At 28.7% G+C, this 115,343-nt stretch carries 111 protein-coding genes, 7 pseudogenes and 1 riboswitch (1 of these 119 running past the window's edge); of the genes and pseudogenes, 28 read left to right on the forward strand and 90 right to left on the reverse strand.

Annotated features, from left to right (window positions below; translation table 11 throughout):
• Window positions 1-303 (forward strand): annotated as a pseudogene (locus tag M4I33_RS05920) (hypothetical protein); the annotation flags it as partial.
• Window positions 304-659: 356 nt separating this feature from the next.
• Here the strand turns inward: M4I33_RS05920 and M4I33_RS05925 are convergent.
• The gene (locus M4I33_RS05925; protein WP_257915950.1) at window positions 660-956 is read right to left on the reverse strand and encodes a DUF6483 family protein; all 297 of its coding nucleotides are present in this window, start codon (window positions 954-956) and stop codon (window positions 660-662) included.
• A gap of 169 nt (window positions 957-1,125) precedes the next feature.
• On the opposite strand from M4I33_RS05925, the gene M4I33_RS05930 reads away from it, so the two are divergent.
• A complete protein-coding gene (locus M4I33_RS05930; protein WP_257915951.1) occupies window positions 1,126-1,605 on the forward strand; it encodes a GNAT family N-acetyltransferase in 480 nt (159 codons plus the stop codon).
• 43 nt (window positions 1,606-1,648) lie between these two features.
• Here M4I33_RS05930 and M4I33_RS05935 read toward each other — a convergent pair whose 3' ends face one another.
• Entirely contained in the window at window positions 1,649-2,641 is a 993-nt protein-coding gene (locus tag M4I33_RS05935) for a DUF4396 domain-containing protein (RefSeq protein WP_257915952.1), read from the reverse strand.
• A 167-nt stretch (window positions 2,642-2,808) separates the two neighbouring features.
• Window positions 2,809-3,171 carry a MerR family transcriptional regulator gene (locus tag M4I33_RS05940; RefSeq protein WP_257915953.1) on the reverse strand — a complete coding sequence of 121 codons (363 nt, stop codon included), beginning with the start codon at window positions 3,169-3,171 and terminating at the stop codon, window positions 2,809-2,811.
• Between the two features lie 200 nt (window positions 3,172-3,371).
• On the opposite strand from M4I33_RS05940, the gene M4I33_RS05945 reads away from it, so the two are divergent.
• Window positions 3,372-4,052, forward strand: a complete 681-nt coding sequence (locus M4I33_RS05945; RefSeq protein ID WP_257915954.1) for a type 1 glutamine amidotransferase domain-containing protein — start codon at window positions 3,372-3,374, stop codon at window positions 4,050-4,052.
• Window positions 4,053-4,096: 44 nt separating this feature from the next.
• Here M4I33_RS05945 and lepB read toward each other — a convergent pair whose 3' ends face one another.
• The 4 genes from lepB to M4I33_RS05965 are packed head-to-tail and all read right to left on the reverse strand — an operon-like array spanning window position 4,097 to window position 7,517.
• Window positions 4,097-4,537, reverse strand: a complete 441-nt coding sequence (lepB, locus tag M4I33_RS05950) for a signal peptidase I (RefSeq protein ID WP_257915955.1) — start codon at window positions 4,535-4,537, stop codon at window positions 4,097-4,099.
• Window positions 4,510-5,148: a putative bacteriocin export ABC transporter gene (locus M4I33_RS05955; RefSeq protein ID WP_257915956.1), complete on the reverse strand. Its 639-nt coding sequence runs from the start codon at window positions 5,146-5,148 to the stop codon at window positions 4,510-4,512. Before M4I33_RS05955 ends, lepB begins: the two co-directional genes overlap by 28 nt.
• On the reverse strand, window positions 5,149-7,170 hold the full coding sequence (locus M4I33_RS05960; RefSeq protein WP_257915957.1) for a DUF1430 domain-containing protein: 2,022 nt from the start codon (window positions 7,168-7,170) through the stop codon (window positions 5,149-5,151). It abuts the gene before it with no gap.
• A 56-nt stretch (window positions 7,171-7,226) separates the two neighbouring features.
• Complete coding sequence (locus M4I33_RS05965) at window positions 7,227-7,517, reverse strand: lactococcin 972 family bacteriocin (RefSeq protein WP_194191610.1); 291 nt, start codon at window positions 7,515-7,517, stop codon at window positions 7,227-7,229.
• Between the two features lie 355 nt (window positions 7,518-7,872).
• Here M4I33_RS05965 and M4I33_RS05970 point away from each other — a divergent pair, with 355 nt between their 5' ends.
• Both M4I33_RS05970 and M4I33_RS05975 read left to right on the forward strand, forming a co-directional pair.
• On the forward strand, window positions 7,873-8,439 hold the full coding sequence (locus M4I33_RS05970; RefSeq protein ID WP_257915958.1) for an accessory gene regulator B family protein: 567 nt from the start codon (window positions 7,873-7,875) through the stop codon (window positions 8,437-8,439).
• Window position 8,440: 1 nt separating this feature from the next.
• Window positions 8,441-8,584: a hypothetical protein gene (locus tag M4I33_RS05975; protein ID WP_257915959.1), complete on the forward strand. Its 144-nt coding sequence runs from the start codon at window positions 8,441-8,443 to the stop codon at window positions 8,582-8,584.
• Here the strand turns inward: M4I33_RS05975 and M4I33_RS05980 are convergent.
• The 4 genes from M4I33_RS05980 to M4I33_RS05995 all read right to left on the reverse strand — a co-directional run bounded on the left by M4I33_RS05980 (window position 8,561) and on the right by M4I33_RS05995 (window position 12,173).
• Entirely contained in the window at window positions 8,561-9,802 is a 1,242-nt protein-coding gene (locus M4I33_RS05980) for a sensor histidine kinase (protein WP_257915960.1), read from the reverse strand. The genes M4I33_RS05975 and M4I33_RS05980 overlap by 24 nt on opposite strands.
• Window positions 9,799-10,515, reverse strand: coding sequence for a LytTR family DNA-binding domain-containing protein (locus M4I33_RS05985; RefSeq protein ID WP_257915961.1), 717 nt, complete (start codon window positions 10,513-10,515; stop codon window positions 9,799-9,801). Before M4I33_RS05985 ends, M4I33_RS05980 begins: the two co-directional genes overlap by 4 nt.
• A gap of 643 nt (window positions 10,516-11,158) precedes the next feature.
• Entirely contained in the window at window positions 11,159-11,473 is a 315-nt protein-coding gene (locus M4I33_RS05990; RefSeq protein ID WP_257915962.1) for a hypothetical protein, read from the reverse strand.
• Between the two features lie 55 nt (window positions 11,474-11,528).
• Window positions 11,529-12,173, reverse strand: a complete 645-nt coding sequence (locus M4I33_RS05995; RefSeq protein WP_257915963.1) for a hypothetical protein — start codon at window positions 12,171-12,173, stop codon at window positions 11,529-11,531.
• Between the two features lie 483 nt (window positions 12,174-12,656).
• On the opposite strand from M4I33_RS05995, the gene M4I33_RS06000 reads away from it, so the two are divergent.
• On the forward strand, window positions 12,657-13,919 hold the full coding sequence (locus M4I33_RS06000; protein ID WP_257915964.1) for a cation:dicarboxylate symporter family transporter: 1,263 nt from the start codon (window positions 12,657-12,659) through the stop codon (window positions 13,917-13,919).
• Window positions 13,920-14,223: 304 nt separating this feature from the next.
• On the opposite strand, the gene M4I33_RS06005 is transcribed toward M4I33_RS06000, so the two are convergent.
• The 5 genes from M4I33_RS06005 to M4I33_RS06025 form a co-directional block, all read right to left on the reverse strand.
• Window positions 14,224-14,838: a sugar O-acetyltransferase gene (locus M4I33_RS06005; RefSeq protein ID WP_257915966.1), complete on the reverse strand. Its 615-nt coding sequence runs from the start codon at window positions 14,836-14,838 to the stop codon at window positions 14,224-14,226.
• 63 nt (window positions 14,839-14,901) lie between these two features.
• Complete coding sequence (locus M4I33_RS06010) at window positions 14,902-15,450, reverse strand: helix-turn-helix domain-containing protein (RefSeq protein ID WP_257915967.1); 549 nt, start codon at window positions 15,448-15,450, stop codon at window positions 14,902-14,904.
• A 179-nt stretch (window positions 15,451-15,629) separates the two neighbouring features.
• A complete protein-coding gene (locus tag M4I33_RS06015; RefSeq protein WP_257915968.1) occupies window positions 15,630-16,025 on the reverse strand; it encodes a VOC family protein in 396 nt (131 codons plus the stop codon).
• Window positions 16,026-16,066: 41 nt separating this feature from the next.
• Window positions 16,067-18,001: a KUP/HAK/KT family potassium transporter gene (locus M4I33_RS06020; RefSeq protein WP_257915969.1), complete on the reverse strand. Its 1,935-nt coding sequence runs from the start codon at window positions 17,999-18,001 to the stop codon at window positions 16,067-16,069.
• A gap of 144 nt (window positions 18,002-18,145) precedes the next feature.
• The gene (locus tag M4I33_RS06025; protein WP_257915970.1) at window positions 18,146-18,940 is read right to left on the reverse strand and encodes a helix-turn-helix domain-containing protein; all 795 of its coding nucleotides are present in this window, start codon (window positions 18,938-18,940) and stop codon (window positions 18,146-18,148) included.
• Window positions 18,941-19,059: 119 nt separating this feature from the next.
• Here M4I33_RS06025 and M4I33_RS06030 point away from each other — a divergent pair, with 119 nt between their 5' ends.
• On the forward strand, window positions 19,060-19,692 hold the full coding sequence (locus M4I33_RS06030) for a GNAT family N-acetyltransferase (RefSeq protein WP_257915971.1): 633 nt from the start codon (window positions 19,060-19,062) through the stop codon (window positions 19,690-19,692).
• A gap of 42 nt (window positions 19,693-19,734) precedes the next feature.
• On the opposite strand, the gene katG is transcribed toward M4I33_RS06030, so the two are convergent.
• The 3 genes from katG to M4I33_RS06045 all read right to left on the reverse strand — a co-directional run bounded on the left by katG (window position 19,735) and on the right by M4I33_RS06045 (window position 23,311).
• On the reverse strand, window positions 19,735-21,921 hold the full coding sequence (katG, locus tag M4I33_RS06035) for a catalase/peroxidase HPI (RefSeq protein ID WP_257915972.1): 2,187 nt from the start codon (window positions 21,919-21,921) through the stop codon (window positions 19,735-19,737).
• A 91-nt stretch (window positions 21,922-22,012) separates the two neighbouring features.
• A complete protein-coding gene (locus M4I33_RS06040) occupies window positions 22,013-22,348 on the reverse strand; it encodes a hypothetical protein (protein ID WP_257915973.1) in 336 nt (111 codons plus the stop codon).
• Window positions 22,349-22,786: 438 nt separating this feature from the next.
• On the reverse strand, window positions 22,787-23,311 hold the full coding sequence (locus tag M4I33_RS06045) for a cysteine hydrolase family protein (protein ID WP_257915974.1): 525 nt from the start codon (window positions 23,309-23,311) through the stop codon (window positions 22,787-22,789).
• Between the two features lie 137 nt (window positions 23,312-23,448).
• On the opposite strand from M4I33_RS06045, the gene M4I33_RS06050 reads away from it, so the two are divergent.
• Window positions 23,449-23,652 (forward strand): hypothetical protein, encoded by a 204-nt coding sequence (locus tag M4I33_RS06050; RefSeq protein ID WP_257915975.1) that lies wholly within the window; start codon window positions 23,449-23,451, stop codon window positions 23,650-23,652.
• A gap of 75 nt (window positions 23,653-23,727) precedes the next feature.
• Here M4I33_RS06050 and M4I33_RS06055 read toward each other — a convergent pair whose 3' ends face one another.
• The 13 genes and pseudogenes from M4I33_RS06055 to M4I33_RS06115 form a co-directional block, all read right to left on the reverse strand.
• A complete protein-coding gene (locus M4I33_RS06055; RefSeq protein WP_257915976.1) occupies window positions 23,728-24,453 on the reverse strand; it encodes an MBL fold metallo-hydrolase in 726 nt (241 codons plus the stop codon).
• A 132-nt stretch (window positions 24,454-24,585) separates the two neighbouring features.
• Window positions 24,586-24,750: a hypothetical protein gene (locus tag M4I33_RS06060; RefSeq protein ID WP_257915977.1), complete on the reverse strand. Its 165-nt coding sequence runs from the start codon at window positions 24,748-24,750 to the stop codon at window positions 24,586-24,588.
• A gap of 40 nt (window positions 24,751-24,790) precedes the next feature.
• Window positions 24,791-25,810: a GNAT family N-acetyltransferase gene (locus M4I33_RS16870; RefSeq protein ID WP_308367305.1), complete on the reverse strand. Its 1,020-nt coding sequence runs from the start codon at window positions 25,808-25,810 to the stop codon at window positions 24,791-24,793.
• A 31-nt stretch (window positions 25,811-25,841) separates the two neighbouring features.
• Window positions 25,842-26,804 carry an alpha/beta fold hydrolase gene (locus M4I33_RS06075; RefSeq protein ID WP_257915978.1) on the reverse strand — a complete coding sequence of 321 codons (963 nt, stop codon included), beginning with the start codon at window positions 26,802-26,804 and terminating at the stop codon, window positions 25,842-25,844.
• A 114-nt stretch (window positions 26,805-26,918) separates the two neighbouring features.
• Window positions 26,919-27,716, reverse strand: coding sequence for an ABC transporter permease (locus M4I33_RS06080; protein WP_257915979.1), 798 nt, complete (start codon window positions 27,714-27,716; stop codon window positions 26,919-26,921).
• Entirely contained in the window at window positions 27,709-28,599 is an 891-nt protein-coding gene (locus M4I33_RS06085) for an ABC transporter ATP-binding protein (RefSeq protein ID WP_257915980.1), read from the reverse strand. The genes M4I33_RS06080 and M4I33_RS06085 overlap by 8 nt, the downstream gene beginning before the upstream one ends.
• Window positions 28,596-29,216 (reverse strand): TetR/AcrR family transcriptional regulator, encoded by a 621-nt coding sequence (locus M4I33_RS06090; RefSeq protein WP_194191584.1) that lies wholly within the window; start codon window positions 29,214-29,216, stop codon window positions 28,596-28,598. The genes M4I33_RS06085 and M4I33_RS06090 overlap by 4 nt, the downstream gene beginning before the upstream one ends.
• Before the next feature lie 123 nt (window positions 29,217-29,339).
• The gene (locus M4I33_RS06095; RefSeq protein WP_257915981.1) at window positions 29,340-30,317 is read right to left on the reverse strand and encodes a hypothetical protein; all 978 of its coding nucleotides are present in this window, start codon (window positions 30,315-30,317) and stop codon (window positions 29,340-29,342) included.
• A gap of 75 nt (window positions 30,318-30,392) precedes the next feature.
• Entirely contained in the window at window positions 30,393-31,166 is a 774-nt protein-coding gene (locus M4I33_RS06100; RefSeq protein WP_257915982.1) for a hypothetical protein, read from the reverse strand.
• Between the two features lie 106 nt (window positions 31,167-31,272).
• A pseudogene (locus tag M4I33_RS06105) lies at window positions 31,273-31,380 on the reverse strand (LuxR C-terminal-related transcriptional regulator); the annotation flags it as partial.
• An 80-nt stretch (window positions 31,381-31,460) separates the two neighbouring features.
• Entirely contained in the window at window positions 31,461-32,780 is a 1,320-nt protein-coding gene (locus M4I33_RS16875) for a cation-translocating P-type ATPase (protein ID WP_308367310.1), read from the reverse strand.
• Complete coding sequence (locus M4I33_RS16880; protein ID WP_308367312.1) at window positions 32,777-34,099, reverse strand: HAD-IC family P-type ATPase; 1,323 nt, start codon at window positions 34,097-34,099, stop codon at window positions 32,777-32,779. Before M4I33_RS16880 ends, M4I33_RS16875 begins: the two co-directional genes overlap by 4 nt.
• 298 nt (window positions 34,100-34,397) lie before the next feature.
• Window positions 34,398-34,943, reverse strand: coding sequence for a nucleotidyltransferase (locus M4I33_RS06115; RefSeq protein WP_257915983.1), 546 nt, complete (start codon window positions 34,941-34,943; stop codon window positions 34,398-34,400).
• 270 nt (window positions 34,944-35,213) lie between these two features.
• Here M4I33_RS06115 and M4I33_RS06120 point away from each other — a divergent pair, with 270 nt between their 5' ends.
• Window positions 35,214-35,375, forward strand: coding sequence for a hypothetical protein (locus tag M4I33_RS06120; RefSeq protein WP_257915984.1), 162 nt, complete (start codon window positions 35,214-35,216; stop codon window positions 35,373-35,375).
• A gap of 230 nt (window positions 35,376-35,605) precedes the next feature.
• Here the strand turns inward: M4I33_RS06120 and M4I33_RS06125 are convergent, their stop codons facing one another.
• From M4I33_RS06125 to M4I33_RS06150, 6 genes are all read right to left on the reverse strand, one after another.
• Window positions 35,606-36,253 (reverse strand): hypothetical protein, encoded by a 648-nt coding sequence (locus tag M4I33_RS06125; RefSeq protein WP_257915985.1) that lies wholly within the window; start codon window positions 36,251-36,253, stop codon window positions 35,606-35,608.
• A 204-nt stretch (window positions 36,254-36,457) separates the two neighbouring features.
• On the reverse strand, window positions 36,458-37,060 hold the full coding sequence (locus M4I33_RS06130; RefSeq protein ID WP_194191579.1) for a DUF1349 domain-containing protein: 603 nt from the start codon (window positions 37,058-37,060) through the stop codon (window positions 36,458-36,460).
• A 474-nt stretch (window positions 37,061-37,534) separates the two neighbouring features.
• A complete protein-coding gene (locus tag M4I33_RS06135) occupies window positions 37,535-38,389 on the reverse strand; it encodes an AAA family ATPase (protein WP_257915986.1) in 855 nt (284 codons plus the stop codon).
• A gap of 38 nt (window positions 38,390-38,427) precedes the next feature.
• Complete coding sequence (locus M4I33_RS06140; protein WP_257915987.1) at window positions 38,428-38,907, reverse strand: NUDIX hydrolase; 480 nt, start codon at window positions 38,905-38,907, stop codon at window positions 38,428-38,430.
• A 40-nt stretch (window positions 38,908-38,947) separates the two neighbouring features.
• Window positions 38,948-39,172: a DUF6718 family protein gene (locus M4I33_RS06145; protein ID WP_257915988.1), complete on the reverse strand. Its 225-nt coding sequence runs from the start codon at window positions 39,170-39,172 to the stop codon at window positions 38,948-38,950.
• A 38-nt stretch (window positions 39,173-39,210) separates the two neighbouring features.
• Window positions 39,211-39,744, reverse strand: coding sequence for a DUF1697 domain-containing protein (locus tag M4I33_RS06150; RefSeq protein WP_257915989.1), 534 nt, complete (start codon window positions 39,742-39,744; stop codon window positions 39,211-39,213).
• Between the two features lie 185 nt (window positions 39,745-39,929).
• On the opposite strand from M4I33_RS06150, the gene M4I33_RS06155 reads away from it, so the two are divergent.
• A complete protein-coding gene (locus M4I33_RS06155) occupies window positions 39,930-41,162 on the forward strand; it encodes a U32 family peptidase (RefSeq protein ID WP_374707697.1) in 1,233 nt (410 codons plus the stop codon).
• 192 nt (window positions 41,163-41,354) lie between these two features.
• Here the strand turns inward: M4I33_RS06155 and M4I33_RS06160 are convergent, their stop codons facing one another.
• Both M4I33_RS06160 and M4I33_RS06165 read right to left on the reverse strand, forming a co-directional pair.
• Window positions 41,355-44,108, reverse strand: coding sequence for a hypothetical protein (locus M4I33_RS06160; protein WP_257915991.1), 2,754 nt, complete (start codon window positions 44,106-44,108; stop codon window positions 41,355-41,357).
• A gap of 10 nt (window positions 44,109-44,118) precedes the next feature.
• Window positions 44,119-46,626 carry a KAP family NTPase gene (locus M4I33_RS06165; RefSeq protein WP_257915992.1) on the reverse strand — a complete coding sequence of 836 codons (2,508 nt, stop codon included), beginning with the start codon at window positions 46,624-46,626 and terminating at the stop codon, window positions 44,119-44,121.
• Between the two features lie 422 nt (window positions 46,627-47,048).
• Between M4I33_RS06165 and M4I33_RS06170 the strand changes: the two genes are divergently transcribed.
• Complete coding sequence (locus tag M4I33_RS06170; protein ID WP_257915993.1) at window positions 47,049-47,216, forward strand: hypothetical protein; 168 nt, start codon at window positions 47,049-47,051, stop codon at window positions 47,214-47,216.
• A 151-nt stretch (window positions 47,217-47,367) separates the two neighbouring features.
• Here the strand turns inward: M4I33_RS06170 and M4I33_RS06175 are convergent, their stop codons facing one another.
• The 6 genes from M4I33_RS06175 to M4I33_RS06200 all read right to left on the reverse strand — a co-directional run bounded on the left by M4I33_RS06175 (window position 47,368) and on the right by M4I33_RS06200 (window position 53,512).
• Window positions 47,368-48,204: a DUF2971 domain-containing protein gene (locus tag M4I33_RS06175; protein ID WP_257915994.1), complete on the reverse strand. Its 837-nt coding sequence runs from the start codon at window positions 48,202-48,204 to the stop codon at window positions 47,368-47,370.
• 219 nt (window positions 48,205-48,423) lie between these two features.
• Entirely contained in the window at window positions 48,424-50,382 is a 1,959-nt protein-coding gene (locus M4I33_RS06180; RefSeq protein WP_257915995.1) for an FtsX-like permease family protein, read from the reverse strand.
• On the reverse strand, window positions 50,375-51,142 hold the full coding sequence (locus M4I33_RS06185) for an ABC transporter ATP-binding protein (RefSeq protein WP_257915996.1): 768 nt from the start codon (window positions 51,140-51,142) through the stop codon (window positions 50,375-50,377). The genes M4I33_RS06180 and M4I33_RS06185 overlap by 8 nt, the downstream gene beginning before the upstream one ends.
• A gap of 265 nt (window positions 51,143-51,407) precedes the next feature.
• Window positions 51,408-51,647: a hypothetical protein gene (locus tag M4I33_RS06190; RefSeq protein WP_257915997.1), complete on the reverse strand. Its 240-nt coding sequence runs from the start codon at window positions 51,645-51,647 to the stop codon at window positions 51,408-51,410.
• A gap of 194 nt (window positions 51,648-51,841) precedes the next feature.
• The gene (locus M4I33_RS06195; protein ID WP_257915998.1) at window positions 51,842-52,840 is read right to left on the reverse strand and encodes a sensor histidine kinase; all 999 of its coding nucleotides are present in this window, start codon (window positions 52,838-52,840) and stop codon (window positions 51,842-51,844) included.
• Window positions 52,841-53,512: a response regulator transcription factor gene (locus M4I33_RS06200; RefSeq protein WP_257915999.1), complete on the reverse strand. Its 672-nt coding sequence runs from the start codon at window positions 53,510-53,512 to the stop codon at window positions 52,841-52,843.
• Window positions 53,513-53,639: 127 nt separating this feature from the next.
• On the opposite strand from M4I33_RS06200, the gene M4I33_RS06205 reads away from it, so the two are divergent.
• The 4 genes from M4I33_RS06205 (at window position 53,640) to dhaM (ending at window position 58,011) form a co-directional block, all read left to right on the forward strand.
• On the forward strand, window positions 53,640-55,700 hold the full coding sequence (locus M4I33_RS06205; RefSeq protein WP_257916000.1) for a sigma 54-interacting transcriptional regulator: 2,061 nt from the start codon (window positions 53,640-53,642) through the stop codon (window positions 55,698-55,700).
• 247 nt (window positions 55,701-55,947) lie between these two features.
• Window positions 55,948-56,946, forward strand: coding sequence for a dihydroxyacetone kinase subunit DhaK (gene dhaK / locus M4I33_RS06210; protein ID WP_257916001.1), 999 nt, complete (start codon window positions 55,948-55,950; stop codon window positions 56,944-56,946).
• Between the two features lie 15 nt (window positions 56,947-56,961).
• Window positions 56,962-57,585 carry a dihydroxyacetone kinase subunit DhaL gene (gene dhaL, locus M4I33_RS06215; RefSeq protein WP_257916002.1) on the forward strand — a complete coding sequence of 208 codons (624 nt, stop codon included), beginning with the start codon at window positions 56,962-56,964 and terminating at the stop codon, window positions 57,583-57,585.
• A 30-nt stretch (window positions 57,586-57,615) separates the two neighbouring features.
• Window positions 57,616-58,011 carry a dihydroxyacetone kinase phosphoryl donor subunit DhaM gene (gene dhaM / locus M4I33_RS06220; protein WP_194191560.1) on the forward strand — a complete coding sequence of 132 codons (396 nt, stop codon included), beginning with the start codon at window positions 57,616-57,618 and terminating at the stop codon, window positions 58,009-58,011.
• A 31-nt stretch (window positions 58,012-58,042) separates the two neighbouring features.
• Here dhaM and M4I33_RS06225 read toward each other — a convergent pair whose 3' ends face one another.
• From M4I33_RS06225 to M4I33_RS06240, 4 genes are read right to left on the reverse strand one after another with little or no spacing between them, the layout of a single operon-like run.
• Complete coding sequence (locus tag M4I33_RS06225; protein WP_257916004.1) at window positions 58,043-58,597, reverse strand: zeta toxin family protein; 555 nt, start codon at window positions 58,595-58,597, stop codon at window positions 58,043-58,045.
• A gap of 2 nt (window positions 58,598-58,599) precedes the next feature.
• Window positions 58,600-58,764, reverse strand: coding sequence for a hypothetical protein (locus M4I33_RS06230; RefSeq protein WP_257916005.1), 165 nt, complete (start codon window positions 58,762-58,764; stop codon window positions 58,600-58,602).
• 47 nt (window positions 58,765-58,811) lie between these two features.
• Window positions 58,812-59,435 (reverse strand): type A chloramphenicol O-acetyltransferase, encoded by a 624-nt coding sequence (gene catA, locus M4I33_RS06235; protein ID WP_257916006.1) that lies wholly within the window; start codon window positions 59,433-59,435, stop codon window positions 58,812-58,814.
• A gap of 19 nt (window positions 59,436-59,454) precedes the next feature.
• Window positions 59,455-59,742 carry a hypothetical protein gene (locus M4I33_RS06240; RefSeq protein WP_257916007.1) on the reverse strand — a complete coding sequence of 96 codons (288 nt, stop codon included), beginning with the start codon at window positions 59,740-59,742 and terminating at the stop codon, window positions 59,455-59,457.
• 69 nt (window positions 59,743-59,811) lie between these two features.
• On the opposite strand from M4I33_RS06240, the gene M4I33_RS06245 reads away from it, so the two are divergent.
• On the forward strand, window positions 59,812-60,156 hold the full coding sequence (locus M4I33_RS06245; protein ID WP_257916008.1) for a hypothetical protein: 345 nt from the start codon (window positions 59,812-59,814) through the stop codon (window positions 60,154-60,156).
• Between the two features lie 134 nt (window positions 60,157-60,290).
• Window positions 60,291-60,512: pseudogene (locus M4I33_RS06250) on the forward strand (IS256 family transposase); the annotation flags it as partial.
• Between the two features lie 65 nt (window positions 60,513-60,577).
• On the opposite strand, the gene catA (M4I33_RS06255) reads toward M4I33_RS06250, so the two are convergent.
• The 5 genes and pseudogenes from catA (M4I33_RS06255) to M4I33_RS06275 form a co-directional block, all read right to left on the reverse strand.
• Complete coding sequence (gene catA, locus M4I33_RS06255) at window positions 60,578-61,201, reverse strand: type A chloramphenicol O-acetyltransferase (protein WP_257916009.1); 624 nt, start codon at window positions 61,199-61,201, stop codon at window positions 60,578-60,580.
• 153 nt (window positions 61,202-61,354) lie between these two features.
• A pseudogene (locus M4I33_RS06260) lies at window positions 61,355-61,471 on the reverse strand (helix-turn-helix transcriptional regulator); the annotation flags it as partial.
• A 109-nt stretch (window positions 61,472-61,580) separates the two neighbouring features.
• On the reverse strand, window positions 61,581-62,147 hold the full coding sequence (locus M4I33_RS06265) for a hypothetical protein (protein WP_257916010.1): 567 nt from the start codon (window positions 62,145-62,147) through the stop codon (window positions 61,581-61,583).
• A 75-nt stretch (window positions 62,148-62,222) separates the two neighbouring features.
• Complete coding sequence (locus M4I33_RS06270; protein WP_257916011.1) at window positions 62,223-62,777, reverse strand: hypothetical protein; 555 nt, start codon at window positions 62,775-62,777, stop codon at window positions 62,223-62,225.
• A gap of 101 nt (window positions 62,778-62,878) precedes the next feature.
• Window positions 62,879-63,439 (reverse strand): sugar O-acetyltransferase, encoded by a 561-nt coding sequence (locus M4I33_RS06275; protein ID WP_257916012.1) that lies wholly within the window; start codon window positions 63,437-63,439, stop codon window positions 62,879-62,881.
• Window positions 63,440-63,590: 151 nt separating this feature from the next.
• Here M4I33_RS06275 and M4I33_RS06280 point away from each other — a divergent pair, with 151 nt between their 5' ends.
• Entirely contained in the window at window positions 63,591-64,469 is an 879-nt protein-coding gene (locus M4I33_RS06280; RefSeq protein ID WP_257916013.1) for a LysR family transcriptional regulator, read from the forward strand.
• 49 nt (window positions 64,470-64,518) lie between these two features.
• On the opposite strand, the gene M4I33_RS06285 is transcribed toward M4I33_RS06280, so the two are convergent.
• The 6 genes and pseudogenes from M4I33_RS06285 to M4I33_RS06310 form a co-directional block, all read right to left on the reverse strand.
• Window positions 64,519-65,205: a 5'-methylthioadenosine/adenosylhomocysteine nucleosidase gene (locus M4I33_RS06285; RefSeq protein ID WP_257916014.1), complete on the reverse strand. Its 687-nt coding sequence runs from the start codon at window positions 65,203-65,205 to the stop codon at window positions 64,519-64,521.
• Window positions 65,206-65,224: 19 nt separating this feature from the next.
• On the reverse strand, window positions 65,225-65,635 hold the full coding sequence (locus M4I33_RS06290; RefSeq protein ID WP_257916015.1) for a peptide deformylase: 411 nt from the start codon (window positions 65,633-65,635) through the stop codon (window positions 65,225-65,227).
• A gap of 67 nt (window positions 65,636-65,702) precedes the next feature.
• Window positions 65,703-65,951, reverse strand: a complete 249-nt coding sequence (locus M4I33_RS06295) for a hypothetical protein (protein ID WP_257916016.1) — start codon at window positions 65,949-65,951, stop codon at window positions 65,703-65,705.
• Window positions 65,952-66,111: 160 nt separating this feature from the next.
• Entirely contained in the window at window positions 66,112-67,581 is a 1,470-nt protein-coding gene (locus M4I33_RS06300) for an immunoglobulin-like domain-containing protein (protein WP_257916017.1), read from the reverse strand.
• A 108-nt stretch (window positions 67,582-67,689) separates the two neighbouring features.
• Window positions 67,690-67,881 (reverse strand): annotated as a pseudogene (locus tag M4I33_RS06305) (immunoglobulin-like domain-containing protein); the annotation flags it as partial.
• Window positions 67,882-67,899: 18 nt separating this feature from the next.
• Window positions 67,900-70,026, reverse strand: a complete 2,127-nt coding sequence (locus M4I33_RS06310; RefSeq protein ID WP_308367326.1) for a glycosyl hydrolase family 18 protein — start codon at window positions 70,024-70,026, stop codon at window positions 67,900-67,902.
• A gap of 58 nt (window positions 70,027-70,084) precedes the next feature.
• Window positions 70,085-70,173, reverse strand: a riboswitch (cyclic di-GMP riboswitch).
• Between the two features lie 179 nt (window positions 70,174-70,352).
• Between M4I33_RS06310 and M4I33_RS06315 the strand changes: the two genes are divergently transcribed.
• Together M4I33_RS06315 and M4I33_RS06320 are read left to right on the forward strand one after the other, a co-directional pair.
• Entirely contained in the window at window positions 70,353-71,087 is a 735-nt protein-coding gene (locus M4I33_RS06315; protein ID WP_257916018.1) for a LytTR family DNA-binding domain-containing protein, read from the forward strand.
• Window positions 71,088-71,697: 610 nt separating this feature from the next.
• The gene (locus M4I33_RS06320; RefSeq protein WP_257916019.1) at window positions 71,698-72,390 is read left to right on the forward strand and encodes a sensor histidine kinase; all 693 of its coding nucleotides are present in this window, start codon (window positions 71,698-71,700) and stop codon (window positions 72,388-72,390) included.
• 13 nt (window positions 72,391-72,403) lie between these two features.
• Here the strand turns inward: M4I33_RS06320 and M4I33_RS06325 are convergent, their stop codons facing one another.
• From M4I33_RS06325 to yqeB, 4 genes are read right to left on the reverse strand one after another with little or no spacing between them, the layout of a single operon-like run.
• Window positions 72,404-73,744: a hypothetical protein gene (locus tag M4I33_RS06325; RefSeq protein WP_257916020.1), complete on the reverse strand. Its 1,341-nt coding sequence runs from the start codon at window positions 73,742-73,744 to the stop codon at window positions 72,404-72,406.
• Between the two features lie 33 nt (window positions 73,745-73,777).
• Window positions 73,778-75,529 (reverse strand): sigma 54-interacting transcriptional regulator, encoded by a 1,752-nt coding sequence (locus M4I33_RS06330; RefSeq protein WP_257916021.1) that lies wholly within the window; start codon window positions 75,527-75,529, stop codon window positions 73,778-73,780.
• A 34-nt stretch (window positions 75,530-75,563) separates the two neighbouring features.
• On the reverse strand, window positions 75,564-76,355 hold the full coding sequence (locus M4I33_RS06335; RefSeq protein ID WP_257916022.1) for an XdhC family protein: 792 nt from the start codon (window positions 76,353-76,355) through the stop codon (window positions 75,564-75,566).
• 34 nt (window positions 76,356-76,389) lie between these two features.
• Window positions 76,390-77,178, reverse strand: a complete 789-nt coding sequence (gene yqeB, locus M4I33_RS06340) for a selenium-dependent molybdenum cofactor biosynthesis protein YqeB (protein WP_194191539.1) — start codon at window positions 77,176-77,178, stop codon at window positions 76,390-76,392.
• A gap of 363 nt (window positions 77,179-77,541) precedes the next feature.
• On the opposite strand from yqeB, the gene M4I33_RS06345 reads away from it, so the two are divergent.
• Complete coding sequence (locus M4I33_RS06345) at window positions 77,542-77,862, forward strand: SH3 domain-containing protein (RefSeq protein WP_257916023.1); 321 nt, start codon at window positions 77,542-77,544, stop codon at window positions 77,860-77,862.
• 100 nt (window positions 77,863-77,962) lie between these two features.
• Here M4I33_RS06345 and M4I33_RS06350 read toward each other — a convergent pair whose 3' ends face one another.
• The 8 genes from M4I33_RS06350 to M4I33_RS06385 all read right to left on the reverse strand — a co-directional run bounded on the left by M4I33_RS06350 (window position 77,963) and on the right by M4I33_RS06385 (window position 92,383).
• The gene (locus tag M4I33_RS06350; protein WP_257916024.1) at window positions 77,963-79,123 is read right to left on the reverse strand and encodes an iron-containing alcohol dehydrogenase; all 1,161 of its coding nucleotides are present in this window, start codon (window positions 79,121-79,123) and stop codon (window positions 77,963-77,965) included.
• 2,352 nt (window positions 79,124-81,475) lie between these two features.
• Window positions 81,476-81,985, reverse strand: coding sequence for a GNAT family N-acetyltransferase (locus tag M4I33_RS06355; RefSeq protein WP_257916025.1), 510 nt, complete (start codon window positions 81,983-81,985; stop codon window positions 81,476-81,478).
• A gap of 322 nt (window positions 81,986-82,307) precedes the next feature.
• Window positions 82,308-83,882 (reverse strand): hypothetical protein, encoded by a 1,575-nt coding sequence (locus tag M4I33_RS06360; RefSeq protein ID WP_257916026.1) that lies wholly within the window; start codon window positions 83,880-83,882, stop codon window positions 82,308-82,310.
• Between the two features lie 1,201 nt (window positions 83,883-85,083).
• A complete protein-coding gene (locus M4I33_RS06365; protein ID WP_257916027.1) occupies window positions 85,084-85,626 on the reverse strand; it encodes a site-specific integrase in 543 nt (180 codons plus the stop codon).
• A gap of 443 nt (window positions 85,627-86,069) precedes the next feature.
• Window positions 86,070-86,579, reverse strand: a complete 510-nt coding sequence (locus M4I33_RS06370) for a hypothetical protein (RefSeq protein ID WP_257916028.1) — start codon at window positions 86,577-86,579, stop codon at window positions 86,070-86,072.
• 108 nt (window positions 86,580-86,687) lie between these two features.
• Complete coding sequence (locus tag M4I33_RS06375; protein WP_257916029.1) at window positions 86,688-87,761, reverse strand: alpha-amylase family glycosyl hydrolase; 1,074 nt, start codon at window positions 87,759-87,761, stop codon at window positions 86,688-86,690.
• Window positions 87,762-87,790: 29 nt separating this feature from the next.
• Window positions 87,791-90,415 (reverse strand): glycoside hydrolase family 38 C-terminal domain-containing protein, encoded by a 2,625-nt coding sequence (locus M4I33_RS06380; protein ID WP_257916030.1) that lies wholly within the window; start codon window positions 90,413-90,415, stop codon window positions 87,791-87,793.
• A gap of 15 nt (window positions 90,416-90,430) precedes the next feature.
• Window positions 90,431-92,383, reverse strand: a complete 1,953-nt coding sequence (locus M4I33_RS06385; RefSeq protein ID WP_257916031.1) for a fructose-specific PTS transporter subunit EIIC — start codon at window positions 92,381-92,383, stop codon at window positions 90,431-90,433.
• 121 nt (window positions 92,384-92,504) lie between these two features.
• Here M4I33_RS06385 and M4I33_RS06390 point away from each other — a divergent pair, with 121 nt between their 5' ends.
• Window positions 92,505-93,236: a MurR/RpiR family transcriptional regulator gene (locus tag M4I33_RS06390; protein ID WP_194191530.1), complete on the forward strand. Its 732-nt coding sequence runs from the start codon at window positions 92,505-92,507 to the stop codon at window positions 93,234-93,236.
• Window positions 93,237-93,284: 48 nt separating this feature from the next.
• On the opposite strand, the gene M4I33_RS06395 is transcribed toward M4I33_RS06390, so the two are convergent.
• Genes M4I33_RS06395 through M4I33_RS06405 form a run of 3 tightly spaced genes read right to left on the reverse strand, consistent with a single transcriptional unit; the run spans window position 93,285 to window position 94,952 of the window.
• A complete protein-coding gene (locus M4I33_RS06395) occupies window positions 93,285-93,947 on the reverse strand; it encodes a hypothetical protein (protein ID WP_257916032.1) in 663 nt (220 codons plus the stop codon).
• Window positions 93,940-94,692, reverse strand: a complete 753-nt coding sequence (locus tag M4I33_RS06400; protein ID WP_194191528.1) for a ParA family protein — start codon at window positions 94,690-94,692, stop codon at window positions 93,940-93,942. Before M4I33_RS06400 ends, M4I33_RS06395 begins: the two co-directional genes overlap by 8 nt.
• Window positions 94,689-94,952: a TIGR04540 family protein gene (locus M4I33_RS06405; protein ID WP_194191527.1), complete on the reverse strand. Its 264-nt coding sequence runs from the start codon at window positions 94,950-94,952 to the stop codon at window positions 94,689-94,691. Before M4I33_RS06405 ends, M4I33_RS06400 begins: the two co-directional genes overlap by 4 nt.
• Window positions 94,953-95,724: 772 nt before the next feature.
• Between M4I33_RS06405 and M4I33_RS06410 the strand changes: the two genes are divergently transcribed.
• The 3 genes from M4I33_RS06410 to M4I33_RS06420 all read left to right on the forward strand — a co-directional run bounded on the left by M4I33_RS06410 (window position 95,725) and on the right by M4I33_RS06420 (window position 100,187).
• Complete coding sequence (locus M4I33_RS06410; protein ID WP_194191526.1) at window positions 95,725-97,410, forward strand: PTS transporter subunit EIIC; 1,686 nt, start codon at window positions 95,725-95,727, stop codon at window positions 97,408-97,410.
• Between the two features lie 449 nt (window positions 97,411-97,859).
• Window positions 97,860-99,560 (forward strand): PTS transporter subunit EIIC, encoded by a 1,701-nt coding sequence (locus M4I33_RS06415; RefSeq protein WP_257916033.1) that lies wholly within the window; start codon window positions 97,860-97,862, stop codon window positions 99,558-99,560.
• Between the two features lie 96 nt (window positions 99,561-99,656).
• Complete coding sequence (locus M4I33_RS06420) at window positions 99,657-100,187, forward strand: dihydrofolate reductase family protein (protein WP_257916034.1); 531 nt, start codon at window positions 99,657-99,659, stop codon at window positions 100,185-100,187.
• 199 nt (window positions 100,188-100,386) lie between these two features.
• Here M4I33_RS06420 and M4I33_RS06425 read toward each other — a convergent pair whose 3' ends face one another.
• From M4I33_RS06425 to M4I33_RS06440, 4 genes are all read right to left on the reverse strand, one after another.
• The gene (locus tag M4I33_RS06425) at window positions 100,387-100,818 is read right to left on the reverse strand and encodes an SMI1/KNR4 family protein (RefSeq protein WP_257916035.1); all 432 of its coding nucleotides are present in this window, start codon (window positions 100,816-100,818) and stop codon (window positions 100,387-100,389) included.
• Window positions 100,819-100,831: 13 nt separating this feature from the next.
• Window positions 100,832-101,326 carry a hypothetical protein gene (locus M4I33_RS06430; protein WP_257916036.1) on the reverse strand — a complete coding sequence of 165 codons (495 nt, stop codon included), beginning with the start codon at window positions 101,324-101,326 and terminating at the stop codon, window positions 100,832-100,834.
• 260 nt (window positions 101,327-101,586) lie between these two features.
• Window positions 101,587-102,303: an extracellular solute-binding protein gene (locus tag M4I33_RS06435; protein WP_374707698.1), complete on the reverse strand. Its 717-nt coding sequence runs from the start codon at window positions 102,301-102,303 to the stop codon at window positions 101,587-101,589.
• A gap of 210 nt (window positions 102,304-102,513) precedes the next feature.
• Complete coding sequence (locus M4I33_RS06440) at window positions 102,514-102,930, reverse strand: hypothetical protein (RefSeq protein ID WP_257916037.1); 417 nt, start codon at window positions 102,928-102,930, stop codon at window positions 102,514-102,516.
• 446 nt (window positions 102,931-103,376) lie between these two features.
• On the opposite strand from M4I33_RS06440, the gene M4I33_RS06445 reads away from it, so the two are divergent.
• Together M4I33_RS06445 and M4I33_RS06450 are read left to right on the forward strand one after the other, a co-directional pair.
• A complete protein-coding gene (locus M4I33_RS06445) occupies window positions 103,377-104,852 on the forward strand; it encodes a C69 family dipeptidase (protein WP_257916038.1) in 1,476 nt (491 codons plus the stop codon).
• 11 nt (window positions 104,853-104,863) lie between these two features.
• Complete coding sequence (locus tag M4I33_RS06450) at window positions 104,864-105,304, forward strand: hypothetical protein (RefSeq protein WP_257916039.1); 441 nt, start codon at window positions 104,864-104,866, stop codon at window positions 105,302-105,304.
• Between the two features lie 59 nt (window positions 105,305-105,363).
• Here the strand turns inward: M4I33_RS06450 and M4I33_RS06455 are convergent, their stop codons facing one another.
• Window positions 105,364-105,774, reverse strand: a complete 411-nt coding sequence (locus tag M4I33_RS06455; RefSeq protein ID WP_257916040.1) for a hypothetical protein — start codon at window positions 105,772-105,774, stop codon at window positions 105,364-105,366.
• A 467-nt stretch (window positions 105,775-106,241) separates the two neighbouring features.
• On the opposite strand from M4I33_RS06455, the gene M4I33_RS06460 reads away from it, so the two are divergent.
• Complete coding sequence (locus M4I33_RS06460) at window positions 106,242-107,057, forward strand: hypothetical protein (protein ID WP_257916041.1); 816 nt, start codon at window positions 106,242-106,244, stop codon at window positions 107,055-107,057.
• 458 nt (window positions 107,058-107,515) lie between these two features.
• Here M4I33_RS06460 and dhaT read toward each other — a convergent pair.
• The 9 genes and pseudogenes from dhaT to M4I33_RS06505 form a co-directional block, all read right to left on the reverse strand.
• Window positions 107,516-108,679 (reverse strand): annotated as a pseudogene (gene dhaT / locus M4I33_RS06465) (1,3-propanediol dehydrogenase).
• 55 nt (window positions 108,680-108,734) lie between these two features.
• Window positions 108,735-109,163 carry a heme-binding protein gene (locus M4I33_RS06470; protein ID WP_257916042.1) on the reverse strand — a complete coding sequence of 143 codons (429 nt, stop codon included), beginning with the start codon at window positions 109,161-109,163 and terminating at the stop codon, window positions 108,735-108,737.
• 16 nt (window positions 109,164-109,179) lie between these two features.
• Window positions 109,180-109,692 carry a cob(I)yrinic acid a,c-diamide adenosyltransferase gene (locus tag M4I33_RS06475; RefSeq protein WP_257916043.1) on the reverse strand — a complete coding sequence of 171 codons (513 nt, stop codon included), beginning with the start codon at window positions 109,690-109,692 and terminating at the stop codon, window positions 109,180-109,182.
• A gap of 16 nt (window positions 109,693-109,708) precedes the next feature.
• On the reverse strand, window positions 109,709-110,059 hold the full coding sequence (locus M4I33_RS06480; RefSeq protein WP_257916044.1) for a glycerol dehydratase reactivase beta/small subunit family protein: 351 nt from the start codon (window positions 110,057-110,059) through the stop codon (window positions 109,709-109,711).
• Window positions 110,060-110,062: 3 nt separating this feature from the next.
• Window positions 110,063-111,898, reverse strand: coding sequence for a diol dehydratase reactivase subunit alpha (locus M4I33_RS06485; protein ID WP_257916045.1), 1,836 nt, complete (start codon window positions 111,896-111,898; stop codon window positions 110,063-110,065).
• An 18-nt stretch (window positions 111,899-111,916) separates the two neighbouring features.
• Window positions 111,917-112,336: a diol dehydratase small subunit gene (locus M4I33_RS06490; RefSeq protein WP_194191514.1), complete on the reverse strand. Its 420-nt coding sequence runs from the start codon at window positions 112,334-112,336 to the stop codon at window positions 111,917-111,919.
• 21 nt (window positions 112,337-112,357) lie between these two features.
• Entirely contained in the window at window positions 112,358-112,921 is a 564-nt protein-coding gene (locus tag M4I33_RS06495) for a propanediol/glycerol family dehydratase medium subunit (protein WP_194191513.1), read from the reverse strand.
• Window positions 112,922-112,934: 13 nt separating this feature from the next.
• Window positions 112,935-114,585, reverse strand: a pseudogene (locus M4I33_RS06500) (propanediol/glycerol family dehydratase large subunit).
• Between the two features lie 274 nt (window positions 114,586-114,859).
• Window positions 114,860-115,343, reverse strand: the 3' portion of a protein-coding gene (locus tag M4I33_RS06505) for a response regulator (protein WP_257916046.1). Its footprint extends 251 nt past the window's final position; the window shows 484 of its 735 coding nt (coding positions 252-735); its start codon lies beyond the right edge, outside the window; the stop codon is at window positions 114,860-114,862.

Raw genomic sequence — 115,343 nt, forward strand, 5'->3', positions numbered from 1 at the left:
TTTAATACTTACTTCCTTCCAGGTAAAGATAGATTTTCTTATCTTGTATCAAAAAAATTAAACTACGCTCTTCATAAAAAGAAAGAATTAGAAATTTCTAAAGAAGAAAGTGAAATTTTACTTAGTCACTGCTCTGATTTTATTTTGAATTTAAGAAGATGGCTTAGAAAGTTTAGAAGCGTCGCTACAAAATATCTGCAAGTTTATTTAAATTGGTTTGTTTATATTTATGAAGGATCTTATGAAAAACATACTATTTTATCTAATTTAATAAGCTCTATTTTTTGCGTAAAAATCATTTAATTTTTCTTAAAATAACTCCTAATATAGATGTGTTTTAATAGCTTGTCCATCTAACTTTTACTTGTCTACTACGATCAAATTTTTATAGTTTGTCTGAATAATTTTCACTTGTCCAAAATATCAAAAATTTACCCAAATATAGCGAAAATCCCTTGTACCAATAATATCTCGTAACAATGATGTAGTTTTTTTAGAATTTTAAATTTTTTTATTATCACTTAGATAAGGTTGATATCCAAGCCTTGTACTTTATAATAACTGCTAAATTCCAAGTAAATCTTATATCTTTAATCATTTTTATAAATAAAAACACCTACTTATCTCTTCATGATAAGCAAGCGTTTTAAATTATAACTTTATATTTCACTATTCATAATTCTTTTTAAATCTTCAATTCCCCTTAAAACTTCTTCTAAAGAAAAATCACTTTTTAAAAGTTCTTCTTCATCTATTTTCTTTAAAGACTCATAAAATTCAAGTCCTATATCATAAATTTCTTCTGACTTATTTTCTTCTAACTCCTTAAATAGCATATCTTCAGCTTTATTATAGTCTTTATAAAATACTAGTTTAGTAAAAAGAATCTTAAAAGCATCATTTCCGTTAGAATTTATATTTATCTTTACTTTTGAATCATTATTGCTCTTTAACATAAAAAGTCTCCCTTTTGATAAAATTTATATTTAATATAGTATCACAAATATATATTAAAAATATTTCTTTAACCATAATTTTACCTTAAAGAAATTTATAGATTTTCCTTTTATAAAATTCAATTTCTGATATACTATACAAAATACATAGTTCTAGGAGTTGTTATATATGAAAATTCGTTCAATAAAAAGTTCTGACAATAAATCTATAGAGAAAATAATAAAAGATAATTTAAAAAGCTTTAATTTAGATATTCCTGGCACTGCATATTTCGACCCTGAAATATCTACTTTGAGTGATTTTTATAAACTAACAAACAAACGAGACTATTTCGTGTTTGTAGATGATTTAGATAATGTTTTAGGTGGAGTTGGAATCGCTGAATATGATGAAAAAAATAATATTTGCGAATTACAAAAATTATCTCTATCAAATGAATCTAAAGGAAATGGGGCAAGTTATAAATTGTTAGATGCTGCAATTAATTTTGCAAAAGAAGCTGGTTATACAAAAATATATTTAGAAACTTACCATACTTTAGAAGCTGCTGTGCATTTATACAGAAAATACGGTTTTAAAGAATTAGAAAAGCCTTTAATAAGCTGTAATCATGATACTATGGATATGTTTTTTATAAAAGATATTTAAATAAAAGAAGATATCTCCTAAATTCGAGATATCTTCTTTTATATTACATTCCCATCTTTATTCCTTTTTTAACTAATATCCAGTTTACAGGGTATGCAGTTACAAATCCAAAGCACATAGCTATTTGCATCATAAACCAAAACTCTGGTGTAGTTGGTGATAAACGTCCAAACCATACAAATATAACTAATGCCATAAAGCCATACATCCCTATTTGCCAAGAAGTAAGTGAGAAAAAGTCAATTTTTAAAGCTTTTAACCAAACCTTTAACCCCTTTTTCTTCATCATAGGTGAAATCGCTGCATATTGAAAAGTTACTCCAGTTAAAAGAGCTAAACAATAATCTAAAACCCATTCCCCAAATGTTAGATTATTAAAAATAGTAAATGGAACTACTAAAAAAATCCAAGGTCCGATCAAATCAGCTAAAGAACATCCAGCGCCACAGTGAAGAGTATCCGCAACTACGCCTTGCCAGAAACTAGAATATTTTTTCTTTGAGGGCTTGTTCTCATTCCCTGATCCTTTCATATCCATATTACTCATGTCCATTCCGTTCACGTGAGGCATGTCCCGACTTTTTATGTCCATTCCCTTCATATTTGTCATGTCCATATTGCTCATATCCATGCTCTTATCTTTTGACATATCCATGTTACCCATGTCCATTCCGTTCATGTGTGGCATGTCCACAATTTTCATACCCATTCCATTTTCTTTTGACATATCCATATTACTCATGTCCATTCCCTTCATCTTTGGCATGTCCACATTTTTCATATCCATGTTACCCATGTCCATTCCGCTCATGTGAGGCATGTCCATTCCCTTCATATCTGACATGTCCATTTTTCTATGTTTACCTATAGTAAAATAAGCTAAAAGGCAAAAAGGACCAGCCCAAAGCCCATTTATAGGCCAAACTAAATTCATTATTGGCATTTCCTTTTGAGGATGCCTTATAATATCAACTGTAATAATAAGTGCTGATACAATCCCAATACATATAAATATCTCTGATATAATTTTAAACAATAAAATCACTACCTAACTTAAAATAAATAGACCTCTAAAATGTTAATTTTTAGAACCTTTAAATTTATTTTACAAGTAGCATATGGCTATAATATGAAGTATTTAAAAGATTCAAAGTTAATTTACCTCTTTATAATAGTTCTGAAATACTTATAAAAAAATCGTAACTACTCCTTAGTATTTTTCTTAGTTAAATCCCCATTTATTTTGATATTTATATCATCTATATATATCTGCAACAATCTCTTTTGAGTTTCTAACTTTTCTCTGTGTTCAATTAATATATCTTCTTCTTTTAAATGAGTGTTTTTCTCCATAAGTAAATTCACATTTTTCTTTATTTCTTTTAGTGGCATTCCTATATTTCTTAAGCATTTTACTAAATTTATAAGTTCTATATCTTTATCTGTAAATACTCTAATATTATTTTTATCTCGCTTTATAGATGGTAATAGTCCCTCTTTTTCATAATATCTTATCTTCGACTGAGGAACATTAGTTAATTCAGCAATTTCTTTTATATGATACATAAAAATCTCCCTTCAATTCATACGCTTTAAAACTATCAATATATATCTATTTTAGATGTTAAATATATCAAATTATACTAAATAAATTTGAAGATACAAAAACATTTTTGTAAATTGTTGACTTAAAGTATACTTTAAGCTCTATACTCTAGGCATAGACATATTTAGAAATAAAATTTATTTAAAAAGGAGAGATTCAAATGAAAAAAGTTTTAGTAGTTGTTACAAATGTATCAAAATATGAAAATGCTGACGTTCCTACAGGTTTATGGCTTGGTGAAGCTGTTCACTTTGTAGATGTAATGGAAAAGGCAGGTTATACTATCGATTATGTAAGTCCTAAAGGAGGCTACACTCCTATAGATCCTCATAGTTTAGAAAAAGATTTTATGGGACCAGTTGACTGGAAATACTACACTGATATGAGTTTTATGAATAAGCTTGGTAATACACTTTCAGCTGATTCTATTAATCCAGATGATTACGAAGTTATTTACTATACTGGAGGACACGGAGTAATTTGGGATTTCCCAAATGATACTAATCTTCAAGGTATCTCAAGAAAAATATACGAAAATGGAGGTATAGTTTCAGCTGTTTGTCACGGTTTAGGAGGCCTTTTAAATATTAAACTTTCAAACGGTAAAAATTTAATTGATGGAATAAAGCTAACTGGATTTTCAAATAGCGAAGAAAAGGCAGTAGGTCTTGATAAACTAGTTCCATACCTTACAGAAACAGAACTTAAAAATAGAGGTGCAAGCTACGTTAAAGGTGCTGACTGGTCAGAATTTTCAGTGTCAGATAACAGAGTTATAACTGGACAAAACCCAGCTTCAGGTGCAGCAGTTGCTAGAGAAGTTCTTAAAGTTTTAAAATAACACTAAAGGCTTACTAATAGATAAATCTATCAGTAAGCCTTTATTTATGCCAATAACTTTCCTATTATATCATTTTCTTTTATTACCCCGAAAGCTCTACTATCTATACTGTTTTGATAATTATCTCCTATCACAAAAAACTCATCTTCTTTTAAATTAAAGACTTTTTTTTCACCACTATAATTGTAGTTAGTTTGAAGTATATTATTGATATAAACTTTCCCTTCTTTTAATTCAACTCTATCTCCATCTATTGCAATCACTCTTTTAACGTAAGATTCAGAATCTTTCTTAAAAACTATAATATCTTTGTTTTCATAAAAATCTGATTTTCTTATTATTTTAAATTGATTATCTTTTAATGTTGGAGCCATAGACTCTCCTGAAACTCTTAATATTCTAAAATTCATACAAACATAAACTGCACCTAAAAGTAAAATTACATTAAATAAAATTTTTATAATCTTATTCTTCTTGTTGCACATTCCTCTACCTTAGGGTCATGAGTTACTACTACTATAGTTTTTCCCTTTTTATTTATATTTTTTAGAATATTTAAAATAGAGTCTCTATTTTTTTCGTCTAAGCTTCCTGTAGGCTCGTCTGCTAAAATTATTTCTGATGGTTTTAAGATTATTTTAGCTAAAGCAACTCTTTGCTGCTCCCCTCCGCTTAAATGATAGATTTTTTGATCTAATATATCTTTTGATAGTTCAACTGTTTCTAAAGCTTCAGCCATCATTATTTTTTCTTTATCTTTATTAAGTTTTAAAAACTTAGTTCCAATTTTCAAGTTTTCAAATACAGTCTTTTCTTCTATTAGACCATAATTTTGAAATAGATATGATATCTTGTTTCTTAAAAGTTTTACCCCTTCTTTAGAGTTAATTCTAGGGTTTTTAATTCCTTCTATTACTATTTCTCCTGAATCTACTTTTTCTAAAAGTCCTATCATATTTAATAAAGTTGACTTTCCTTTACCGCTAGGTCCCATTATAGAAACTAGCTCTCCTTTTTCTATATCTAAGTTAAAATCTTTAAAAAGTATTCTGTTTCCATAGCTTTTATTTATATTTTTTAAGGAAATTATACTCATTTACTCTTCCCCCTTTATTACGCCTACTACATTTTTATTTCTAAGTATAGATGCATATATTTTAAAAATTATTATTTCTACTATAACAACAATAAATAAAATTACTAAATTTATATTTAAGATAAAGCTGCAAATAAGTAATAATATAAATTCTATTATTTGAGTTAAAATAGCTCCTTTATATACATCTATAAATTTATATCCACCTAAAGTTTTATAGATAATTTCTTTTTTATTTATAGTAAAGTAAATGCGCGTACTATATATTACAAGGGCTAAGGCCCCTACTATATAAACAAACAAGTCAACAGCCTTACTTAAAAGGCTAAGTCTTTTACTTTCTATAACTTCTGAAAATGTATTTGAAACATACTGAGCTTCTGGTAATACGTCTGTAAGTTTGTATTTTTCTAAATACGGCTTTATCTCTTCATAAGGATTATCAGTTTTAGTATCTAAAATATAGTATCCACCAGAGATAAAATTCATCATCTGATCCCAAAAAATTTCACCTTTATATAAGATTATTATAGGTTCTTCTATAAACCCAAAACTATCAGGGCTTACTTTAGCACTATATGAAAATAATTTTGTATTTTTATCATAAATACTTATTACTATATCCTCATCTTTTAAATCGTATATATTTTTATAATTTTCCTTTATAGCTTCTTTGTCCATACCTTCTGTAACAAATAAATTTAGTTTACTTTTATCAATTTTTTCAGCTTCAATCCTATCTCCCTTAGAATCTCTAACTTCATTTTCTTTAAGGTAATTTTCATTTATCATAATATAATTTTGGAAAGTTTTTTTATTTCTTTCTAATTTCTCTGGATTTGATAAATTCCTGCTATCAATTAAAATACCATTAAATTTATCCTTAGTTTCTTCGTAAAATTTACTAAGTCTTTTATTATACTCTAATTGATTATTATCAGAAACATCAGTAATATTGCTCATAAATGGCAAGACTACATAGTTTTTAGCTTTTAAATTCACGTCTTCTAGTATTTTATTAGTTTTTGATATTTCTAAAATTCCTGAAATAATAGCTGTTAAATTTGTTAGGAGTAGTGTTATAAATATAAATTTTGATATAAGGGTTACAACGTATATATCTCTATTTTTCTTTTTACCTTTAATAACAGATGATTCTTTTTGAAACAATATATTTGTATTTGCTAAGATAAATATAAATATTGCTATTGCAAAGAATAAGATAAATTTAAACATCGAAAAATTCAAAAAATCTAATAAAGAATTTCTATATAATGCCGCTATAAAAACCATATTTAATAAACTAATAAATACAAAACTAACTATAAAAATTTCTCCTTCTTTTTTTAGATATTCTTTTAATATATCTAAATTAGAAAATCCACTTATCTTTCTTAATACAGTTTCTTTACCCTTACCTAAACTATAAAAAATCATACTTATAGTTAATAAAAATAAAGGGATAATTATATTTTTAATATTTAAAAATTCTCTTTGAATGCTAACTCCATTATCTTTAGAAACTAAGTACCCTTCCTTGTTTATAGCATTTAAAACCTCATCTACTTTTTCAGATTTAACAAAGTATTTTGAGTTTTCAAGATTATATTTACTTACATCTTCAAAAGGATAAATAGTAGTATGTCCCGTAAAAGTAGACCCTGGAATTCTATTTTCACCAGATGTTTTTAATTCTCCATTACTTTTTAAAACTTCTACGTAATTATCTATTCCTACATCTAAAAAATCACCTGAGTTACAAGTTATGTAATATACATAATTAACTTTATCTTCCTTTGTAAGTTCTGTATTTACCATCATGATATCCGTATTTAATCCTTTTACTATCCTTTGAATATCATAAACAAAATCTTTACTCTTTTGCCCTTCCTTTTTAGATATTTGTATACTCTCTTTATCATTTTTAAATTTATTGTTGTTATTATTGCTGTAATCAAAGAAATTTAATATAGAAATAAATAATAAACTAACTACAAATATCGAGTGCATTATTTTCTTCATAGCCTACCCCCTAAAAATTATTATAAGAAGGCTAGTAAACTAGCCTTCTTCACTTCTTATTTTTTTCCTACATGATAATAAGAATTATCTACTTTCCAAGTTGATGATGTTGATGCATCTGACCATTGACCTTTTGCTCTATTATAATCTGTATCCTTTACTCCATTTCCATTAACAACTGACGATCCATGTATCTCACTTGCATGATAATACTCTGAGTAAACTCTGCCAGATCCAGTTCCATAATTCCAAGTTCCTCCCCCTACTTGTACTGTTTTCGCTAACCCTGTCACTGTACCTACTGCCAAAATACTCATTAATGCTATTGCTATAAATTTTTGTTTCATAATAATCTCTCCCTTTTACTTAATATTTTAAATTTGTAACGTTACTTCAAACTAATATTAGTATGTACTAGGATTTCTGCCTCGTTTTATGTCATTTACTTTATGACCTTATTCTAATTTTTTTATAACAATGTTTGCTACTTAATTCATAAAAGGCAATTTTTTTTACACAAAAATTAATTATTTTTAATACTCCTTCTTTTTGTTTAAATAAATGATTATTTTTTCAATTTATAATAAAAAATCTTTTTTAAAATGAATTTTATTACTTTTATTAACATTTTATTCCCTTTTATGCAATGTATTAATATAAAATAATTATTTAATTTATGATAGATACATAGAGACAAACGAGGTGATTATTATAGAAACATTAGTAAATTATCAATTAGATTTTCTAAAAAGATATACAAATATATCAGATTTAAAAACGATAGATAAAATGAGATATGGTTTATCATTTATTAACTCGGAACTTTCTAAATTTTTTATATTACTGTCTTTAGCAGCGTTAACAAATACATTAGATAAGTTTTTGATATTGATACTTCTACTTCCTATAAGAAGCCTTATTGGAGGACATCATGCTAAAGATTATATTAGCTGTTTACTTGTTAGTGTAAGTATTTATATTTCTTTAATATTACTATCTTTTTTATTTAAAGATTTATATATTTTAGTTAAGCTCTTTGGGCTTACCTTGTTTACATTATCAGTAACTTTCAAAAAGTGCATAAATAATCCTAATAGACCAAAAAGAACTAGTTCATATATTTATAAACTTAGATTTTATTCTTCATTGATCGTATTAGGATTCTTCATTATATCTAACACACTATCTAATATAAATTCAACATTTGGGTTTATATTGATAATATTATTAAGTTTTGATTTTATATTTATTAAAAAGGAGAATATTTAAAATGAGATTTAAAAAATTTATAGCTAAAAACATTTCACTACTTTGCCTTGCAGCTTCTGTAGTTGTACTTGCTTCACCTTGTTGGTTTTGGTCAGGTGAAACTACTCCCCCAGATTCACTTTTAGATAATGATACTGATATTTAAGTATTTTTTCTCAATATCAACTTGTATTGTACCGCCGTGCTTTTGGACTAACTCATTTACATTGAAAAGTCCATAACCACGGCCTTTTCCTTTTGTTGATTCACCCTTTTTAAACATCTTATCTATTTCTATTATTTTTTCCTTATTTATAGTATTAGAAACAATTATTTTATAGCTATGTTTCAACTTAGTTATTGTTAATCTAATTTCTTTAACAGTTTCATTTTCTATAGCTTCAATTGCATTATTCAAAAGGTTATTCAAAACTATCGATATCTCTGAATCTTCCATAGAAATATACTTTAATGAAGTTCTTATATCAAATGAAAAAGTTATATCCCTCTTTTCACATTCCTTTATTTTGTTATATACAACTGCTTTAATTATTACATTATCAATGTATTTTAAATTAGAATACATATCTAAATTAATCGATCCATCAATATAGTTTTTAATACTTTTTATAAGGTCTTTATCCTCACTAAGTTCAATTATAGATGTTATAGTCGCTAAGTGGTTTTTATATTCGTGTTCGTTTGCTCTAAATTGTTCTAATAAATCATTTAATACTAATCTATATTCTGCTAATGCCTTTAATTCCTTTTTTTCTTCTAACTCTTTATAAATAACTTTATATGAATAAACATTTACACAGATAAGTGCAATTAGCGAAATTAAGTATTGAATATAAATCGGGTCCCCAAATCTATTTTCATTTACAGTATTTAGTGTAAAAACCATAAAGAATGCTAAGTTAATTATAAAAGTACTTATTATCTTATTTTTATTTACAAGTCCTCCCATACTAAGCTTTCTCTTTCTTAACAATATTCCAATTGCAAATAATGCTATAATTAGAAGTGGAACAACCACTAAAAAGAATACACCATACATGCCTATAGCATCACCTAAAAGTGGCATTATTATAATTATTCCTATTCCATCTATTGCAAAGCTAATAATACTTCCAATAATAAGTTCAATACAAGTCTCAAAGTATTCCTTTTTATCTACAAAACCAACTAAAACTACCTTTAATAAGAAAATCATTATTCTTACGATCGAATGTAATGAACTAAATATTGAGAATGAAATTCCTAAAATAATTGCAATAATAACATATTTAAATATATTTTTTTTCTTATCTCTATTAAATAAAACATTATAAAAGAGAATAGATGATAATATCTCCACTACATTTATTATCCAAATAATCACCTTATTTTCTCCAATATATCATTTTTATATTTATATCCTATTGGTATGATATCTTCACAAGACCAAAATTTTGCTTCCCATACCTTGTTATCAATCCTCTTTACTTCTTCAATATATCTTCTATTTAATGCAAATGCTTTATGGCATTGAATAATTTCATTATCATCTATAAGCTTTAGGATTTTACTAAGTCCATACCCTTTTCCAACTATTTTCCCATTTTTAGTACGTAAGATACAATTTCTATCTAGATACTCAATAAATATTATGTCTTCCGTGTACACCTTGGTTTTTATAGTGCTAGATATATTAACTAAAATATGCTTTCCTTCTTTTTCTAAATTATTATTATCCTCACCAAATAAATTAACTATCCTTATTACATCTTCTTCATCATAAGGCTTAACTAAAAAATCATAGCAATGAACATCTTTAAATGCTTCAAGCATGTAAACAACATTTGCTGTAATAAATATAATTCCTGTTAAAGCATATTTCTTTTCTTTTCTGACTCTTTTTGCAAAATCAACACCAAGCCCATCAGGGAGCTCTATATCAAAGAAAAACAAATCAATATTTCGCTTTTTTAAAACTTCCTTTGCCTCCTTTAAGCATTCTACTGCATACACTCTTGAATCCAAAAAGTTTTTTTCAATAATTCTTTTAAGTCTCTCCCTTTGATCTTTTATATCTTCTACTACTAAAATATTCATTTTCCCACCCCCATACAACTCTATATTATCCTTTTTACTACTTTTTTTCAATATTTTTCATATTTTTATGTAAATTTTTGTCCCTTTCATGTTCCATATTGATTAACCAAATTTATTAATTTTATACTATTCTTAAATATTTATTAGGAGACATATATGGAAACTATAATTTTAAATCATGTATCCGACCTAAATTCATTATTCAAAAAATTTAACATTATCTTAATTAAATCAATCAATGACAAAAAAGAGGTGATAAGGAACTTATCCTCGATACAAAATAACAAACTCAATATTTTTATTATCTACTCTAAAATAAATGATTCTTATAATTCACTAGATCCACTACTCAATACCCTTAAAAACTATAAAAAGATATTCATACTAGATGGTACTACATCAATTTTTATTTCTTGTTATTTTAAAAATAAATTTCCTAGTATAAGTAATTTAATTAAAGTAAGTAAGTTATATCCATCAAATCATCTAAATATCTTAGTTACAAATACACTAACTTTACTAATAAACTCTAAGCTAAATTCCTACGACTACTTAATTACTGAAGAATTAGAAAATTGTATTATCTATAAATCATTACAAGAATAAAAGAAAGCTATCGCAATATTAATGCGATAGCTTTCTTTTAATAACTCTTTACTATATATTTTTTTCTAAAAGCGTAACCTAATACTACATTTACAAATTGTAAAAGCATAGGTGAAAGCATAATAATTTGATATGACACCATATTATTTATAAGCAATACGCTTAAAGTAATATTTATCATTACAACTGCTATATTTGAAATTAAATAAGTATTATAAAAAAGTTCCTTCTCTTTTAACCTTTCTATATCTAAATTCAAATATAGAATCTTCCCTTTTCTAATTATATATACTACTGATATATAAATTGCAAATATTACGTTTAGTATTATATTTAGTATAGCTAAAGTCATTTAAACCGCCTCTCTTCTTACGTTTTCTTCATTAATTCCTTTTATTACCTTTATTTTATACATATCTACCGCAAAGTTCAATAAAACTTTGGAGTTCAAAAGTAACTTTCTTAATATATTCATAATTTATAAAATCACAAATGTTATCTTCATTTTTTATATTTAAAAATCTAATAGTTTCAACCAAGGTATCTTTAAATAAGTACTTGCCACCCTTATCTTTCAAAAGTAAATTTCCGTTGTGGTGAACTATACAGTTTCTTAAACTCCCAAGTTCTAAAATTAAATTAGATAAACCTTTAGGATAGCTAATTCCATACCTTCTTTTTAAAACATATATAGAAAATCTAACATTCATAAAAGAAGTCGAAGTGCTGATTGGCTCGTTTAAGCTTCTAGAATAGGACTGCCATTTTCTTTTTTCTTCATCTAAAAATTTATTTATATCTATCTTTTTATTTGAAAATCCCTCTATTTCAGATATATAGTCTTGCATAAATGATTCAAATAAACTCATCAAATATATTATGCTCTTTTTATAGTTTGCTTGTTTTGCCTGTATATTTAATATCCTTATGCTTTCTTCATTTTTTAGAGTATCTCTTTCTATCATTTCATCTATTTTATTTTCTAAAAGCATATCTGGAAGTCCTACTTCATTTCCTATTCTTCTTGAATATTTTCTACATACAGATACCAAAGTTCCCCCTCCTAGCCTGTCTAAAGTCTATTTCTATATTATATTTTTAATTCACTCCATATATTAGTAACTCATAATTATATTTTCTAATTCTATTTTTAAAATATGTAATTTTCACCACCTTAAAATTGCATTTATTATTTTATATTTTAATTTTACTAAGCGAATATTATATCATATTTAAGTCTTATTCTTCGTAATTTTCAATATAAAATGAATGGTCATCTTGCACTTTTCTAAAATTTATGCAGGATTTTTATCAAAAACTCCTTTTAAGTTCCTTCTTTTTCACAAATTATAAGTCATCATACATACATTTAACCCCTTGTTTAAAAAAAGTTCAAATTTATATTATTCCTTTTATGATATACTAAAGCATGTAAAATGAAATTTTAACTAAGTCAAACTTGCAATTTTCACTTAACTAAAGTTTTATTTTACTCGACTTTAAGTAATAAACTGCCAAAGGGGGCTTTTAAACTAATGAAAAAATTTGGTCTAGCATTTCAAATAATTATAGGACTTGTGCTAGGTATTATAGTTGGTGCTGTTTTTTATGGTAACCCTACCGTTACTTCATATCTGCAACCACTAGGAGACATCTTTATAAGATTAATTAAGATGATAGTAGTACCTATAGTCTTTTCATCACTTGTTGTCGGCGTAGCTGGTGTTGGTGATATTAAAAAACTTGGTAAAATCGGTGGTAAAACAATCCTTTATTTTGAGGTTGTAACTACATTTGCGATTATAATAGGTTTAGTTGTTGCAAACATTTTTCACCCTGGAGATGGTGTTAATATAAGTTCACTTGCAACTACTAACATTGATCAATACATGAATACAGCAGAAGCTGCATCAAATCATGGGTTTATGGATACATTTATAAACATTGTACCTACTAATATCTTTGAATCTCTAGCAAAAGGAGATTTACTTCCTATTATTTTCTTCTCAGTTATGTTCGGTTTAGGGGTAGCTGCTATAGGAGAAAAAGGAAAGCCTGTACTTTCAATTTGTCAGGGAATAGCTGATGCAATGTTTTGGGTAACTAACCAAATCATGAAACTTGCACCTATTGGTGTATTTGGCTTAATCGGAGTAACTGTTTCTAAGTTTGGATTAACATCATTAATCCCTCTTGGAAAGCTAATAATTACTGTTTACGGGGCTATGTTCTTATTTGTGTTCTTTGTTCTTGGATTCGTTGCTAAAATGGCAGGGACAAACATTTTAACACTTATAAAACTTCTAAAAGATGAACTTATTTTAGCTTACACTACTGCAAGTTCAGAAGCAGTTTTACCAAAGCTTATGGAGAAAATGGAGAAGTTTGGTTGCCCTAAAGCGATTACTTCTTTTGTAATCCCAACAGGTTACTCATTTAACTTAGATGGTTCTACTTTATATCAATCAATTGCAGCACTTTTTATTGCGCAAATATACGGAATCCATCTACCACTTTCTGCTCAAATAAACTTAGTACTTGTACTAATGCTTACTTCAAAAGGTATGGCAGGTGTTCCTGGTGCATCTTTCGTAGTACTTTTAGCAACTGTTGGATCTTTAGGAATTCCAGTAGCTGGGGTAGCTTTTATAGCTGGAATAGACCGTATAGTAGATATGGCAAGAACTGTAGTTAACGTACTTGGAAACTCATTAGCAGTTGTAGTTATCTCCAAATGGGAAAACGAATTTACACCTGTTTGTGAAGAAGAAATAAATTCTATAAGTGAAGCTATTTAAAATAAAATATAGCCAATCACAAAAGTGATTGGCTATATTTTTTCTATTATTATTCGTTTTTTAATTTATTACTACTAAATTTAATTGCTAAACCCCAAACAAATAATAGTACCCCAAAAGTTCTTATATCACTCGCCCTTGAGATATCTATATCCCCCCATATGTTACCGTTTAAAACAAGTACGATATTAGTAGCAAAAAATGCTTACATTGCTCCTATAGCTATAAAAAACTTATACATAAAGCTCCCCCTCTATTATATTTTTTTACGCTTTAATAATAGTTTCATATTAAATCCTAATCTTTACTCTATATCTATTATCATATCTTTATGATAATACTTTAAATCATCTTCATTAATCTCTCTTAAAACTTTGCAAGGACTTCCTATAGCTACTACATTTTCTGGTATGTCTCTAGTTACGACACTTCCTGCACCTATCACAGAGTTTTTCCCAATTTTAACTCCTGGAAGAACTATAGAACCTGCACCTATCCAAACATTATCACCTATATAAATAGGAAGATTGTACTGTGCTTGTTTTCTTCTAAGTTCTGGGTGGATTGGATGAGTTGCTGTATCTATAATTACATTTGGAGCAAACATAACGTTATCTCCTACAAATATCTCACCATCATCTACTAAAGTTAAGTTGAAATTAGCGTAAACGCCCTTTCCAAAATGAACATTTTTCCCACCCCAGTTTGCTCTTAAAGGTGGCTCTATATAGCAATCTTCTCCTAGTTCACTAAACATTTGTTTTAATAAATTAGTTCTCTTTTCTTGTTCTGTAGGTCTTGTATTATTAAAGTCATAAAGCAAATCTAAACACTTTAACTGCTCTTTAACTAATTCTTCATCATTACAAAAATATAATTTTTTATTGTACTGTCTCTCTTTTATCTCATTTAAATCCATATACTTTTTCTCTCCTTTTAAAACCCCTAAAATTTGTATTTTACATATTTTAGCATATCATTTTTATTCTTCTTTATCAATTTTAACTCTTAATAATTTATTTTTAACATTAACTGCGTATTTTAAGGTGTAAGCTGGAACTCCCTTATTCATAGCTTTTACGATATCGCTCATCTCCCCCTTTATACTATCTTCATCTTTATACCAACCTAAAACTATAGATTTTTCTCCCCAAAATGCTCCACTATTAACTCCTATAAGCCAATATCTCGGTTCATCATCCTTAGCTTTATACATAACCTCTGATGCTAAAACTTTATAACAATTAACGATAGATTTACCATCAAAAGATTTAATCGTAATCTTCCCAGTTGGAACTATTACATTATTTAATTTGCCCTCATCTTTTTCTTTTAATTCATCTAACATCAAATAATCTAAAGAAATATTAAGCTTTTTTGATAATATAAGTAACTTTTCCATTTCAGGATATCCTAAGCCTTGCTCCCACTTCGAAACAGCTTGCCTGCTCACTCCTATTATCTCCGCTAAATCTTCTTGTGAAATACCCTTTTCTTTTCTAATTGATTTTAAATTCTCTGAAAAACTCATAAACTTCAATCCTCTCTTATTTAATTATACTAAAATTATAAAATCTATTCTTTAAATAAAACACCAACTACCCTTTGCATTTTAGAAACTTGAAGTTGCAATTATAAACTTAATGCCAAAACAGCTTAAAGTAAGCAAAAAAGCTAGAAGTTTAAAAACTCCTAGCTTTTTAATATCTTTTACTTTTTGTATTGAACTAAATCCCAAAGATTACCATATAAATCTTTAAATACAGCTACAATTCCATATTCTTGTTCTTTAGGTTCCCGTTCAAATTCTACTCCGTTTTTAAGCATTTCTTTATAGTCTCTCCAAAAATCATCAGTTCCTAAAAATAGAAATACTCTATTTCCAGTTTGATTACCTATAAAAGATTCTTGCTCGGCCTTAGATGCCTTTGCAAGAAGTATTGACGTTCCTTTTGAACCTTTAGGAGCTACAACTACCCACCTTTTATCTTGCTCTTTTATATAGGTGTCTTCGATTAAATCAAAATTAAGCTTTTTTATGAAAAAGTCTATTGCCTCATCGTAATCTCTTACTACTAATGAAATATTTACTATCGATTGACTCATTAAAATCTCCTTATCCTTCTTAGATTTAAAGTCTAAAACCTCTAATCTATCCTAGTTAATTTTATATTTTCTCTTTCTCCTATAATGATTGGAACTTGTTCTGTTTCAACGTTACTTGTATCTATTCCAAACCATTTAGCAGGAGAAACTGTTATTTTTTTGATTGTTAATTTTGCGCTAGTTATAAAGCTATCCCACTTTGAAAGGTCATTTTCATTTGAAAGTATCTCTTTTAATAAAATAAATTTAAAATCACCTACAGAACACCTGCTGTTATTAAGCATATATTCTTTTGGTTTAAATTTAACTTCACCTTCACGCACCATCTCTTGAATTATTTGATGTAAGAAAACATTTATCTTTTGGTTTATACGGAACCCTAAATTAAACTGAATACAAAACACCTTGTTTGGGACTATAGTTTTTACGCTATACGCCTTAGTGTAAGGTTCATCTGTTACTTTTACGTTTATAAACCAATAGTATTTTCCACGCTTTGGTTGCTTATTAAAAATTGAATACATTATTTTGCTTTCGATTTTCTCGTAGTTTTGTGACTCTGTTAGATAAACTATATTAGTTGCATAAAGAGGTAAATCTTTATCTTCATATAATGATTTAAAATCATCTTTGTAATCAAGTATATCTACGTATTGACTGTATCTCTTTCTGATTATTGTACCGTAAATCCATATATACATAAGGAAAATAATTGCACATGCTATTAAGACAGTTATATATCCACCATTTATAAATTTAAATAAATTAGCATATAAGAATCCAAGTTCTATCGTCATAAACACTATAAGTACAATTATAGACATAACCAATTTTTTCTTAATACATCTTAAGTATTCAAATAATAATAAAGTTGTCATAAGCATCGTTATAGTTATTGCAAGCCCGTATGCAGCTTCCATATTTTCTGATTTTTGAAACTTTAATACTAATAATACACACCCTATATAAAGTAAATAATTTACCGCAGGTATATAAATTTTTCCTTTATCATCGTTTGGATATCTAACTTGGAGTTTTGGGAAAAGATTTAATTTAATCGCCTCAGATACTAAAGTAAATGATCCTGTAATAAGAGCCTGACTCGCAATTATTGCTGCAATAGTTGCTATTATAGTTCCAGGTATTACAAACCAACTTGGCATAATTAAAAAGAATGGATTCTCCTTAATTACACTTCCTTCTCTTAGAATTAACCAAGCTCCTTGACCTAAGTAATTAATTATTAAACATATTTTCACAAAAACCCAAGTGTATCTTATATTTTTCTTACCGCAGTGCCCTAAATCTGAATATAACGCTTCTGCACCTGTAGTACAAAGGAATACTGCACCTAAAATATATACACTTTCAGGACTTGTAATTAATAAATGAAGCCCATAATACGGATTAAATGCCCTAATAATTTCAGGGTATTTTAAAAGTTCGTTAAGTCCTAATATCATAAGCATTGAAAACCAAACTACCATCATAGGTCCAAACATCTTTCCTATTATATCAGTTCCAAACCTTTGAAGTAAAAATAGTACGGTTAATATACTTATTACTATTATTATTATACTTTCAGTATCGATAGGTAAAACTAAAGTTAAACCTTCTATTGCTGATGTTACTGTTACTGGCGGAGTTATCATCCCGTCTGCAAGCAAGGTAGCCCCACCTATAAGTGCAGGCACTATCAGCCATTTAGCTTTTTTTCTAACAAGGGTAAATAAAGAAAATATCCCACCCTCACCATTGTTGTCAGCTTCTAAAGTTAACATTATATACTTTATAGTAGTTTGAAGTGTTAATGTCCAAATAACAAGAGATACCCCACCTAAGACAAGGTCCTTTGAAATGTAACCATTATTTACTCCTATCATTGATTTCATAACATAAAGAGGTGATGTTCCTATATCCCCATACACAATCCCAAGTGCTACTAATAAAGAAGCTATACTTACTTTTTTCTTCATTACTCATAATCTCCATTCTAATGCATGTCTTAATAAAATGTATTCCCCCATTATATTCTCCCTAATTTTATATGTATATATTACTAACATACATTTAACTATTGTGAACAAATTTTAACATTTCAGAGTGAATTTTTTCTTTAACTATAATAAAATCTGTATTTGACAGCTATATGAATCGATATTAAATAAATCATCAAACAAATCAAACTCCATAAAACTTTTTATTTCTAAGTTATTATCTTTAGCGTATTCTCCTATCTTTTTTACTCTTTCTGATTCATTTTCTTTTTTATAAGATAAAGTTAAATAATCTCCCTTTGGTAACTTTTTTATAAAATCATTTTCTTTTAAATTTTTAGTATTTTTTATAACTCTAAAAACATACTTAGGTTTAACTTGGTCTTCTTTTAAGACATCATATATTATTCCTTGTTCCATAGTTATATCAATATTATTATCTTTTATTATTTTATTTAAATTAGAAAAGTATAGGAGTTCTTTTAAGTCTCCTGACTCACTGCAAGGCGCAATAACAACATACCTTTCTTTGAAATTTTTTATTTCTATATTTTCTTTTAGTAATATATCTTTAGAATGCTCTACCCCATCTTTTAAGGTGTCTATATTTTTTATTATTTCTTTCATTTTGATTATGTTTTCTTCAGCTTCACTTCGCTTTTTATCTAAAAACTCTATTAAATTTTCCATATCACATTTTTTAAAAATATCTTGTAATTCTTTTATACTAGTTCCAAGTTCTCTACAAGCTTTTATTATATCAATATAAACAAACTGCTCTATAGAGTAATACCTGTATCCAGTAGATTCATCTATATATTTAGGGCAAAGAATCCCTACTTTTTGATAGTACCTTAAAGCCTTTATAGTTATTCCTTTTATCTTTGAAACTTCCCCTATAGAAAATAAATTTTTCATTTTTTCACTTCCTTTAAATCTAAGGTTGACTCTCCCCTTAGAGGAGATATTACTATAATTATAAGATAAAAAACACTAAATATTAAATAATTTTTGTAAAATTTGAAAGGATTGATTTTATGAGAGATGTTAAATATAGAGCCTTATGTAAAGAGGATTATGAAAGAATTAAAGAACTTATCTGCACAGCCTTTGGTTTTAATGAATTTATTAAAGATAAGGATGTTTTAGATAAGGTTTTAACTATTTACCTAGAAGGGTGCATATTAGATAGTACTTTTAGTAAAGTTTGCGTAAAAGATAATAAGGTTATAGGGATAATACTTGGAAAAGCTAAAAGCGATCCATCTAAAATTAAAAGATTCCATAATAGATTTAACTATTTAACTACATTAATAAAGCTTATCTTTATTAATAAAGAAAATAAAAAGTTAATAAAAGAATTTTCTAAAGTAACTGAAACTTATAAAGAAATAATAAAAGGAAAAGAAGCTTCCTTTGACGGATGCATCCAATTATTTATAGTATCAGAAGAATCTAGGGGGCTAGGAGTTGGAAAAGCTTTAGTTAAAAGCTTACTTCAATATATGGATAAAATGAAAGTTAAATCTCTATATCTTTACACTGATACTAGATGTAACTACGGTTTTTATGATAGTCAAAACTTTAAAAGAATAAACGAAAAGAGAATTACCTTCGAAGGTGCAAATTCTGATTTAGATGTGTTTTTATATAGCTATAAATTAAGCTAACTTAAAAGAGTAAGTAAAAAAATTACTTACTCTTTTAATAATTTATTTAATATCAAACCTGTCTGCATTCATCACCTTATTCCAAGCAAAAACAAAGTCACGTATAAACTTTTCCTCGTTTGAATCACTCGCATAAATTTCAGAAAATGCACGAAGTTCTGAGTTTGATCCAAAGATAAGGTCAACCCTAGTTGCATCCCACTTTATCTTTCCAGTTTTTCTATCAAACCCTCTAAAGTGACCTTTGTTTTCAGGAAGCTCCTTCCACAAAGTCTCCATATCTAAAAGATTTACGAAAAAGTCGTTTGAAAGGCATTCTTTTCTATCTGTAAATACACCTTCTTTTGAATCTTTATAGTTAGTATTTAATACCCTCAACCCACCTATTAAAACTGTCATATCTTTAATAGTTAGATTTAATAACTGAGCCTTATCTACTAACATATCCTCAGCTCTCTCTAAAACCCCTTCTTTTATATAATTTCTAAACCCGCAAGCTTTAGGTTCTAAAACGCTAAAAGATTTAATATCTGTATCTTCTTTAGTTGCATCAACTCTTCCAAAAGTAACAGGAACAGCTATATTATAACCTGCATTTTTAATAGCTTTTTCTATCCCTAAAGCTCCCCCTAAAACTATAATATCAGCTAGAGAAACCTGCATCTTTTTAGAATGAGATTTATTAAAATCTTTTCTTATTTCTTCTAAAGTATTTAAAACTTTAGTAAGTTTTTTAGGTTCATTAACTTCCCAGTCTTTTTGAGGGCTTAACCTTAAACGAGCTCCGTTAGCCCCTCCCCTTTTATCTGAATTTCTAAAAGTTTGAGCTGACTTCCAAGCAGTAGAAACTAATTCTGATATAGATAAACCTGAATTTAAAATACTTTTCTTAAGCCTTGAAAAACTCTTTTTATCTATACTTTTATAATTCGGTTTTGGAAGTGGGTCTTGCCAAATAAAATTAATCTTAGGAACTTCTGGCCCTAGATATCTAGAAACAGGTCCCATATCTCTATGAGTTAATTTAAACCAAGCTTTAGCAAAATCATCTTTAAACTTTTCTGGGTTTTCTAAATAACCCTTTGCTATCTTTTTATAAGTTGGGTCATAGATAAGGGATAGATCAGCTGTAGTCATCATAGGTCTATGTTTTTTTGTAGGGTCAAAGGCATCTACTACCATATCTTCTTCATTTACATCTTTAGCTAACCACTGATGTGCTCCAGCTGGGCTTTTAACTAACTCGAATTCGTATTTAAATAGAGTCTTTAAATATCCCATAGTCCACTTTGTAGGATTAGCTTTCCAAGCTCCCTCTATTCCACTACTTATAGTATCTTCTCCCTTACCTGTTTTATAACTACTTTGCCAACCGAGTCCTTGATTTTCTATAGGAGCAGCTTCTGGCTCTGGTCCGACAAAAGTTGGCGATGCAGCTCCGTGACACTTTCCGAAGGTATGTCCTCCTGCAATAAGCGCCACAGTTTCTTCGTCATTCATAGCCATCCTAGAGAAAGTTTCACGAACGTCTTTTGCTGATTCTAAAGGGTCTGGATTCCCCTTAGGACCTTCTGGGTTTACGTAGATTAGACCCATCTGAGTTGCTGCAAGCGGGTTTTCAAGCTTATCCTTTTCTCTATCAGAACCTAGCCATTTCTTCTCTTTTCCCCAATAAATGTCTTTTTGAGACTGGAATACATCAGTTCTTCCTCCTCCAAACCCAATAGGCTTTAGACCCATAGATTCAAAAGCACAGTTCCCTGTAAGTATTATAAGATCAGCCCAAGAAATTTTATCTCCATATTTCTTTTTAATAGGCCAAAGAAGCCTTCTAGCTTTATCTAAATTAATATTATCAGGCCAACTATTAAGAGGTGGGAATCTTTGAAGTCCAAGCCCTCCGCCCCCTCTACCATCCCCTATCCTATAGGTTCCAGCACTATGCCAAGCCATCCTAATAAAAAATGGCCCGTAATGTCCGTAATCCGCAGGCCACCATTCTTTAGAGTCTGTCATAAGTTTAAACAAATCATTCTTTAGTTCATAATAATCTAATTTCTTAAATTCTTCAGCGTAGTTAAAATCCTTATCCATAGGACTACTTAATTCTGAGTTTTGACGAAGAACATCTAGATTAAGAAGGTTAGGCCACCAATACTCGTTAGTAGTCCCCTCCTTACTCATATCCCTACTAGATCTTCCAGTCACTGGACATCTTCCTTCTAACATAACACTTTTTCTAATACCTTCCTTACAAAATACTATTACAGTAAATTATATAGTTATAAGGCGGGTGCTATGATATATTTTAATTTGACATCTATTTAAAACAAATACTTCCCGACTCTACCTTAATTGCATATCCTTCATACAATAATATTTTCCCAACATATGATGCAATAGCTGTTTTAGTAATGTTTTCTTGTAACCAATAGCCTAAACTTACACCGCTAGCCTTATTCCTTGATGTCCCAATCGGAACAGTTGATCCATTAAACTCTTCTAACATATCTTTGTATTGTTCCTTCGTAACACTAACACAATTATCGTTACCATAATAAATTACTGTCCCTAGTTTAATACTTCCTATATAACTAAATTCACTTTTTCCACCCCATGTTAATAACTTCTTTTTAATACTTTCTTCACTTTTCATCAAATCCACCCCCCTAAATTTAATTATTTCATCAATATAATTTTGACATATTTTGTAATAAAATCTTTTCTATATATTTATGAAAAAATATCAAGACATACTAGTAAAATACCTACTTATTTTACATTAAAATTTAATTTTGACCAAAAAAAAGATGCCCCATCCGACAAAGATTAGCATCCTTTTGTTAACATAAATGTTTAATTCAATAGCCCTAAAACAAACAAACGTTTTAAGTATTAGCTTAATGTTAGCGCACTAAGCTTTTCTTGCTAGAATTCTTAGAAACTTGTTTCTTTAGAATTCTGCACTCCTCAGCTTAACTGAGTGAGTTTCCTATTTGAATTATATCAAAGTTTCATAAAAAATAAACATTAAAATCTTAATTAAATTACTTGTAATTAATTCCAACAAAAAAATCTATTTAATTTTTAATCATTAACTTTTCATTTTATCTATTACTTGGTTTAAGGAAATGCACTCTGCATATCTATCTTTCCACATAAACTCATTGTAATATTTATAGCTCCTTTCACTATCCATAAACTCATTATCTATAGTTGAATTCGCGTAACTTGGGACAATCATATTAAACCCGTGTTCAAAGCCGCATTTTATAGTCGCATCAATGCATTTATCAGTTTGAAGACCTGCAACAATTATATTTTTCTCATTCTTTTCTTTTAAATATTCTAATAATCCTGTTCCTTTAAATGAACTATTGTAATTTTTAATAAATACCTTTTCATCCCCTAGAGGTTTAAAGTCTTCATAGATTTCAAAACCTGTTTTTCCTTTAGTTAACTCAGTTCCTACTCCTTCATCGTGAACTATAAAGATTATCTCTATATTATTCTTTCTAGCTATATCTATTAACTCTTTTATATTTTTAACAAAATCCTTTAAATTATATAATTCATCATTTACTAGTAGTTTTTGTGTGTCTATAATTAATAAAACCATCAAATTTCCTCCTAAACTTTAATTGCTAATAATACTATCTATAATTTAATAAACAAACTGTAAAAATTATCTAATAAGTAATTAAAAGTATATTTTTTATTGTATCATTAAATAAAAAAAGTAATTAGAGGTAAATAATGAAAATATTAAAGAAATTATTTAGAATATTTATATTGTTGATTGGTTTAATATTACTTATGAATTTCTTGGGAATGATATTTTCTATAGGTAGTACTGAGTTTAATTTAAAAGAATTTTTAATAGTTTTTCTTAAGATGTTTGCAGCATTAGCTTGTTTTTTTACTACAAAGGAGACTTCTGTAATACCTAATAAAAACTAGTGATATGCGTGTTATATTAAACCAAAAGAACAACTACTTTAAATAAAAATAGTTGTTCTTTAAATTCACTTAATATTATTTAGTTAAATTATCTAATGATTCTTTTATATCCTTAGTATAACTTCCACCGTGATAGCAGATTATTCTATCAATATCATAATCTAATAACTTCTTAATAGATCTCTTAGATTCTTCTATATCTAAAGTATATTTAGGGACTGCTGGTGCTAATTCACCATCTTCTACAACTAAGGCATCCCCAGTTATTAAAGATTTACTTCCCTTATGATAAACAGATATGTGTCCTGGCATATGCCCTGGAGTTGATACTATCTCAATTCCTCCACAAATATCAAAGTAATCTTTATCCTGAACAGTAATATCTACATCACAGTTTTCTACGCCTTCAAGCATCTTATGAAAATATAAAGCATGCCTTTTTTCTTTATCTGTTAATGTTTCAAATATCCCTTCTGCTTGCTGTAATCTAAGTGATTTCTCGCTTCCATTTATATAAGGCTCATCTTCTTTAGAAGCTAAAACCTGAACTTTAGGATATTTTCTCTTAAACTCAGCTAAAGATCCCATATGGTCATAATCGTGATGAGTTATGATTACCTTAGTTAACCTTTTTATATCAACATCATTATTTTCTGCGATTTCTTCTATAGTATTTACATACCCTGGGTGTCCGCTATCTATAAGCACCATTTCGTTATCATCTTCTAAAATTACTAAATTAAGTTTATCGTTTTGTGCACTAAGTTTTAATGGCACTTCTAAAACTTTTATCTTACTCATTTCATTTCCTCCTAATAGCAATCTAATTCTCTTAATTACTACTTTCAATTATTATATAGTTTATATTATCTTCTTTTTTAAGATAAATCAAAGCTATTTAGGTTACATTTTTAAATAGTGCAATTCCTGCTTCTATTTATTTATAATTTTCCTTTGCTCTCTTTGTAATATAAGATTAGCTAAAGCTGCATAAAAATCTTTCTCTTCTTTATCCTTTGAATTTCCAAGCAATTTCATCACATCACTATAAGAATAGCTCTTAAAAATATCAAATAAATTTATATCTTCTTTTTTCATAATTACTCCTAAAAATATTAATTTAAATTTAACGAAACTCTTACTTTAAAATACTATAAACTAAGTGTTTCATCTCTTTACCTTTATATACTTTTATAAATTCACTTTCTAAATTCATTTTGAGCTTTTTAGCTACCTTTAAAGAGGCTTTATTTTCTGGTCGAATCGTAGCTACAACCTTTTCTTTTCCTAGCACGGAAAATGCATAATCTATCATAGCCTTTGCACCTTCTAAGGCATAACCTTTATGCCAAAATTCTTTTTTTAGTATGTAGCCAAGCCCTGTAAAATGCTCCCCAGAAATAACTTCATCTAATAAACCTATTTGTCCTACTACCTTTTTAGTAGATTTATCTATAGCTAAAAAATAATCGTACCCAAACTCTTCGTACCCTTTTAGCCTTTTATCTATCCAAAGCTCAACTTCCTCAGAAGTAAAGCCTTTCTCCCAAGCGTACATCACTTCTGGATCTTTTAGCATTTCTGAAATATTCTTAAAATCATTTTTATTAATTCTCTTAAATATCAACCTTTCGCTAGTTAAAACTGTATCCATACAAACATCTACCTCATAATCTTTATCTATTAAAATATAATCATTTTTATATTTTAAGCTTCCTTTAAGAACCTTTTTATTATCTTCAATCATTAATTCTTTAGGATAATTATAATCTAACCTTTTCTCTATAACGCTACCTTTATTAATAATATTATCGTAGTTGTTTTCAATATAATTTTCACTAAAAATAAGACATATATCCTTTATAAAAGGTAAATATTCCTTTGAGAAATCTTTCTTAAAATCAAAAGGAATATAACACCCTTCAACTATCAAGTTTTGCTTATTTTCTATAGCTGTTTTAATCATTGCACAAACTATAGGCCAAAGATACTCTGTAAGTTTATCATCGTCTTCTGGAGTAAGTTCTGTTTTCCCGCTACGAATTAGACCCATCTTTAAATGATCTATCGATATATAAGGATATTTATATTTTTCTAACAATTTCTGCGCTAAAAGTGTCTTTCCTGTATGCGAACTTCCCAATATTAAAAAAATCATAATATTTACCTCTTTAATTGTTTTATATAATTTATAATTTATCTGCTAAGTCAACTTTCTCTAGCAATATATCAGTACGTATTATATCACACATTTTTTCTGCTTCTTCAAAACAAGGGCTGTGTGCTGAATTTTCGAATGTATAAAAGCCTTTACTAGGAGCCTTGATTTTCTGTAAAAATTCCTTTGAAATATCATAAGATACTTGATAGTCGTACTTACCATGTAATATATATACAGGCACATCTAATTCTAAACTTTTACTTATTAAGTCAGTATTAATTACGAAATCCCAAAGGTGTTCAAGGGAAAACTTGCTTCCCATAGCAAAATTATATTTCTCTTTTAAAGTATATCCTTTAAATTTTAAAATCGTCATTAACATTTCCCTCATAGATGTGCAATTATGCATTATACCAATGCCAAGTTTCATCATACCGTTACTTCTAAGCCCAAGATATGAAATACTTAAATCTCCACCTTTGTCTATCTCATATTTTTCAAGCTTTTGCACCATTTTTTTATCACCTATTTTTTTAAACTTATCGATCATATATTTATATGCTAATACCTCTGATTCTAACTGCCTTACAACTTGTCCTATCCCTATATAAGCCTGAAATAGATGTGGTGCTTGTTTTACTGTAAGTACACCTAATAAAGATCCCCATGAATGACCCATTACATAAATCTTCTTCTTATTAAACCTTTTTCTTAGATATTGAACTACTTTAATTGTATCCGAAATCATAGTGTCTATTGTCATTTCTTCTGACTTAATTTTTCTATTATATGATATTCCACTCCCTCGCTGTTCCCACCAGCAGACAGTAAATATTTTTTCTAAACCCGAAGGGTATTTTTTATTAAATGCAATCTCTGGAGATCCTGGTCCTCCATGTAAAAAAAGTAATACTGGATTTTCACTATTTTCAATTTGCAAAAACATTCCTTGGGTTATTCCATTAACTTCTATAAATATTTTTTCTTCCATTTTAATAGCCCCCTATCATTAAATTTTACCTTATAATATTATACCATATTATGTAAATTAGCTATTTCTTATATTTATTCCCCTTCTTTTATAAAAATAAAAAGAAAGATTCATCTATAAAGATAAATCTCTCTTTGAAAATATATATATTCCTATTGCGTAAAAAGCTATAGCAACCGCTAATAATGCTGTTATTTCAGGGGCTATACCTTTTCCGGAAATAATATCTGACGGGTTAAATAAAGTAAATAAGGTAAAATACTTAAGCCATTCAAGCTTGTCACCCATATTAGCTAAAGCTTGTAATAAATAAAACATTATAGGAACCCCTGCACCTATCATAAAATAAAGCTTTGAATTGTTGCTTATACAAGATGCAAAGAAGCATATTCCACTTACTGCAAGTTGAAGAAACCAAAGTACTACATTTAACAAAATAAAGCTTTTAGTATCTAATAAGTTTGGATGCATTATATTGCTTAAAATTATTGTTAGTCCTGAAGTGTAGATAAGTAACACTGCGCTAGATACCATCATAAATACACTTTGAGTTAAAGCTATTTTAGTTCTTTTATTTGGAGTTCCTAATAAGTACGCCATAGACCCTTTATCTACGTAAGATACTATTAGTTTATTTCCAAGGATTATAGTGCAGATTATAGGAAACATAAGGACTATAAATCCGTATAAATAATTTGCAATATACTCAGTAATATTAGTTACTGCAGCTGCCATCCCGAAAGCTTTCATCATCTCTGGCATACTTTTTGCCATTTCTTCAAAAGCACTAGTAGTTGAAGGGTCATACATAAAAACAATACTCGAAGAATAAAGAGTTAGTATAGCTAAAAATATAAATATAATTTTATAATTTGACTTTATTTCTTTCTTAAAAAGAGTTAAACTAATCATTCTCTTTACCTCCGTAAAAATGCATAAATAATTCTTCTAAGCTTTGAGTTTTTACGTCTAAACTCTTTACTTCATAATTACTTAAAATATTTATAAATGCATTTATATCACCTTTTACATCAACATTTACAACATCATCTTTTATTTCTTCTATCTTTATGTTTTCTTTTGAAAACTCTTTAGCTACTTCTTTGTCCTTAAATTTAATAACATAAGATTTATGTTTAGAATTAGATAAAGTTTTTACATTCTCTATAGCGACAACATACCCGTCTTTTATAATCGCAGTCCTATCACAAGTCTTTTCGATTTCATCAAAAATATGAGATGACATAAAAATAGTTTTACCCTTAGATTTTTCTGCTAAAATAAGTTCAACGAATTTATTTTGCATTAAAGGATCAAGCCCACTAGTTGGCTCATCTAAAATTAAAATATCTGGGTTACTCATAAAAGCACAAACAATCCCGATCTTTTGCTTCATCCCCTTAGACATTCTTTTTATCTTACCTTTAGGGTTAAGTTCAAATAACTCTATTAATTCTTCTGCTCTTTTAAAATCCTTTAAGCCTTTCATATCTGCAATAAAATGAATAAATTCCATCCCTGTCATATCATCCATAAAGGCAATTTCTCCTGGAAGATATCCAAGTTTAGTTTGAATCTTGCTACTTTCTTTAAAGCAATCCATCCCATCTATTTTAGAGCTCCCTTTGTTTGATCTTATAAATCCCATTAAGTGCCTTATAGTTGTAGTTTTTCCAGCTCCATTAGGTCCTAAAAAGCCGAAAACCTCACCTTTTTTAATATTAAGATTAACATCAAAAATACCTCGCCTATTTCCATAATCCTTCGTAAGGTCCTTTATTTCAATTACATTCACCTTAAATACTCCTCCTTATAGCTATTTTTTCTAAAAAAGTCTATAATCCCACTAAAATCATCTATAAGTACATCTAAATCCAAATTTCCATCCCTATAGTTTTCTTTCATATATCCTTCTGTGCACCAATTAAGCATTTTATCTAAGTTTTTAATATCTATATCATCTTTAAATTTATACATATCTATATTATTCATAAGTAAATTATTTTTATAATTTATTAATGATTCATTCTTGCCCTCTATTTCTGATCTAATTTCATCATCTTCCTCATAATAAACTCTTACCATAAAATTAAATAAATATTTATGTTTCTTAAAAATTTCAAACTTACACTTTGCACCTTCTAAATAAAGCTTAAAAAAGTCTTTTTCCTCGAATACTTGAGTTTTTACTGCTTCTTTCATAAGTACTTCTACCCCATACTGATATAAATACAAATATAACTCCTTTTTGTTCTTAAAATAATGAAATATTAAGGATTTTGATATTCCAGCTTCTAGGGCAATTTCTGATATTGGTGATTTTTTATATTTATTTTCAGAAAAGACTCTGTAACCTGCATTTATGATAGTGTTTTGCTTTTCTGTAGGTAAATTAAAAAACTTTTGATTCATTTATATCACCTCTCATTTACCATTTCGGTTAATAAGATTATATTATTATTGACCGTTTTGCAGAAGACCTAAAAATAAAAAAGTTCTAAAATAAATTAATATTTTAAAACTTTTTATATAATCTTATATTGAATTAAAATCGCTGATTGTAGGTTCTAGCATTTTTTCATCGTTTCTAAGGTGTCTGAATTTTGATAACTCCGTATATATCTTCATCCTAGCCCTATTAAATTCTCCTATAGGGGTATGTTCAATTAAAGAATGTCCTACATTAAAAGATAATTTTTCAGCTAATTCATTTCTCCTTTTATCCATAACACTTTGTTTATCTATTATGATTTCAGCGACCTTTATATAAGGAGATATTTTTTTATTCCATACAACTGAAGGGTCGTCTTTCATATTAGGCTTTTTAAATTGGATCTTAAAATCAAATATTATTTTGCCATTATCTAACGCCTTTTGCATATTGTTAGAAAGGTAGGACGCTCCCCCGATTTTTGGAATCTTGCTTTTAATGTGACTTCTAGGAACAATGCTATATCGAACAACCTTATCTGAAAATTTATAAGCAGTAGTACTGAAATAACTTATATCAAAAGGACTAGTTTGATTTTTAGGAACTAATGAAAGCTTAATTAAATTAGGTAGATTCCCTTTTAAAATATTTTTAACTAAATAAAGAGGTAGTTTGCCGTTATCCCTAGCATAAACTAAATCGTGAAAGGATTTTAAGTTTCTAAAAGGGAAAACCTCATTACTTAAAAGTATAAAATCTTGAGTATATTTTTCGTCTTCTAAAACCTTTTTACCTTTTACTCCTATAAGCTTTATAGCAAAACCCCTAGCGTCTTTTTTATCATCCCCTTCTACTTTAGGCGATGAACTAGAAATCCTTATAAAGCTTTTATAAGATTTAGCTTCTTTAAATAAGCCGACTTTAAGTTCTTCTGGTAAGCCCTCCATAACTTTAAATTCTGCTTTTAAAAGCCCTAAAGTTTTAGGATGTGCATCCCTTTTTGTAGTTCCTTTTAAATAATCTTTTTCCATATCCTTTTTAAGCATAGAAATTAAGGATTCTATATAATATTCTTCAGTCATTTAATTACCTCCAAAACTAACAGTTAAGAGTAGTATATGCAAAAAATAACTTTTTACCTTAATTTAGATTAAAATCTATTTCTTATTATTTTCTCTTAAAAAATAATTGTTAGCCCACTCTGTATAAGTAGTAGGAGTCCAACTTACCTTTTCCTTTGCCTTATCTTTTGTAACTGCCATTACTAGATATTTATCTAAAGACAGTTCCTTCTCTACTTTTAGGATATGAAGACCGTCTCTTTCCGCCAAACCATCTTCTATTATCTTGTGAGCATCAAAATATAACCTTACACCAGGGTTGTATTCCATATTTCCATCAGTACAAACATACCCTAATTGCCTTGAATTTACTACTAACTCCCCACAACCATTTAAAATATCTAACATAATATAATCTGAGTAATCCTTTGGTTCTAAATAGTGTTTTAAACCAATCTCACTTATTTCTTTTCCAAGCTTTCTTAACTCCTTTGGAGAGTATAAAAAATTACTTTCTTTAATTAACTTATAAGATTCTTCGGTTGTGCTGTGAACAAGCCACCTCTGATCCTTTTCTCTGATTTTATTTTTGTTAGATTCTAATTTTCTTTTTATGCTTTTATCTGACTTTATTATTACGTTCCTATTATATTTGCTTTCATAGTTTATAAAATCATTTATCCTTTCGTAATCTACATCTAACTTAGAAGATATTATTACAGTAAATAACTTAGCATTCTCCTCTATTTTCGCATAATACTTAGTATTTTCTTCAAAAATAACAGCTGACCATTTATAACTATATTCTCCATCCTCACTAAAAGGATTTTTACCTGTAGGTATCCAATCTTGCTTCGCATAATAAATCATATTAATTTCTACCTCTCTATTTACATACACTTTTATCCATTTTATTAATTTATATTTTAAGTTATTCCCTTAGAAAAGTTTTAACTATTTCCCCTAAAACGATAATCTTTTTCTTTTCTCTTAACTTAAATCTGTGATTTCTAATAGTTGACTGCGCTATACCAAGTTTTGTTGCTATCTCTTTATCTGTTAACCCTTGAGCCATTAACTTTATCACTTCTCTATGAATATGTCTGAGTTCATATTTAATAAATAGTAGCCTCACACGCAATTTGGAGGCTACTATTTTTAGGTCTATTTTGAAGTTTTTCTTATTATAAGTTTAATTATTTCAGAAACTAAAATAATTGATGAAGCTACTGCTACAATTTTGATCCACATTACTAAAGGAAGTGCTACAGTATTAAAAAGTGCCCCTCCAAATTGCGTTATTATTAATTGCAAGCAAAATGTTAAAGAAAATACTCCAAGCATAAGCTTATTGTTTCCTAGATTTTTAAATATACTTGTGCTTGTTAACTCACGACTATTAAAGGCATTAAATAATTGGAACACTACAAACAATGTAAATAAAACTGTTGAAGCCTCAGCTTCACTCGCTCCCATAAAGTTAAATATATTTTGACCTAAGAAAATAATTGAAATATATACTCCATTTATAACTATCCTTCTTAGCATATCCTTTGTAACTATGTTAGCTTCTCTTTTTGTTGGTTCTCTATTCATTAAATCATCTCTTATTGGCTCTAAACCTAGTGTAAGAGCTGGAGGACCATCCATTATTATATTTATCCATAAAAGCTGAAGTGCTGTAAATGGAGATTTAAACCCAGCTAATATTGAAAATAACACAACTATAACAGAAGATAGATTAACTGTTAGCTGAAATTGGATAAATCTTTGGAAGTTTTGATAAATTCCTCTGCCCCACTGAACAGCTTTTACTATTGTTGAAAATGAGTCGTTTAATAATACTATATCACTTGCTTCTTTTGAAACTTCTGTTCCTGATATTCCCATAGCTATTCCTACGTCTGCATTCTTAATAGCTGGAGCATCATTAATCCCGTCACCTGTTACTGCAACTACATCTCCAAGGCTTTTTAAAATCTTTACAACCCTCATTTTTATAGAAGGTGTACTACGAGCGATTACACGGATTTTAGGGATTATTTTAGCTAATTCTTTATCATCTAAATCCTCTAAATCTTTTGCTTCAACTGCAATATGATTTTCGTCTAATAACTCTAATTCATTTGCAATAGCCGTTGCTGTTATAATATTATCTCCTGTAAGTATTTTTGTATCTATACCAGCATTTCTGCATTTATTAATAGATTCATAAACGTCCTCTCTTAATGGGTCTGATATAGCTACAAATCCATCAAAGATCATATTATTTTCAATAATTTCTCTCTTTTCTTCAAAATCACAATTTATATCTAAAGCTTTGTGTGCAAACGCTATTACTCTATAAGCTTTTTCTTGATACTTTGCAATTTTTTCTTCAATATTTTTTAATTCATTATTATCTATATTACAAAGTGAAATTATTTTTTCAGGACTCCCCTTTGTGTAAGCTAATAAGTTTTCATCATTTACTATAGTTGTCATATTTTTAGTGTCTGATGAGAAAGGGAATACGTGTAGTATATCTGACTCTTCACGACCTTTTGATAGTCTATATTAGACTTCTTTAAAGCTACTAACAAAGCACACTCTGTAGGATTTCCGATAAACTTAGATTCATTATCATCAAAATTTAAATCTGCATTACTATTTAAAGCAAAATTATTTATAACATTAGAAGAGTTTATTTCATTAGGCTTAAAGCTACCTCCATTTATATAAATTTCTTTTACTGTCATCTTGTTTTCTGTAAGAGTACCTGTTTTGTCTGAACAGATTACATTTATACAACCTATAGTTTCACAAGCAATCATCTTCTTTACTAAAGCATTTTGCTTAGACATCTTTATAATATTTATAGATAAAGAAACTGCTACGATTGTAGGTAACCCTTCTGGAACTGCTGCAACTATTAAGACTATACTTGTTATAAAAGCTTCTGAAATTGTTTCAAAAGAAGCTGTACCATTAATAATAAAAATAATAACTTGAACTATAAAAACTATTAAAGCGGCTAAAGTTCCAAGGATTGTTATAAACTTTCCTAAATTCGCTAACTTTTCTTGAAGTGGCGTAGTTGATTTTTCTGATATTGATAATTCAGTTGCGATTTTACCAAACTCAGTATTTTCACCAACACCAGTTACAATCATCTTCCCGTTACCACTTGTAACAAATCCGCCTGAATAAAGCATATTTATCCTATCTGCAACAGGCGTCTTTTCTTTATCTAAAACTATTTCAGCATTCTTTTTTACAGGCATGCTCTCACCTGTTAATGCTGATTCATCTACCATAAGTGATGTACTACTTATAAGTCTTCCATCAGCTGGCAACTTATCACCAGTTTCAATAACGACTATATCACCTACTACTATCTCTACTTGAGGTATAAGTAAAACCTCATCATTTCTTATAACCTTAACTAAGGTATCATTATTGATTTTACTTAAAGCTTCGAAAGCCTTAGCACTTTTCCCTTCCATAATTACAGTGATAATAACAGATAGAGAGATAGCCATAAATATACCAAAGCACTCTAAATAATCTGCTTCTCCCCCTGTTAAACCTCTACTAACATTAACACCAAGTGCAATTAAACCTGCCACAATAAGCATTATAATCATAGGCTCTTTTGCTGAATTAATAATTCTTCTAAGTACTGACTCTTGTTCTTTTTTAGGTAACTCATTTACCCCAAACTTTTCTCTACTTATCCTAACTCCTTCATGGGTTAGCCCTTCCTTTTCATCAGATTTAAGTTCTTTAATAACTAAATCCTTTTCTTTCATAAAAGCTTTCATAGATTCCCTCCAACTTAATTTTAATAAATAAAAAACCCATGCATAGAGATTAACTACACATGGGCTTTATCTAAAAAAATAAAAAAAGACGCACGTATAGCACTTTTGCTATACATGAGTCTCGTTGTTTAATACAAAGCCAGACTATAAATAGTCAGTATGTTGACTTTGTAACATATTTCTACGCCAACTACTCCCTCACGAGAATATTATTTATAAATTATATTCTAATAATTATATCTTCTTAAGTCAAGAACTAAAATTTTAAGGCTTAAATTTTTAGATTTCTTTAATCTACTTATCCTAACATTGCCTGAACTTTTCTTCTTACATCTGCTTCTAAACATCCCTCTAAAGATCTTTTTAAAAGCATTGGTCTTTTAACTCCATTTAACTTTAAGTAATTTTCTATCATTTCTACTTTAGCTTCTCTTTTAGGAATTAATTGATAAATAACATACCAATCCTCTAAAGAAGTGAATGGTATACTAACTCCATTTATTATTTGAAATTCCGAAATAGATTTTTCATCAAATACATATCTAAAAGTTCCATTATTATGATTAACTGCAAAGCCTGACATAACATCAATATCAATCCCGTTTATCACATATTCATAAAAATACTCTGTTGAATATGTTGAAGTCTTTTCCCATTTTTTCTTTTCACCAATACTTTTTAAAATTTCATCAGCCTTTTCAATATCATCCAAAATTATAAAAATGTCTATATCATTAGGTTTATCAATAAATCCAAACCTATTTAAAAGTATAGAAGCTCCAACTCCCCATAGTATCCCTTCATCGTTTAATTTTTTCCCTATATAACTTAAAGTGTTAAACATTTAATATAACCTCCCCTATCTTTTGTTCTTACCTTTTAAATTCATTATTTCATTACAAAAAAGTAATTACTATAACTATTTAAATTTACTTTAAAGAATTATATAAAAAATTAAATTTCCATTTTATTCTTATATTTATATTTTAGATAATTATGGTATAATTTAAAAGTAGAGATTAAGAAATTCGTAGTGGATGGCTACGGGGGTTTTGAACGTTTTATCTCCCAGGACTATTGGTAACTTTACCATAGTCAGGGGGTGGTATTGGATATGCTAGAATTAATTATAAAGAGCTTTGTTGTTATTTATATAATTAGATTAGTTTTAAAACATAATCTATTTGTTCATTATTTAAAGATTTCAGTAAAATTTATTGGTCTGGATATTGAAATTAAAAGCAAACAAAAAGATGCTCCATCCTCGCAAGATTAGCACCTTTTTTGTTAACTTATTCCGTTAAATCCAATAGCCCTAAAACAAAACAAATGTTCTAAGGATTGCTTAGTGTTACCTCACTAAGCTTTTCTTATTTATACTCAAAAGTATAAGTTCTATTATCTAAATCGAAAATTCAGAATCTTTACTTATATTATATCAAATTTTTATAAAAAATAAACATAAATAAGCTTTAATTTTTATTTTGAATTTTTAATACTTGATATTTAAAGTGTCATCTTCCATAAAGCCCCGTCAGGCATCCTTCTAAAATATCCCTTGCTTCTCTCAATTATTTCAAAAGTTTCTATATCCCTAATAATTATTTCTTCTCGATAATCCGGATCTTCAATCCACTTTGATGCAAATAGTTTTCCATCCCCTTGAAATTCTACTGTCTCATTATTTTCTAACTGAATATGCATTTTTTTAGGCCATATAAAATCTATAGCATCTCCTAACAAATCATGCTTAACTAGAGCAAATGGTGACGTAATTAATCTTACATTTATCATATCACCTAAATCTGAAAATGGAATTTCAGTTAAAACTTCTGTACTCTCAAATTCTGGATTAAAAACAATTAACTCTATAACCTCTTTATTAAAATCATACTTTATTATTCCAAAGGACTTACTCAAAATATCATACACTGGTCTTTCTAAAAACACATTCTTTTCCTGTTTGATTGGCTCTAAAATTTTGCCTTTAGGATATTCAATCAAAATTAATCTAGTACCGTGGTAATCATTTTTAAATTCCTTAACCTCATATGCTTCAGAGCACTTAGATAATACTGAATAGTACCACGATTCTGATTCATCGACTCTTACTAAATACATATTTTCAACACCATTAAACTCTTTAATTCTCATAACCCCTACACCTCAACTAGATTTCTTACTTTAACTTATAATTTAAATTAGGATTTATTATACCATATATTGTAAATTGAAACCTTTAATATTATCGTTTTTTATATAAGTAAATAAAAATAGTAGCCTATATTCTTTAAAGGCTACTATTTTTAGCTCTATTATTAATTTTATCTTATTATAAAAATCCAATTTTTAATATCCTTAATCAGGCGTTTGTCCGTTGTGAGCTAACCATTTACATTCAGTTATTTCCATATTGGTAAATGTTGCTTTAAAAGATGAGTCCTCCGGGCTACAAGCATAAATACCAAATTGAATAGCATCTGCTCCTTTACTCATGTGGCATATACGCATCTGATTATAATTTATTCCGTCAACAGAACATTCTATACAATAATCATCTTCCCTACGGTTAAATCTATACCACATAGATTTAATAGATGCATCTATTGAAGTAGTTGCCCAGTCTGAATATCCGTTATTAGTGACAACACTTCCTAAATGCTGAAAATCTTCATTTTCATATTCAATAGAAGCTTTAAGCCAATTCTCACTATCTAAATACATAACTATTCCACATTGATCGAAGCGGTGTTTACTCTCAAACTCAGTCTTTACTATAAAAGAAAAGTATTTATCACTAGTCTCCATTTGAAGCACAGGTGCATTATCATTTCTAAAATGATAGTATGTTCTTTGCCATAAATCTGTATGTGGTTTTGTAATAATTTCTATTTTATCTTTGTTTATAGAGTAGCTTTTAGGTTCCCTTATCCATTTTAAATTTTTGATATCAAAGTTCATCTCTTTATCTCCTTGTAAACTATTTAATCCTTTTTATTAAGGTTAACTAACTGTAATTATACTATGTTACCTAGATATTCTAAATTGTGTAATCTTACAATATATAAGCTTTTCAAATTTATTTATAATTTTCTATAGCTTATCTTTAAAAGTATACTTTAAATACTTCACCCAATCCTCTAAAGATTTAGAATCAAGATTTCTTAATGCTTTACTATAATAATCATATGCTTCTTTATTAGTCTTTTCTAATCTTAATAAGCTCTTTTTAGGACCATAATAATATTCATCACAAATAATAAAATAAATCTCAAGACTATCAACTGATTATATAATCCATTATTATATTTTTCATTTTAAATCTCCTATTTCTATATTTCACCCTAAAGAATAGCTTTTATGTAATCTTAATTTATCAATAAAAATATATTACACGCCTTATAAACTCTTATTTTCATTTATTACTTTTATTACTTAAAACTCACTTTCATGCTCTTTGAAGAAATTATAATATTCTCTAACATTTTCAAGGTCAACCCACTTTTTAATATCTACTGGGTCTTCGTCTAGATCATATATTTTAGCATTATCCATAGCTAACATAAAAGGTGAATGGGTCGCTATTATGAATTGGCAACCCAAGTATTTTGCTGCATCTTCAATAAACTTAGCTAACTGTATCTGTCTATTTGGTGACAAGCTGTTTTCTGGCTCATCTAATATATATAATCCATTCTCCTCAATTTTACTCATAAAATACTTAAAAGCATTTTCACCGTTCGAATATTCTCTTATGTTTTCCATCAAATTACCTTTAATATACTTAGATTGAGTAACGCTTCTAGCTCTATTAACCTTTGCTAATTGCTCATAATCATCTAAAGAATTCATCCTAAATTTAGAATATTTCGTTTCTAAATAATCTGTAAAAAGATCCTCTCTTTTACTATCTATTCCTTCGTTAATATTTCTTATATTTAACATATAATCAAAGACATCATCACTAGTTATTATCCTGCTGTGGCTTGGTATACTATAATCAATATTTATACTACATAAATCCACAAAATCCTGAAAAAAGCTAGATTTATTATAAATAGCCTCTCTTATTACCTTTGTTTTTTCTGCAATTATATTTAAAGCTGTAGATTTACCACTTCCGTTTCCACCATATAAAATCGTTATATTAGTAAAGTCTATCCGACTAAAGCTATTCTTTGTTAAAACCATAAAAGGATAAAAAGTGCTATAACACGTCCTTTGCTCACCTACTATAAATCTGTATTGTCTATCTTCACTTGGAAATATGAATGAATCTAAATATATCATCTTGAACCTCTCTTCTTAAAAGTACTTTATAAATTTATCTATCTTTCATCTGTAATAATATGTTCTACATAACCTTTCATATTAGATAATTTATCATTAAAAAATGTAGGAAATGCCTTATAGTTTGATAATTTTTCTATAGGTAACCAATGCATATACTCCCTATAGCCACCTGAATAACTATTACTATTCAGTTTTTTTGTTCCTCTTGGCTTCATCAAATAATAAAAAGCAATTTCATGACAGTTATACCCCTTAAGACTACCACTTCCATTAAAGAAATTCTCATGAATAAATGCTAATCTATCAATTTCATAATGCACCCCAGTTTCTTCGAAAACCTCTCTTAAAACAGCATCCTCAGCCTTTTCACCTATATGAACCCCGCCTCCAACTGGATAGTAATAATCATCCCTATCATTTTTAGCAAATAATACAGAGCCGTCTTCAATAATTATCGCAACTGCTTTATACCTGAACCACCCGTTTTCTTTCGTAAATCCGCAATCATATTCCATATTTTATCCTCCTTATAACTTCTCTCTCCCTTATTTGAGTTTAATTAAGTAGTGCTTTATCAATAAATTCTCCAACACTTTTTGTAATATTAAATGGTTCATATTCCTTCCACATTTCTAAATTAGATAATAATACAATCTGTTTATCTTTTCCTTCTAATTTATAGTTTAATAAATCATCTATCATATCTACTTCTTTAGAGTCTTCTGAACCATATACTAATGATCCTACAGAATTAAAATCCTTAACTAATATGTAATACACGTTTCAATCCCTCCTTCAAACCATCCTAATTCCGTTTACTAGCTCATCATCCCGTATAACTTTTGAATTACATTTAACTTTCTTGTTGTTAGTGTAATTCCTAGCTTCTTTTCTAAGAAATTATTATTTAGCTTTTTCTTTTTAGAGTCCCTAGGTAGATACATATAAAAACAATTACTACCTAAGTTTAAAATCTCTCCTTCAAAGACTATATCCTGAACTTCTTTAAGCTTTTCACTATTTATCTCATCGTTTGTAAAAGCTAAGTGAATCCTTGAAAAATCATAATCTTCTTTGAACTTATTTTCTTTAATTGCTATCTCTAGCTCATTTTTAGTTTTTATTATTATTTTTAAATCTGCACCTATCTTATCTAAAATAACCTTATGTATCTTATTTTTTATTTCTTCGTCAGACAAATCTGTTTTTAAAATCACGTTCCCGCTTTGAATATAAGTCCTCACGTCCTTAAATCCTGCTTCTTCTAAAATTGTAACTAATTCTGACATCTTCGGTATTTTATTTTTCCCTGTAGGCATCACACCTCTTAATAAAACTACAACTTCCTTCATACTTATCTTTTAAGAGAGATTCTGCTCTCCTTCCCCCTATACTTTTATTAATTCTATTATACTAAATTAAAGTTTTAAATTTATGATATTATCATTTAATAAGTACATAAACCTAGATTTTTTTCTTTAAGATATATATAATTTATGTAGTAAAATTAAAAGAGATAAACATAAGGATGGTATATATGATTATGAAATATAAAAAACCAGAGCTTTTAGCACCAGCTGGTAATTTACAAAAATTAAAAATAGCTTTTAAATATGGAGCAGATGCAGTTTATTTTGGTGGAAAAGACTTTTCACTAAGAGCAGCAGCTCAAAACTTTAGCTTTGAAGATATGAAAGAAGGAGCAGAACTTGCTCACAGCCTTGGTAAGAAGATGTATTGTACAGTAAATATTATGCCAAGAAGCGAAGAGATTGATAGACTTCCAGAGTTCTTTAAAAAACTTGAAGAAGCTAATATTGATGCAGTTTTAGTATCAGACCTTGGAGTTTTTTCAGTAGTGAAAAAGCACACAAACTTACCAATACATATAAGTACTCAAGCAAATACAGTTAACTATGCCGCAGTTAATATGTGGGGCGAAATGGGAGCTGAAAGAGTTGTTTTAGGAAGAGAATGTTCTTTAGAAGAAATTAAAACTATAAGAAATAATATTCCAGAAGACTTAGAACTTGAAGTATTCGTTCACGGAGCTATGTGTATGTCTTATTCAGGAAGATGTTTACTATCAAGCTATATGACAGGAAGAGATTCAAACAGAGGTACTTGCGCTCAATCTTGCAGATGGAAATATTCTTTAGTAGAAGAAAAAAGACAAGGTCAGTACTTCCCAATAGAAGAAGATTCAAGAGGAACATACATAATGAACTCTAAGGATTTATGTATGATAGATTATATGCCTGAGCTTTTAAATGCTGGCATATCTTCACTTAAAATAGAAGGTAGAAACAAGAGTGAATACTACGTTGCTATAGTAGTAAATGCTTATAGAAAAGCTATAGATTTATACTATGAAGACCCTGAAAACTACAAACTACCTAAAGAAGTAAGAGATGAGTTATACAAGGTAAGCCACAGAGAATACAACACAGGTTTCTTCTTTAGTGAGCCAAAGGAAGATAGCATAATATATCACACAAACGATCACGTAAAAGAATGGGATATGGTTGCAATAGTCCTAGATTACAACGAAGAAACAGGTATGGCACTATGCAAACAAAGAAATAAATTTATCCAAGGAGATAAGCTAGAGATCTTATCACCAAACTGTTTTGATGAATCATTCACAGCTGATGAAATCTATAATGAAGCTTCCGAAAAGGTAACTGAATGTCAGCACCCAGGAATGATATTCTCAATTAAGGTTCCTTTTAAAGTAGAAAAGGATAGTTTCTTAAGAAAAGAATTATAAGATATAAAAAAAGCTTAGTTTTAACCACCCCCTGACTACGTTATAGGGGGCGGTTCATTTATACTAAGCTTTTTCTTATTTATTTTTATAGATCCTTCTAATATTTTTCAGTATAGTATTTTTTTCTAACTTATAATTTTATACTATCTATCATATATCCAAATACGATACTAGCCTATAAATACATTCTTACTATTCTCTTGGAATTCTAAAACTTTGTTCAATACCCATTTGCCTAACACTATCTAACCATCTATATATATCAGATTGGTTATATTTACAACTTCCGTCTTCATTTTTAGCTTTCTCTAATGCTATCCCCATTAAAGCATACTCATTTTCTAATAGAGTATCAAAAACCCCTTGATCATCTGTATTTATTGAAACGAAAACTTGAGTAGTTTCATTTATATTATCAGTTCTATTTTGTAATCCAAAATTATTCATGTTTAAAATTGGATGCTTTTCATATCTTTTAAATGTACTTATCAAAACATTTGAAGATGGATTTGTTTCAATTCCTATACCTCTTTTTCTCAGTTCAATTTGCATTTCTTTTTGAACAATAGATATTATATCCATAATGTAGTTATCTATCTTCATTACTGTTTTCTTATATCCTTCTATTTTAACAACTGGATCATAATGATATCTATGGTATAATTCTCGAACCATTACATCATCTTCGCTCTTAATTTGTGAACATCTATTCCAATAGCTAATGTTTTGTAATAAATCATTTGCATTACTATTAGTATAATCTAAATAATTTTCTGGATTGTCTCCTCTCAACTTCCAAGCATCAATATATGTATCTACAGGTAAAATACTATTATCTGTTTTGTATATTCTTTTATAATTATCAGTTGTTGAACTATTGTTTACATAAATTTCTCTATAATATTTACTATACAGTCCTTTTAATTTATCATATGAACTTGTAGTAATATTAAGTTCATAATCTTTTATCTTCTTAATTAACCAAGCTATATTATCTAATACCTCTTGCTTAGAAAGGTATACTCTATTCTTTTTATCATCATACCATTCTTTTACATTAATCCCCAATGCTATAGCATGTCCTAACCTATCGCCATGAGTAAGCCCTAAGAAATTTATTGCTTCATCTATTGCCCTCAAACCATACACTACATCTAAAAAATCTTCTCCTACATGAAAAGTTGCTCTCATTCGCGGTAAAGCCTTCATTCTTCTATATTTTCCAAGATAATCTTCAGCTGGAAGATGATCTTTTAAGAATCTAAATGCTTGTCCAAAAACTTCAGGTCTTGCTACTAATTCATTAGCACATGCATCTATCCCTAAAACTCTAGCACTATACTCCTGATTTTTTTCCCTCATTTCAATTAACGATATAGCCCATTTTTTTAATTTCTGTCTATACTTACTATGCCTGCACTTAAAATTTAACTCAAACTTTTCACTACCTTCACATTCCAATTCATCAATACTTTTAGGAAAATGATATACATAAAAATATTTATGTTTAACCTTATCAAGTAATAATTCAATAGAATTATCTGCTGAAAGTAACTTAAATTCATTTAAAGTTAAATCATTTTCAGTGCATTTACCAATTAATTCATTTAGCTTTCCATTTATCCAAAAATTATCCTTGTCACCTATAATTTCATTCAATATTTTCTTGTCAGTATTATCTATATACTTGCAATTATCACCAGCATGAAAATCTGGAACTATTCTTGCTTCAATCGACTTAATATTCTGTGTTTTTATAGAAGTCAGAATTGCTGATGTTTCTAGACAATCTTTCAATAAAGAGCTACTTTTTAAATATTTACTCTTTCTTACTTGATAATCTTCAAAGTTAGAGAAACCAATCTTATTATTCTGTTGTATCAATTCTCCTCTTACTTTATTTTTTATTATTAAATAAGAATAAAATAAATCTTCATAATTAACAAAATCATCTTTATCATCATTTCTATATATTTTTTTAAAACACTCATATAGAAATGCTCTTTCCCCCATAAACACTCTCATACTTTTACTATGTTGTTGTATATTGCTAGTAAGTGCATAATCAACAACTTGTTCACTCCCATTATGTTCTACCCTAGATCCATATAGATATTTTAATGAACTTATTTCACTTTGTATTTCAATCGAATTAATTTTCACTAATTCAGAGTTTATGTTATAACACCCATTATCTTCTATATTTATAATCTCTTTTAAGATATCTATTTGATCTTTAGTGTCATCATGTTCATTTTTTAATTTTTTGAATAGTATTAGCCTAATTAATGCAGCTACCGTAATTAAGTCTTTTATTCTAAGATACCCATCATTGTCTTTTCCCAATCGATTACTTTCTAAATCTAAGTCACTCATATCCTTTGCATATATATTATTCATAAGTGCTACCCAATTTAATTTGAATATCGGAGCAGACCCTGTTAAATGAAAATGATTTTCTGACATACCCTTAGATAACATATTGTGAAGTCTTATATTATTACTTTTTATTATTGTATCCCATGAAAAAACTGTTCTATTACTTCCTTTTAATAAATCTTTATATGCAAGGAAAGAGCAAATAAACATATCTGGATCCAATTTCAATGTTACGCTTCTCCACTTAAGTAATTCTTTATACTTACATCGAACATTATCTCCACAATCATCAAGTAAATTTTCATTATAATTAATTAAAAGGTTGAATATCGATTTCCTTGAATTATTATTTTGTTTCATTTCTTCATTCACTAAATCGAAAATATTTATGGTTTCGTCTTTAGATACTTGTACTTCTTCTTCTTGATAAAGTTTAATAAACATTCCTTTATCTATAATTTCACTATTATTATTTTTAAAATTATCATACCTAAAAAAATTATCTATAATTCTATATGGATTTTGTTCCTTAAATATTATTACTAAAGGACTTCTAAAAATGTCCATTTAAATCTCCTTAACTAATGCTATTATTTTGTTTCATTTCTTCAATATATCTATCAAAGTCATCAACTATCCTAATTATATTTCCTATTATTTCAATATTTCCAATAGACCCTTCATACTCCTTCTTTCTATTAACTTGGTTAACTTCTTCTTTAATTTCATTCAAATAACCATGATATTGTGTATTTCTTTTAGATTGTTCTTCCTCTAAACTTTCAATAAATTTATCTACTGTAGCCTTAATCATTCTTAAACCTGTTGCTTCTTTTTTACTGTACATATAATCTTTTAATTTTTTTATATTGTATTTTATATTCTCATATGCGTCTTCATCTAATAAAATTATTTCCTTATTTGATAATATATCTTTCTTATCTATAATAAATTTCTTGAATTTTTCTTTTTCTTCATTTTGTATAATTAATTTATCTATACTCGAGTCATCAAGTTTAATATTATATAATGAACTTAAAATTTTAAATATCTCATTAACATCATCTAAATTTCTAACCATATTTTCAAATGGTTCCTGTCCATTATAACTTTGAAGTTTTGTATCTAATACCTTTAATATTTGCATCCAAAAATCAATATTTATTATGTATGAGTATTGCATATCTATATTTCCAAAATCATCGTTATCATCAATATCTTCTAATTCGTTTTTTAAATATTTCAATTGGCTGCTTTTACTAGAATTTAAATATTTTTGGTATCTATCAGTATACTTTTTTAATATATCTTTATACATACAATAACTAACCATATTTAAAGAATTTAACTCAAAATTACTGAAATTAGTATATTCATCGTCTGTTAAATATTCTTTTTCTTCCCTCCTAAGTAGTTTATTATATCTATCCATTCTATCAAACTTATTATTTTTAACATTAAATATAATATCAAAAACTCCAAATCTAAAATCATACTTATTAAAATTCTCTTTAAAGCTGCCATTTAATTTGAACTCATTCATAATACCTATAGTTCTTTTATTCTCTTTTACCTGAAAAAACTCTCCAGTAAAATTAAATCCTGTTTGTTTAAACAAATCTATTGGATTATTTTTAATTTTTTCTAATAGTCTTAGTGTATATATACATTTAAAAATTTCTTGCGAATTATCTTCATTTAATTGTGCCATTGTAACCCACGTAACTATATCGCCATATTCGATTCTCTCTTCATTTATATTCACTTGATTATACTGAATCCATTTTCTTCTCTCCATAATAAAACCATTTATACTTGGACTATCGGTAATACACCTATTTAAAAAATTTAAAGATTTACGATTTAATTTTTTGAAATTACACTCTAGTATATCTATTAAATATTTTCTTTTTTCCATATCTTTTATATTAGAAATTAAAACATCTCTTATGTAAGTTTTAAATATTAAAATGTTCTTTTCTTTATTATCCGATTTCATGCTATCTAACATAACAATAAAGTCAATAAATAACCTCAGATTTTGCGGAATAATAGCTTTATAATGATTTTCAGTAATAATTACATATCCTAATTTATTGTTAAGATTGTAATTTATAATGCTTGATATACTCTTTTTTTCTTTGTCTTCAAGAATATTATTAAATCCTGTTATTTTAAGTTCTATTCCATTAATTGAAAGCCTAGGCATACACACTCTTCTACTAAATGGTATTAATTTTTCTAAATATTTTTCACTTTTATCTTCGATACCTTCTACAAAATCACTTTCTTTCTTTGTTAATTTTGCTAATTCTAAATTTCCCTTTAAATCATTCGAAAATTTCTGACCTATAACTTCCTCTAATTGTTCAAACCTTATCGCCATCAATATCACAACATTTGGTAATATTAAATATTTTCTGATATCTTCTAGCATTTTTTCTCCAACTTTAAAATTCATATCTAAATCATCAATTGAAATCACTAAGAATTTATTCTTTGTCTCACTTCTTATATTCATATACTCAATATATTTTTTTATTAAGGCATTCATATCCTCTTTTAATGAAACAGCTGATGATAAATCTATAAGAGCTTCTAGATTATCGTAAGATTGTTCTAGTATATCTCCTTTGCTAGTATTAATTATTTTTATATCTTTGTACACTTTTTCAAACTTCTTAGCCAAATCCTTTTTTTTCATTAGATTATCATCTAATTTTTCATTTTTAAATTTATTAAACATAAGACCAACAATAATCTCAATAATAGATTCCTTATTTGAGAACAACATTGGATCTACTGTATCAAGAACCGTATAATTTCCTTTATTTTTTAAACTATTTCTAAAACTTTTCATAGTAGAAGTTTTACCTGATCCCCTATCGCCTACAAAAGCTATTATATTATTAAAATCATTACTGTCATTCTCTAAGTTATATTCAAAATTTTCTATATCTGATAAACATCTATCAGCATGTTCATACGCATCAATAAAAAACGAATTTTTAAACTCATCTTTTGCTTCTATTTTAGATTTAAAAACACAGTTTTTATCTATTGTAAGTATCTTTTTATTATTCATATCAATATCTCCCCTATAATTTATTCCTTATAATTATACCATTTTAGACATAATTTGTAATCAACTGACAATTAAAGCTCTAAGTTTATTTTTTATTACAAAATAAATTAGTAGTAAATCCTTCCTGAAAATCTATTAGATTCTGATATATAATCTTGCATTTAATCTTATTAAACAATTTTGACAAATAAAAAGTGTATAAACTATGATTTTATTCTATAGTTTATACACTTTACTTTTTATTTTAAGGCAATTTGCACTTTATTATTTTTTCCATTTTATTCTTATGTATGTTCTCTACATAATTATGGTATAATTTTAAGGTAGAATTTAAGAATTCCGTAGTGGATGGCTACGGGGGTTTTGAACGTTTTATCCCCCTAGGACTATTGGTGATATTTCATCATAGTTAGGGGGTGGTATTGGACATGCTAGAATTGACTATAAAAAGCTTTGTTGCTATTTATATTATTAGATTAGTTTTAAAACATAATCTTTTTATTTCTAAATTAATTATCAAGATTAAATTTCTTGGAATTCATATAGAACTTAATGGCAAAGAGAAAAAGCACCCATCCGACAAAGATTAGTGTGCTTCACTCTTAATTAAATATTTTTTTAATTTATCCAATAGCCCTAAAACAAAATAATGTTCTAAGGATAAGCTTAGTGTTAGCGCACTGAGCTTTTCTTATTTCTATTATACCAAATTTCTATAAAAAATAAACCTATTAAAATTTTCTATTTTTTAATTTGCCTAAACAATTCAAAAGTTCTATCTTCTATTTCTTTACCACTTTCTTTTCCCCAAATATCATAACACCTTTTTATATAAATATTGTGTAGATTATTAACTTTTAAAATTTCTGAATATTTATCGAAATCTCCATTGACACCTATAAAAATTTTATCTATTGCACTTTTTATATTTTTTAATTCAAGATAACTAACTCCATCTTGATAGCTATGAGAATATAATAAAAATCTATATTCATTCTCATAGTCCCAACACTTTAGTTTATGAAAATAATTACTTTTTATAAAAAATTCTTGTACATTTATTTCACTTTCTTTAGATACCATAAATTCTTCAAAAGTCCTAGTTATAGCAACTTTTAATTTATCTTTAGTAACATATTTAATATTACCTTTTGCTGATTTTGAATAATATTGTTCATCTAGAAGCTTATTCAAATTTTCTTTATTAAATCTTATAGCAACCCCCCTGTAACAATCTCCATAATGAGCCCACAAAAGATCACATTCTTCAATATCATCTTCTTTATCTATTTCAACAAAGCTTATAGAATATAATCTTTTAAATAATTCACTAATTTCTGTTTCCGCTTGAATATGCTCTTTATATATTTCTTCGTCATTTCCCATTCTTCGTAAGTACTTTTCTTTTAAATCATTATTTGTTTTTTCATCTACATAAGTTAATGATTTTGGATACTGTATAGTACTTTCATTTATGTCATTCATATTCTTCATTGATGAAATTCTTAAATTATCACCCTCTATAATATTTTTAAAGTTTTCATATTTTGTGAAGTGATAAACATATTTATTATTCATTTTATCCCCCTAAATCTTTAATGTATATTTTCTTAAACTAAGATAATACATTTTTCCAATAATTATATTATACTATATTTATAATTTTCACTATACACACAATAAAAATACTTTACTTCACCCAATTACCATGATACCTTTCTCAAATGAATATAATAACTAAATAACCTTAATTATTTTAAGTGGTTTTACTAATAAGTTTAAAATATCTATTAAATTCTACTCTACAATCTTGTAATAAATCTTAGCAGTTACAAGATAAACTGCTCCATAGCAAAGAGCAAATACAAGGCAAGTTACCCCTGTGTATGCTGCGTAAAGCTTTGCGTTTGTGAAGTTTAAGGCTTCTAAAAGCCTTGTTATAGACGGGAATGCGAAGGCTATATTTACTATTGCAAAGGCTAATGGCATAAAGAATACTGTTAAAACCTGACTGTTTATAGTAGATTTAATCTCCCTCTTACTTAAGCCCACCTTTTGCATTATATTGTATCTTTCCTTATCGTCGTAACCTTCAGATAATTGTTTATAATACATTATCAAAATAGTTGCCATTATAAATAAAGTTCCTAAGAATATTCCTAAGAAGAATAACCCTCCAAATATAGAGTAAAAGTCTGCTCTTTCCCTATCTGCTAATTCTGTTTTTATCTTATATTTGTCTTGTACTCCCTTAAGTTCTTTATTTATCTCATCATAAACCTTACCGTTTAAATCTTTATTACTTAAATCAAATCCGTAATAATACTCTTCATTACTATTTTTTAATAACTCCTTAAAAGTATTATCGTCTTTAACTACTATATAATCTGTATTAAAAATACTGGCTGTGTTCATTCCGTTTGGAACACATTCCTTTAGTTTTTCTTTTATATTAAAAGTTTTTCCATCGATACTAAAAGAATCTTTATTATATTTTTCTCTGTTTGAATACATCAAAACTTCGTTATCTTTTAAAGTTTTATTTTCTTTCATAACTTTATTATAATCTTCTAAAGTTATTGGAATTACTGTGCTTACGTCTCCATTTGCTATAAAAGTAACTCCATCATTTACTATAAATTTATCTCCTTCTTTAGAAAGGATCCCTGTTTTCATTTTGTAAGAAGCTAAATCTACTGCACTTACTTTATTTTCTTCTAAAATTTTGTCTACAGTTTTGTTTACATCTTCTATAGCTTTATCTGAAGCTTTGTTTAAAGTTATAGTTATTTCTTTAGGATATCTAGACTTTATTATATCTTCACTTCCTACGTAAAGTGCTACTGTAGATGATACTACTACTAAAACTGATGTTGATAATATGCAGATATTAGCTAGTCCGAAAGCACTTTGTTTCATCCTATACATCATAGTTGAAACTGAAATAAAATGATTAGTTTTATAATAATAATTTTTATTTTTTCTTAGGATTTTAAGTAAAGTTATAGACCCTGATGTAAATAAGCAATATACCCCGATACAAACAAATAAAACTGCTACAAAAAATAAATTTACTACTGCTAATTTATTAGTTGTAGTTACTGAAATATAATAGCCTATAGAAAGTGATATAAGCCCTATTATAGTTATTATCCATTTGTTTTTAGGCTCTCTTTCTCCAACGCTTTTTCCTTTTATTAATTCTATAGGTTTTGATCTATAAATCTGAATTATCGTAGTTGTAAGTACTAATGTAAACACTATTGTAAACAAAATTACTGTCCCTATTAATGCTATCCTTGAAAATTCAAATCCCATCTGTACTTCAAACTTTAAAAGCTTTAAAAGAAGTAAAAACATTAGTTTATTTAATAATAATCCTAAAAGGATCCCTGTAACTAAACTTCCTAAAGATACATATAGGTTTTCAAAAAATACTATCCTAGCTATATGCCTTTTTTCCATCCCTAAAATATTAAATAATCCAAACTCTTTTTTTCTTTGTTTTATTAAAAAGCTATTTGCATAAAAAATAAATACAGCTGATAAAATTCCGATTATAACTACGCCAAAGCTCATTAAACTAATTATTCCTGTAGCCCCTGGTAGCTTTTTCATCCCAGGGTTATTAGCTAGTTCAAATATAACGTAAAACATAGCTATAGTTACAATACAAGTTAAAATATAAGGGATATAAAGCCTTGAATTTTTCTTTATATTAGTTAATGCAAGTTTTGGATAAAGTGAGCTATTCATTAGTCTCACCACCTGTTGCAATTATCGTTAATGTATCTGTTATCTTTTGATACATCTCTTCGTTTGTCATATCCCCTTTATAGATTTGGTGGAAAACCTCACCATCTTTTATAAATAAAACTCTTTTAGCGTGGCTAGCTGCAGCTGTACTGTGTGTAACCATCAAGATAGTTTGCCCTTCTTCATTTATTTCATTAAACATCTTAAGTAAGCTGTTTGCTGACTTAGAATCAAGTGCCCCTGTAGGCTCGTCTGCTAAAACCAGCTTTGGATTTGTAATTAAAGCTCTAGAAACTGCCGCTCTTTGCTTTTGCCCTCCTGATAATTCATTAGGATATTTTTCTAAGATATCTTCAATCAAAAGCTTTTTAGCTATAGGCTTAAGCTTTTCATTCATCTCTTTATACTTTTCTCCTGATAAAACTAAAGGTAAAAATATATTATCTTTAATAGAAAAAGTATCTAAAAGATTAAAATCTTGAAAGACGAATCCTAAATTCTTACGTCTAAACTCAGCTAATCCTTTTTCTTTTATCTTTGTTATATCTTCTCCATTTAACAAAACACTACCGCTTGTAGGTTTATCAAGTGCTGCTAATATATTTAAAAGTGTAGTTTTTCCTGAACCTGACTCACCCATAATAGCTAAATACTCTCCTTCTTCTACAGAAAAAGATACGCTACTTAAAGCTTGTACTTTATTACCTCCAAGTAATGTTTGATATATTTTTTTAAGGTTTTTTACTTCTAAAATCTTCATCTTTATTTCCCCCTTAACTCTGTTAACCTTAGTATAACAAGCTAAAGTTTCCCCCTCCATCGATTCACCTTACAATGTAAAGCTAAACCTTACATCTGTGTAAGGTTCTCTCCTATAATAATAAATAAATTTATATAAGGTTTCTATGATTAAATGTATTTTAAATAATAAGTTTAGAATTTTTATATTATTTAAGAGATATCCTTTGACGGGTTTTTTACAAAAAACAAAAAGCAGCTAGATGACTCTAACTGCTTTATTCTTCTTATTTATTCGCATTTTTAAGATATATTTTGTAATATTTGTTTAATGAAAATATTATTACCAAAATTATTATAGAAACAAAGTAACTTAATGATTCTATATCTGAATTTCCACTATTAATTGGACTAGCATTAAAGATAACCCAAGGTAAAATTATACTAATAATTACTGTAAATACTATATACATTATTTTGTTATCAAATATATATCTAAATATTTTATTATCATATAACCTATTCATCTCTACCACCACGTTTCAAAAGATAATTTTGTTTATTTATATCTTGCGTTCATTCCTCTAGCTCCATTCTACTAGCTCTTAACATTACTTCTCTTTTATTAATACTTATCCTTCTAACTAAACAAATTTTATTATTTGTTTTATAAAAGCTGTACGAGCTGTGCCTTTAGAGATCCAACCTTTAATATGTCTTTTTATTGACTTGAAATGAGTGTAAGGTCTATTGTTTCTAAGTTTATTTTTACTCTTGTGAATTTTAAGACCTCTGATTCTATCTCTATTTTGTGTGATAGTTTTTTTAGAATATTGTTGCATAAATAAAGGCCTAGCCCTGTAGATTTCTTATCGTTTCTTCCGTTAAAGCCTGTAAATCCCTTTTCAAAAACTCTAGGTAAGTCAGATTTTTCAATTCCAATCCCATTATCTTCTATAACTAAAGTTTTCCCTATGTTATAGATAGATATCTTTCCACATTCTTTAGTGTATTTTATAGCATTTGATAAGATTTGCTCTATAACAAAAAGAAGCCACTTTTCATCAGTTACTATATTTAAGTTTAAGGGTTCATAATTAAGGCTTATCCTTTTCCCTATAAAAAGCCTTGAATACTTTCTAATAGCTTGTTTCACTATATCATCTAAAGAATATTCCTTTAAAACCAAATCAGAAGACATCTCATCTAGCCTAAGGTAACTTAAAACCATATTTACATACTGCTCTATCTTAAAAACTTCATTTGAAATTGCTAGATTATAATCATTTTCTTCTCTTTGAAGTAGAATCTTACTTGCAGCTATTGGAGTTTTTATTTGGTGAGCCCAAAGGGTAAAATAATCTAATATTTCTTCTCTCTCCCTCTCACCTTTAGCTACTTCCTTTGCCTTTTCATTAAAAACTAAACTTATTATATCTTTATAATCTTCTTCTATTAAAGACTTACTCTCTTCTAAATTTTCTATAGAAATTACTCCATTATCTAATATATTTTTTAATCTATAATGCTTATTTTTATATTTTATAAAGCCTATTATAAGTGAAATAATAACCGCTACAAAAAATAAAACTAACCCGTAAAATATAGGTTCAAGTGGCAAGTTATAAAGGAAGAACACTATTAAATATATAAAGGTAAGGGATAACACTCCCCCTAAAAACTTAAGATTATCTTTTAAATAATTAAATATAAGCTTCATCTATTCCACCACATATCCTATTCCTTTTTTAGTTAAGATAAAATCATCTAAGCCTATATCTTTTAGCTTTTTTCTGATTCTAGTAACATTTACAGTTAAGGTGTTATCATCTATGTAATTATCGCTCTCCCAAAGCTTAGTCATTATATTACATCTTGAAACTATCTTTCCTTTATTCTCTAAAAGAATCTCTAAAATCTTAAATTCATTTTTAGATAATTCTAGTCTTTCCCCATTATAATTTAAAGAAGCATCACTTAAATTTAAGATAACTCCTCTATGTTCTATAAGATTATTTTGAACTGAAAAATCATAAGTCCTTCTTAAAAGTGCTTGAACCTTTGCAGTTACTATATTTAAATCAAAAGGTTTAGATATAAAATCATCAGCCCCTTGAGTTATAGCTAATAATATATTCATGTTGTCAGAAGTAGAAGAAATAAATATTATAGGCACTTTAGAAATTTTTCTAATTTCACTGCACCAATGATACCCGTTATAAAAAGGCAAAGATATATCTAAAAGTACTATTTGAGGATCAAACTCTACAAACTCCTTTAAAACATCATTAAAGTTTTCTACAGCTAAAGTTTCATACCCCCAAGTTTTCATATGATTACAAAGTTCTGTGCTTATAACTAAATCATCTTCTACTATAAGTATTTTGTGCATAAATCTAACTCCTATCTAAAATTTACTATTTTACCCTCATTATACTATATATTTCTATTAGCCCAATTTTCTATTTTCTACTATAATTAAAATATGCTTAATTTAAACTACTTAAGGAGGAAATTTTATGATACAGATTAAATCTATCATAAACCACGAAAAAGGACTTCACGCCCGTGTTGTGGCTATGGTTGTCATAAAAGCAAATGAGATTAATAAAAAATATAACTGCAATTTATATATAAAATATAAAGATAGAGAAAAGATTCTTGCAACTAGCTTAATGCCTTTAGTTCTTTTAAAGGTTAAAAAAGGAGAAGAAATTTATCTAACTTGTGATACAGACGATATTAAGCCTTTAAAGGAATTTTCAGAATTTATAGAAGGTGATTTTATTGTAGATGAAACTTCTCAAGAAGAGATAGACGATATAATAACAGATAACAACATAACTTTCGAAGAAGTTTTAAAGAGCACCTCTAACGGTATAATCGTAGTAGATAGCACTGGAGATATAATTCTTACAAACAAATCTGCTGATAATATCTTATCTATAAATTACAAAGATGTCGTCAGCAAAAATGTAAACGATATTTTGCCTAAATTCCCTATAAGTTCAGTTTTAAAAGATAAAAAACCTAGACTTGGCACTAAAATTCACCTAAAAGATAAGATGCTTTTAATAAATACTAACGTCATAGAGATAAATAAAGAGCTAAAAGGTGCTGTTTCAATCTTTGAAGATATCTCAAATCTTGAGAAAATAAAATCTGAATTATACGAAGTAAAAGAATTAAAAGAAAGACTTCAAATTATAGTTGAAAATGTTCACGATGGTATTTGTCTCTTAGATAAAGATGGCTTTATTACTTATGTAAACAAAGCCTACTTAAAATTAACTGGTGAAAGTGAAGAAAATCTTTTAAATAAAAATATTAAAGACGTCTCAAAAAATGGCCTAAGGCATATGGTCTTAAAAACTGGAAAAGTATCTACAGGCAATATTATTAAAAAGCCAAGCGGAACTGTAGTCGTCGGGTCTGTCACTCCTATAAAATTAGATGGAGAGATTGTTGGAGTTTTATCTATAATTAAAGACCTTTCAGAAGTTCAAATTTTAACTGAGATGGTTAACGAAATCTCAGCAAAGGCAGAATACTTAGAAGGTGAACTTTACAGACGTGAAGAACCAGATAAAGCTTTTTCTAAATTTATAGGGCGAAGCGGGACAACCTTAGATGTACTAGCCCTAGCTAAAAAAGCTGCAAAAACTAATGCTACTGTCTTAATAAGAGGTGAAAGTGGTACAGGTAAAGAGCTTATAGCAGAAGGAATCCACCTTTCTTCTTCAAATAACAAAGGTCCTTTTGTAAGAGTAAACTGCGCAGCTATCCCTGAAAACCTACTTGAAAGTGAACTATTCGGTCACGAAAAAGGCTCTTTTAGCGGAGCTTACAAAAGAAAATTAGGTAAGTTTGAACTTGCAAACAACGGAACTATCTTTTTAGATGAAATTGGAGAGATGGGAATTAATATGCAAGCTAAAATCCTTAGAGTTATTCAAGAAAGGGAGTTTGGAAGAGTTGGTGGCACAGATACTATAAAAACTAATATTAGAATAATAGCTGCAACCCACAGAAACCTTGAAGAGATGGTAAAAAACTATGAGTTTAGAGAAGACCTTTATTATAGATTAAATGTTATCCCTATAAATATTCCTCCCCTAAGAGAAAGAAAGCAAGATTTAGCCTTTCTTATAGGACATTTTCTAGAGATGTTTACAAAAAATAACTCAAAAGAAATCTTAGGAATAAATAACGACGCTATGGAATGTTTCTTAAATTATAAGTGGCCCGGAAACGTTCGAGAACTTCAAAACCTTTTAGAGCGAATAGTTACCCTTTCAGAAAATGACTACATAACTTTAAAAGATTTACCTATCCACATAAGAAGCGAACTAAACGCCTTCGAAAAAGAAGAAAAAAATAAAATCGAAGAAACAATAACTAATTCAAACGAAGTTTTAACTATGAAAGAATACGAAAAACTAATTATAGAAAAAGCCCTAAAAAAATACGGAAGCTTTAATGCAGCCGGGAAAGCTTTAGGTCTAACTCACAAAACTGTAGCCGCTAAAGCAAGAGCCTTCGGCATAGAAAAAGTAATCCTTTTTAAGGAAAAGAACTAGGTTGGTAAAAAAGAACAATCTGTTCTTTTTTTCTTTGTTCTTTTTTACCAACCTTTATTTTTATTATTTAAAACTATTTTCTATAATCCTACCTAAACTCCCTATTCTTCTACCCTTAAAGCCCCATTTATTAAATTATAAAACTTTTGGCACAGCTTTTGCTCTTAATTACTTATGAGAATTAATTTAAGAATACAGTTTAATTTTAATAAATAGAATTAGTTGAAATATTTAGGAGGTTTTTAATATGAAAAAATTAATAAATAACCCAAACGAAGTTTTACAAGATATGATGGATGGTATGGTTTTTGCGCACCCAGAATACTTAAAAAAGCTTGATAATTTTGATGTGATAGTTAGAAAAAATCAAAAAAAGGATAAAGTTTCTTTAGTAAGTGGTGGTGGAAGTGGACACGAGCCAGCACACGCAGGCTATGTAGGATACGGTATGCTAGATGCAGCTGTTTGCGGTTCAGTTTTCACATCCCCTACTCCAGACCAAGTTTTAGAAGGAATAAAAGCTACTGATAATGGAAACGGTGTTTTACTTATAATTAAAAACTACACAGGAGATATAATGAATTTCGAGATGGCTAAAGAAATGGCCGAAATGGAAGGAATAAAGGTTTCACAAGTAGTTGTAAATGATGACGTTGCTGTAGAAGATAGCTTATATACAGCTGGAAGACGCGGGATCGCAGGTACAGTTTTCGTTCACAAAATAGCAGGTGCTAAAGCTGAAACTGGTGCTACTTTAGAAGAAGTTACAGAAATCGCAAACAAAGTAGTTAAAAATACTAGAAGTATGGGGATGGCCCTAAGCTCTTGTATCGTGCCAGCTGCTGGTAAAGCAAACTTTTCTTTAGCTGAAGATGAAATAGAAATCGGAATGGGAATTCACGGGGAACCTGGAACTCACAGAGAAAAGATCTCTACTGCAAACGAAATAACAGACCAGCTTCTAGATAAAATATTAAAAGATATGCCTTTAGATAAAGGCTCTGAAGTAGCAGTTATGGTAAATGGCTTAAGTGGAACTCCTTTAATGGAGCTTTATATAGTAAATAAAAGAGTTCGTGAAGTTTTAAATTCTAAAGGAATAAATATTCATAAAACTTTTGTTGGAGAGTTTATGACTTCTTTAGAGATGGCAGGCTGCTCTGTAACTTTAATTAAATTAGATAATGAATTAAAAGAATTATTAGATGCAAAAGCAGATACACCAGCATTTAAAATATTTGACTAACTTGGAGGAATAATTATGGTAAACGGAAATAAAGTAATTGATATATTAGGAAAAGTAACAGAAGTAATCTCTCAAAACAAAGATTATTTAACAGAATTAGATGCTGCTATAGGAGACGGAGATCACGGTTTAAATATGGACAAAGGTTTAAAGGCTGTTATGTCTAAACTAGAAGCACATGATGGAAATAATATAGGGGATATATTAAGGCAAGCTGGTATGACTCTAGTTTCAAGTGTTGGCGGAGCTTCAGGCCCTCTATATGGAACTGCTTTTATGAAGGGTTCTATGATAGTAAATAATAAATCTGAGATAGATATAAATGACTTTTTAAATATTTTAAAAGTTGCCTTAGATGGAATAAAGCAAAGAGGTCATGCAACAGAAGGTGAAAAAACAATGATTGATGCATTATCTCCTGCTGTAGTTGAGCTAGAAAAAGCAATACAAGACGGCGATTTAGATAAATCTGCCTTAAATAGAGCCGTAAATAAAGCTAAAGAAGGAGTGGAATTTACTAAAACTATAAAAGCTACTAAAGGACGTGCAAGCTACCTTGGAGATAGAAGTATAGGACATGCTGATGCAGGCGCAACTTCAATGTATTTAATATTAAAAACAATAAGCGAAGAAGTATAGAAAAAAGACATAAAGAAAGGAAGATTACGTATGGTAGGTTTAGTTATAGTTTCACATAGCACAAAAATCGCAGAAGGCGTAGTAGAAATGTCAAAGCAAATGGCAGATGGAGCAAAGATGATTGCAGCAGGTGGTACTTCTGATATGAGAATCGGAACTGATGCTTTTAAAATATCAGAAGGTATACAATCTGTATATTCAGATGACGGTGTTTTAATATTATTTGACCTTGGAAGTGCTTATATGAATACAGAAATGGCAAAAGAATTTTTAGACCCTGAAAGTTATAATTTAGATATTATAGAACCAGTTGATTGTGCTCTAGTAGAAGGCGCAATAACAGCAGCTGTAGAAAGCTTTTTAGGTAAATCTAGAGAAGAGATTAAAGCTTCTCTTAAAGACTTATCTTTAAATAAAATGCCTTAAGTAAAAAAAAGTGCTAATTAAATTACTTTAATTAGCACTTTATCCATTTCGGAATGACTTTATCTTTCCAAACGAGAACTCCATTATCATATTGAACTACTTGTCTAAATCTTTCAGTATTATCATATATACTTAGCTCATCGCAAATTTCAATTATTTCTTTTAAATTCTTTAGAGATTCATAATATCTTCTTTCTATATCTTCATCAGGTATACCATGTCCTCCAACACTAACTCTATGTCTAACTCTCTCCTTAGCTATTTCTGGATTTTCTACTCCAATATAATTTACAACTATATTAAACCCTTTTGATTTTGCATATTTAATATTTCTAATTATACTTTTACCAGTCAAAGTTGTCTCTTGATTAAAAGATATACCTTCAGAAATATAATTTTTTATAAGCTTTACGGCTTCCCTTGCACATTTTAATTGAAGATTCTTATCTTTCCAGTTACCTATTCTAGATACCATTTCATCCGTATTTATTCTTTTTTCACCACTATTTTCATTAAAATAAATTGATTTGTATATTGAAGTTTTACCTGCTCCATTTACTCCTGCAAATATTGTGTATTGTGGCATACTTATTTACCAATAACCTTTGCTTGTTCAGTTTGTAGTACAAAATTTGATAAAGTCATATAGAAATCTTTTTCTTCTTTTGTTTTAGCCTTTTTAAATAAATCCTTTAATTCACTATAAGAGTAATTTAAAAACATATCATATAAATTTCTTTCTTTTTGTTCCATAAAACTTACCTCCAATAAATCTATTTGCCTATATTATATAACATAAATTAAATATGTAATAGTTCTTGAAGTTCATTTATAAATCTACAAACATGAAATCCATCACAAACAGCATGGCTTACTTGTATTGCTAATGGTAACAAATATTTTTCGTTTTCTTTATAATACTTACCCATTGTAAAAATTGGAGATAAATAATTATATCCATTTTTCAAATTCAAATTAAACCCTTCAAATGTGGTCCAAGGAATCATTGATATTGGAAAATTATTATCAGGTATATTAGGTTTTGCATGCATCTTATTTGTATTGCCAAACTCCTCCATATCTTTATTAAAAGCCTTTAAAAATATATCATAATCTTTATTATATTCAGTCCAAAGGTTTGAAAAAGTTTCAGTTTTATTATTAAAAATAGTATAACAAGGAATCATCTCATTAAAAATTCCAACTCTCCCTTCAACATCAAAGGCAATTCTAAATTCACTGTGATTATTAACTACTTTTGTAATGCTGTGTATCATCTTTGGATAGATCTTTTGATTAGAATTTTTTAGTTTTGTTATATCAAGTTTTACTGTCATACTGTAAGTACACGGAACTTCATCTAAATAGTAATCAAAATATTCTCTTCTATTCCACTCGTCTTTGTTAATAATTTTAAAGCCCATAACTAAATCTCTCCCTGCTCTATTTATCTAATTCGATAGCTTTCATCCTTAAATTATCATCATTTGTTATCCTAAAGATAATATCTCCAATTTGTTTATCCCTTTGATTGCTTATTTCTATTGTATTCTGATAATTTTTCTCCATCTCTGCTATTTCTGATTCGCTAAACCCACCATCAATTGAAACGATTTCCAAAGTATTAATATTTTTTAATTCCCCGTTAGTTTTTGAATAAGCTACTATCCCACCCATACTTATTAGTGATGTTACTACTAACATCATCACTAAAACTTTCTTTTTTATCATTACAATTCCCCCTCATTATATGTTACAATAACATTATTACATATAATGGAATAAGAGGGTTATTTTACAATGAAGAGATATTTAAAAATACCAATATTTTTTAGCATAATAATTATAATTTCAACTCTATCATTATTTTTACTTAAATTAGGTTTCAATGGAGTTAAAGGTTTTTATAATGTTGGAATTGCACAAAACGAACTTTATTATTCAGAAAATTACGATTATTTCTTTAGTAAAAATGATACAGCAAGTATAAAAAAAGTAATATTAACAATCGAAAAAGATAATTTTGAACTTATAAATCAATTAGGTGATACTTTTATTTTAGAAAAAGATGATCAATTATTTAATTTAACAAAGAAAAGTTTTTTAAATCATTTTTATATTTGGGATTTGACATCAGTTGAATAATCTTAAATTAAAAAAAGCTATCTGATTTGGCACTGTAGATAAGTTTGTGTAAATACAAATTTATCTACAGTTTTTTTGTATACTTAGGTGGTAAATTTGGAGTAATATCCTTAATAAATTAAGGAGGATTTTAAATAACAAAGGAAATTAATTATCAAGAAGAAATTAAAAATTGTAAATCTGTCGAAGATTTAGTTGGTAAAAACGGATTGATGAAAAAATTATTTAAAGATGTTATGTAGCAATTACTTGATGCGGAAATGGAAGAACTATATGGAGTTGAATTATCAGCGTCTTCTATTTCTCACATAACTGATAAAGTTCTAGGAGCCGCTGCAAAATGGCAGAATCGAATGTCTTTCTTTTTGTTCCATAAAACTTACCTCCAATAAATCTATTTGCCTATATTATATAACATAAATTAAATATGTAATAGTTCTTGAAGTTCATTTATTAATCTACAAACATGAAATCCATCACAAACAGCATGGCTTACTTGTATTGCTAATGGTAACAAATATTTTTCGTTTTCTTTATAATACTTACCCATTGTAAAAATTGGAGATAAATAATTATATCCCTTTTTCAAATTCAAATTAAACCCTTCAAATGTGGTCCAAGGAATCATTGATATTGGAAAATTATTATCAGGTATATTAGGTTTTGCATGCATCTTATTTGTATTGCCAAACTCCTCCATATCTTTATTAAAAGCCTTTAAAAATATATCATAATCTTTATTATATTCAGTCCAAAGGTTTGAAAAAGTTTCAGTTTTATTATTAAAAATAGTATAACAAGGAATCATCTCATTAAAAATTCCAACTCTTCCTTCAACATCAAAGGCAATTCTAAATTCACTGTGATTATTAACTACTTTTGTAATGCTGTGTATCATCTTTGGATAGATCTTTTGATTAGAATTTTTTAGTTTTGTTATATCAAGTTTTACTGTCATACTGTAAGTACACGGAACTTCATCTAAATAGTAATCAAAATATTCTCTTCTATTCCACTCGTCTTTGTTAATAATTTTAAAGCCCATAACTAAATCTCTCCCTGCTCTATTTATCTAAGTTTGATTATATACCTTAAATATAATATTATATATATTTATCTAAAATTTCATTAAATCCTTTAGTATCTCTCAAAAATTCTAAGCTTTCATCACTTTTTATATTGCTTATCATTATATCCTACTTCCCTTTTCCCACTTATTAACTGCGGGAGCTGAAACCCCTAACTTTTCTGCTAATTGTTCTTGAGTTAAATTTTCTAATTTTCTCTTTTCTCTTATAATCTCATTTATCTTCATATCCCATACCTCAACTATTTTTTCTTTATTTAAACAAAAAAATCTGTTGCTACTATTAACTCCTTGAAAAGGAGCTTTAGCCTCAACAGATATTTACTATTATTAGGTTTTATTTTAATGATTTTCTCAAATCATCATAATTTCCCTTTAAATCATTTAAAATGTTTTCATTATATAAAGACTGTGCTTCCAATGTTCTATTATTTGTTTTTTTATTCTCAATAATTTTGTATATTCCTTGACCTCCACCTACAGGTATATAACAATCCTTATTATCAGTTCCTTTCTTTAAAAACATTAATAATTTCTCATCTTTTTTAGGAGTTATATCTAAATCCGCATCCTGCAATATTTTAATTTCATTTTCTTTTATGTCTCCTTTTATTACCTCTGATACTTTTACAGTACTCACTTTAACTGGCACATCTTTATAATCTCTATTTTCAATAGTATCTGTTCCTATAATTTCAACAATTAAATCTGATTCAGATTTTAATACTGTTAACGATGGTATTTCCTCATAACTTGCATGTGCTTTATCATTTTTTATACTTAACTCTCTTCCTATTGTGTTGCTATCTTTTATAAACTCATTTGATTTAATCTTAAATAACACACCCCCAAATATAACTACAGCTCCCAAAACAAAAATAGAAATTATTTTCTTCTTATTCATAACTTCACCCCTTTTACTTTTTAATATTTCCCATACCTCTTTAAATATTTTAAATAACTTAAGATCCCCAACTTATTAAGCTAGCGATCTCTTGTTGTTAATAATATTTATAAATTCATTTTTTTCCAACTTATTCTTAAAGTACATACTAGGGATTATAACTCCTGATATTCCTTCTTCTAAACGTGAATTTAAAGTTATATACAAAGAGTCTTCATTTTCAAATACATCTTTTATATCAATATATTTAATTATTACCTTTTTTTCGTTTATAAATTTCAAACTAATATTATTTTCATTTAACTCTAAAACTTTTTCCTTTAATAACATATCATAGTTAGATCTTAATTGCCTTTTTAAATTAAATTCAAATATCTTACTAATCGATATTTTATTAAATATCAAGGTGAAAATTAATGCAATAAAACCCATTGCTAAAGTAACTTCTAATGAATTTTCAGCACCACCAATATTATTATTTTTATATTCTCCATAAGTTATAATGCCTTGATATATAGTTGCTATCCAAAATACAATCGATGGTAAATATATTATTATCCCAATTTTTTCTCTGAAAAAAGATTGAGCCTTATTATAATCATCTAAACTATTTTCAAATCTTACTCTCATAAAAATCCCTTCATAAAACAATTTACTGTTAAATTATACCATAACTATTGTTTACAAACTATATCCTATCCGTTTTTAATTTATTTAAAAATCCCATAACCTTATATATTCTTAATAAATCTTGCAGGTACTCCAGCATAAACAGAGTTATCTTTAACATCCTTAGTAACTACACTCCCTGCCCCTATAATAGAATTTTCACCAATAGTTACCCCAGGACAAACTGTAACTGATGCCCCTATCCAAGCGTTCTTTTTAATCCTTACTTTTTTAAGTATCACACCTCTACGGTTTTTAATATCAGTTGGATGATTTACAGATAATAAATTCACACTAGGTCCAATTAAAACATTATCCTCTATCTCAACTCCGCCTAAATCAACTATCATACACCCCTTATTTATAAATACCCCTTCCCCAATTTTTATATTTGCTCCAAAATCAGTATTAAAGGGAGTTAAAACCTGAACTGAGCTACTAACTTCCCTTCCTGTAATCTCTTTTAAAATTTCTCTTATTTCTTCTGGCTTTTTATATCCTAAATTAAGTTCTGAAGTTAACTTTAAAGTCTTTTCTAAAACCTTATTAATATCAGAAAATATTGGATCGTCATAAAGAATTAAATCTCTCTCATTTATTTTTTCAATTAAATCTTTGCACATAATAACCTCCTAAAGCTCTTATATATTTCTTATCTTAATTATAAAATCTAAGCTTTAAGATACCAAATACCTATATTAAATAGAATTTTATGCCTTTTAAGCATACTTAATGTTATAATCTATAGTAAATAATTTTATTTAGGAGTTAAAAATGGAGATACGCTTATTAAAATATTTTTTAACAGTAATAAAAGAAGGTAGCATATCTAAAGCTGCTGACGCCCTTCATATAACGCAACCTACCTTATCTAGACAATTAAAACAATTAGAAGATGAATTAAATACAACTCTCTTTAAAAGAGTAAGTAGAAATATATCCCTTACAAAAGATGGTTTTTTATTACAAATGCGAGCTAAAGAGATAGTAACTTTAGTAGATAAAACTGAAAAAGACTTTTTATCAAATAATGACTTAATCTGTGGTGATATATATATAGGTTGTGGCGAAACTGATGCTATGAGAATAATTGCACGTGCCACAAAAAAGCTTATAAAAGATTACCCTAATATAAAGGTTCATTTATTTAGTGGCAATGCAGACGATATTACAGAAAAACTTGATAAAGGAATCCTAGACTTTTGTGTTTTTATAGAGCCTTCAGATATAAAAAAGTATGACTTTATAAAACTTCCCTTAAAAGATACTTGGGGCCTTTTAGTGCCAAAGGATAGTTTATTATCTTCTAAAAAACATATTACAAAAGATGATTTAATAGATATCCCTCTAATAACTTCAAGGCAAAGTTTAGTGCATAATGAGTTTTCAGGTTGGCTTGGCTTTGATTATGACGATTTAAATATAGTTTCAACCTACAACCTTATATTTAATGCTTCTTTAATGGTGGAAGAAGGGGTAGGCTTTGCACTATGCTTAGATAAACTAATAAACACAAGCCTAAATAGCAACTTATGCTTTAAGCCACTTTACCCTAAATTAGAATCTTCTTTAAGCTTTGTATGGAATAAAAATCATGCCTTCTCTAACCAAGCTGAAAAGTTTTTAGAAAAGTTAAGAGAAGAATTGTATTGAATAACTAAAAAGCACCCTAAATAATATTTTTTAGAGTGCTTTTCTATATTTACTTTAAATCTCTTATTATTAATTCTGTTAAATTTAAAGAATTATTAGCAGCTAACGTGCAATTTTTTTCAAATGCTTCATTACCACTTTCTTCTTCAGTATCTGACATTGATCTAATTGCTAAAAAAGGAATACTATTTACATAACAAACGTGTGCAATACTTGCAGTTTCCATATCAACACATAGTGGATTATGGTTTTTTATTATAATATCTCTTCCACTATCACTTATAAAGGCTTCACCTGTAACTATTTTCCCAAAATAAATTTTTTGTTTGAATTTATTATTTTCTACTATCTTTTTAGAAATATCTATTAATAGTTTGTCTGATTTAAAATAACTATTCTTCATCCAAGGATGGTACTCTGTTAATATACCTGTTTCAACATCATGATATGATATTTGAGATGCAATAACAGTATCTCCAACCCTTAAACTGTTATCAATTCCCCCAGCTACTCCTGTAACTATAATATGGGTAACTTCAAACTTATCTATCAAAATCTGAGTAGCTATTGCAGCATTAACTTTGCATACCCCTGAAAAAAGTGCAACAACGTCTACCCCTTCGAATTTACCACTATAAAAGTTTAACATAGCATAAGAATTCTTAATCTTTCCTTCTATCTTATCTATAAAAGGCATAATCTCATCTTCAGCTGGACCTATAACCCCAATTCTCATATATTCATCCTCCTAAACTTTAAATTATTATTCCTTCAAAATGGTCTATTTCATGTTGAATAATTTGAGCTGTAAAGCCTTTAAAAGTCTCTTTGTGCTTTTTAAAATTCCTATCTAAGTATTCTACCTCTATAGTTTCGTATCTTTTAGTTTCTCTAAATCCAGTTAAAGACAAGCAGCACTCTTCAGCACTATATTGACCTTCCTTCTTTAAAATAATAGGGTTTACCATAGGAACTATTATATTTCCTACACTAAAAACTAAAATCCTCTTTTTAACCCCGATCATATTTGCTGCCATCCCTACACAATACTCTAAATTCGCTCTTAAAGTATCTTCTAAATCCTTTATTACTCCTATATCATTTTTAGTTGCTATTTCTGACTTTTGATTTAAAAATAATACATCTTTTACAACTGGTTTTATCATTTATCTATCAAACCTTTCTATGCTTTTATAATAAGATTATACTTCATAAAGCTTAGGTTTAAATAATTTATTTAGTACTTTTAGAGATTTTTGTTTTTGAAATTAATGCAACTAACACCCCTAAAATCATATATTTTAAAATAGATTTATCCACCAAAACATTAAATTGCGTCCCATCTGTCCAGTTTGAACCACTGATATAATTTACTGCATCCTCTCTTCCCCAAATAACGCTATTATAGATTATATATAACCCTATACAAAATATTATTATTCTAATAATCGTCTCTATATTTTCCTTTAAAAATTTTCCCATATTTTCTCCCCTTCTTTTTTCCTATTTTTACCATATTAATACTTATTTCTATTAACGTAAATATATTAATAGAAAAAGAGCACGATATTTTTAAATACCATGCTCTTTTCTTCTTACTAATTACTTTTTCTAACTTTATAATATTTAGATTTCTAATATTTTATTTGATTAATTTCCAAGAATCATCGCTACCTGGCTTTGATGTTGTCCACCATTTAGCTTCATATATCTTTCCTTCAAAAGAAACCTGCATTCCGCCAGTACAAACCATTCCTTCATACCAGTTTAAGCTTCCGTCTTCATTAGGTTTAACTATCTTTTCAAATGCTTGTGATTTGTCTGGTGCTTCACCTTGAACCCACCACTTAGCTTTGTATTCTTCACCTTTGTAGATAACTATTTCTCCGCCATAATAGATTTTATTAATATCAAAAGTATCTTCTACAATAGAGTTATCTTTTACAGTTATAGTTCTAGTTTTAGTTGTTTCTAAACCTTCACTATCAGATACTTTATAAGTTAAAGTGTATTTTCCACTCTTTGAAGTATCAACTTTTCCTGTAACTTCAATCTTAGAAGTTAAGTCTCCGTCCTCTTTATCGTTAGCCTTTACTCCTTCTAATGGATTAAAGCTATCTCCTAAATTAATAGTCTTATCTTCTATTCCACTAAAAGTTGGAGCTGCATTTTTATCTGGAATTTCTTCTCCTGTTCCAAACTTTTTAAATAGGTTTGTATGCTCGTATGGAGCGTATATTCCTTTATTTGATTGAGCCATAGAGTCTCTATTTATAGACCACATTGAAGTCATTCCAAGCCCTTTTTCTATAGCGTGATCAACTACTAAGCTAGTCCACTCCTTAGGGAAGATTGGGTGTGCTTCTCCTTCAAATCCTACTGAAACTGTAGTTCCTATCTTTCTATATGCTTCTTTGTCTGTTAATTCTGTATTTGCATACTTTTTGTAATATTCTTTTAATTGATCTTTAGTGCTATCTACTGCCCTAAGTGAAGCTGTTCCGTAGTTTTCACCTGGAAGAAGAGTAGCTTGTCCGTAGCACATAGTCATAATATTTACTAAATCAACCTTAACCCCTTGAGAAAGGTAAGCTTCTAAAACATCTAACTGAACATTTGTTAAACCGCTAGGTAAAACAGCTAAAGTTAAAACTACTTCTACGCCAGTTTCATCTTGAACTCTCTTTATTGCTTTAGCGTTTTGGATGTTTAACTGTTTGTTAGTTGAAGTTGCACCTTCAATATCTAAATCAATCTTAGTTAAACCATAGCCTGTAACTATTTCTTTATAAGTGTTATATAAAACGTCAACATCTTGAGTAACTTCCCAAATAGCAGTTCCATTTAATCCTCCTAAAGAAATTGCAACGTCTCCGCCTAATGCTCTAACATCTTTTATAGCTTGTTTTATACCTTGGTATTGAGTGTTATCTTTATGTCTTTCACTTAAGACATCAAAACCTCCAAATCCCCAGTTAACTTTTCCGTTTTGAACTCCTGAAGTTGCTTGAATAAATCCTAGGTTAAAGAATTTTACTCCTGTATCTTCTGATATTTTCTTTAAATTTAAAGCTCCATTTACAGAGAAATCTCCATTATTCCAAGCTGTCATATCTGCAAAAGGTGCATTAACTTGCTCTGCCCACTCTACTCCTTTTCCAACTCCAAAGTCAGAATCTTCTACTGGTGGCTTAACTTCTTCATTTTCTACAGTTATAACTCTATTTTTAGTAGTAGTTAATTCTTTACTGTCTGATACTTTGTAAGTTAAAGTGTACTTTCCTTCTTTGCTTGTATCTACAGTTCCTTCTACTTTTATTTTTGAAGTTAGATCTCCGTCTTCTTTATCTGTTGCTGTAACTCCTTGAAGCTTATCAAACTTTTCGTTTAATTTGATAGTTTTATCTTCTACTCCTTTTAATTCTGGAGCTTAATTTACTTCTGGAGGTGTAACTTCTTCAGCCTTTACAGTTATAACCCTGTTTTTAGTAGTAGTTAGTCCTTCTTTGTCAGATACTTTGTAAGTTAAAGTGTATTTTCCTTCTTTGCTTGTATCTACAGTTCCTTCTACCTTTATTTTTGAAGTTAAATCTCCGTCTTCTTTGTCAGTTGCTGTAATCCCTTGAAGCTTATCAAAATCTTCATTTACTTTTATAGTTTTATCTAAAACTCCGCTAAGTACAGGTGCGCTATTAACTTCTGGCACTTTTTCTCCAAAAATAGTTTGTTTGTAAATTTCAGGTCCAGTTTCAGACATACGTTGAACTATCTCTATGCTTTCAATCTTAGCATCTCCAGATAATTTAAATGTATAAGTTTGTCCTTGTTCTATATTTTTACCTTCCCAAACTGATTTTAAATCTACAACTGTATACCCATTTTCATAAGTTACAGTACCAGATGTATAATCTCCTCTATTTAATGCCTTGTCAGTTTTTAAATATAGTTTTGGTGCTTTTATAGTTTCAGCACCTCTTTCAACTTCTTTTAAAACTCCATTAGACTCTTCTGCTTTTTCATTATTTTTAATAGTTATCTCATATCCTTTTTTATCTACTCCCCACTCTTGTTCGTAAGTATTTACAGTAGCTGAAATATCTAAATTAGAATATCCTATATCATGCTTTTGTAATTCATTTTCTCCAAAAAGACCTTTTTTAGTAGCTGTAGTTAATTCATCTCTTCTACTAGAATTATTAGTAGGTGCATCTTGAGATGCCATCCAGCCTATAACTCCACCTAGATTATTTTCCTTTACATACTTAGTCTTTTCATTTATAGATTTTACGTTATCATAAGTAAAGAATTTCCCTGTTGATTCGTCATAAAGGTATGGCGCCTTAGCTGTGTCATCCCAATATTCTTTAAGCCCTGGATAATTAGCTTTTAACTTATCTAAACTTCTGTAAGACCAAACACCGCTACTACGTCCCCCGTCTCCGACAGTAAGTGGTGCTTCGTTTGGAGCTCCATATGACGGAGTTTGATCTGCATCTTTTGAGTTCTTTTCAGCGTCTTCAAATAATCCTGGTAATTCCTTATTATCTCCTTTAGAAACCTTATTCCAACCTCTAGTATAATAAGCTGCACCTATAACTATCTTTTCAGGTTCTGCACCCTTACTTAAAAGATAATCAACTGATTCATCAACTGATAAGTTATTCCCTTTTAAGCTATCATTCGGGTTTGCATAAAGTCCTGTTTGGTGACCACTTACAGGGTCCCAAGCCCCTCTCATGTCATAAGTCATTATATTTGCAAAATCTACTACGTTAAATAATCTATCAACATCTACTCCTAAGTCTACCTTAGCTTTAGGTGCAGGAAGTGCTACTGATAATTCGTAGTCTTTATTAACTTCAACTCCTTTTTTATCTAAAGCGCTTCTTAATTCTTCAAGTAAAGTTATATAGTTTTCCTTATCTTCTGGGATTGAATGTATAGCACCTTCATCATTTTTATTATCAACTAAGTCAGGCTGCCTTACATCACCTGGGTATTCCCAATCTAAATCAATAAAATCCATATTAGTGTAATCTACGAATTTTATAATATTTTTTATAAAGTTATCTCTCTTATTTTTGTCTCTAGCTATTAAAGAGAAATCTCCAGACTTAGACCATCCCCCAACAGATATTCCTATCTTTAAGTTAGGATTCTTAGCTCTAAGTTCTTGAAGTGCTATTAAAATTCCAGCGTTTGGTGCTCCCCACTGAACTCCAGCTTGTCCGACTGGCGCCCCTGTTGCAGCATCCTTATCTGTAAATACTAAGTCTCCATTAGAATCAAAATCCATAAATGCAAAGTTTAAATGAGTTAACTGGTCTGCTGGAATATCCTTTGGATAAAAGTTCCCTTGACCTCCCCAAATAGACCAATCCCCATAATACATTACATTACGCTTTTGACTTTGGTTTTTTGTGCTTGTTTTTTGTGTAATTTCCCTACTATTATTTGCTGCAAATGCCTCTAAAGCAGGTGAAATAGTAGATGCTACCACTGTAGCCATAATAGTTGTAGCTATTATTTTTCTGATTTTTGCATGGTTTTTTGCCATTTAAATTTACCCTCCTAAAATTAATTTTTTAGAAAATCAACCCTCGAAGTTTTTACTTCTAGGCAGCTGGCTGGCATAGCTATAAAAAAGCCTTAGCCCCTATAGTTTTGCGTAAATCACATTTCTGTGACCTTGCTCTTTTCTAAGTAGTTTTAAATGTTAACTTTTACATTAATAGTATATAATTTGGTAAATTTTATGTATACATAATTGCAAGTTTTAAGGTACTTTTTGTAACTTTTAATTAAAGATGTACTGCAAATTATTGTAAAATTATGAAATTTTAATGTATAATACAAATATCTCTAAAAAGAAAGGTTTTTTTTATGATTAAAATTGGATTATGTGACGATAACTATTTATTTATTAAAAAACTATCAGAAATATTAAAGGATTTATCTAAAAGCGAAGGCTTAAATATAGAAATAACATCATTTGAATCTTCAAAAGACCTTTTAGATTTTTACGGTAAAAATAAAAGCTATTTTGATGTTATTTTTTTAGATATATTAATGGATAACGATAGACTAAACGGAATAGAAACTTCTAAAATAATCAGAAAAACTTCTTCTGATATCTTTATAATATTTGTAACTAGCAGCAAAGATTACGCTTTAGATAGCTATAGCGTTAATGCTTTTAGTTATATTTTAAAGCCATTTTCAAAAGAAGATATCAAATCTAAATTTTTAGATGTATATAAAAAAATAGAATTAAATAAGAAAAATATCTTTTACGTTAAAAATAATCAAGATATTTTCACATTAGATTTAAACAAAGTCCTATACTTTGAATCAAACTTAAGAAAAATAACAGCCCACCTTATAAACGGTGAAAAAATCTCTTTTTATAACAAGATGTCAAACTTAGAAGAAGAAATAAAAGATAGAAATTTTTTAAGAATCCATAGAAGTTTTCTAGTGAATTTACTTTATGTAAAAAATATAATTTCAAAGGATTTAATAACTACAACAAATAAAGCATTACCTATAAGCAGTAAGTATTTATCCTCATCTAGAGATATATTTACATCTTATATAAAGGTTAAGCTTTCTAGTTAAAGGAGTGTTTAAAATAGCTTTAATTTACCTTTTTATAACTTCAGTATTTATAATTTACATATCAAAAATTCACCTTAATTTTAAGTTAAAAGATATAATACCAACCCTTTCTTTTAGCCAAATTTTTATATTTTTATTATTACTAGGTGTGTTTTTTAATAAGATAAGCATATTGAGCTTTCTTTTTTACATAATTATAGCTTCGATTTTACTTTCTTTTTTCTACAAAAAAGAATTGTTTAATATTTATTTATTAACTTTAAAATCATACTATTTACTACTTATATCACTTATAGCAGTTTCTAGTTCTTTTGAAATATTACTTAAAAATAACACTTATTTGATTTTTGAGTACAAGCCTTATCTTTATAGCTCATATTTTATTTCTATTGTCTTATATATAATCTTTGAAATACTTTTTATAAAGATACTAAACTTTGAAAAACTTAAATACATATTAGATTCAGTAAATAAATTAATTCCCTTATCTATGTTTATTTTGCTTATAATAAAAAATTTAAGTCTTTTATATGTGTTATTTTACTCAAAACACGCACCACTTGTCACTTACATAATATTTATTTCAATTTTGTTAGAGCTATATTTTGAGGTGTTTATACTTATTGGAATATCAAAATCATACGATTTATCTATCTATAAGCACAAAAACAAAATATTAAATATGCAATATGACTTACAAATCTCTAACCTAAAAAGACTAGAATCTAAAGAAGAATATATAAGAAAAATATCTCACGATATAAATAACCACAAAATAGCACTTCACACTTTAATAGAAAATAATGAAAAGGAAAAAGCTTTAAATTACCTAAAAAACTTAGGAGTAGATTCTTATAAAACAAACGAATTATACACTAAAAACAATATTTTAAATGCTATCTTACTATCAAAAAAAGAAATCTGCACTTTAAATAATATAGATCTTTCATTAGATATAAAGATTCCAAGCTCCTTAAAAGTTTCTGATTTTGATTTATGTATAATCTTTGGAAACCTTTTAGATAACTCAATCGAAGCTACTAAAAAGCTTAAAAAATCTCCCTATATAAGGGTAAAAGCTAAAATAATTAATTCTAACTTAGTTTTAGAAGTTAAAAACAATTATAATGGAGAACTTGTAATTAAAAACAATAATATTTTCACAACTAAAAAAGATAAATTAAACCACGGCTTTGGAATATCTAACATAAAATCTACAGTATCAAAGCTTAATGGAATATACGAAATAAATAAAGACTCTAAAGAATTTTCATCAATCATTATGATTCCTTTAGAAAATTAAAACACCAGTATTTTTACTGGTGTTTTCTTCTTAAAAGAAATAAGCCTACAAAAGGTAATAAAAATGGTAATTTTTTTATATTTTCAACCTCTAAATTCCCTTCTTCTAAGGGCTTAGCCTCATTTTTATCCTTTTTTATTTCTTTATTATCTTCTTTTTTAACGTCCTCTTTAATTTCTTCCTGCTTGTCCTCACTTAGAGAGACTTCGTCTTTAGCTTTAGTAATATCTTTTTCTTCTTCTTTTACTTTTAAGTCTTTATCTAACATTTCTATAACAGATTCATACGAGACTTTATCATCTTTTTTAACCCTTATTTCTATAGAAAAATCATTCTTTATCCCGTCTTCACCTTTATCAAAAACCCTTAAAAGATACGAAGTATAATTCCCTAAATCAAATTTTCTAATAAGCCTAACTTCTTTATCTTTTATTAAACCTTTAATATAATCTAAATCTTCTTTTTTAGGCTTATCATCAAAAGTAATTATTATAGGATCTTTTTTTACTAATTCTTCTTTAACTTCCTCTTTAATTTCTTCCTGCTTCTCCTCTTTTAATTCTAAAGAGTTTTCTAAATCTTTAGGCGCTTCAGGTTTCTCAGGTCTTTTATCAGGCTCTTTATCTTCTAAAATTTCATCAAAAGAATTATATTTATCAATATTTAATATCATATCTTTTATAGAAGAATAAGATTTATCAAACCTATCTACCCTGATTTCTAGCTTATTTTTTCCAGAATTTAAAGAGAAGTATTCATAATAATCGTCTAAATAACTACTATTATATTTTAATTTATTTAGTTTAACTAAGGATTTAAAATAACTATCTAAATACTTCTTTTTATCCTCTAAGCTTAAACTTCTCTTAACTTCAACTAAAAGGGTAGAATCGCTCCTTTTTAAAACTGGCACAATATTTAAAGCTATAAGGGATTTACTTAAGCTATCACTTGGATAATCACTAACATTTACAGTGTATTCCCTAGATCTATCACTTCCATCTAAAGCCCTAGCCATAACCCAAACTCTTCCTTTTTCTTTTCCTTTAATATATGCCTTATTTCCATCTTTAGAAAAATCTATAACACTATCTTTTCCTGTAACTTTCCATTCGATTTCTTTTTTAGTAGCGTTACTATCTACATACCCTTTTATTTTAATATCAGCTCCAACATATAACGTCGAATTTTCAGGTATACCATCTATAAAAACATCCTTTGAAAGTACAGTATTTTTCTCGCTTTTAAAGCTTTCTTCCTTTGATTTTAAAGCTCCCTCATCCAATGCAAAAACAAAATCATTAGGAGTAAATATTACTAAAAATAATACTAATGCTAAAACCTCTTTTTTCAAACCCAAACCACCTATACCAAAAACTTTAAAGCTTTATTTTTCTATCTTTCTATAAAGTGTAGCTATTCCAATTCCAAGCTTCTTAGCTGCAATCTTCTTCCCTATAGTATCTCTACCATAAATATCTAAAACTTTATTTATATAATCTTCCTCAAGCTCTTTTAAAGTCTTTATTTCCTTATTTTCTAATATCTCAATAGCTTCATTTTCCTTTTTATATTCAACTATGCTTTTAGGGAGCATATCAAACTTTATAATCCCATCATCCAAGCAAAGATTAACCATAAACTCTATAGCATTTTCAAGTTCACGCACATTTCCCTTCCAAGGAAACTCGTTTAACTTTTTCAAAACATCATCGTCTATAGTATGAACATACTTATTAAAAATCTTGCTATACTTTTTTACAAGTTCATACGCTATAATCTCTATATCTCCTCCTCTATCTCTTAAAGGGGGAAGCTCTATAGGGATTACATTAAGCCTATAATATAAGTCTTCTCTAAACTTTCCTTCAGAAACTAAATCTTTTAAATTCCTGTTAGTCGCTGCAATAATCCTTATATTAAGCTTTATAAGTTTATTAGAACCAACCCTAACTATAGTCCTCTCTTGAAGTACTCTAAGTAATTTAACTTGAAGATATAAGGGCATATCCCCTATTTCATCTAAAAATATAACCCCATTATTTGCAAGTTCAAACTTCCCTACTCTACCGTTTGTACTAGCACCAGAAAAGGCCCCTTTAACATATCCAAAAAGCTCACTTTCTAAAAGTTCTTCTGGGATTGCACCACAGTTTATAGCTATAAAAGGCTTGTCCTTTCTATCACCTTCAGAGTGAATAGCCCTAGCTACAAGCTCTTTTCCAGTACCACTTTCACCAATAATAAGTACAGTAGATTTAGAGTGTGCTATCTTTTTAATTTTGCTCTTTAACTTAGTCATAACAAGAGAATTCCCTATAATCTCATTACAACCTATAGTATTTTTACCGTGAGTTATATTTACTACTTCCTTTTGTACAGTATTATCTTCTCTAAAAACTAAGACTTTATCACATTCTTTATTTCTAAGAAAATTCTTAATAACTTTCCCTACAATCCTAGTCTTTTTCCCAGAAATATCTATATTATATATAGTCCTCCCCGGATAATAATCTCCTGTATCTTCTAAAGTAATACTACCACCTATAACCTTTGGTGATACCTTTAATATTTTCATACCAAAATTATTAATTAAACTTATCTTTTTTTCTTCATCTAAAGTAATAACTCCAGTATCTATAGAATCTATAATTTGTTTTAAAAATTCTACGCTATCTTTAATTTCTAAAACTCTCTTACTCTCAATAAGCTTAATTGCAATAAATTCTGCAATCTGCTTTAAAAATTTCAAATTCGTATCTAAATTTTTAGATAAAATCTCCCTTTGCAAAGGATTTGAACAAACTAAACCTATAACTCCAAATATCTCACTTGAATATTTAATAGGAACTGCAATTTCCATATACTCTTCACAGTTTTTATAATGCTTGCAATCTTTGCAAAGCTCATTTTCTCCTGGGTTTTCAACAACTAATGCTTTTCTACTTCTTAATACTTCTCTATAAATAAATCCTTCAGTATGTATACTTTCAAAAACCTTATCTTTATAAATTCCAGTACCAGATACCCTAAATAAATCTGAATCTACGATTTCAATATCTATTTGTAATATGTTAGCTAAAAGCTTTGCATATTCATTTACAGATTCGTATATATCCTTTAACTTTAAACTTAGCATTTATAAACCACCCTCATCATAAATTTTTTATACCCTATTTATCTTTTAAATGCGTAAGTGTCCCTTTATTTTTAACCTGTAAAATTTCCCCTAGTATACTAAATGCAATTTCTTCTGGAGTTCCATCTGATATATCAAGCCCTATTGGCATATAAACTTTATTTATTGTCTTTTCGTCAATCCCTTCTTTTAAAAGGCCATCTCTTAATTCCTTAACCTTTTTCCTGCTTCCTAAAACTCCAATATATTTATAATCTTTATTAATTAAAATTTTAAGCCACTTAGAATCAGTTACATGCCCTCTAGTTGCAAGTACAATATAGGAATCTTTAAAATTTATCCCTTTTAAATCTTCCTCATTATCACAAACTAAAAATTTATCTATATTTTTAAAAGCTTCAAAATCTTTAAATTCTTCCCTGTCTTCAATAACAATCCTGTTAAAATTCATAGTTTCAGTAATTCCCATAATGCTTTGAGAAATATGCCCTCCCCCAAACACTATAAGTCTAGGTTTTGGCATAAAAACTTTTATATACCCTTCAACATTTCCACCACAAGTCATCTTAATACTACCGCCTTTATCTAGCTTATACTCAAAGTTCATTCCGCTTTCCTTATCTAAAGCTTCCATACACTTATTAATGATGCTGTTTTCAATAGCACCTCCACCAATAGTTCCAAAAAGCTCCCTGTCTTCATTTACAGCCATAATAGTTCCAGACTTTCTAGGAGTTGACCCTTCTGATTTAGTGATTATTGCTAAAGCTATCTTTTTCCCTGAATCTAAATTTTCCGAAATATTTTTTAAAATCTTCTCATCCATAATAAATAACCTCTCCTCTTTTTAATCCTTAGTTTTATTTTAGATACATAATTGCTTCAAGAACTGCACCGCCAATACATCTTGCTTTGTCAGAAATTAAATCACAATTTCTTTTTTCTTCTTTTCTTGGATCTATATCTGCAATCTTAAAACCTTTAGTAACATAAAATCCTTCTCTAATCATTCCCCTAATAATACCTGAAAGTGAAGCTAAAACTTCAACACCATCTATTTTACAAATTACTTCACCCTTATCAACATAACTTCCTATATCTTTTATTATGTTAAGTTCACCTTCTACAGGTGAATATATAACTCTTTCTATGCCATATCCTTTAATAATTCCAGGAACCCCTGTATTTTTAGATGCAGGTCCCTCAAAAATAAGTCTCCCTAAATTATGCCCTCTATTAGTTTCAACAACTATATCAACATCCTTAGAAGCCTCATATCCAGGCCCAACAGCTACAGTTATATCAGCCATAGATCTGTTTGTCCCTATATTCTTTTTACATAAGGTAGCATCAACTAAAGCTATATGAGGCACCTTTTCTATAGCTTCCCCGCTATTATCGACTAAAACTGCAACCTTTCCTTCCTCAAATATAGAAAATACATCCTCTATACTAGAAGCTCTCTTAGACGTAACATCCTCAACTGTAAATTCACCTTCATAAATAGCCTCAGACAAACTTACATTTCTTCTTATAGCAGAAGGCTTGTCTATCTCTAAAGCAAGCACATTAAACTTAGCTCTAAAAAGCTTTTGAATAACGCCAGTTGCAATATCTCCAGCCCCTCTTACTATTATTGTTTCTCTCATAATTTCATCCCCTTTAAACGTTTTTATAACCATTATTTTTTTATTCTCTCAATTAACATTAATTGTATAATAGATAGAAAATATTTTCAAATTTTCTAGTTTTCCCTTTTGGAAATATCTAATTAAAAATAATCCCTTCTCTTCTTAAAACCCTCTCTTAATTTCTATATACTATACTTTTATTTTTTAATTTTTTTAATTTTATAAATTAATATTTAATATTAATTTATATTTTTCCTATACTTGATATTTATTTCAAATAATGTTATACTTTTTTTAGTTTTATAGGGGATTTTAACGAAAAAAGTATTTTTTTGTAATTATCTTTTCTGTTAAAACTAATTATTTCATTAGGGGGATTTTATGAAAAAAAAATTAACTAAATCAATTTTTGTTGCACTATTAGCAATTGGTGTGGCTGGTCCTATAACTGCTTTTTCTGGTGATTGTATCGAAGCAAATGCTATTCAAACTGAGGTAAGCTATGAACAGGTAGTTATAACAAGAGATGGTAATGGAGTAAATGTACGTTCTTCTGCTTCAATAAATAGTAGAAAAATAGGAGCTTTATCTGAAGGGTCAATTGCACGTGTAGATAATTACGTAAATGGTTGGAAGCATATAGTTTATCCTATGAGAGGTTGGGTTTGTGCACGTTATTTACACCTATTATCTAATGATTAATATAGTAAGTAATAATTTAACTTAATTATTATACAAAAAGCGTGATAAAATATCTTATTTTATCACGCTTTTTGTAATTTTACCTATATTTACATTATACCTAAAAAGCACCTTCTAAAATTTTACGGCTAACTTCTGGAGTTACTTCTCCCTTTTCTCCGATAGCTATCATATTGTGCTCCTCAAGTGCTGTAACTATGTCGTCAATATGTTCTTTTTTAACTCCATAATCACTTAATCTTGTTTTAATTCCTAAACTTTCAAAGAACTCTCTAGTTTTATCTATTGCTAGATCTATTCTTTTGTCTTCAGTTCCTTCTGTAATATTAAAAACTCTTTCCCCGTATTGAAGTAATTTTTTAGCTTTACTTTCTCTTAATACATTCCAAAGTGAAGGTAAAATCACAGCAAGAGTTTTACCGTGGTCTATTCCAAACATAGCAGTAAGCTCGTGACCTATCATATGAGTTGCCCAGTCTCCAGGAACTCCAGCTCCAATAAGACCGTTAAGTCCCATAGTAGCGCACCAAACTAAATTAGCTCTTATGTCATAATCTGTAGGATTATCTATAGTTTCTCTACCTATTTCTAATAATGTTAAAAGAATTCCCTCAGCTGTTCTGTCTTGGAATCTTCCTTCAGCTGGGAAAGTTAAGTATTGCTCTAAAACGTGGACATAAGTGTCTACAACTCCGTTAGCTACTTGAGTTTCTGGTAGTGAATAAGTTAAAGTTGGATCTAAAAATGAGAATTTTGGAAAAACTAGAGGGTTTCTAAATCCCCTCTTTCCAAGTTCCTTAGAAGTTACAACTCCACCCATATTCATTTCAGATCCAGTTGCAGGTAAAGTACAAACAGTACCAAGTGGAATAGCCTTTGTAATTTTCATAGCAGCCATTCTGTCTCTTAATAAATCTAAAGGATCTCCTTCACATGAAGCTGCAAGTGATATAAACTTAGTTCCATCCATTACAGAACCTCCACCAACAGCTAAAAGAAAATCAATATCCTGGCACTTAACGATATTTGCAGCTCTCATTAAAGTTTCGAACTTTGGATTTGGTTCAATCCCAGCAAATTCTATTACTTTTCTTCCTTTTAATCCTTTTAGTACCTTATCTAAAGTTCCGAATCTTTTTACAGAACCTCCACCGTAAGTTACAAGTACCTTTGCGTTTTTTGGTACTAAATTATCTAATTCATCTAATCTATCTTTCCCGAATACTATTTTTGTAGGGTTATAAAAATCAAAATTATACATACCTTTTTTTAATAGAGAATCTTCTTTTCTCTATCTTCCTCCCTTCATTTTTTAAATCATACTTTAATTATACAAGTTTCCTAAATATATATTATGTAAAATTGCAAAGATTAATATAAATATAATATTAACAAAATTTTCTATATATATTTTATTAGTATTACACATTTATAGATATAGATGTTTATTTAGATGTATCTGTTTATGATTACTTAATTGTTTAAGTATATGTATACATAATTGTTTAATTAAATGTAATAGTTTATATAAATGTATTTGTTTAATATTACGTATATATAACTGTATATGTTTTTATTTATGTAATTGTATGTGTTTATATTTTCATAATTGTTTATATTTACGTTTGTGTTTTTATTTACGTATATGTTTATGTATGTGTTTTCGTAATTGTAATTATTAATGTTTACATTTTTATTTGTGTTTCAACTTATGTTTATATATATGTTTACATTTGTATAATTATTATTGTTTGTTATAAAGTTTGTATAGTTATTTGTATATTTACAATCAAATAGAGTTTTTATCATCATTTTTGTAAATATATTTATTTACTTTAATGTAATTAAAGAGATTAGAATATTTTTATAAAAAATCTGATAGTGAAGAATAATAGATTTTATTAAGATTTATTTTTTGAGTTATTTTAATATAATCGCTATAAAGCAAGCATTTATCTATATCAATAAATATGTTTACATTTTTGTTTTCTTTATTGATTACATGTTTTTAGATAATTAATGATCCTTAAACTTTAGATACAACTGAAATTTGGTATCTTTATATTAGACCTAACTTATTTATAAAAATTTGAGAAACAGATAGAATTTATAAATGAAAATCCAAGCTAGATAAATAATTTGAAAAATAGATATTTTCTATTATCAGAAAATATAAAAATACAATTTATAAATTAGTATCTATTTAAAGACTTATATTTTTTAGTAAAAGTAAGAATTAATCTAAAATATTTTCTGATATATTTAGATATTATTAGTATAAAATAAAAATATTTTTATTGATAATTATCGAATTAAATCTATAATAATAAGCATTTATAATTGTAAATTTAATATCTTTATTATTATTTTATTTTATTTTTAAATAAAATAAAATAATGTTAAAGATATTATAAAACATATTTTAAGATAAAATTAGAAAATTATATTATATATTAAAAGATAAATTATATTATAAAACTTACAAATTCAGCTTAATAAATATTAAATTTTAAAGATAAAATTTATCCTTGAAATTTCCTTTTAATTTTATTGTAAAAGGTATTTAAAATTAGTAATAAGTTAAAAAATAATAGATTAAAACTAGTTCTGAAATCGAGTATACAAATTTTAATTAAAACATTAAATTATAGAGTTTTAATAACTAATGGAGCTTTTACTATATAGAAGCTTATAGACAATTTTAATAGCTCTCTATAGAGTTCTAAGGTGATCCTTTATATCTTTAAACTATAACCCATTACATTAATTTAAATTAGATAAAAATAGCTTCTATAGCTTTTTAGATAAAAAAATAAGATATCTACTAAATAGTAAAATATCTTAATTTTAAGATGATAATATATTTAATTAATATTAGAAAAAATAATTCCAATACTCTTTATATAACAACCTCTAATTCTTTTATAATTACTTTTAATACTAAGCCTAGCTTACATTAAATTTAAGCTTTACTGCTTAAATTAACTATACTATAAGCTATTTCTAAAATGAGGTGTTATCTTATTATAGTCTTTGATTTAAACGCTCTATAAGCTATTTTAAGACAATATCCTTTGCTATACTATCTATTATACAATTATTAAGTAAAAATCGCTTAAAAGGGCTTGTACTAACATATTATTTGATACTTAATATATATTATGTAAAGTAGCCGTTATAATTAATTATAATCATCAATATTTTTACCTTTTGCTGTTTTGTATCTAAATGGAAAAAGAGAATATTCTAAATAATGTAAAATCAAATATTTAAGATTTGTATGATAGATTAAATATAGAGAAATTTTAGATTATTTTTTAAAGCTTTATAATACTTAGAACAAATTAAATTTAGAATAAATATTTTATTTAAAAGATTAAACTGAGATTTAGTTTTAAACCATAAAAATCTAATACTAAAAAGTAATTTTAAAATTCACTTATCAAAATATTACTTTTAATAAACTGCAGCTTTTTTAAAAGTAATTATAAATTTTTATAAGCTCTTATTTAAATTCTTAAGATATTAAAAATAAGAGCGTCATCTTTTCCTTGCTTACTTACTTTATTTTTAAATTTATATATAAACCAAAATTTTATTATTAAACTAAAACTTAATCTATTTTAATTTCAAATCCTATTTCATACAAAATTGTTTCATCGTCTATTTTTTCTTCGTACACCCCATAAGCTTTTTTAAACCCAGTTTTTAAATATAAATTAATCGCTGGTATATTATTATCAGCTGCGAAAAGTCTTAAATACTTTGCTCCAAGTTTTCTAGATAGCTCTATAGCCTTATTTATCGTAAACTCTGCTATCCCTTTTCGTAAGTAATTTGCATTTACACAAAACCTATCCAGGTATAATGCTTTTTCGGGTCCGCTATCAAACTTAACAAAAAACTCGCCCTCTCTTGAATTATTTAATGCAAATGCTGAGATAATAACATCTCCTTGCTCTAAAATATAAAAATTAGATTTTTTTATGTCATCACTTAAAAATTCAACAGGATAAACTTCATCCCAAACGTATATCTTATTTTGAATCATATTTTTGACTACAGCTCTATACATCTCTTGTACTTTAGGTAAATCAGTCATGTTTGCTAAACGTAATTCCATAAATCTTTTAAGCCCCCTAAAAAATCATAATCTCTTAGCCATAAGTATTAACTTAAAGTGCGAAGAAAGAAAGTCACAGTATCAAACTAAAAAGTGCAAGTGGCTCAAAGCGAAAGTGAAACTAAAGAGCTAAGAAACCATAAAGGCTAAATAGTAATTGCTAGGTAAAGTAAAAAGCTAAATAGTAAAAATCAAGAAGTCGTAAAACAGAATCTAAATAACTAAACCCTAGTAAGTACTAACGCCCACTGTCTGGATGAGAGGTGCCGGCATACCCGTCCCCCAAACATTAATTTATAGATACCAAATTTCAGTTGTATTTTTAACTAAGTTTTCTATTTTGAATTTCTGATATATTTAAAACTTTGTTGTTTCTTTCTGAAGCCTTGGTATTACTAGCTTTGATCGCATTAATTTCTGCCATAATTTCGTCTCCAATCTTATTGTTTTTCCACTCATTTAATAATTTTGATACTGCTTGTTGCGTTATTTTTAATGTTTTAGAAATTTCAAGTTGTTTGTATCCTTTTTCTTTTAAATCTAAAATTTTTAAAAGGTTGTCCATCTTTTTTTGCTGCCTTGAAGTTAAGCCTGCATTATTTCTATGCTTTTTCTTGCTCTCCTCTTTTTTCCATTCGTTTCTGTAACCTTTTGATCTCTTATTTTTTTCTTTGACAGAAATTAAAGTGCTCATACTTTCCATTTCTGACTCTTTTATCTCTAATAATTTAATTAATTTTGCGTTCGAGTAAATATAACATCCCTGTTTTGATAGAAATGTCTTCATGTTTGGTTTTTCTTTTAAATTTATATATTCACTAAAAGCTTTTGCCCATTTTGCATAAGCTATTTCTGCTGATTTTGTTGCTTTTATTACCTCTTTTTCATCTAGCGGGTTTGTAAATTGCGAATTAAAATCTATCGTACTCGCTAGTGCTAATTCTTCATCTTTTTGGAAAAGACAAGAATAGTATCTAAATAAAAAAGTCATAAGTTCTCTATATCCGCTGCAATTTCCATTTCTAACTCTTTGAAGTTCCCTGATATCATTAAGTCTTGCATAATGCAAAGTATGCAGGTTGTATAAAGCAATTTCTTTTTTGCTATTCAATATTTTTTTAGTTTTTTTCTTAGATTCTTTAATACTCTTCCACTCTTCCTTTGACTTTGGAAGTGCTGGCAAAAAGGCTTCTGCCATTTTAGGAATCGTATATCTTTTTATATCTTCCCCTGAATTTTCAAAATCAAAACGTTTGCTGGTATTATAAATAAACCTAGCTCTCCTTCCTGTTTTTGAATTAACAGTTCCTGATAATCTAAGTACATGAACAGCATCTGCACTAAGCGGGTCTGCCCCATACTTAGTAAACTTTTCGACTAATTTATTTTGGATTTTTTGCCAAATAGGTAAAGCATTCTTTGTGGCACTTTCGATTAAATAAAATATATACATTCCATTTCCACTATCAACAAAGAACGACGGTTCCATTTCTTTAAAATGCCCCATTTTTCTCATGTGATCTATCATCTCTTCAGCTGATTTATTTTTAAATCTTTTGATTTTATAATAATCAAGATCTACCCAAAAAGCCTGAAGATGCCTTATATTACTCAGTTGTCTAACTGGTGATAACATAGAATTTATTGATATATATACATCTTTGAATTTCAAAAGTTTTGGTAACACTTTTGATAATTCATCGTTTCGAACATGCCATTGAACCCAATGTCTTACACTATCCTTAAGTCCAACTGCTGTGTATCCATCATTATTTAATTTTATATTTTCAACTTGCAATTGTGCATCTTGTAAAATATCTGCTTGAACTAGAGGAATAGTTGTAGATTCTAGGGTTTCTCTTAAGACATTAAAACTTTCAGCTTTAACGCTTCCCATAAAAAATACACCTCCAATAATTTTGAGGTGCTTCTATTTAGACTAATTTTAGAAATTTGTATCAGAAACAAAGCTAAGAAGACCTTAACTTTTAAACAAATATCGTAATCTAAATTGAAACACTAAGTTTTATTTCTAAAGAATTCTAAGAGCCTGAGAAGTTTTAGAATCCTTAATTTTTATTAAGTTGATTATAACACTGTTCTTTATACGATTGCAATACATAATTTGCATAAATTTATACTTATTTTTCTACCCCATTTAACCGAATTTTATACATTTGTATAATTGTTGAAATAAATATTTCTGTATATGTTTATATTAATGTTTACATATATGTTTGTAATGTTATTTTTAAAACTGTTTACGTAAACGTAACTGGATTTAATTATGTAATTAATTACTTGGATGTTTGTAAAAACATACGTACTGATAATTTTATTGTTAGATGTGTAGTTAATTTTATAATCACAAAAGTCAACGAACTGAAAAGACAAGCCTAACACGGATTTATTTTCTAATACTCATTTAAAGAAAACCGTTTCTTATTATTTTTATATTACAAAAACCATAAATTATAATAAAATCCTTGACTTATGTTAATAATAACAATATAATCTAAATATAAAATATCGGTAATTGAAATACTAAGTTTTATAGAAAAAGATGGAGCCTGAGAAACTTACTTCTTTTTCTATTTTTATGACAAAAGTCTAAGCAAAAAATTGCTTAGACTTTTGTCATTTTAATCTAAAACAACTTAAAGTTATATAAAAAAGTTTAAGTTATCGATATTTTTATATCTATTTCTAAAATCATACATTTTATAGTTTTCTTGATTTTAAAGTTATAATTATTATGGATCTAATCTCTATAAAAAAAATATTAAATTTATCTATTTAAATATAAATTATTTAATTATAATATCTAGATTAAAGTTTTGCAGCTAACTTTAATTTATCTTCTTTAAAATACTCCACAAATTTTTTCAACCTAAGTAATTTATTTATAAAATCTAATAACTTAGAATTTGATTATTAAAATAAAAAAACACATATCACTTATAAGAATTTTCTTTAAGTGGTATGTGCTTTAATTATTCTCTAAAATACTATCTATTAATTTAAGATATATATTTTGTTATTAAACTAATTTCACTATTGCTTATAAGTTTTAAAAGCTTCAGTAATTGAAGCTTTTTTTATAGATAGAAGTTTTCTATAGTTTTATCTTTCATATCATCAGTTATACCAATATATCTTAAAGTTATACTTGGTGCTGAGTGATTAAATATATCTTGTAAAATTGCAATATCTTTAAATTGGTTGTAGTGAAAATAACCGAAGGTCTTTCTCATAGTATGTGTGCCAACTTCATCTATTCCAACTACTGAAGCAGCTTTTCTTAAGATACGATAGGCTTGAATCCTAGTTATAGGACCCCCTCCTTTTTGTGAGGAAAATAGAAATTCAAAATCATTCATTTTATATATATACTTATCTAAATCATTTTTCAAATTTGAATTTATGTAAAAACGCTTATGCTTACTTGTCTTCTTTTCTCTGATTGTAATATGACTTTTATTTCTGACATCTGATACTTTTAAGTTCAATATATCTGAAACTCTAAGTCCAGTATTTATGCCCATTGTAAATAACAAGTAATTTCTAAAACCAGTCTTTAATAATTCACTTTTCATTTCTTCTATTTGATCTCTATCTCTAATGGGTTGTACAAATTTCATAAGTCTACCTCTTTTTTCTTTTTTATAAATGGATCTTTATATTTAAAATCTTAAAATTCGCTTTTAAATTTATGATACTTTTAATGTAACCTATAGTACTATTATGTAACATTTTCGTTTTTTTGTAAAGAGTAAAATTGTATTCTATCCCTTTAAAATAGGGCTTTGTAAGGTTTTTTTATAAATGTAACACAATAAATATTGTGTTACATTTATTTTGCTTGTCATTTTATTATAATAGATTATTTCGCTGATATTTTAAGTTTTCTATTTTATCTGATTTTAAATTTATTTTTCTTATTAACCTAAAATATCTACATTTAATATATTTTCAAATTCATTTTTTTGTATAAATCGAAGTGTGTAAAAAAACAACTTAGCTAATTTTAGCTAAGTTGTTTTAAAGATTTATCTAACTCAAGAGTTTGAATATTTATAATTATTTATTGTATTTTTATCCAAATAAATTCGTATGCATCTAAAGAGATTTCACCGTTTATCTCTTTGTTATTTACAATATTTTTACCCTTTAAATTTTTTATAGTTTGTTTGTTTGGAGTTATATTTAGTATATATAAAATCTTTTCATTTGTCTTTTCGTTAAATCTTTCTAGAGCGAAAATATCTTTAGATATATTTATTACTTTGCTTTTTGCAAAAGGTGAAAAGGCCGATTCCTTCTTTCTTATGCTCATGAATTTAAGTAATTCTTTAAATATTTTCTTTCTTCTTTTATCTTCTCTAAGTTCTTTTTCTATAAAAGAAAGTTCTAGTTTTTCTCTATTTATTCTTCTGTTGATCCCTGTTTCTTCTACACCTTTGTAGTAGTTTCTAGAACCTAATAAAGAGTGGTAATAAAAGCTTGGAACTCCTACAAATGATAGTAAAATTGAATGAGCTCCTACTATTTTTTTAACTTGCATATCTTCTGATGTATCTGTATTTTTATTCAAAAGAGCGTCGTTGTAATTAATATTTAGCTCGTAAACCGACTTGCTTCCGTCTGTATTATTTTTATAAGATACTTTTCCTCCATTATCTAATGTCTTTTTAATTAAGACTTATCTTTCTTCGTTAGATAGGATTCCTTCTGTAGGTCTTAATCCTATTCCATCATGACTTGATAAAAAGTTAAAGTAGGTGCTCTTATCAGAAACTTTATCTATAGTTGAAGCCCAAGAAGATAGCTTAGTTGAATCATTTACCGTCATAGTATATAAAACTAAAGGGGGAAGTGCGAACTGATAGACCATATTTGCTTCATCATCATTTTCTCCAAAATAGCTTATATTTTCTTTATGTGGTACGTTAGTTTCTGTTATTATTTGAGTATTTTTCTTTAGATAATCTAAAATATCTCTCCAAAGTTTTATTATTTCGTGAGTTTCTTTTAGGTGCATGCAGCTAGTTTTGCTTTCTTTAATAAGGAAACCTATAGCATCTAATCTTATGCTTGAAGCGCCGTTTTTAGCGTATTCTATAAGGATATTTGTCATTTCATATAATACTTTAAAGGATTTAAAGTTTAAGTCTACTTGGTCTTCTGAAAAAGTAGTCCAAACTGACTTAGTTTTATTTTTACCTTTGTATTTATGAAAAAGTGGCGATGTTCTAGGCCTTACTACATTTGAAGTGTCAAAAGACGCATCTTCTTCTATAAAAAAGTCCTTGTAACCTTCCTCGTCATTTAAGAAACTTTTAAACCATTCACTCTCTTTAGACATATGGTTTGCTACAAAATCGTACATAAGTCTGTAGTCTTTACTTAACTCCTTTAAGTCGTTGAAATCTCCGAGCTTTTCATCTACTTTCATATAATCTACAACTGAAAATCCATCATCAGAAGTGTATTCAAACATAGGTAAAAGGTGAACGTCTGTTATTGTATCTTTAACGTTTCTATTTAGAAATTTCTTTAAGGTTTTAAGTGTTTTTTCGCCTTTTTCGTATATAGAATCTCCGTAAGTTATAAGGTAAACATTCTCTTCTGAAATTTCTTTTTGAGCTCTAAATTCCTTTTTGTCTTGGGATTTTATAAGTGATATTAATTCATTTAAGTACTCATCTTTATAGTTTTCTTTATAAATTAACTTTAATCTTTTCTGAATTATTTTTGAAAGATTATTTATATCCATTTTGATTTTTCCTCCTTAAACTAGAGATACTACTTTATTTTTAAAGTTATATAGCTATACTTTTCTATAATTATTTCTTTAATTTCCTCTTCATTTTCTTCATATAGATCAGTTAAGAATATATTTTTAAATTTTCCTTTTATATTAACCTTTTTACTACTAGCCCCTGGGTTAAATAGCCTTATAATAGTTCCTTTAGAATCATAACTTTCTTTTAAAGCGCTTAAGAATACTTCATTATTGTCTATATAAAATAAAGAATCACTTTCTTCTTTTAAATTTAATTTATCTGGAATTACAAATCTTTCTAACCTTTCTTCAAAAGTATTTAAAGATTGATTTTGATAAGAAACGTACCTATTAATAAAGTTTTCTGTTTCTTTAAATAGTTTAGAATCTTTAGTTTCATCTCCAAAATATATAGCATAATTAAATTCTAATTCTCTTATCATCTCAGAGTCTTTAGTATATACAACTTTGTTATTTATACCAGAAGCTCTGCCAGGCCTTATTAAAAGGTCATCTCTTCCGAGAACCCCAACGCTTCTAAATAAAGTAAGTGCAATAGAGCTATTATCTAAAATTTGATATTCTTTTATTCCTTCTGTTATTAAAGACAAGGTACTTTTTTCATCTCTTAAAGCTACGAAGTTTTCTAAGCCGTATATACTTAGTGGCGCTTCTACAAATCCCTCTTCTCTCCAAGTTTTAATATAAGGGTTTGTGTTTTCTCTTTTTATAGTTGAAAAAGCTTGATCTGCTATAGAGTAATTGCTATTTATGTTAGATTTAACTATAACTCTTATTCTGTGGTCTTTTATATTGTTATTAATCTTATGATTAACTCTTATAAATTCCTCTGAAGATCTAAGTTCAAGTTCAGTAACTATTTCAAACTCGTAAGTACTTAAACCTAGTTTTCTATTTTTTAAGTCTTTTGGAAGCATTGCTTTATGCGTTACAGTTAAAACTTCTGAGTACTTAGTCTTTTTATAATCTGTAATTTTAAAATCCTTTATAATTATCTCTTTTGAATCTTTATCTGGAGAGTAATCATAAGAGTCTCCTGCATCTACAGAGTCTTCAAAGGTTATAAAATCTATAATCTTTAACCCTGTTTTCTTGTTAGTTAAATTAATCTTAGAATCTAAAGCCTCTATTTTGTATAACTCGTTTTCTATAAAGCTTTCATTATTTTTTAAAGTGTTTTCTTTTTCATTTTCTTCTATTATAAATGTTTTATAAGAAAGTGCTTTAACCTCTTCTTTATAGATTAAAGCTTCTAGTCTGTAGTATCCTTCAAGTTCTACTTCTACTTCTCCTGAAGCTGTAACTACAACACTCTTACCTCCACTTATATACTCACACTTAGTTATATCTGTATCTATAGTTTTTCCATCTATAGTTTTTAAGATAACTGATTCTTTCTTTGAAAATAATATAACTTTTATAGGCTCTCTTTTATCTTTTATTCCTGCATTAAATACAGTTATGATATTCTCTTTTTGAAGTTTTCTAGAGACCCCTTTAGTTATTTGTTTCTTTATAATATTAATAAGGTTATCTACTATGTTGTTGCACTTTTCAAGCCTATTAATAATATTTTTATTTGTTTCATCAGAGTTACACCCGCCTATACTATCGTGTGCATGAACATCAAATAACTCTTTAAATACATAATCTATCCAATACCTTTCATACTTAAGCCCTACAGTTTGCCCTAAAACATTTAAAGGTTCAAGTATGTTTATAAGTTTATTTTCTACTATAGTGTTAAGCCTTTTTATATCGTATCTTTGAGATTTTATAGTGTTATGGATCCTGCTTTTTTGACAAGCTATAAGTTCACCTTCTATAGTATTTTTAAAAGTACTATTTTCCCATGTTTTTTTCATAAATGTTTCGTAGTCAGATAAGATAAACTTATAATTTTTTGATTTTAAATTTAGCTCCTTTATTACTTTTGGAAGTTCTTTTCTAATTAATACTTGGTCTCCTCCTGATGGTAGTAATAACTTATCTGTGTCTTTATTTAATTTTTCTAATTTTTCTAACATAGGAACAAGCTTTTCATTTATATATTCATCTGTTGAATCTATAAATTTACCTGGGCCATACCCTAAGTATATGTTGTTACACCTTACGCTTTTTCCGTCTGGTGACACCCAGTTAAAATTAAGGTTCTCTTTTAAATCATCTGTATATATTCCTCTTTGAAGAATACTATCTTTTATAGAAAAACCGTTAAATATTGAAGGTAAATATGCGTTTTGACCAAATATATCAGGTAAGTATCCTATTTCAAGTGAGTGACCAAGTTCTTTAGATATTCTTGTCCCGTATAATAAATTTCTTATTATAGATTCTTTATTTACAAGAAGTGTGTCTGTTTGAGTGTACCAAGGTCCTATAAATAATCTTTTATCTTTTATTAATTTTTTTAACCTTTCTTTTTCATTTGGATATATTTTTAAAAACTCTTCAATAACTGAAGCTTGTGCATCAAATGTATATGAGTTAAAGCTCTTATCCTCTTCTAATGTATCCATAAGATATGGCATGTTTTGACTTAGTAGTACGTTTGAATCTTCTATCGTAAAGTACCACTCTCTATCCCAGTGAGAGTGTGGTACTACATATACTTCTTTTTTCATATCTTTCCTCCGTAATTATCTAGCTTTTTTCTCATCCTTTTTTATGATATAGTATCTAACAAAAATATTTGCTAATGCTATAAATACTACACCTACTAATAATCCAACTATATAAGCCCATAAATTTTCAACTAAAGGCCAACCCCATATTGCAGGAAGTGGATTCCACTGAACTGCACCAAGTCCAACTGCTGTGCAAGCACCTAAGATTGAACCTATAACATTTATAGGGATAGTTATAAGAGGGTTTTTTAGCATAAACGGAATTGCACCTTCACTTACTGCTATAAATCCAAGTAAAATTGAAGTTCCTCCAACTACTCTTAAGTTGTCATCAAAGACTCTTCTTTTAACGATGTATTTATCTAACACTGTTGCAAGTCCAAGTCCTATTGGCGGAATTACTATAGCTAAAACCCTACCTGTTAGCGGGAATATACCATCTGCTGCAAGCCCTATAGCTATAGCACCAGCTGCTTTGTTTACAGGACCTCCTAAATCAAATGCAGTACATGCTGCGATTATTGATACTAAAACAAATGTTCCTGCCCCTGAAAACGAAGCTATTGCGTTAGAAAGCCAAGCGTTTAATCCTCCAAACACTGGATCTACTAAGTAATAATTTAATAAGAAAACTACAAGTACACTTATACCTGGTAATAAAAGCATTGGTTTGATTGCATTTAGATGTTTGTTTAGTTTAATGTGTTTATTTAAGAAATCAGTAACATATCCTGCAACTAATCCTAGTATTAAAGCACCTATAAACCCTGAAGGTATTCCTCCTTCAACTCCCCAGAAAGTATAATGAAGACCTCCTGCAAAAGCACCACCTATAAACCCTGGAACTAAACCTGGTCTATCTGCTATAGAAAATGCAACATAAGCTGAGAATATTGGGTAAATAAATTTAAATATTAAACCACCAAATCTATCTAAGTTAAATAATAATACGTATAAAGGATTACTGCTGTCTCCAAGTTTACCTAAATCATTTATAACGCCAAGCCCCATAGCTGAAAGCTTAGCTATTCCCATCATAAGACCAGCTGCAACTATTACAGGAATCATATATGATATTCCAGTCATAACAGCTTCCATCATATTAGGAAGTATCCCTTTGCCTTTTTCTTTTTTACTTTCTTTAAAGTCTGTTTCTCCTTTTGATACTTTACCATCTGGATTATTTAAAACTTTATTTATAAGCTTTTTAGAATCTTTTAAAGGTTCTGCTACCTTTACCTTTACAAAGTTTAATCCGTTATATCTCTCTTCACCTTTAGGTGCAATATCGCAGGCAAAAATAATACCTGAAGCGCTTTTTATTTGTTCTTCTGTGTGTCTATCTTCTATTCCGTTTGCGCCTTGCTTTTCAACTAGTACCTTTACACCCATATTAGCTCCAGCTTTTTCTAAAGCTTCAGCTGACATATAAGTGTGTGCTATTCCAGCTGCACATGCTGTTATACCTAAAACTGTTTTATTGTAATTTATATCTTCTTTCTTTTTTTCACCTTTATCTAAACAAGCTAAGAATTCTTTTTTAGATTTAGCTTTTTGTAAGTTTAAAGTGAAATCATCATCCATAAGTCTAGTTGATAATTCTGCTAATAATTTTAAGTGAGTTGAGCCAGCTTCTTCTTTAGGAATTGCTAAAAGGAAAACTGTATCTACTTTATTGTTTTCAGTTACACTCTCCCAATCACTTAATTTATTTTTAAGTCTAGCTACTGCAAAAGCTCCCTTTTTAACAGCATCTGTCTTTCCGTGAGGAATTGCTATTCCTCTTTCTAAACCTGTTGGAGAATGTGCTTCTCTCTCCATTACAGCTTCGTAGAATTCTTCTTTAGAATTTAAATTCCCGTTTTCATAAAGCTTATTAATTAATTCTTTAATAACTTCCTCTTTACTATTACATTCAAAATCTAAAAGGATAAGTTTTTCGTTTGTCATATCTTTTAAATTCATTTAATATCCCTCCTTAAAACCTTTACAATTATTTTATATCATATAAAATATAGATATAGTTATACAGTAGATGTACAATTGTACTGTAATATTTTTACATAATATTGAAAGGATTTAACTTATGAATAAATTCATAAATAACTTTAAAGACAAAATCAATAATTTAAGTCATTCTGAAAAATATGTTTTTTATTTTATTAATGAGGATCTAAAAAGAGCTAGTGACATTTCCTTAATAAAAATCGCAGAAATTAATAACGTCTCTACAACTACAATTATTAGGATGTGTAAAAAACTAGGACTTTCTGGATTCTCTCAGTTAAAATTCATCATTAAAGAAACTTTAGACTCTGATAAAAACTTTTTAAGTTCTATAGATGAACTTAAAAGTTCAATTACCCGTTCTGTAAATAGTATTAACTTAAATAGTCTACAAAATTTATCAAGAGAAATTAAACTTTCAAATAGAGTAATTATAGTAAGTGTCGGACTTACAAAGCCTATAGGTGAATATTTCTCAAAGCTACTTATGCAAGCTTCAAAACCTACAATGTATGTATATGAATCTCATATAATTGACCTTTTAGAAAAAGCTCCCTTTGGAGACTTAATAATATTTTTATCAAATAGCGGCGAAACTAAAACTTTAACTAATCTAGCTCAAAAGTTAAGTTACAGAAATATAAAAACAGCCTGCATAGTTAATAACCCCGATTCTACACTTTGGAACCTAGTTACTTTCCCAATTACAACTTATACTGAAAAATCTACCTTAAACGGCTATGATATAACCCCTAGAACTAATCTTATGATTGTAATAGACTTAATTTTTGCATATTATATTGAAAAATAAAAACTTATAAAAAAAAAGATATTGCACTAAAATTAGCGCAATATCTTTTTATTTTTCTATTTCAAGATTTTCTAATGCTTGGTCTAATAAAGTTTGAACTAGTTTAGACTTACCCATTCCTGTTATCTTAGAAATTTTTTCAATTTTCTTTATAGTATCATTCATTAGGTAATAAGTTGCTCTCTTAGGAGCTTCAGGTTTTTCTATCTTTTTAATAGTAATTTTAACTGATGCTTCCCTTGATTTTTCTTCTCTATATACAGGCTCGTCCTCTTTATAGACTTCCCTTTTAATAGGTGCTACAGGTTCTACTATTTCCTCTTCGTATTCCTCTAAAGGCTGAGTATTAGAGTTTTTAGAGGATTCGTCTATATATTTAGCTTCGTCTAAACTCTTCAAAGTATCAACTGCTACTTTTTTTGGTTCTTCTTTTTCTTCTACTATTTCAACTGAAGATTTTGCAGCTTTTACAGGTATTTCTACCTCACTACGTACAGGTTCTTCTTTAATAATTTCTTCTTTTATTACTTGCTTTTTAGCTTTTTTAGCTTTAGGTTTTTTATTTGCAGCAGGTTCTTCATTTTGAACAATGTCATTAACCTTATCTTCTTCCTTGGTTTTGCTTTGCTCTTCTGCCTTTTTTCTTTTAGCTTGCATTTGAGCTTTAAGCATTTCAAAGTTCTGATTAATATCCATCTTTCCTTTAGGCAATGCTTCCCACCAGCCTTTCAAGAACCTTGAAGAATTGGTTAGCTGCTTCTTCATCATATTCAAAAACAGTTTTACCCATTTTTCCAGCTTCAGTTATTTTAACTCTTCTATTAATTGGGTCTGTAACTATTCCTTCATCTCCGAAGAACTCGTGTAAGAAGTTAAGGTTCTCTTTAGCATCCTTTGTTCTTTTATCGTACATGTTTGGAATTATAAGTGAAATCTTTTCAGGAGTTAATCTTAAATCTGAAAGATATTCGTAGATACTTCCGCATGCTCTAACAGCTGCCGCCTCAACTTGAACTGGCATAACTATGTGATCTACATAGCATAAAACTGCATCGTTTATCTTAGTTCTTTGAGGTCCACAGTCAACAATTACGTAATCGTATCCTAAGTCTTCAAGACCCGCTAATTTTTCATTAAGTACTAAATCAATTCTAGTTTCTCTATAAAATTCTGAATTTATTTCTTCTATATGAGAGTTTGGAATAAGATCTAAACCTTCTCTTGCACTTATTATGCAATCTTTTAAGTCGACGTTGTCTCTTTTATTAATTAAATCATAGAATGTTTTATTATACTTATCTTCTGAAATTCCTAAAAATAAGCTTGAATCATTCTGACCATCTAAGTCAACTAAAACTACTTTAAATCCAAGTTTAGCTAATCCGTGTGAAATTTGTACAGCTACAGTGCTTTTTCCAACACCACCCTTGTTATTTAAAACAGCTACCTTCTTCATTTGTCCCCCCCCTTACTATTCTTACTAAGTATGTTATTTAGGATATCTAACCTCGCCTTACCTAAGATTTGCTTTGGCTTTTGAGCTATAGCCTCCCCTTTATAAAACTTAGTTTTATTTGCTTCTATAACTGAAAGAATTTTTTCTTCTAATTCTGCGTCTTGTACTTTATCTTGAAAATATGCGTCTATATAATCTCTTAAAGCATATCCTAACTCTAATTGATTCTTGTAATATAGCCTTATATCACTTTTTTGCATTATATTATCTTCTCCTCTCTAGCATATTTTGAACATCGTTTAACCTTATTTTATACTAATTTTATCTCTTTTTCAAATACAATTTACATTGATTTTATAACAATTTAAACTAATATTATACATGCTTTTCACCCTTTTCCTCCTCTTTTTAACCGATTTTGAACCTTTATGCATCTATATTTTAACTGTAATTTCTTTATTTTTTCTTTATTTTTAAATTTAATTATCCTAACCTTTATAAATAAAGCCTACTCCTTGCATTTATTTTTAATATTATGTTTTATATTCTACATAATTTTTAAACATATCTTTATTTATGTGAAATTTAAAATATTACCTCTTCTATTATTATAAAAGAGTATTTTTTATTTATTATTGTTGTATTATCTCTAAAAAAAATAAACCAAGCTAAACTGCTCGGTTTATTTAAATTAAGTAAAGGAGATCTTCTGCCTAACAAAATCACATCAATATATATTATTTATATTATTAAAATTTTGTTACAAAAATTTTAAAATAGGTATTTACAACAAAACGTTTTCATGATATTATCTAGGTACAAACTAAATAATTAGCTTGTTACTATTGAATTAGGCAAGACTTAAATGATTCTGTTAAAGCAGTTTTTAAGAGATATTTTATATGTTTATATCTCCTTAAAGCCTGTAGTTTCATTTAAGTCTTTTTTGTTTTGCTTTTTTAAGACAAGCATATGTTTTGGTTTACTATTTATTTATTTTTTTATATTAATTTATATAAGGAGGACTTATTTATGTTACAAACGCTTCAAAGAATAGGTAAAGCAATCATGCTTCCAATTGCAGCTTTACCAATCGCAGGTATTTTACTTGGTGTTGGTGGTGCCTTATTAGGTATAGCTGGACTTAAAAATCCACCATCAGTATATGAACCATTAATCTCATTTATAACAATCCCAGCTGTTACAGCAATTTTAACTGTTATGAAAAATGTTGGGGATATAGTTTTTGGAAACCTTCCAATTTTATTTGCTGTAGGTGTTGCAGTTGGTCTTGCTAACAAAGACAAAGGTACTGCAGGTCTTGCTTCAGTATTTGGTTTCTTAGTAATGAATCAAGTTATTTCAACACTTTTAGCTTTAGGTGTTACTCAACTTGGAGTATTAACTCCTGGTAATGTTGGTGAATACGGAACTTACGTTACTACAAACGTTGGTATATTCACACTTAACATGTCAGTGTTTGGAGGTATTATAACTGGTATAATAACTGCAATGCTTCATAACAAGTTCTACAACATTCAATTACCAGCTGTTATCGGTTTCTTCTCAGGTGCTAGATTTGTACCTATAGTTACTGCATTAGTTATGGCTTTAGTTGGTGGAGTTTTAGCATTCGCTTGGCCATTTGTACAAAATGGAATTATGGGACTAGCTAACTTAGTTAAAGAAGCTGGATTTATAGGAACTTTCTTCTATGGAGTAATTGAAAGAGCACTTATTCCATTTGGATTACATCACGTATTCTACACACCATTCTGGTTTGGATCATTTGTTCAAGCAGACGTTATTATAAATGGTGCTAACACTATTATAGATGGTGCTAACACTGCATACTTTGCTCAATTATCAAGCATGTCAGACTTAGTTGGAGCTAGCACTCAAACTATGGCACAAGTAGTTTCAGGAACTACTAGATTTATGGCTGGTAAATTCCCATTCATGATGTTTGGTTTACCTGCTGCTGCATTTGCAATGTACAGATGCGCAAAACCTAGCAAAAAGAAATTAGTTGCATCACTTATGATTTCAGCTGGTGTTACTTCATTCTTAACTGGTATAACAGAGCCACTTGAATTTACATTCTTATTCGTTGCACCTGCATTATATGCTGTACACTGTGTATTAGCTGGTATCTCATTTATGCTTATGGATATCTTAAATGTATTTGTTGGTATGACATTCTCAGGTGGATTTATCGACTTCTCACTATTTGGTTTATTACCAGCTGGTGCTGGAGTTCCAACTAACTGGTACTGGATTATTATCGTAGGATTAGTTTACGCTGTTATCTACTACTTCTTATTCACATTCTTAATTAAGAAGTTTAACTTAAAAACTCCAGGTAGAGAAGAAGAAGGAGAAGAAGTTAAATTACACAGCAAAAAAGAATTCCAAGAATCTAAAGGTATTGCACCAAACGGTTCAAAGGAAACTGTTAAAAAATCTGGTAATGAAATAAAAGATAATGCACCACTTGTTTTAGCTGCACTAGGCGGTGAAGAAAACATAGTAAGTGTTGACGCTTGTATCACTAGATTAAGAGTTGAAGTTAAAGATAAATCAAAAGTAGAAAAAGATTCACTTAAAGATTTAGGCGCAGCTGGAGTTGTTGAAGTTGGTAACGGAGTTCAAGCTATCTTCGGAGCTAAAGCTGATGCTTACAAAAACGAAATTAAAGACATTCTAGGAATTGACTAAACTTTTCGCCAAAATAATTAGTCAAAACCTTAAATATATAACAGCATAAATTTTAAATTGTGTTAAACCCTTTTTGGTAAAGAAGAGCTATTATTAGCTCTTCTTTTTTAATGTGTAGAATAACATAAAATTTTAAGTTATCAAGAACTTGAATTTAAATAATTCAATAAGGGTTTTCAAATTAAAAAAGAGAAGTTATTAGATATCGTGGCTAAAGCCACTTTTTTTAATGTGTAGAAAAGCATAAAATTTACAGTTATCACGATCTTGAATGTAAATACTTCAATATGGGTTTACAAATTAAAAAAGAGAGGTTATTAGATATCGTGGCTAAAGCCACTTTTTTTATATATAAAAAGAAACATGTTTTGTATTTAAGTCCTAACTTTTGCACATACTACCCTTTGTAAAATATTTTATATTTAGATTATTTTAAAGGAGGATTTAAAATGTTACAAACTTTACAAAGAATAGGGAAAGCTATTATGCTACCAATTGCAGCTTTACCTATAGCAGGAATACTGCTTGGAATTGGTGGTGCCTTACTAGGTATAGCTGGACTCGATAATGCCCCTTCCATCTACGAGCCATTAATCTCCTTCGTAAACATCCCAGTAGTTACCTCTATATTAACTATAATGAAAAATATTGGAGATATCGTATTTGGTAACTTGCCTTTACTTTTCTCTGTTGGAGTAGCTATAGGTCTTGCAAACAAAGACAAAGGAACAGCAGCCTTAGCTTCTGTTTTTGGATTCCTTATAATGAATCAAGTTATCTCAACACTTCTTTCACTAGGCTACACACAACTAGGTGTAGTAACAAAGGATGCTGTAGGAGATTACGGTGCGTACGTAACTACAAACCTTGGAATCTTTACTCTTAATATGTCTGTGTTTGGCGGTATTATTTCAGGAATTATAACTGCTATTTTACATAACAGGTATCATAGAATAGAACTTCCTCAAATACTTGGCTTTTTTGCAGGAGCTAGGTTTGTCCCTATAATAACTTCTATAGTTATGGCCTTTGTTGGCGCTCTTTTAGCCTTCCTTTGGCCTTTAGTTCAAGATGGTATTTCTCTTCTTGCTGAGTTTGTTCGTGAAGCTGGATTTATAGGAACCTTCTTCTACGGACTTATTGAGAGGTCTTTAATTCCATTTGGACTTCATCACGTATTTTATACTCCATTTTGGTTTGGTTCTTTCGTTCAAGCAAACATCCTAGTAGATGGCGCTTGGAAAGTTATAGATGGTGCTAATACTGCATACTTTGCTCAATTATCAAGCCTTAACGATTTAGTAGGTGCAAGTTCTGAAACTATGAGAACTGTAGTTTCTGGAACTACTAGGTTTATGGCAGGTAAATTCCCATTTATGATATTTGGTCTACCTGCTGCTGCCTTTGCTATGTATCGAGCTGCCCTTCCTTCTAAAAAGAAGATAGTAGGTTCTCTTTTACTTTCTGCTGGAATTACAGCTATGCTTACAGGTATTACTGAACCTATAGAGTTTACATTCCTTTTTGTTGCACCTGCACTTTACGTAGTTCATGCCGTCTTAGCTGGGATATCCTTTTTACTTATGGATCTGCTAAACGTATTTGTTGGAATGACCTTCTCTGGAGGTATAATTGACTTTACTTTATTTGGACTATTACCTTCTGGTGCTGGAGTTCCAACTAACTGGCTTATGATAGTTTTAGTAGGTATAGCTTACGCTATAGTTTATTACTTCGTATTCCTTTTCTTAATTAAAAAACTAGATTTAAAAACTCCAGGAAGAGATGAATCTTCAGAAGATAAGCTTTATAGTAAGGCAGACTTTATAGAAAAGTCTGGAATCGCAGGAGCAACAGCTGCAGCTGGCGCTGTAGGTTTATCTAGAGCTGCTTCTACCGGAAACGAAATTAAAGATAATGCACCTTTAGTTTTAGCTGCTTTAGGTGGAGAAGAAAATATCGTAAGTGTCGATGCTTGTATAACTAGACTTAGAGTTGAAGTTAATGATAAAGGTAAGGTTGATAAAGATGCCCTTAAAGATTTAGGTGCAGCTGGAGTGGTTGAAGTTGGAAACGGAATTCAAGCAATCTTTGGTGCTAAAGCTGATCCTTATAAAAATGAAATTAAAGATATTATAGGTCATGATTAGTAAATATTATTAATAATTTATTATTAATTTACCTCTAGGCTACAAATCATTTAGATGCTATAATAAATGCATTATTGTCGTTTAGGAGGAAGACTTATGGATAAAAGAAAATGTGTACTGTATGTTGCAATGTCTTTAGACGGATATATAGCAGATATTAATGGCGGCGTGGATTGGCTTAATCAAGTTCAAGGCGACGGTAGCGATAATGGTTTTTGTGAGTTTTCTCAAACTGTAGATACTGTAATCATGGGTAGAAAGAGCTATGAGCAAATTTTAACCTTTGGAAACTGGCCATACAAAGATATGGATGCCTATGTATTTTCACAAACTCTACAAAAGGCTTGTGAGAATATTAAAGTTGTAAACAGAAATGCAGCTGAATTCTTAAAGGACATAAGAAAAAATGAAGGTAGAGATATTTGGCTTTTAGGCGGAGCTGAACTTATCGACGAATTTATAAAACAAAACCTAATAGATGAATACATAGTCTCAATAATTCCAACTATACTAGGTGGTGGAATATCTTTATTTAAAGATAATAGACCTTTAACTCAATTATCTTTAATCAAAAAAGAGACTTTTGGAGATATAGTTCAAGTAACTTATATAAGAACAGAAGATTAAAAAAGCCCCAGTCACAAAGACTGGGGTTTTTTCTTAATATGTAGATCTACTTTAGATTAAAATAAAATGTTATATTTATAGATTCTATCTACCATTTATCTTTTCCTATATTATTTATATAATATAACATTTTCTATACTACTATAGGTTGTTTTTGTATATTGTACTTAAATCTTATTTTTATGAATTTAGTATTATTCTAACAATTCTTTATGACATCTATACCAGTATTATTTATTAGTAAATCACTTAAAGATTCTGCTACATATTTCAATTCATCAACATCCAAATCACTAAATGATATTACATACAACCCTAGTCCATTTTTACCTTCTGTATAAATTAATGCATTACCACCTTCATCATCAGCTATTGCTAATGAATTTGGTATGCTTTCTTGTATGTTATATGCTTCATTCATTTCTATGCAGCCATCTGCTCCCCATATTCTAATATATTTTTCTCCATCAACATTAATTTCTACCTCTGTTAACTCTCTTATTACTTCCAAAAAATCTTCTGGAATTTGTAACTTTGAGAATTTAATTAATTTTTCTATTTCTTTATTATTTGAAGCTGATTTACTTGCATCTATTCTATAATTACTACTTAACTCCTTTAATATATTCATTTAATCCACTCCCTTAATAAACTATTATCTTACCATTAGGATATGTTCCTTTCCATCCACAAGGGATATTACCAATTTCATATATTTTAAGTATTTCCCCATAGAAAGTTGGCTTCATATAGTTATAATAAGTGTATGCCATTATTATCCCAAGTATATCCCATTCTATCTGAGATACAATTTCCTCTTTATTTAACTTAAATTCCTTTGCATTATTTATTATATTTTCTTTAATCCCTGGCAATATATTTTTCGTTATATCTCTAACCACGTCATTCCATACTTGATGATATTTATCAGGATAATTCTTAAATAAATACTCTGTTAATCTATTCTGTTCTTCCAAACTTATATTTTCCCATCCGGTACTACTAATAAGCTTAATTAAACTGTCTATATTTTTTTCATAACTTACATCATATATAAGTTCTATACCCAAGTTACATCTACAATTTTGAAACCATTTAATTTTTTTTATTCTCTCAACAACCTCTTTGTTTATTTCCATTAAATTTCCTCACTTTAATTTTATTTTCTTGCTATATCATTATTCTTTTTAAGGGTCTTATTTCTTTAAATAATAGGACTTGCTCTCTCTCTATTTTATCATTTCTTGTTTTTTTAATACAAACCTCATATACAATACTATAATTAACTTTATTATTTTCTTATCTTTACTTTCTCTTAGTATATATTCACTTACTCCAATTTTTACATGTAAAAAGAGCCAATGCTTCTTTAATTAGAAACATTGACTCTTATTATAATTTATTTTCTACCTATTGAAGTAGTAACGTCTGCTTGTAATTCTTTAACAAAAGTATCTATATCTTTTATGTCGCCTTTCATAAATGCATCATATTTTTCCATAGCTACATTTCTAGCTGATTGAGCATTGTTTACAGCTGGTGTGTAGTAAGAATACTCTAAAGATTTTTGAGCTACTGGATAGATTGCACCGTATAATGAATCTTTTTTCTCTATAGCTTTTTTAACTGTATCTGTATCTGCTGATGATTTTCTAACTGGTAAGTATCCAGTTTCTACAGCGAATTTTGCACTGTTTTCTTTGTTTGTCATGAATTTGATGAACTCATAAGCTGCATATTGCTGCTCTGCTTTAACATCGTTTGTTACAAATAATGAAGCACCTTGTTGGATAACTGCATTTTTCTTATCTTTAAATACTGGAGCTTCAACTACAGCGATTTCAAACTTACCATCAGTTTTAATATGTGATGCACCTGCTGTTGAACCTTGGTACATTAAAACTTTTTGGTTTGAGAAAGGACCTGAAAGGTATTTATCTTCTCCTGGAATTCTTAAATATCCTTTTTGGTTGTTTTCTTGGTAGAATTTCATATATTCTTTAACCCACTCATTATCTACATTAACTTTACCGTCTATTTCAACGAAATCTTTTCCATCCATCTTTAATGATGAAATGAAAGCATTTGAACTACTGTCAAAACCGAATCCTGGAATATCTAGTTTCTCTTTTGCTTTTTTAGATACTTATATTAATTTATCCATTGTCATGTTTTGAATATCTTCTACTTTATATCCAAGCTTTTCTAAAAGAGTTTTGTTAACATAAACTACTTCTGTAGATTTTGTTAAAGGCATTCCATATTGCTTACCTTCCCATTGACTAACTTCTTCTACAAATGATGGAATAAAGTCGTTTTTAATATATTATGCCATTCCTACTTCAGGACTATTTACATACCCTGATAAATCAAAAATTTTCCCACCTTCAATTAAACCAGTAACTACGTCTGGATAAACGTTTATTATAGCTGGTAATGAATTTGATTGTGAAGCTGTTACAACCTTTTTATTTAAATCTGGAATAGAACCTTGGCTTACCCCTTTAACAGTTATATTTTTTCCATTAGTTTTATTGAACTCATCAATAAGACCATTTAATACTTCCTGTTGTTTTCCATTCATGTAGTGCCACATTTCAATAGTTACAGGCTCTTTAATTTCAGTTACTAACTTAGCAGTATCTTTATCAGAAGCCCCTTCCTTTTTGTCACTACCACAGCCTACAAAAATAGAAGCTGTCATAACAGTTGCAAGTGCCATTGCTAAAAATTTTCTTTTCATACCTTCACTTCTCCCCTTAAGATATTCAATTTATATTATAATTTTTAATTATAATCTTCCCTTTTCTTTGATATAACCCTTACTGCGTTTAAACTATATGTAGTAATAAATAATAATTTTTAACCATATATTGTATTTCTTTAAAAATCCAATCTTTAAATTCATTTTAATTTAACAAATTGTGACATGTCAATGAATTTGTTTATATTTTGTTCATATATAGCGAACATTTAACATTTTCTGTGCTTTTTATAAAGGTATTGTATTTATTTTAAAATTTTTCCCGCACTTTTATATAAATTAGACAAATTTTTAAAAGATATTTTTTATAAAGTTTTCTCTTTAAACTTTAAAAGCAAAACTTAGTGTAAACGTTTATTATTTTTATTGTTTTGGTAATTTTAGAGGAATAAAATTAAATTACAGAAGGTATGAGAGGTGATAATATGTTAAAAAAATTTTTAATTTCACTTATTTCTACATTAATTATAACTGCAACAATTCCTCTTGCAACTTATGCTTGCACTACTGTTTTAGTAGGCAAAGATGCAACTGTAGATGGTTCTACAATTATAGCTAGAAATGAGGATGCTAAAACAGCTTGGACTAAACGCTTTGTAGTAATACCAAGCGAAACTTTTAAAGATGGTGCTATGTATGTATCTAAAGGAAATGGATTTACATACCCTATGCCAAAAGAAACCCTTAAATACACAGCAACTCCAGATTGGGATCAAAGTGCTGGTAACTATTATGAAGATGGGATAAATACTAATGGTGTTTGCGTTAGTGCTACTGAGAGTGCTACTGCAAACGATAAAGCTTTAAAGGCTGACCCCTTAGTAGAAAACGGTATTGGGGAAGATTCTATAGCTACAATCCTTTTAGGAAGAGCTAAAACTGCAAGAGAAGGAGCTGAGCTTCTAGGAAAAATAATAGAAACTAAAGGAGCTAGTGAGGTAAATGGAACTATAATATCTGATAAAAATGAAATATGGTATGTAGAAAATGGTTCTGGACACCACTGGGTAGCTAGAAGAGTTCCTGATGATTGCTATGCAGTTATTCCAAACAAACTAGTTATAGGAAACGTTGATTTAAATGATACTGAAAACTTTTTAGGTTCTAAAGATTTAATAGAGTTTGCAAAAGATAATGGACTTTATAATGATAAAACTGATGGCGGATTTAGTTTTAAGCTAGCTTACGGAACTGATAATGAAGAAGATGCAAAATATAATTATCCAAGGATGTGGGATGGGCAAAGAATTTTAACTCCCTCAAAGGAGCAAAAAATCACAAGCCATGATTTTGAAACTTTCTTAAAACCTGATCAAAAAGTTTCTGTAGACGATGTTAAAACCGTTTTGCGTTCTCACTTTGATGGAACTCCTTATGATCCGTTTGGAGAATACAAAGATCAATATAGACCTATAAGTGTTCCTCAAACTATGGAATCACACATAATTCAATGTAAACAAAACTTACCTAAAGAAGTAGGCTGTATTCAATACTTAGCTTTAGGAGTATCAGATAGAAGCACTTATGTTCCTTTCTACTCTGGTATAACAGAAACACCTAAAGATTATCAAAAAGGAACTAACAAGCCTGATGATGAATCAGCTTATTGGACTTACAGAAAAGCTGCGGCTATGACTAAGCCTTATTATGATAGGTTTCAAGGAATGTATACTAAACCTTTAAGTACTGCTTTAGAAGCAAAACTTGATGAGGAATTAGATAAAAATACTGAGCATTTTAAAGATTTAGTTAAAAAAGACCCTAAAAAAGCTTCTGAAGAGATGAACAAATATACTGAAAAAATGGCAAATTATGCTCAAGAGAAAACTAAAGAGTTAAATGATAAATTAATCGTTGCAACTACTGCTCAAACTCCTGTTAAGCATAATTCTAAATTATAGGGGGGATTTTTATGAAAAATACTAAACTTAATAAAAAAGCTTTATTTTTAGTTTTATGTCTTTCTATTTTTTCTTTTGGGTTAGTTGGCTGCGAAACTTCTGGTATAACTGTTGATACTGTAAAAGAATCAATAGATAAATTGCCAAATCCAGCTTATCTTACTGAAAACCAAAAGTCAGAAGTAGATAAGGTAAATGAAGATTTTGAAAAGTTATCTAAAGAAGATCAAGATAAAGTATCTAACAAAGAAAAACTATTAGTATCTTTAGCTACATTAAAAGCATACGGAGAAACTAAAGAATCTGTAGATAATGACTTTAAAATAGCAGATGAATTTAATAAAAAACTAGAAAATGTTACTGATAAAAATAAAGATGCTCTAAAAAAAGAATATGAAAACTTAACTCCTGCACAAAAAACTTTAATAGTTAAAGATATTAATAATATATAATACAGCATCTGGATTTATCTTAAAAGAGAAAATGTTTTAAGTACATTTTCTCTTTATTTTTAATAATCTTTAGAAAAAATAAAAATCGCTTCAACTTTACTATTAGGTTCTTCTTTATAATCAGGTGCATAAATACTTATACCGAACTTTTTTGAAGTAATCCCTTCGTCATATTCAATTTCGTTATCACTATTTTTAAACAATTTCTCTATTTCTTTAAACGTCATATTAAATAAATCTTTGTCTTGGAAATAAACACTATTATCTTCTTCAAATATTTCTATACCTTGACATATATATTCATCATCATAATATATATGAAATTTTTCAAAGTCATCTGTAATTACACTATCTTCATCAGTCTTTACAAATTTAAACGGTTTAATAGAAACTATCGCTTCTATCTCTTTACTAGTCATATTAAATAGTATTGGTTTAGCTCCTTTAAATGGTTCTATTATAAATTTCAAACTTCCTACCACTCCTTTAAATAGTATTAAATTTCATTAGAACTTAGATTTATCATATAATTTATTCACTTTAAATAATATACTCGACAAGAGCCAACACTATCAAAGTTAAATCCAATTATGCCAATATTTAAGGTAATACCACTAAATCTTCTTCTCATATGTTTAATAAACTTTTTAATCATATGGCACCCCTCCTTATTTTTCTGTACTATTTTTGACTCTTGTAAGGTATGCCCCTTGCCCAATATACTCAATACCATTTTAACATAATATTCCTTTTTTAAAATAGTATGTTAAATATTTCAAGGCACCTCCACTAATATAGTTTTATAGTAATTCTCACTTCCACTACAACATTGTTTTGCTTCTTTGTTGGTATTTTACTAAAATCACCTGAATAAAGGCACTTTTTTATGTCCATAATCAAAATAACTAAAAATTTCAGAATTTTTCGAGGTGAGATTATGGTACATACACAGGCTTGTCCCCATTGCGATTCAAAACATTTTATTAAATACGGTAAATATAGGAATGTCCAAAGGTACCAATGCAAAGATTGTCTTAAAACTTTTAATGAAGGAACTGGACTTGTCTGGCATAACACTAGAAAAAGCGTAAACCTTTGGGATAAATACACTCGTCTTATGCTATCTGGTGCTACAATACGGGATTGTGCATATAGATTAAATATCTGCATAGAAACATCGTTTAGATGGAGACATAAAATACTTAAACATATAGAAACTTATACAGATTCTAGAAGAACTCATATAGTTACAGCTATGAGACATACTAAGTTCTTAGAAAACTTTAAGGGCCAAAAGACTCCCCCTGTTTGCACTATTTCTAGAAGAAAAAATATCTTTGTAGCTACAACTATTAACAAAAACAATTACTCTCTAGCTAAGATATCCTTTGATTCTATGAGCCCTACAAAGGAATCTATAGAGAATTTATTAAATGAGTTTAATCCTGTATTTAATACTTATTTCCTGCCAGGTAAAGATAGATTTTCTTATCTTGTATCAAAAAAATTAAACTACTCTCTTCATAAAAATAAAGAACTAGAAATTTCTAAAGAAGAAAGTGAAATTTTACTTAGTAATTGTTCTGATTTTATATTGAATTTAAGAAGATGGCTTAGAAAATTTAGAAGCGTTGCTACAAAATATCTTCAAGTTTATTTGAATTGGTTTGTTTATATTTACGAAGGATCCTATGAAAAACATACTATTTTATCTAATCTTATAAGCTCTATTTTTTGTATAAAAGTAATTTAGTTTTACTTTTACTTTAATCCTAATACAAGTATATTTCAATAGCTTGTCCTTAGTATAACTACTTGTCTACTATGATTTAGTTTTTATAGTTTGTCAAAATAATTTTTACTTGTCCAAAACATCAAAAATTTACCCACATATAGCGAAAATCCCTTGTACCAATAATTTCTCGTAACAATGTTGTAGTTTTTTTAGGATTTTAATTTTTTTATTATTGTATAGAGAAGGCTATTATTTAAGCCCTATGCTACAGCTAAATACCTGTAGTTTTAGCTTATAAAATATTTTAATTTAACTTACCCATTTTTCTACAAATCCTTATACTTTCAAATACATAAAAACCACCTTGCATGAAGCAAAGTGGTTTTATGTTTGTTGTTATATGTTGTTGTTGTTTAAAATCTATATATCGTGCGTTATTTTTAATTTATTAATGTTTACTTTAAGCTATTTTCCAATTAGAATGCAGCTTTGAATATTTCAACGATGTCTCTTTCGTTACCTTTTCTTGGGTTTGAGAAAGCATTTCCATCTTTAAGTGCCATTTCAGCCATGTATTCGAAATCTTCTTCTTTGATTCCTTTATCTCTTAATCTAGCTGGGATTCCGATATCTTGTGATAATCTGAACATAGCATCGATTGCTTTTTGTGCAGCGTCCATTACTGATAATCCAGTGATATTTTCTCCCATAAACTCAGCTATATCAGCGAATTTTTGAGGGTTAGCTATTAAGTTGTATTTACATACGTGTGGTAATAACATAGCGTTTGCTACTCCGTGTGGCATGTCATATAATCCACCTAATTGGTGAGCCATAGCGTGAACATATCCTAAGTTTGCATTGTTAAATGCCATACCTGCAAGTAATGAACCGTAAGCCATGTTTTCTCTAGCTACTAAGTTTTCTCCTAGTGCTACAGCTTGTCTTAAGTTTTGTGATATTAATTTGATAGCTTGGATAGCAGCAGCATCTGTTACAGGGTTAGCATCTTTTGATACGTAAGCTTCAACAGCGTGAGTTAAAGCGTCCATTCCTGTTGCAGCAGTTAATCCAGCAGGTTTTCCAACCATTAATATTGGGTCGTTTATTGAAACTTGAGGAAGGTTTCTCCAGCTTACGATAACGAATTTAACTTTAGTTTTTGTGTTTGTGATAACGCAGTGTCTTGTAACTTCTGATGCAGTTCCAGCAGTTGTGTTTACAGCAACGATTGGAGGTAATGCATTAGTTAAAGTTTCTATACCTGCATAGTCATATAAATCTCCTTCGTGAGTTGCAGCGATACCGATTCCTTTACCGCAGTCGTGTGAGCTTCCTCCACCAACTGTTACGATCATATCACAGTTTTCGTTTTTGAATACTTATAATCCGTCTTTTACGTTAGTATCTTTTGGGTTTGGTTCTACTCCATCATAGTAAGCAACTTCTATTCCTGCTTCTTTAAGGTATTTCTCTGTTAATTCAACAGCTCCACCTTTCATGCTTCTTAAGAATTTATCTGTAACTATAAGAGCTTTTTTTCCACCTAAGATTTTACATCTTTCTCCAACTACAGTTATTGAGTTTGCTCCCATAAAGTTTACGCTTGGTACTAAATAATCATACATTCTCATTTTTATTTCCTCCATTTTATCTGTTATTTATATAAATTAAAATATATATTAGCTTAAATTATTATGCTCTATTAAAAGCTTCTACAGCAGCAGTTGCTATAGCCATATCTTCTTCAACAGTTCCGCCACTTACGCCAACTGCTCCAACAACTTGTCCATCAACCTTTATTGGGAATCCACCACCAAAAGGTACTATCTTACAGTTGTTTGTTAATTGTAAACCATAAAGGCTTTCTCCTGGTTTTACACACTCAGCTATTTCGTGTGTTCCTTGCTTTAAGCAATTTGCTGTGAAAGCTTTGTTTATAGCTATTTCAATGCTTGTTACGAATGCATCTTCCATTCTGTGCATAAGCATTAAATTAGCTCCCTTGTCTACAGCTGCAAAACAAACTGGTACGTTCATTTCTTTAGCCTTTTCTTCAGCTGCTTTAGCCATTTCTTTAACTACTTCTAAGCTTAACTCTTTTACTTCGTTTAACTTTTTCATAAAGTTACCTCCTTTATTACTTAACTTCTTCATACCTTGCTACTGCAAATAGGCAATCTGAAAGTCTATTAATATACTTTTTGATTTCTTCTCTTAAAGAGATAGTTTCATCTAGTAATGTCATATTTCTTTCAGCTCTTCTAGCTATAGTTCTAGCTACGTGAAGGTAAGCTGATGATTTGTTTTTTCCTGGTATTACGAATTCTTTTAAGGGTCCTGCTATTTCCATATAGTGATCGATTTCGTTTTCTAAGCATTCTATATGCTCTTTTTGTATCTTATCTTTTAAAAGTTCTAAGCCCTTTTCGTCACTTGCAAGTTCTGCACCTAACATAAATAGCTCTACTTGAATTTTTCTAAGAAGGTCTTTTTCTCTTTTCCCTTCTATTTCAGCGTAAGCTATTCCTATAAATGAAATTAATTCATCTATAGTTCCGTAAGATTCCACTTTTAAGTCAGATTTTTTAACTCTGCTTCCTCCGAAAAGTGCTGTTTGACCTTTATCACCTGTTTTTGTGTAGATATTCATAAAAATTCTCCTTTTGTTAAAGGTTTTTAAGGGGCATACCTTTTACTAATCTTGCACCGTTAGCTCCAAGGCTTCTAAGGGTAGTTTCACTCTTATTTATACTATCTATAAATAAGGGTGAATCTTCTTTTAATTTATCAGTTGTTAAACTTATGTTTCCCTTTGAGTCTATTCCTATTCCAACAGAAAGCTTTGATCTGTTAGATGCTAAATGTGCTAACTTTTTTGAATCATCATCTATTTCTTTTTTAAGGGCAAAAGGGATTCCTTCTTCTTCTATTCCATAAAGCACTTCTAAAATAGTTTCTTCTTCTACTTTTTCATTTAAAAATACCATTATGCTAGGAGCGCTATAATCTTTTTTCATAAATTATGCATCTCCTTCATAAGCAAGTACAAGTCCTGTCGCTACTGCATTTCTAGGTCCTTCTACTCCTCTTATATTTCCTCTACCTGCAACTACTCCGTAATGTGAAAGTGCATCTGTTACAAGTTCTGGTATTTCAAAATCTAATGAAGATCCTCCAACTAAAACTACAAACTCGATGTCTCTTATGTTTCCTGTTGGTGAAACGCTCTTTAAAGCTCTTAAACAGTTAGTTACAAAAACTCTTTCTTTAGCTGTTCTTCTAACGCTCTTAATTTTTTCAAGAGAATTTTGACCATCTATTGGGATTAAGTTTCCGTCTTTTATTATTATTATCTTTGCAAACACTGATGAATCTAGTGGTTTATCAAAGAATTCTACTGTTCCATCTTCATGTCTTATATGGAATAAACTTTCAACTTTAGCTAGAGGGTACTTTTTGATGTCTTCTGCTAGTTTAAAGTCTTCTATGCCAAGTTCTGATTTAATTAACATAGTAACCATATTCCCAGCTCCAGCTAAGTGAATTGAGTTTATTTCTCTCATTTTATTTATTATAGAAGCATCAGTTGAACCTGCTCCCATATCTAATATTGCAAGTGGTGTGCTAGTTCCTGGAGTTGTTAGAGCTCCTCTAATTGCCATATCGGCTTCAACTCCACCAACTTCAACTTTTACATTAAGCTTATCTTCTAAGCTTTTTGCAATTATTTGCATTTGTAACTTGTGAGCTTTAACCATAGCAGCAATTCCTACTGCATTTTCCATTGAAAACTCCTTAGCAAGTCCACCTTTTACTCTTTGTGGAATAAATGTATCTACTGCTAAAAGGTCTTGAATCTTTATGTCAGTAACGCTTTGGTTAGTAAGTTCAGCCATAACTCCTCTTACTTTTTCAAGCATTCCTCCAACGTTTGACCCTGAGTCTCCTCTTAAATCTTCAATCGGAGTACAAAGACTTACAGCTTCCATTATCTTTTTAGCTCCGTCTTCAACGTCAACAGATTCTTTTCTTTTAAATCCAGTAATATTTATTTTTCCTGCTGGTATTTTCTTTTCTTTAACATCACCTTCTGGAGTTTTAATAACTACAGCTGATCTGTTACCTATAAGTGCTCTTGATACTGGTACTATCATCTTTGTTTCTTCTGATGTAAGTCCAAAAACAGTTGCTATTCCGTAAGGGTTTGATAGTTCCTTTATAACTGAACCTTTATCAGCAACTTCAACAGCTGCTCTCATGTTAACTGGAACTTTTTCAAGTAGAGATACTTCATCAACTATAGGTATTTTTTTATTTAATCTATTGTTTATTAAAACTCCGTCATCTCTTTGAACTATACAAGCCTTAATATTTAATCCTCTCTCAGTAGCTTTGTTTATTTTATAAACAGCTTCTAAGAAACTCTTTTCCTTTAAGACAAGTGGTATAAATGCATTTTCTTCTTCACTTAAATCATTTGCATCTATCTCTTCTAAACTGTCTAAGTCGATAGTTTTCCCGATTCCAAGACCGATTCCTCCTGGAGTTGTTGGGTTGTGACCTATCATTGTAGATTCAGTTATTATTGTTTCTGTTATAGTCTCCATAGCTACATCACCAATAACTGGTGCAGCTTCGTTGATTCTAACTAGGTCTAATTCTTCTAAAGTAATATTTGCACGCTTTAGTGCCATATTTAAAGAATCTATTACACCTCTTATATTTTCTTCTGTTCCTTTGATTCCTGTAGTTGGAATTATTCCACTACTTAAGAATTCAAATCCATCTTTAGTTACCCTACCAAGTGCTGTTTCTGTAGATGAGTTTCCTATATCAATTCCTGCTATGATTTTCACGTGTTACACCTCACTTGATTATTCTTCAGTTCTTAACTTCTTTCTTTCCTCATAAACACCAGCTGCTTCACGAACGAAGTCTGCGTTTATTTTTGCTCCATATTTATGCTCAAGTTCATCAGCTATAACATATAGATCTTCTTTAGTTGAACGATAAGGTCTTAATGCGTTATACATTTCTAGTATTCTATCATCTGGAACGCTTATAAGTTCTGCTGCTCTTCTAAAGTTTCTAGCGATTGCATCTCTGTTCATGCTCTCAGCTATTTGAGCTTGCATCTCTAAAGTTTCTGGTGAGATTCTTATATCATCTGCGTTTATTTCTCCATTTAGAACTTTATCTAATGTAATATCATTTAATTTTTTTCCAGTTGGAGTTGTTATATCATTACCTCTTTTAGCTGTTAGAGGATAATCTTTTGCAGTAAATTTTTCCATAATACTTTCAATCCTTTCTTCTTAGAAGCTAACTTCTAATTGTAGTGGTTTTTTCCCGTTATCTACATACTTAGTTTCTTTTATGTGAAGTAATGCAGCTTTAGCCATAAACTTAGGTCTTACCATTTGGTCGTTCTTAACTGGTACTGGTGTTGGTGATTCACCTTTTGCATATTTTGCTGCGTTTTTACCTATTAATCTGTAAGTATCAGGAGTTAGTAGTGGAGCTTGTGAAAATAACTCTAAGTTATTTAAAGGAAGTAAATCTTTTTGGTGAATTACTGTAGTTCCTTTTGATTGAATTCCGATTCCTATTCCTGATCCACTTAATTCTGCTGCATCGTGAGCCATAAATGATACGTCTGAAGTTCTGATTACTCTAACTACTCTTGCAGTTAATCCTTCTTCTTCTACTCCGGCTATCATTTCCATTAATGCTACGCTATGTGGTACATCAACTATTGTTTTGTTTTGGTGTTTGTGGAAAGCTGGTCCTAAAGCTATAACAACTTCGTCAGGTCTAACGTTTGACTTAGCTTCTCCAACTTCCTTTACAGTAAGTTCTGGTATAAAAGTCTTTTCCATCCGTCGTCTCCTCCTACTTAATATCTTCTGGCTGCATTACAGTTGGAACGTTTTTAATTTCTTCCCATCTTTCGCCATCTAATCTATAACCTGTTCCAGGTCCCATATAATCGTTTATGTCATTTACAGCACTTATAACGTTAAAGTCTTTATCAAGTATTGCTGATGTTTGAAGATAATCTCCTGTAACTCTTTGCTTAAGCATGTTAAGTAAGTTGTTAGCTACATCTTCAAGATTATTTTTGCTTAAAGCTTTTATTATATCTAATCCTGTAATTCTTCTTTCAAGCATTTCTTCTGCTGCTTTTAAGTCTTCTACTATGTTTCTGTCTGGCATTTCTTTACTTAGCTGCTTCTACTTCTTCGTCAGTTACATCTGGGAATCCTAATTCTCTAAATATAACTTGGATACATCTAGCTGCTTTATTTCTAACTTTAATAGTTTCTTCTTCTGTTACAGGCTTAACTCCACCGTCAACTTTTAAGTCTCTTTGAAGTATGTTGTAATCATCAAAGTCTTCTGCATCAAAGTTTGATCCAGCAAACATATTATCGTAGTTTGGAACTGCACTATATCCTGAGAATATGAAGTCTGTTCCTGGAAGCATTTGCATAAGCATTCTTGCTGTTCTTCTTATATCTGAGTGTGAGAAAGTTTGATCGTTTGCTGATGCTACTTCTATATCAAGCATTGCAGCTATTAAGTTTTCTCCAAGTACAGCTCTTATTCCTGAAGGAACAGCCCCTGTCATTCCGATACAACTTACAGCTCCGTTTTGAAGTCCTTGAACTCCAGCACCTTTAGTTATGTAGATACATCTTGATTCTAAGTAAAGCATTGATTTACCTTCTGAGTATCCCATTAATGCTTCTGAACCTGTTCCTGATGTAAATCTCATTTTAAGTCCTCTTGAAGCATAAGCTGATGCTAAGAATGCTTTTGACCAAGGAGTATCATCTCCATCTGTAAATACAGCTTCTGTTCCGTATACTGAAACTGTTTCTGCATAACTTGTAAGTCCTCTCATTCCAAGGTCAAGTTCAGTTGCTTCCTCAACAGCACATTGAGTTAAAACTCCACCTCTACCAACTTGTGAACCTACTAAAATAGCAAGTGCATTAAATGGTGCATATCTTACGATACCTACTGTAGTTTCTTGCTCTGCGAAGCCTCTAAGTGCTGCTTCAGCTGCATCTGCTGCGATTTGTACTGGGTTGTCTTTTACGTTTGTAACGTGACATTGGTTTGCAGGAGTTCTTCTTGCTCTCATTTTTTGAAGAGCCATCATCATCTCAACTACGTTCATCTCTTCTATTACTTCAACAGCTTTCTTTGGAGTGATTGCAGTTGTTAATTTAACGATGTCATCTCTGCTTACATTTATATCAACTAATTTTTTTGCTATTTCTGTAGCTGAAAGCTTCATAGCATCTTCAGCTTCCTCTAAGTTTATTGCATAATCAGCTATAAACTTGTCTATCATATCAAAGTCTTCTCTTTTTTTACCGTCTAATTCTACAACTAGTCCGTTTTCTATTTTTATTGATGATTTAGGATCATTTGGGTTATCTAAGGCTATTAATCCTTCTTCTGCCCATTCTCCGATAAGTCCGTCTTGATTTACAGGACGCTCTGATAATACTTGGAATCTTTTAGATTTCACTTAAATCAGCCTCGCTTTCAAAAATTTAATTTGTTAATTTTTTATCTATGTCTAGATTGTAAACCATAGTCACATTTTTGCCATTGAATAATAACGCACAGTTATGTTAAATTTTTGACTAATGCAAAAGATAAAAATAGGATTATTTTATCCCATTTTTAGAAAAGGTTAAAATAATCCTATTTTTTATACAGATTTGTACTATTTAATTGTATTTTTATATGACAAAAGCGATATTTTCATATCGCTTTTGTTTTATCTCTATCAAATTTAGTTATTTTTCTTCTCTAAAGACCTTAGGAGTGACCCCTGTTGCTTTCTTAAATACCCTTATAAAGTACCCGCAATCGTCAAAACCTAAATCTAAAGATATATTTATTATAGGTAAATATGTATTTTTTAAAAGCTCTTTTGCTTTTTCTATTTTTTCTTCGTTTATGTATGATATAACAGTTTTTCCAGTTTCTTTTTTAAATAATCTACTAAAATAGCTAGGGCTTAAATTGCAAAAAGATGCGATATCTTCTAGCTTTATAGGCTTTGAAACATTATCTTTTATAAATTTTTTCCCCTTTTTAATTAAATCTTCTTTGTCTTCTTTTACTATTACTTCTTCACTTAAAACTTCTACTGATTTCGTATTTATTTTATCAATGATATTGTTTACTATATCTATAATGTTTGATGGCTTAATAGGTTTTAGTATATAATCAGTTCCTCCGAGTACTAAAACTTTATGTATAAACTCAAAATCATCA

The sequence above is a fragment of the Clostridium sp. LY3-2 genome (genome assembly GCF_024705715.1).
Lineage (GTDB): Bacteria > Bacillota > Clostridia > Clostridiales > Clostridiaceae > Clostridium.

Bases quoted from the DNA above. Each gene is read 5' to 3' on its own strand.
- M4I33_RS06275 (WP_257916012.1), bottom strand. From the start codon at position 63,439: ATGTGCAAAGATTTAATTGAAAAAATAAATGAGAGAGATTTAATTCTT.
- M4I33_RS06375 (WP_257916029.1), bottom strand. From the start codon at position 87,761: ATGGATATAAATAATCTTTCAAAAATAATTCAGAAAAGATTAAAGTTA.
- dhaM (WP_194191560.1), top strand. From the start codon at position 57,616: ATGGTAGGTTTAGTTATAGTTTCACATAGCACAAAAATCGCAGAAGGC.
- M4I33_RS06020 (WP_257915969.1), bottom strand. From the start codon at position 18,001: ATGAAGAAAAAAGTAAGTATAGCTTCTTTATTAGTAGCACTTGGGATT.
- M4I33_RS06470 (WP_257916042.1), bottom strand. From the start codon at position 109,163: ATGAAAAAGTTAAACGAAGTAAAAGAGTTAAGCTTAGAAGTAGTTAAA.
- M4I33_RS06200 (WP_257915999.1), bottom strand. From the start codon at position 53,512: ATGCACAAAATACTTATAGTAGAAGATGATTTAGTTATAAGCACAGAA.
- M4I33_RS06280 (WP_257916013.1), top strand. From the start codon at position 63,591: ATGGAGATACGCTTATTAAAATATTTTTTAACAGTAATAAAAGAAGGT.
- M4I33_RS05960 (WP_257915957.1), bottom strand. From the start codon at position 7,170: ATGAAGAAAATAATGCACTCGATATTTGTAGTTAGTTTATTATTTATT.
- M4I33_RS06350 (WP_257916024.1), bottom strand. From the start codon at position 79,123: ATGTATAATTTTGATTTTTATAACCCTACAAAAATAGTATTCGGGAAA.
- M4I33_RS06480 (WP_257916044.1), bottom strand. From the start codon at position 110,059: ATGAAAAAAGATTATAGCGCTCCTAGCATAATGGTATTTTTAAATGAA.
- M4I33_RS06360 (WP_257916026.1), bottom strand. From the start codon at position 83,882: ATGGGAAGCGTTAAAGCTGAAAGTTTTAATGTCTTAAGAGAAACCCTA.
- M4I33_RS06120 (WP_257915984.1), top strand. From the start codon at position 35,214: ATGCTAGAATTAATTATAAAGAGCTTTGTTGTTATTTATATAATTAGA.
- M4I33_RS06225 (WP_257916004.1), bottom strand. From the start codon at position 58,597: ATGCCACAATACACAATATTTGCAGGAGTAAATGGAGCAGGTAAAACT.
- M4I33_RS06080 (WP_257915979.1), bottom strand. From the start codon at position 27,716: ATGATTAGTTTAACTCTTTTTAAGAAAGAAATAAAGTCAAATTATAAA.
- M4I33_RS06165 (WP_257915992.1), bottom strand. From the start codon at position 46,626: ATGAATAATAAAAAGATACTTACAATAGATAAAAACTGTGTTTTTAAA.
- M4I33_RS06205 (WP_257916000.1), top strand. From the start codon at position 53,640: ATGATACAGATTAAATCTATCATAAACCACGAAAAAGGACTTCACGCC.
- M4I33_RS06015 (WP_257915968.1), bottom strand. From the start codon at position 16,025: ATGAGTCAATCGATAGTAAATATTTCATTAGTAGTAAGAGATTACGAT.
- M4I33_RS06000 (WP_257915964.1), top strand. From the start codon at position 12,657: ATGAAAAAATTTGGTCTAGCATTTCAAATAATTATAGGACTTGTGCTA.
- M4I33_RS06270 (WP_257916011.1), bottom strand. From the start codon at position 62,777: ATGAGAGTAAGATTTGAAAATAGTTTAGATGATTATAATAAGGCTCAA.
- M4I33_RS06385 (WP_257916031.1), bottom strand. From the start codon at position 92,383: ATGAATTTAAAAGATATGACAAACGAAAAACTTATCCTTTTAGATTTT.
- M4I33_RS05955 (WP_257915956.1), bottom strand. From the start codon at position 5,148: ATGAGTATAATTTCCTTAAAAAATATAAATAAAAGCTATGGAAACAGA.
- dhaL (WP_257916002.1), top strand. From the start codon at position 56,962: ATGGTAAACGGAAATAAAGTAATTGATATATTAGGAAAAGTAACAGAA.
- M4I33_RS06045 (WP_257915974.1), bottom strand. From the start codon at position 23,311: ATGGTTTTATTAATTATAGACACACAAAAACTACTAGTAAATGATGAA.
- M4I33_RS06180 (WP_257915995.1), bottom strand. From the start codon at position 50,382: ATGAATAGCTCACTTTATCCAAAACTTGCATTAACTAATATAAAGAAA.
- M4I33_RS06460 (WP_257916041.1), top strand. From the start codon at position 106,242: ATGGTACATACACAGGCTTGTCCCCATTGCGATTCAAAACATTTTATT.
- M4I33_RS06130 (WP_194191579.1), bottom strand. From the start codon at position 37,060: ATGAACTTTGATATCAAAAATTTAAAATGGATAAGGGAACCTAAAAGC.
- M4I33_RS06380 (WP_257916030.1), bottom strand. From the start codon at position 90,415: ATGAAAAAAGAAGTATATGTAGTACCACACTCTCACTGGGATAGAGAG.
- M4I33_RS06075 (WP_257915978.1), bottom strand. From the start codon at position 26,804: ATGGAAGAAAAAATATTTATAGAAGTTAATGGAATAACCCAAGGAATG.
- M4I33_RS06175 (WP_257915994.1), bottom strand. From the start codon at position 48,204: ATGAATAATAAATATGTTTATCACTTCACAAAATATGAAAACTTTAAA.
- M4I33_RS06160 (WP_257915991.1), bottom strand. From the start codon at position 44,108: ATGGACATTTTTAGAAGTCCTTTAGTAATAATATTTAAGGAACAAAAT.
- M4I33_RS06405 (WP_194191527.1), bottom strand. From the start codon at position 94,952: ATGCAAAAAAGTGATATAAGGCTATATTACAAGAATCAATTAGAGTTA.
- M4I33_RS06060 (WP_257915977.1), bottom strand. From the start codon at position 24,750: ATGAAAAAAGAAGATATAAATTTATTTGATATTTTTAAGAGCTATTCT.
- M4I33_RS06335 (WP_257916022.1), bottom strand. From the start codon at position 76,355: ATGGATGAGAAGATTTTAAAAAATATTTCGGAAAATTTAGATTCAGGG.
- M4I33_RS06155 (WP_374707697.1), top strand. From the start codon at position 39,930: ATGATTATGAAATATAAAAAACCAGAGCTTTTAGCACCAGCTGGTAAT.
- M4I33_RS06010 (WP_257915967.1), bottom strand. From the start codon at position 15,450: ATGAGTTTTTCAGAGAATTTAAAATCAATTAGAAAAGAAAAGGGTATT.
- M4I33_RS06095 (WP_257915981.1), bottom strand. From the start codon at position 30,317: ATGACTGAAGAATATTATATAGAATCCTTAATTTCTATGCTTAAAAAG.
- M4I33_RS05975 (WP_257915959.1), top strand. From the start codon at position 8,441: ATGAGATTTAAAAAATTTATAGCTAAAAACATTTCACTACTTTGCCTT.
- M4I33_RS06410 (WP_194191526.1), top strand. From the start codon at position 95,725: ATGTTACAAACGCTTCAAAGAATAGGTAAAGCAATCATGCTTCCAATT.
- M4I33_RS06345 (WP_257916023.1), top strand. From the start codon at position 77,542: ATGAAAAAAAAATTAACTAAATCAATTTTTGTTGCACTATTAGCAATT.
- M4I33_RS06310 (WP_308367326.1), bottom strand. From the start codon at position 70,026: ATGGCAAAAAACCATGCAAAAATCAGAAAAATAATAGCTACAACTATT.
- M4I33_RS06290 (WP_257916015.1), bottom strand. From the start codon at position 65,635: ATGATAAAACCAGTTGTAAAAGATGTATTATTTTTAAATCAAAAGTCA.
- M4I33_RS05945 (WP_257915954.1), top strand. From the start codon at position 3,372: ATGAAAAAAGTTTTAGTAGTTGTTACAAATGTATCAAAATATGAAAAT.
- M4I33_RS06295 (WP_257916016.1), bottom strand. From the start codon at position 65,951: ATGGGAAAATTTTTAAAGGAAAATATAGAGACGATTATTAGAATAATA.
- M4I33_RS06230 (WP_257916005.1), bottom strand. From the start codon at position 58,764: ATGGAACAAAAAGAAAGAAATTTATATGATATGTTTTTAAATTACTCT.
- M4I33_RS05930 (WP_257915951.1), top strand. From the start codon at position 1,126: ATGAAAATTCGTTCAATAAAAAGTTCTGACAATAAATCTATAGAGAAA.
- M4I33_RS06445 (WP_257916038.1), top strand. From the start codon at position 103,377: ATGTTAAAAAAATTTTTAATTTCACTTATTTCTACATTAATTATAACT.
- M4I33_RS06365 (WP_257916027.1), bottom strand. From the start codon at position 85,626: ATGAAATTTGTACAACCCATTAGAGATAGAGATCAAATAGAAGAAATG.
- M4I33_RS06135 (WP_257915986.1), bottom strand. From the start codon at position 38,389: ATGATATATTTAGATTCATTCATATTTCCAAGTGAAGATAGACAATAC.
- M4I33_RS06125 (WP_257915985.1), bottom strand. From the start codon at position 36,253: ATGAGAATTAAAGAGTTTAATGGTGTTGAAAATATGTATTTAGTAAGA.
- M4I33_RS06150 (WP_257915989.1), bottom strand. From the start codon at position 39,744: ATGAAGGAAGTTGTAGTTTTATTAAGAGGTGTGATGCCTACAGGGAAA.
- M4I33_RS05925 (WP_257915950.1), bottom strand. From the start codon at position 956: ATGTTAAAGAGCAATAATGATTCAAAAGTAAAGATAAATATAAATTCT.
- M4I33_RS06490 (WP_194191514.1), bottom strand. From the start codon at position 112,336: ATGGAAAAATTTACTGCAAAAGATTATCCTCTAACAGCTAAAAGAGGT.
- M4I33_RS06040 (WP_257915973.1), bottom strand. From the start codon at position 22,348: ATGAAAAGTGAAGAAAGTATTAAAAAGAAGTTATTAACATGGGGTGGA.
- M4I33_RS06245 (WP_257916008.1), top strand. From the start codon at position 59,812: ATGAAGAGATATTTAAAAATACCAATATTTTTTAGCATAATAATTATA.
- M4I33_RS06315 (WP_257916018.1), top strand. From the start codon at position 70,353: ATGATTAAAATTGGATTATGTGACGATAACTATTTATTTATTAAAAAA.
- M4I33_RS06030 (WP_257915971.1), top strand. From the start codon at position 19,060: ATGAGAGATGTTAAATATAGAGCCTTATGTAAAGAGGATTATGAAAGA.
- M4I33_RS06195 (WP_257915998.1), bottom strand. From the start codon at position 52,840: ATGAAGCTTATATTTAATTATTTAAAAGATAATCTTAAGTTTTTAGGG.
- M4I33_RS05990 (WP_257915962.1), bottom strand. From the start codon at position 11,473: ATGACTTTAGCTATACTAAATATAATACTAAACGTAATATTTGCAATT.
- catA (WP_257916009.1), bottom strand. From the start codon at position 61,201: ATGGGCTTTAAAATTATTAACAAAGACGAGTGGAATAGAAGAGAATAT.
- yqeB (WP_194191539.1), bottom strand. From the start codon at position 77,178: ATGAGAGAAACAATAATAGTAAGAGGGGCTGGAGATATTGCAACTGGC.
- M4I33_RS06285 (WP_257916014.1), bottom strand. From the start codon at position 65,205: ATGAGAATTGGGGTTATAGGTCCAGCTGAAGATGAGATTATGCCTTTT.
- M4I33_RS05985 (WP_257915961.1), bottom strand. From the start codon at position 10,515: ATGAATATTTTAGTAGTAGAAGATATAAAAGATCAAAGGGAGAGACTT.
- M4I33_RS06400 (WP_194191528.1), bottom strand. From the start codon at position 94,692: ATGAAGAAGGTAGCTGTTTTAAATAACAAGGGTGGTGTTGGAAAAAGC.
- M4I33_RS06355 (WP_257916025.1), bottom strand. From the start codon at position 81,985: ATGGAATTACGTTTAGCAAACATGACTGATTTACCTAAAGTACAAGAG.
- M4I33_RS16880 (WP_308367312.1), bottom strand. From the start codon at position 34,099: ATGAAAGCTTTTATGAAAGAAAAGGATTTAGTTATTAAAGAACTTAAA.
- M4I33_RS16870 (WP_308367305.1), bottom strand. From the start codon at position 25,810: ATGATTTTTTTAATATTGGGAAGTTCGCATACAGGAAAGACACTTTTA.
- M4I33_RS05965 (WP_194191610.1), bottom strand. From the start codon at position 7,517: ATGAAACAAAAATTTATAGCAATAGCATTAATGAGTATTTTGGCAGTA.
- M4I33_RS06115 (WP_257915983.1), bottom strand. From the start codon at position 34,943: ATGTTTAACACTTTAAGTTATATAGGGAAAAAATTAAACGATGAAGGG.
- M4I33_RS06140 (WP_257915987.1), bottom strand. From the start codon at position 38,907: ATGGAATATGATTGCGGATTTACGAAAGAAAACGGGTGGTTCAGGTAT.
- M4I33_RS16875 (WP_308367310.1), bottom strand. From the start codon at position 32,780: ATGACAACTATAGTAAATGATGAAAACTTATTAGCTTACACAAAGGGG.
- M4I33_RS06050 (WP_257915975.1), top strand. From the start codon at position 23,449: ATGAAAATATTAAAGAAATTATTTAGAATATTTATATTGTTGATTGGT.
- M4I33_RS05940 (WP_257915953.1), bottom strand. From the start codon at position 3,171: ATGTATCATATAAAAGAAATTGCTGAATTAACTAATGTTCCTCAGTCG.
- dhaK (WP_257916001.1), top strand. From the start codon at position 55,948: ATGAAAAAATTAATAAATAACCCAAACGAAGTTTTACAAGATATGATG.
- M4I33_RS06450 (WP_257916039.1), top strand. From the start codon at position 104,864: ATGAAAAATACTAAACTTAATAAAAAAGCTTTATTTTTAGTTTTATGT.
- M4I33_RS06390 (WP_194191530.1), top strand. From the start codon at position 92,505: ATGAATAAATTCATAAATAACTTTAAAGACAAAATCAATAATTTAAGT.
- M4I33_RS06420 (WP_257916034.1), top strand. From the start codon at position 99,657: ATGGATAAAAGAAAATGTGTACTGTATGTTGCAATGTCTTTAGACGGA.
- M4I33_RS06495 (WP_194191513.1), bottom strand. From the start codon at position 112,921: ATGGAAAAGACTTTTATACCAGAACTTACTGTAAAGGAAGTTGGAGAA.
- catA (WP_257916006.1), bottom strand. From the start codon at position 59,435: ATGGGCTTTAAAATTATTAACAAAGACGAGTGGAATAGAAGAGAATAT.
- M4I33_RS06300 (WP_257916017.1), bottom strand. From the start codon at position 67,581: ATGACAGCTTGGAATAATGGAGATTTCTCTGTAAATGGAGCTTTAAAT.
- M4I33_RS06025 (WP_257915970.1), bottom strand. From the start codon at position 18,940: ATGAAAAATTTATTTTCTATAGGGGAAGTTTCAAAGATAAAAGGAATA.
- katG (WP_257915972.1), bottom strand. From the start codon at position 21,921: ATGTTAGAAGGAAGATGTCCAGTGACTGGAAGATCTAGTAGGGATATG.
- M4I33_RS06190 (WP_257915997.1), bottom strand. From the start codon at position 51,647: ATGAATAGGTTATATGATAATAAAATATTTAGATATATATTTGATAAC.
- M4I33_RS06440 (WP_257916037.1), bottom strand. From the start codon at position 102,930: ATGAAAAGAAAATTTTTAGCAATGGCACTTGCAACTGTTATGACAGCT.
- M4I33_RS06090 (WP_194191584.1), bottom strand. From the start codon at position 29,216: ATGAATCAAAAGTTTTTTAATTTACCTACAGAAAAGCAAAACACTATC.
- M4I33_RS06185 (WP_257915996.1), bottom strand. From the start codon at position 51,142: ATGAAGATTTTAGAAGTAAAAAACCTTAAAAAAATATATCAAACATTA.
- M4I33_RS06005 (WP_257915966.1), bottom strand. From the start codon at position 14,838: ATGGATTTAAATGAGATAAAAGAGAGACAGTACAATAAAAAATTATAT.
- M4I33_RS06265 (WP_257916010.1), bottom strand. From the start codon at position 62,147: ATGAATAAGAAGAAAATAATTTCTATTTTTGTTTTGGGAGCTGTAGTT.
- M4I33_RS06425 (WP_257916035.1), bottom strand. From the start codon at position 100,818: ATGAATATATTAAAGGAGTTAAGTAGTAATTATAGAATAGATGCAAGT.
- lepB (WP_257915955.1), bottom strand. From the start codon at position 4,537: ATGTGCAACAAGAAGAATAAGATTATAAAAATTTTATTTAATGTAATT.
- M4I33_RS06240 (WP_257916007.1), bottom strand. From the start codon at position 59,742: ATGATAAAAAAGAAAGTTTTAGTGATGATGTTAGTAGTAACATCACTA.
- M4I33_RS06100 (WP_257915982.1), bottom strand. From the start codon at position 31,166: ATGATTTATTATGCGAAGCAAGATTGGATACCTACAGGTAAAAATCCT.
- M4I33_RS06430 (WP_257916036.1), bottom strand. From the start codon at position 101,326: ATGGAAATAAACAAAGAGGTTGTTGAGAGAATAAAAAAAATTAAATGG.
- M4I33_RS06475 (WP_257916043.1), bottom strand. From the start codon at position 109,692: ATGAATATCTACACAAAAACAGGTGATAAAGGTCAAACAGCACTTTTC.
- M4I33_RS06415 (WP_257916033.1), top strand. From the start codon at position 97,860: ATGTTACAAACTTTACAAAGAATAGGGAAAGCTATTATGCTACCAATT.
- M4I33_RS06330 (WP_257916021.1), bottom strand. From the start codon at position 75,529: ATGCTAAGTTTAAAGTTAAAGGATATATACGAATCTGTAAATGAATAT.
- M4I33_RS06055 (WP_257915976.1), bottom strand. From the start codon at position 24,453: ATGAGTAAGATAAAAGTTTTAGAAGTGCCATTAAAACTTAGTGCACAA.